Below are 115,343 nucleotides of genomic sequence, written 5' to 3'. Positions count from 1 at the left end.
CGCCGCCAGAACGCAGAGGTCGCCGACGGCTAAATCATCTGTCTTCAAGGAGACGGCCTTGTTTCGCGGAAGCTTCACTGGCCTGTACAGTCAACCGAGCGGCTGGCGGAAGGAATTTCCTCATCCGGTGCTACGTTTGCTTCCTTACTCACAAAATGATGAGAGTTATCGCAAAGTTTCCGGAACGATCCTCATTCGCCCAGATTCTATCCCGCTCAAGATAGCTGTGTAATTACGATGGCCAGATGACCCAGAAGAGGGTTCCAAGCACGATGATATAGGCCATCGGCAGTGCCAGAAACCGGGCCATGCCAGTGTTAGTATTTTCATGGCCGACCCAAGCAAACCACCAGTTGGGACCTTGATTTCCACTTTGTGATATTTGGTTCCCCTACTTGGTAGTCCCGTATCCGGCTGGCCTATTATGTTGATTTCCGGCTTCACGGCGCTCTTGTTGCGACGTCCGGGAGGTGTCAACGCTTTCTTTAAACCGTTGATGGCCGTCATGCTCGATCAGCGTCCTGTCGGCTTCTTCAGTGGCGTCTTTCGGCTCTGTCATAGTTCGTCCTTTCGGCATTTACGAAGAACTTAGCAATCCATAGACAACGATAGCAATGTAGAGGCTGACGGCGCCGAGGACGTAGATACCTACGCCAACGACAAAGCTTCGGCCCAGCATTCCCTTCCCTCGTCGTATTTCCGGTGGATCTCTCAGCCTATCAAGACAGGGTTCATTCTCGGGTTTCATGTCTACACCTTTCGATACACGAACCGATATTCCCGGAGCGATCTGGTTCCGATAGGCAGGAGACGGCTGTCGCATATGGGTGACAGCCCTTCTACAATCGTTGGGCGGAGAACCACACGGCTGCCAGGATTCAAAGATCGTGAAACGTTATTGTTCCTCATCAGACAGTTTCGTCCGAAATCGTACATTCGCGGAAGGTGCCAAATTGTCGAGCTTCGCTATAGTCTTCGAGGACTGAGGTTCAGATAAGGGGAAGGCTGGGCAATGCAAATATTGAGAGACAACGGGCTGACGATTGTCCTGTCGGCGCTGACCATTGTCACGATCGCGGGAATGGTCCTCACGGGATGGTCTGTTCACAACGAAGAGATAGCGCAACACGGCGGTACGGCGCTTTCCTTTTCGGACTACGCTGCCTCCGGTCATTTCATTTCAGCCGTTTTTGAGAACTGGGAGAGCGAGTTCCTTCAGATGTCTGCTTACGTGATGCTGACTGCGATCCTGTTCCAGCGCGGCTCGGCGGAATCGAAGAATCCGGATGAGACCGCGTCCCGGGACGGGGACGCTGCTTTGAAGGCCGCAAATCGAGGCGCTCCTTGGCCTGTACGAGCAGGTGGACTATTCAGGACGCTGTACTCGTACTCCCTGGGCATCGTTCTCGCTCTTTTGTTCGTCACCAGCTTCCTACTCCACCTCCGCTACAGTGCAGCCGCTGAAAACGCAGAGGCGGCAATGCACGGTCAGGCGGCGCAGTCCGTGACACAGCATCTGGCAAGTGCCCAGTTCTGGTTTGAATCCTTTCAGAACTGGCAGTCGGAATTTCTATCGACGGCCGTACTCGTCGTGCTCTCCATATTTCTCCGCTTCCGCGGCTCGCCGGAATCGAAGCCGGTAAATGCGCCGAATTCCGAGACTGGAAGCTGAGGCCTCCCGAAGATAGCTGCACGTGCCTGGTCGCGCACAGGCTGTGAGTCCTCACGCACCGTGCCAACATCTGACCCCGTTTTCTGAAAATGATCAGCGCGGCATCGCGAGCCATGCAATGTATCCTGCTCAGTCGCTCATGAAGCCGCAATTTAAATAGGAATAAACAGCAGTTTTCTGCGGTTATTACCAGCAACAATCGGAGTATTTGGGATGATAACCATGCGAGGAAACGAAGGCAGCATCCAGGCGCCTTTCCACGATCTTCTTTTTGTCGAACACAATGCCATAGCGCCTACGACTGCTGCATCAAGCGCATTGACGCCAAGTTTCTTAGTGCGATTGCGTGAGCGTCAACCGCGTAGGACCTCCGAGTCATGACAGTCTGACAGCCCGAATAACTGCCGCTCGCTGCCCCGCATAGCATACGACATCTAGCCATAGCGTCCTTCTCCCTTTGGCCTGATAATCGAGCTTATGTTACGAAGAATCGACGGACTGGGGGTTAACATGAAGCTGAAGCTGGTCGCAGTAGCGGTCGCGGCACTCGTGCCAATCGTCGCGCTGCTTGCATATAACGAAGTCTCGATGCGCTACCAGCGCAATGAGGAAGTGCGCGATCAGGCAGCGCAGGCCGCCCGTCAGGCGTCCTCCGAGGTGGAGAGGATTATCGAAGGACTCCATAGCCTCTTGATCGCCGTGAGTGCGATGCCATCGGTTCATGATCTCGAAGCCGCGCGGTGTTCGGAAACCCTCACTTCGGTGGCGTCGAAGGTCGGAAACGTCCGAACGATATTTGTCACGGATCCACGGGGGCGGGCCATCTGCGGTAGCACGCTGGTTCCAGAGGCGAACTTTGCAGACCGCGACTATTTCAAACAAGTCATTGAAACACGGGGCTTCGTAGTCGGAACATACACGAAAAGCCGGATGTCTGACGCCGCCGTGCTTCCGGTCGCACTTCCCGTGATGGAGGGGGACGCCATCAAGGCCGTTGTAGTCACCGGGGTCCGACTTGATTGGCTACAGACACGGATCACCGAGCGTGGTGTCGCGCGCGGTAACGCGGTGACGGTCGCGGACGGGGAGGGCACCATCCTCGCCCGAGCCCCATTTCCCGAACGCTTCGTAGGAACCGCCATTCCCGAACACTTCAGATCTCTAGTTCGTGCAGATGCTCCGGGTGTCCTCGAAGTGACGAGCCAGGACGGCAACGAGAGGGTGATGGGCTATCGGCCGATCTCACTTCCGGGCACCCCTCTCTACGTAAGCGCAGGCTTTTCACGTGGCGAGGCCTTCGCGCCCATCAACAGGGCGACACTGATCAACATAGTCGCCATTGTCGTCGGCGCCCTGCTGTCCTTCCTCGCGGCCGTTTACATAGGCAACAAGTTTCTGGTTGCTCCGGTGCGCCATATCGCAGATGTGATGGAGAGGTGGCGGCGCGGAGAAATCTCTGCACGGACCGGGATGGCAGCTAGAGATGAGCTAGGCGAAGTCGGTTCCACGCTGGACGGGTTACTCGACGAACTCGACTGCAGACGCCGCCGCGACGAGGCCGCCGAGGAGGAGCGGGGACTGCTCGCTCGAGAGCTGGCGCACAGGGTTAAGAACGGGTTTGCGCTCGTTCAGGCTATCGCGAGGCAGACTTTCTACCGCGCAGATCCGGAACGCTTCAGGTCCTTTTCGGAAAGATTGAAAGCGCTGGCGGGAACCTACGACCTCCTCCTTGCAAAAGACGCCGCTCCATCTTCTATTCGCGAAATCGTATCCAGGGCTGTTAGCGCCCACGCGGATGCGGGATCATCCCGCCTGGCGACCGAGGGGCCTGACCTCGTCCTGTCTCCGGAGCTCGCTCTTCCACTTTCGCTGGTGATCCACGAACTTGCGACCAATGCAACCAAGTACGGCAGCCTTTCGCAGAACGCTGGTATGGTCTCAATCGAGTGGAGCCGCGACGGCGCGACAGGAGTGCGCCTCATCTGGCGGGAAACCGGCGGGCCGCCCGTAGAACCCCCGTCGAAGAAGGGCTTCGGATCCGTTCTGATCGAGCGGGCATTTCCAGCTCCTGCAGGTGCGGCATGCCTTACAGATTACCGTCCAGAAGGCGTCGTCTTCGAACTTATCTTCTCCGCTGAAGCGCTCGCGCCTTCTTGACATCTTCCCAAGGGGGCTCTTGCCCTCCTATTTCAATCATCTAAATGAGCATTGTGCGGAAGACGAGGGGTTCTCCGTGGGGGAACCTCTATGACTGCACACGTCGTTACTCTCCAAGCTGCTTCGATGTAAGGCCGCTACCGCCTGCGGGTTGTAGCGGGTGCCATGGCAAGTCGGGCAGGGGGCATACACGCTCGGAAGGAAGAGCAGCTCGACCATGACAAAGCCTTCCCCTTCGCACCGGGGGCAGCGGCCTTTGGCGACATTGAAGGAGAACCGCCCGGCGTCGTAGCGGCGCTTCTTTGCCTCTGGAGTGGCGGCAAACAGCGAGCGAACATGATCGAAGAGCCCGGTATAGGTCGCAAGGTTGGAGCGGGGCGTCCGGCCGATCGGCTTCTGGTCGACCTCGATGAGGCGCCTGACTTTGTCGAAACCACCTTCGATCATGCCCTGCGTCGGCGAGCCCGGCTCTACCTCCAGTCCGGCGTCGTCCTCCGCATGGTTTTCCGCGCGAACTGGAGCGCCAAGCGCTTCACCGACAAGCTCGACAAGCGCCTGGCTGACCAGGCTCGACTTGCCTGACCCGGAGATACCAGTCACCGTCGTCATCACGCCGAGTGGGAAGGCGCAATCGACGTCACGGAGGTTGTTTCGTGTGAGGCCGGAAAGACGAAGCCATCCATCTGGTTCTCTGCGAGTTCGAGAGGACTTTCCAGCTTCTGCAAACAGATGCCTGGCAGTTTTGGATCGTTCGACCTGCCGCAGGCCTTCCGGTGGGCCGCTATAGAGGACCTCACCGCCCAACTCGCCGGCCGCCGGACCTACGTCGACGATCCAGTCCGCGTGGCGGACGACGTCGAGCTCGTGCTCCACGACGAACAGGATCCACTGGCGGGTGTTCTCCGGAAGCTCCCGCCACGGCCTGTCGACGTCGATGCCGAGCGTGATGAGAATGTCTCTGAGGTTCTGCCCGCCCCATGCCAACGGCCAGGCTGCCACCGCGCGCTCGCGAATGGTCAAGGAGAGATCCGGCACCATAGAGGCTTCGGTCACCTCGTGGACGCGACCAAGGCCGTGGCATTGCGGGCAGGCACCCTCGGGCGTGTTCGCCGAGAACGACTCTGCATCGAGGTGAGGTTGGCCCGGCGGATACGCGCCCGCCCGCGAATAGAGCATGCGAAGGAGGTTCGAGATTGTCGTCACGCTTCCGACCGAGGAGCGAGCTGTCGGCGATCCGCGCTGCTGCTGCAGGGCAACCGCGGGTGGGAGGCCTTCGATTAGGTCGACGTCAGGCACGCTCATCTGCGGGAAGAGGCGGCGAGCATAGGGAGACACGGATTCCAGGTAGCGGCGCTGGGCCTCGGCGTAGAGGTACTGAAGGCGAGCGAGGATTTTCCGGATCCGTAGGCACGAGTGAAGACGACAAGCGCGTCCCGTGGTATGTCGACGTCGACGTTCTTGAGGTTATGTTCTCGTGCACCTCGGACGCGAACGATGCCTTGAAGCTTTTCCGTCGCCTCCACTGCATCGTCGATAGGTCGTCTCGTCATCGGATTTCCTGCAGCTGCCGGTCGGAAGGAGATAGTTCTCAAGGTTCTGTGATCAACGGCGTATCCGAGTGATTGCAGCGTTCCCTTCACTCGAAGGTAGCGGCTTGCTTCAGTGGGCGGCGGCAGTCGATTTCGTCCATGCCGTATCCCAACGCCGGACCTACGCGGCGGACTAGCGGTTCCCACTGGCTGCGTTGATAGGCATACCGCTCGGCATCTGGTTTCGTCTCGATGCCGGCATTGCGTAACACCGCCAAAGCCGCGGCATAGCTCGCTTCAAAAACTGCTGTCCGCGAGAGGGTTTGTTTCTCATCGACTGTCGGGAAATTCTGATCCAGTGTCGCGAGCAGTAGGCGGGCGCACCGATGCAGGGATTGGACCGCCACCGAGCGTACCAATACGCCGTACTTATTGCGATCGAGGGCCGCCTCGATCAAAGTCGTCAGGTCGAGCAAGATGAAGCTCATGCGCGACACGGAGTAGAGAGGATCTTCAAAGCGGAAATAGAACAGCAAGGGATAAAAATGATGTGCCTCTTTTGTCATGGCAAGGGAACGCGCAACGTTGCTGAGCTCGCTATTGGCACTGGTGAATTTCCCATTGGGGCCCAACCGTGCCAACATTTCAGCGGCATCTCCGGTACCGGCGGTCATCAGTTCAACGGTGAGCGCCAGTGCGTTCCGCTCACGGAGGGCCGAGTAAACTTGCACGAGATAGCTCAGCACCAGCGACAGGACCGATGCACCGATCAGCGAATTGACGAGGAAGAGAATGCGCGTAGCAGATGTATGGGGAGAATAATCACCACCTCCGACGATCGAGAGACTATTGCCGGCCACCATCAGAGCGGTCACGAAGTCCGTCGACGAGGCGCCACTGCTTGGCCGAACCGCTGTGCCGAGCTCTGGGTGCACGATGAGTGCAGCCCCGATCGTTAGCCCGAGAGCCCAAACACCAATCAAGGCGACGACGATGAGAGGACCTGCCAAGGATAAAATCGTGGCGCGGTAACGGCCGGACAGCCGGGAGGCACCAAGGACTACTGCCCAGATGAACCTGTTCCATCGTGCCGCAAAAAGTCCTGTGCCGGCCCGAGCGTAGAGGACGGTAAGGAAGATGTCGGCGAGGAAGAGTAACATCAGTCCTGCACCAACAAGCTGTTGAAGATCCATTTCCTATACTCCTCCCGGCTATTAGCGCGGCCTCTGTAAGGACGGAACGGGCCTCCTCCGAACTCGGGCATTTGCCATATCTTACGTTGTGCAGGACCTTGGCGGGTCCCGCATCTTTACGCCGGAGACGGGATCAGGATGGATTGCTTGATCGGCAGCTCTCCCGTGTCACGCTCGACCTGATTTAAATCAAGTTCGCATGGGGTAAATAAGGGCGATCCCTAAGGAACTTTCCCTGACGATGTACGTTACACGTCACGGCAACATGCGCGCAGGAGGGCTGACATGTGTCTAATGACCGATCACCCGATGATACCGCTCAGGAAGCATCTACCCAGAAGCTTGTAGAACACACTTTGAGGGACGAGCGTCTGCTGCTCGCCTCGGTTCTGCAGAACCTGCCTCTCGGGGTGGGCATCTACGATAGCGATGGCAGTCTGATCCATTCCAACCAGTCACTGCGCGACTATGCACGACTCGATCGTCTGCCCTCGCGGCAGCCGACCGAGACACGGCGCTGGCGAGGGTACGATAAAGACGGACGATTGATCGGCCCAAGTGACTACCCCGGCGCGCGCGCCCTCCGCGGCGAACGCGTGATGCCGGGCATCGACTTTCTTTACGAGGGCAGCGATGAACAAGAGCGGTGGATGCGCGTCAGTGCAGTTCCTTTCCGCCGCGAAGGTCCCAAGGTCTATGAAGCGATCGTCGTCGTGCAGGACATCAACGATCTCAAGCGTGCTCGCGAGCAAATCGAGGCGGCCGCAGCGAGCTACGCCAGCGAATCGCGGTTTCTGGAAGCGACACTGTCATCCAACCCCGGACTATGTGTACGCGTTTGATGCCGAGCGCAGGTTCGTCTACGCCAATCCTGTAATGCTCGCGCTGTTCGGGCTAACTGCGGGCGAAATGCTTGGCCGAACTTCCGACGATCTGGACTACCCACCCGAGTTGGCAACCCATCTATACAATCACATCGACCACATCTTCAGGGATGCTGTGACTGTCGGGGATGAAGTATTTTTTACAAGTCCCACGGGCCACGCCGCCTACTTTGCCTTTCGTTGGGGTCCTATCCTTGCTGCGGATGGATCGGTTGAACTTGTCGTTGGTGTGTCGCGAGACACCAGCGAGCGGCGATCCATCGAAGAGGCCTTAAAGCGGAGCGAAGCGCGCTTGCGTGCCGCAACCGAGCTCGTCGGCCTTGCCATTTACGCGTGGGATCTTGTTAAACGCACATTCGATTGGGACGAGCAACTACATCGCATGTGGGGCCTATCGCCGAACGATCCAGTCGATACGTCGATATACAAAAAAGGTATCCATCCGGACGACCTTCCCGGGGTTCGGCAAGCCATCGCCGCCTGCGTCGACCCGGCAGGAGATGGTCGCTTTGCAATTGAATATCGCGTGATCGGACGGAATGACGGCATTACTCGCCACATCGCGACATCGGGTCGAACAGAATTCAGGGACGGTCGCGCCGTTGGGTTCATTGGCGCCGCCATCGATGTTTCCGAGCAACGCCGCAATGAGGCTGCCGTACGGGAGAGTGAAGCGCAATTCCGTAGCTTCGCCGAAAACAGCAGCAACCTGCTTTGGATTGCCGAGGTGGCATCGCGAACGATTGTCTACCACAGCGCCGCCTATTCACGGATCTGGGGCGAGCCGATGGATGCGGCCCCGGAGAACCTAGATACCTGGATAGAAGGCGTCCACCCTGATGATCGCTCTGGCGTGCTCCGCGCCTTTGACAGCGTCATGGCCGGCGAGGTTACGCAGTATGAATACCGCATCGTGCGACCCAAAGACGACACGATGCGGTGGCTGCGGGATACCAGTTTCCCGATCCGTGACATCAATGGCTCTATCACGCGCATCGGGGGCATCGCCGAGGACCTGACACAGGAGGATAGCCGTCAGGTCTATATCGTCAGTGCCAAGGGGACCGAAGCGCGCAACCTTGCTAGTCTGGTCCGAATGGATGGTTATCACGCCCGTATCTTCGCTAGCGCAAGCGCCTTCCTCGACATAGCACCTGTTCTGGCATCGGGCTCCGTTCTGGTCGATCTCCGATGGGAGCGAGATGATGGCCTTTCGATTCCGCGTGAGCTCAAGGCACGGTCTATCGCTTTGCCGACCATAGCACTGGATCATGCCACGGCCGGCGCTGACGCAGCGGTTGCAGCAATGAAGGCCGGTGCGATCGACTTCATCTTGGTGAACGAAGAAGGTCTATTGCGTGATAAGCTAAAGGTAGTCCTAGCGGAGTCCCATACAGCTTCGCGGCCGACAGCGCGAAACGAGGAGGCCAGTGCGCATATCGCCCGCCTGACGCCGCGGAGCGTGAGGTTCTGAGCGGGCTAGTAGATGGCGGCACCAACAAGGTCATCGCTCAGACACTTGGTATCAGTCCTCGAACCGTCGAACTGGATCGATCCCAGGTAATGAGCAAACTGGGTGCCGGCAGCCTGACCGAACTGGGCCAGATTGCGCTCGCGGCTGGCATTGCACCGTCTGCGGCCGGCGTAAAGGTGCGGAAACCTACGTAGTATTTCTCCTGATGTTCCGACGACTTTCCAAAAGAAAGGATGCGTTGGCTGCGTGATAGCCACGGGACATGGCTTCGTAGTCATTTGTACGTGCACTCGCAGTTGGACCGGTGGAACATGCAATGATTGAGAAAAAACGAAGCGAGCCCGTCCTTTTCAGAGCAGCCGGATTTACTGGACAATCTGTTGCTGCGCGAAACCTATCATCGGTGCAGCAACGATCTCCAGCTTGTTGTTAGCTTGCTATCTTTGCAAAGCCGCCTCGCGACGAATTCCGAAACCCGCGATGCCCTGGCAGATGCCATGGCTCGCGTTAGCATACTGGCCCGTGCCCGCAGTGAAATCAATCAGCGGCGCTCTCCAAGCTTGGGTTGCGCCATTCGAGGGGTATGTGAGGCTTTGCCCAGCCAGGCTGAGCCGCGTTCGATTCTGATCTCGACGAAGATCGAGTGTGAAGTTCAAGGGCTTTCATAGGAGCATATCGCCACCCTCGCGCTCGTAGTGAACGAACTCGCGACCAACGCTGTCAAACACGCTTTCAAAGAAGGGAAGGCTGGTCACATCCAAATAGCAGTTCGCCGCTATGACGAGCGCCATGCGGCGATCACGGTGGATGACGATGGCATTCCATTTCCGGCATCTCGTGACAAAAAGTCCGGCGGTATGGGTATGCTCCTGGTCAAGCGGATGGTCGCGTCGGCCAATGGAAAGTTCATTCAGCACAGGGCCGGGTCCAAATGCTTGGAGATCAGGGTACCTGTAAAAGGCGTATTCTCCAGCACCCGCTTGGTGGATATGGGCGCAATACGCACCTCGCAAAATTCCGAAATTTTTCGCTGGAAATGACGTGATGAAAGATCGTGTTTGGGCATGCTCATTCCGTTTCTCTCTGGCACCAGTGCCGAGGGCCAGCGGAAATAGGGTCGTGCCTTTAACAAAGCATGTAAGATGGGTGCAACTCGCTGGCTCCGACATCACAATTCAGGAAAGGCATAAATGATATATAAACGGATCAATTATTGATCAATGATCCGTTTATATATCATTTAGATTGACTGATGTTAGAATGTTTGAGATAACTTACCCTACTTTACGGAGAACGGTTGGGGAGGTCGGATGGCACGCTCTGCGTCAGAATTCTTGCTGGAAATCGGGCAGTTGCTGAAGGCTGCTCGAAAAGGCCGGCAATTGACCCAGGAGCAGGTTGCCGACATGTCGGGTATATCGCGTCCCCGCTATCGTGAGATAGAAGCCGGAAGCACTGCTGCGCGTACGACAACCCTCATCAATATTGCTCGCGCTCTCGGACTTGAGTTAATGCTCATCCCACAGGCGATGGTTCCGGCCGTCGATGCGTTGCTGCGGCCGCATGACGATCTTGATGATCTCCCGGCGTTCATGGCTCATCCAGACGGGGATGAGAATGTCTGAAGTTTTATCTGATCCGAGATCCATCTCGTCGCTCGACGTGCTGCTGAACCATTTGAAGGTCGGCACGATCGTCAGGACGCCCGGCGATTTCAACGTCTTCAGTTTCGAGGATAACTATCGCGCAACTGGCGGCTTTCCTGTGGTCAGCCTTTCTTTTCGCGCAGCCACCGGAGGCTTGCGCAAGGATCCGAAACCTGTCGCCAGAGCGTTGCCAGCGTTCTTCGCCAATCTGCTCCCGGAAGACAAACTGCGCGAGGCGATGGAAAAACACCACGCGGGAAGTATTCGTGCAGGAAACGATTTCGACTTGCTCGTCGCGCTGGGTTCGGATCTGCCTGGCGCTGTCCGCGTCGTACCGAGTGACAGAACGATTGCGAGTCTCGACAAGCTGCCTGTTCCGAAGCCGAAGGCGCGGTTCTCGCTTGCCGGCGTCCAGATGAAGCTTTCGGTCATCAAAAATACGGGGAAGGGCGGCGGACTGACACTGCCGCTCGGTGATGACCAGGGATCCTACATCGCCAAGTTTCCATCGACCTCGTTTCCCGGGGTGTCGGAAAACGAATATGCCAATCTCGCACTAGCTGAAGCCATCGGCATGGAGGTTCCGGAACGCGAACTGGTCGAGCAATCGGAGTTCGAAGGTATCCCGGAGGAGTTCGAGACGCTGTCGGATGGGAAAGTGCTGCTCGTCAAACGCTTCGATCGCGAGGCAGGTGGCGATCGGATACATATTGAGGATTTCGCGCAGGTGTTCGGCGTCTATCCTTCGCGGAAATACGAAGGTGCCGCCTATCATGATATCGCGGCAGCCTTGAACGTTGCCGTATCGTCCGCGGCCGCACTCGAATTCGTGCGTCGGCTGGCTCTCGCTGCCATCACTGGGAACGGTGACATGCACTTGAAAAACTGGTCAGTGATTTATCGGGATAAGGGCGACAAACCTGGGCTTTCGCCGGTCTATGACGTACTCTCGACCATTCCCTATATTCCGGCAGACGCAATGGCGTTATCGCTTGCAGGCGAGCGCCCCTTCAAAGCGCTGAATATGCACCGATGGAAAGCATTCGCCAATCGTGCGCGCCTGCCGGAGGCCGCCGTCCTGCAAGCCGCAACCGAAACTGTGGAGCGGGTGAACCAAGCATGGTGGTCACTGCCAGACCGTGAGGTCGTTCCGCCAAGGGTGCTCGAGCGTATCGATGCGCACATCAAATTGATGACGCCAATCATCGGCATGCACACCAACTAGCGCTGTGGTTCCGCGGATGGACGGTTTATGTCCGTTCAAGGCGACTGAGCCGCAAATGGACGTTAAGCGGAAATAATTTCCTTAACGTTGGGTGCCAAAGGTTCGAATCCCATCAAGGCGAGGCTACTGTCTTTTCGCACCTTCCTCCAGGTCGTCATGGTCAGATACAACACGGTCCGCTCGCCCCTCGACCATGGCGGAGACCCTTCGCATGGTGTCGCGTATACGGTCGCACAGAAGTCTGACGCGCGCAGTTTGCCGGGTGTCGCTGTGGGTTAGGAGCCAGACATCCCCAGTGTGTATGACCGGACTTCCTGGGACACGGGAAAGCGACGGGTCTGCGTCGCCGACAAAACAGGGCAATAACGGGATACCCGTATCCCAACCTTCGGGTCGAGCTCATGATGGCGGATGAACGGCAAAACCTGGTCCTAGGCGGTGTCGATCTCGCGATCCGAACCGGCGCACTAGCCGACTCGACATTCGGTGCCAGACGAATTGGCTCGCTTGAACGAATGGTCGTAGCATCGCCGAACTATCTTGCCAGAAACGGCACCCCGGCTACCCCGGAGGAGCTCACTGCACATGACTGCATTCTCGGCTACGGCGCATTCGGTCCAGTAGGCTGGCGTTTCTGGCAGGGCGATACGCTGATCTTGGTTGATGTCCGCAGCAGACTTACGATCAACTCTGCCCCCGGAATTCTGGCAGCATGTGTTCAGGGATTGGGTTTGGCCGTTGTTTCGGGCGTTATGTCGGCAGACGAACGAGCAGACAACAGACTTGTCCGGGTGCTGGAAGGATATGCGCTGGAGCCTGCAGGCGTGTACGCGGTTTACACCTCCGGCCCAAAACCATCGCGAAAAGTTAAGGCGCTGATCGATCACCTGATCGCAGGCCTACTTCGGGCTAACCGCACATGCTTCCGTGGCTGATAAACGATTACACACCGTGTTCCGGTCATGGCGGTCACTGAGAAGCAGCTCGGAATTATACAAGCAGGCTGACTTGCGGCCATTTTGCCGGCTAGAACGACTGCCGGTGCGCAAAGCTACTAGACGTCTTTTTAGCAGTTATGGATCAGGTGAGACGTCGGGGAGGGCGATCTTCGCTAAGTTACGGATCGGCCGAGACTACGAGGGCGGTTTATTAGTTAGTAAACGCTAATAAAGCAATTACGCAATAAACAACGCCAAGTGTTGACGTCTAATATACCGTGTTCCTTACGTTCGTTTTTACCTCCCACTTCTAAAAACAACGAACACGCTGGGGGGACGACTTTGACTATACGAAATATCTTACAGGATCGCGGTGGCAACTTTGGTATGATTACGGCTCTTGTGGCGACGCCGCTGATCATAGCTGCCGGTGGAGCGATCGACTACACCTTGGCAACCCGCGAGAAAGTTAGCGCACAGGGTGTTGCCGATAGCGCGGCGCTCGCTGGCGCACGCGTCTTTAACGGAACGAATGCAGGTGCCGCCAAGGTTGCAGCTGAACGTTTTCTAGCGGGTTACGCAAAGAGCTTGCCGGCCGGTATGACATATAACGTTTCCATGACCGGGCAGACAGTGCTGGTGACCGTTAGCGGTAGTTCGCAAAATGCTTTCTTGGGGATGATCGGCCTGAAGACCATTCCTATTGGTGTCGCTGCCTCGGCCATAGCGCCGATGAAACCAAAGTCAGTCACTTTCACACCCACGCAAGCCCAAGGCTTTTGGTACAAGAAAGTATCGATCCTTGTTACACGGGCTGGCAGCTCCGCAGAGCAAGCCATCGGAACTGTTATCTATCAACCAAAGACACAGCAAAATTCCGGTCAAGGGGATATGACGATATCTCCCGGAGAGGAGTTCGAGCTAGGAAAGTACTCCAAGCTCGTGCTGCAGATGGAAGTTAAGCAAGACGGATGTCCGCTTGAGTACAAGGCGAAAGTGCACCCGAACAAGGACGTTTTCTGCGAAAAGTTAGGCAAGGGTCAAGCTGGGTACACCGCCTCACTGAAGTACGACACCGTATTGCGCACTGACGATCCCAATACTAGCCACTACCTGTTCGTGGACAAAGTGCAGATGCCCAAGAACGCGGCTAGCCCGCTGGATAAGATCTTGGAGTGCGATCAGAAGGTCAACCACGCGTGGGAGGACGGTGGCGGGTTTGAGCGTCAAGACTTTTTCTATACTGCCGCATCCGTTTGCGCGCCGGATGGTGAATTCGTTCGGTTGACCAAATGACATCAAGCTGACGAAGGAACAACTGGATTCGATTGAGCGGAGTACTTAGGGGCTTCCGCCAGCGCTGATTCGTAAGTTGCGGAATCGTCCGTGGCCTGCCACCTGCATGAGCTCGGCGCTGGGGAAGCGAAAAGGTGCCCCCGACCGCGTGGTTATTGGCGCACGATCGTTTCCTGTCAGATCAGCTTGTTGGACAGATGCTGCTTTAGGAAGGCCAGCACCAGCGCCTCCTCGGGTCGTAATCCCGCTACATGATCGCGCAGTCACGCTCTCTCTCGTGTTCAATCTGCGGTGTCAGCGTCTCTGACATGTAGCTCTCGATGACTTGGGGATGCACGTAGCAACGCCGACAAACCGCGGGGGTGTTACCAAGCGTAGCCGCCACCTTCTCGAGTGCGGTACGGACATTCTTCTTAGCGGCCGCCTCGCTGTCAAACTTTCAAACTCGGTCAGCGCCAGCGTCGCAAGAACAGTACTGTTGATTTCCACTGAGAGCTGACCCTGCGGGGGTGCGGATAAAAAGTTGGACTGCTTCATAAGTTCAGGCCGAGGCTCTGACGATACTCGACCGGGCTGAGCGATCCCAGCGATAACTTGATACGCTTCTCATTGTACCAGCGGATGTAGGCGTCCACTTCGGCGACGAACTGTTCGATTGTGATGGCCTTCCAGTCACGTGGATAGAAGAGCTCTGTTTTCAGTCTGCCGAAGAAGCCTTCGCAGCTGCGTTGTCTTGCGAGCAGCCTTTGCGGGACATCGAACGGACCAGCTGCGCATTGCTGATCCTGTTGAGCCAGCCAGGCCAGCGATAGTGGGCTCCGCGATCGGAATGGATGATTGGCCGTTGTTCGCCGTCGTCCACGGTCCCGATGGCTGCATCAAGCATGGTATTGACGAGACCCGCATCTGGTTGGGTTCCGATGGACCAGCTGATGACCATGCCGTCGAAGCAGTCGATGATCGGCGAAAGGTACACCTTGCCAGCTGGGATCTGGAACTCGGTGATGTCTGTAAGCCATTTCACGTTCGGCGCTTTTGCATGGAAGTCACGATTGATCAGGTTCTCGGGCGCGGGACTTATTTCTCCCAGATAAGATCCAAACCGCCGTCGACGCGGCTTGGCAACAACCAGTTGCTCCTGCTTCATCAAGCGCTGGACGACCTTTTCCGAGATCATCACGCTCTGTCTGGCCAGCGACGCCTGCATTCTCCGATAGCCGTAGCAACGGCGGTTCGCTTCAAAGATTTCCGCTAAGCTGAGGCGCACGGCGGCGTACTTGTCTACCAAACATATGCGGGCACGATGGTAGAAGTAGGAGCTTCGGGCAATTCGAAGCTCGGCCAGCAGTTCTGGCAAGCGATAATTTTCTTTAAGGGCGTCAATCAGCTGTGTCTTCTCCCGATTACTCAGGATCTGCAGATCGACGCCCAGGTCTTTTTTTATGAGTTCGTTGGCCTTCTTCAGGAGATCATGCTCGAGCTGCAACTGGCGGACATCACGCTGGAGGGTTTCAAGCTGTCGCTCGAGCTCTTCACGTTCAGGTACCTTGGGGCTGGCTTTGCGGCGTTTCATGGATGTGTGAGCCTCGTGACCGAGTAGCTGATCTTTCCAGCTGTACAATGTCGGCCTTGAGACGCCCAGTCGGTCAGCTACCTGTTGTGCGGTTTCATCTCCACCGCATAGCCCGATGACACCAGCCTGCCGCACATCCTCGCTATAGCCCGGATGCCATGACCGACCGACCATCGATGTTCGCGTCTCCGGAAACGCCTCACGAACCCATACGGTCAGTGTTCCTCGTCCAGGATAGCCGAGCGCCCTCATCGTCGCAGAGATGCAACGATCATGGGTGCGAAAGTGCTCAAGTGCGGCCTGCTTTTGGGCCTCGGAGAATTTCGGTGCTCGAGCTACCGCCCCAACACGCAAGTCGCGGTTCTCGACATACTCCCGGTACCAACCCTTCAGGGCATTCTTTGTAGGATAACCCAACTGCCGAATGGTCGCGTTAAGTCGCTTGCCGAGCCGGAGATACAGCTCAACCGCTCGAAGTCTGTCTGCGTAGGAATACATGAACTACCTCCTTGGTGGTCCAAGTTTTCGTCCGCACCCCCTATAAGGCTGCGCCAAGTCAGCTCTCAGTGGAAATCAACACTATGGCGTTCGTAAGATCTGGCGGCATTTAAACCGTGCAGAGACGGGTTCATGTCGAGTTTCTATGGAATGCCGCGTTTTGAATCAGCGGCTGTGGATTTTTACCAAGCGTTAAGGCTAGCAGCGCTCGTTCTTGGAACGAGGGGCCGTACAGTGTTTTGATCGATGGACAGGAGAATCAGATGCGGAACCTGTCCACGCTTTTCGCGATCGCCGCAGCCTTCGCTGCAGTGCTTTATGTCGCTGCGGTCTTCATGAGTTACTGGTGAGGAAAAAGCCGATTGGCTTTGCCGGCGCTTCGGCTATCCTACGCTCGCCATCGGATTTCATTCGGGCTGGCGGCCGGAGGTCTAGCGTAGCGGACTGCACTCTCGGGTGCGCGCTAGACCTCTGTGCCGGGGCTAGATCTAGCCTATGGCATAGTAAGCCGGCGCCCGGTACGGTTCTCTCACCGTGGCGTTCCCCTCAATGCATCCACGGTAGAGGCTCGGCGTCGGTAGTCGCTTCCCTTCCACAGGCTCCGGGCCTCACGTTTTATCATTAATTATCAACAGTTGCTCACGTTGCAACCGAATGCTTACTAAGCATCAACTGCCTTCCGAGGGACGGGGGTAGTTCCGGAGAGCCGGTCGCGCCGCCGCAACATCGGCTCTCCTACAGCATTCATTCGCATCTGTTCGCATCCTACCGGCAAAGGTCCGGGACGATACTCACTAGTGTCAGCCTTAAGCTATTGGTCTCCTACCTCTCCACCCCATGCCGAGCTGACGCCAAATGCTTGGTACACGAGCGGGCCGGTCGACGCCGTGCAGCTTTGCCGCCAGATGCTCGACGGCATCGACACCCTCATCCGTCGCTGGATGTTCGACCCGAAGAAGAACCATCCACTGATGGATCTGTTCAACCAGATCATTGTCACCCAGATGACTGCAAGCGAGCATCCGTCCTCGATGGCCGGCCGCGCCGAGATCATCATCGACGCGCAGTATCTGCCGAGTGAGAAGGACGAGTTCGCCCTCGGTGGCCTTGTGAAGCGCGAGATCGAAGAACACGTCCGCAACGTCTGCCAGGCCGATCCTTATCTGCGCCAGCATCCCGCCCGTGTCGAATGGATCCTCGATGCGGATTGTACTGAGATCCCTGCCGACAGCCCGTTCGTGTCGATCTTCCAGCAGGCGGTGGAGACGGCCAACCTATTGCTCGCACTGCTCGTCCTCAAAAGGAAAGAGCAATCAAGAACTCCCAAGCGTGCTTGATGTAGTTCGCTGTTGCTATCTTTTACATTTTCAAGCGGAACCTAAAATGCGCGTTGGCCGGGGTTGCCAGGGCGGCGCATCGGAGATTTTTAGCCATGACAGTCGCGCAGATGGTCGGCGCTCTACCGTTGTCGCGAGCCGCGGGCAATTCCGCCATCCTTCGCCACGATCAACTGCTCGTGCAAATCGCCTGACAGTGCTGATGCGATGGTGCTCTCGTTCGAAAGCGCGACACCGAACTAGAACGCGCCTTCACCGCGACCCGCGACTCAAAGTGCGAGGGAGCGGCTCGGGCCTCAGCGGAAATTCGTTTGGGCAGGCTGTCTCAACCCGGTTTCGTCCAAGGGCTTTTGCTCGGTACAGAGCACCATCGGCGCTCGCGAGCATTTCCGCGAGGTCATGGCAGTCCGGTGCCGCAAGACCAATACTGACGGTCGCCTGGGTCTTCAGGCCCTCTGCTCGCGCGGCTGTGATGGCGAACCGGCGTGCGATCACCGAGCCACGACTGAGAGCTTGATGATGGTTGCACCGTGGCAGGAGTGCGGCGAATTCCTCACCACCCAGCCGGACAAGAAGCGCGTCGGGTCCCGCTTCTTCGCGGGCGGTCTCTGCGAACAACTTGAGAATCTGATCTCCGACTGGATGGCCGTGACGGTCGTTGATCGCCTTGAAGTGGTCGAGGTCGAAGGCAAGCAGGGAGACGGGGTGGCCTTGCCGCTCCCTGATGATCCGAGCTGCCTGCTCAAAAAAGGCGTGGCGGTTCGCAAGCCCGGTCAACTGATCGGTTTGCGACAGGCGGAGCAGGTGCTGCTTCTCCTCCTCTCGAACGATCATCAGAAAGGACATCGGCATCGCTACAGAATACAAGACGGCCTCGTACATCGTCGCCTTTCCGATGGTGGAGAGAACATCTGGCCCGTACTGCTGGAGGAGGATAGGGGCGATGAACGCGCGGCCGAGGTAGAACACGGCATGGACGGCCGAGATCGCTACTGCGATCGGACGTGAGCGCAGTCCCTGAACCGTGCGGCTGCGCAGAACTATCCACGCTGTCAGGCCGCAGGTCAGCGCGATGGGGAGAGACGAAACATGGTTCCAGAAGGCGGCCGGGAAGTGCGTGCCAGCGATCGCCCAGGCGAGGGCCAGGAAGCTTAGCGCTCCAGCAGACGACCAGACATATCGGTGACCGTCGAGGGCGGCGATGGCGTTTAGGACCAAAAGGTAGCCCAACATCATCAGGATGTTCGTCGCCCCCATGCCGAGCGCGACCGGAATGTGGCTGCGGTTCATTGCAAGTGCGCAGCCGAGAACGAACGCGAAGAGAGCCGCGGCCATAACATCGAGCACGCGTGCGCGACCTGGATAAGCCTGCCTTTCCCAAAGGAGAAGCGAAGCTGACACCAGCAGCGTTCCGATTGTTAAGTACCAGAGAGTTTGTAAATCGATCTGCATTGCTCTGCCTGCCTCGAGTCAAAGCCTACCGGGAGGTGTTTGAATGATTCTTTACGTAGCCTCCTATGCCGCCGACATGGTTGGCGTAACGTTAAGCGTGGAGTTCAATGCCGGCATTCATGGATAGGGTTTATTTCCGATGTCATAAGACTTGTCAGCGGATCGAATGTGACGATCGCATCTTCAGCCGCCGCGAGACCTGCACCTAGTGCCAAGTGATATCGTTTTCAGTACAGAAGACATCATCGGTTTGCATCCAGCCGAGAGCGCCATTGAAGCTGCCCGGTATAAAACCAGTATGTCTTTCGTCATTCTCAACCGCCTGCACCAAGGGGGCCGAGCGAAGCATGATCTCGCTGGGCGGCGCGTTCGCTGCCGCTCGGCGCCCGTGTGGCAAGACCCAACTCTGTTGCGCACCGCAGTAAAGTCTGTGTCGTGTTTCTGTGAACAGTGGCAGCCTAGTCAGTCTGGCGAGAACGAGCCAACGACGAAGTGGTAGCGCTCATCATACTTCCACGAACACTTGCCAACCGACCAACCTCACAATAGCTTACGTTATGCGCGGTAGAATTCCCTCTGATGTTCTTCTCCGGCCTGAAGACCTGGCTCTGCTCGAAAGAGTATTTGCGCAGGCAGTGCCGATACACGACACGCATCCCGACGAGCTCGCAATGCTGCTTTTCCGCTTGTTCCAAGAAGGAATGCGAGACGAGAAGAAACTGCTGGCAGCTGCCGAAGCGTGGTTCCTGTAAGCCAACCAAGCGCCCTTCGACCCGATCGAGAGCGAGGAGGTCGCAGATGCGTCTCTGTTACCTTCGCAAGCGGAAAGATCGAACAGTACAATCCGGTCGTCATTGCGGAGGGCGTAGGTTCATCGTCCCGCGAACTTGTATTCCCTCGACAGGCTGACACAGCGTTCCTCCACCAATAAGCTGATGAAACGTCTAAGGAATCCTAGTGATTTGACCTCTAATGACCGGGTCGTAGGTTCTGGTCCCATCAAGGTGAGCCAAAGAAATCTTTTTCCTTGTCCGGACCGAAAAAACAGTGGTGAATAGTAGAAACTTTAAACCATGAGAAAAGTCCGATATCGCTATGGCGGAGCGGTAAAAGGCCGCGCCAAGTAGGCGACAGGTCGCCAAAAGGTTTTAACATTGAGTCGAAAAAGGCAGTTATACTCCGCATTTAGTGAGTGCTGTCACCGTCTTCCGATTTCCTCACTTCTCGGCAGGGAGCGCTGTTGAGAGCTCCCAAACATGGGGGACAGAGGTCACCAGGTCCTTGAGGTCCTTCGGGTTTTTTGCTCCTTCGACTTCCTTCTTCCCGAGCACTGCGGCAGTTGCGAAGGCTACCATCCTTTGTCCTGCGAACTTCATGTTTTCCGGATTCTGCGTTTGCAGGATATGGGGCCCAAGAAAAACGCTGATATCTTTTAGTCCCTTGGCACGCTTATAGGTGTCGAGCGATCCTTCCAGGCCCTCGACGTAGTCCCAAGTGCCTTTGATAATCTGCAGCCCCGGCCATTTGTCCACGTTCGCTGGCACCACCGAGTCGACATAGTAGGTGGTGTTGAAGTCAACGCGGAGCGCGCCTTCGACGGCATCATGCCCGGCTAAGCGAAAGCCTGGACCTGCCGAATTGGGGCCGTAGAGGATTGCACCCTTGACGTTGGAAAGGCCGATAGGCTTGGCGCAGTTGGGTTCCGCGACGTCATAGTTGCAATTTTCGACAAAATTCTTGTGCATGAACCACTGAGTGGCGTAGGAGCCGCGCGAGTAGCCGCCAACAACAACGGGCATGTCGCGAAAAGATGCTCCATCGCGCAAAATCTTCGCCGCTTCGCCGCCTTGTGAGAGCTTGCCATCTGGCCCAAGCACCCGCAAACCAGCGCCGGTCTCAAGCTGCTCCAGTTCTCGGAACATGTCATTGGCCTGCTCGGCGGTGTTGAAACCGTTTCGACCACCAGATATCCCATTTCCGCGGCGATCAGTGATGAGAATGTCAAAACCCGCCATGTTCAAATCTGATAGGAAGCCGCGCCAATGACGAATGCCGGGCTCCTCGGTTAGCTCGTCGCTCTTGGCAGGGCTGTAGTCTCCGGTTGTCACGTCGACGGTAAATGGCGCGGTCTTCGTATTGTCGATCGCGGTAAATTCGCTGCCGCCGCCATTGTTCATGATAACAAGGCCGCGGATCTTCTGGCCATCATCGGCGGTCACGCCGTCAGCCCGGATATACCAGCCACGCAGCTTGATGTCGCCAGTGAGCTTTAGATGTCGTTGTTCATAGCTATCGCGCAGCACAGTGAATTCGACAATGCTGGTTCGCTTGTCCGCATTGGCGATGGCTTCGCTGTAAGGCGCTTGTCCGAAATAGGACGGTCGACGAACACTCGCAAGATCGACCATGCCGTCGAAATCAATCGCGCCTTTCTTATCGACCTTTCCCGTATCGCGTGGCTCGAACTTGGCAAAACCTTTCGCTGCGGCAAGCGTTTTTTCGGCACAAGCCGGATCGGTTTTGCAGGCCACCCACTTTTCGCGAACGCGAGCGTCAGAGAAATCTTTGATATAGAAATCGTCAGGCGAGACGCCGAGCGCTAGAAGCTGGTTTGTGGGCGTGAAGGGGAGGCATACTTTTTTTCCGTCCCAGTCAGCGACATAGCCTGGAAGCTCGCCGTTGCGGTCGACGTTCACCCGAGCGCTACATTCGGGTGTCGGAGTATCCCTGTTGACGATCGGCTCGCCGGCAGTTTGCGCAATAGCGCATGAGCCGCTTAGTGCAACAAGGATCGATGTAGCCGATAAAAGGCTTGAACGCAGCATAATTTTTTTTCCCCGCCAGATACGCCTGCACGAATGTCGTCTATGTCTTCTGATCTAGTGGCCAATCAGCAATTGACCAGTAACGGCATTGATTTGAAACAACGTGCGGCTTGGCAAAAAAGTGGAACTGCGAGGAGCGCGTAAGGATGGCAGGTTAGGTGGCGGGAGCTCGTGGCACGCCGCGGACCTTCGACAATGCATTGAAGGTGCTGAGCTCGACTGTTCAGACCACCGCCTGATGAAGCCGAGAATGAGCGCCTCGGATCCTCTTCGATGAAAGTGGGACCATATCTGGACGGCCCTGCTGCCTTGCGTCGGCTGCGCGAAGTGAACCGCGCCGGGTTTGCCGGAGGCTCCAACTTCTGAGAAAGTGGAGCCACTATGAGCAAGACAACGAACAAGTTTTCACCTGAAGTCCGTCAACGCGCCATTCGTATGGTGTTGGATCACGAAGCCGAGCACCCTTCGCGGTGGGCTGCTGTTTCATCTATTGCGGCCAAGATCGGTTGCTCGCCAGCCACGCTGCACGAATGGGTCAAGAAGACCGAGGTCGACAGTGGTAAGCGAGCAGGCCTGCCGAGCGATGTCGCCGAGAAGATGAAGGCTTTGGAGCGGGAGAACCGCGAGCTTCGTCAAGCCAATGAGATTTTGCGCAAGGCATCTGCTTATTTTGCGATGGCGGAGCTCGACCGCCCCTTCAAACGATGATCTCGTTCATTGACGAACACCGTGGGGTGTTCGGGGTCGAGCCGATCTGCAGGCTTTTGCCGATTGCCCAGTCAACCTACTTCGAGAACGTCGCCAAGCGTCTGGACGTGGATCGCCTGTCGGTCCGAGCCCGCAGCGATATCGGCCTAAAGATCGAGATACGCCGGGTGTTCAATGAGAACTTCCAGGTCTATGGCGTGCGCAAGGTCTGGCGGCAGTTGCAGCGGGAGGGCTTCGACATCGCCCGCTGCACTGTTGCTCGGCTTATGAGGGCAATGGGGCTGCAGGGCATCATCCGTGGCAAGCCGATCCGAACGACGATCAGCGACAAGGCCGCCCCATGCCCACTCGACCGCGTAAACCGGCAGTTCTTTGCTCCCGCGCCGAACATGCTGTGGTTATCCGATTTCACCTACGTGGCGACTTGGCAGGGCTTCGTCTACGTGGCCTTCGTCATCGATGCCTTTGCACGCCGCATTGTCGGTTGGCGGGCAAGCCGGACCGCACATGCGGGCTTCGTCCTCGATGCCTTGGACCAGGCGCTTCATGATCGGCGGCCCGTCCATCACGGTGGGCTAATCCACCATTCCGATAGGGGCGTGCAATACGTGTCCATTCGCTATTCCGAGCGACTGGCGGAAGCGGGCATCGAGCCCTCCGTCGGAAGCGTTGGCGACAGCTATGACAATGCTCTCGCTGAAACGATCAACGGTCTTTACAAGGCAGAGGTCATCCATCGGCGAGGACCATGGCGCAACTTCGAAGCTGTGGAGTTCGCCACACTCGAATGGGTCGATTGGTTCAACAACCGCCGTCTTCTGGAGCCCATAGGCAACATACCGCCAGCCGAAGCCGAGGAGCACTATTACGCCAGCCTGGACGCACCAGCCATGGCCGCATAACTTAAACGAAATGGCCTCCGGCAAACCCGGCGCGGTTCAACGCCCATATTTGCAGTCGATTTAGGAGCAGACCGAGGCGTATCTGCTTCGATCCGATCTTCATCGGCTTCCGATCAGGCGGTCATATTCTTTCTCAGGGGACCCATAACAGCCACCCGCGATCTCTTCAAGCTTGGCCCGGTCGCGGATCAGGATACGCCCTCGGGTGGCCTTAATGGCACGCATCCCTTCGAGAATATGCAGATTATCTGTTACGCCAGAGCGCCGCACGCCTAACATGAGTGACAGAAATTCATGAGTGAGCGCCATATCGTCATCACGAATTCGATCATGGCACATAAGCAGCCAGCGCGATAAGCGCTCCACCATATTGTACCTACCATTAGCCAATGCGGAATGGGCGAGTTGTAACTCACAAATGTGGATATAATGCAAAAACAAGTCACGAGATCTGGCGTCTTCGTCGATCAAGCGGTGCAAAGCTTGCACAGGGACTTTGATCGCATATCCCTCGATCTGGATGAAGGTTCGGTTAGGCGTGGTTTCAAGCCTCAGCAGTCGATGCGTCCCGGATAAACCTTCCCAGCCAACATGCCCAACCTCAATAGCTTCGTCATCGATGGTTCTCGCGACGACCGATGCAAGTCCGCTTTCTAGAAAAAATACGTGGTCGGTCGGTTGATCACTTTCTACCAGGACGGTCCTCTGAGGCAGCTCAATTCGCTCCATACCGGACTGGAGCATATCAAAAGCTTCTGGATCGAGTGCTCGAAGGAGCCTGTTGTGAATGTCGGTTCTTACTATCATCGTCATGTCGGTCTCCAACGGGGAGGAGCCCGCACTCAAAGCATCGTGTGGATCGGAGGATACCAATAGACTATGGCTTAGATCGGCAGACTACTCCAGTGCAATGAACGAACTGTACGATTTTGACAAGTACCCGCAACAGGGGCTGCGAACTCGTCAGCCTCTGTGTCAGCGCCGGACGCACTCCACGCTTCTGTTTCGCTACGGCAGTTGATGCAATATTCTTTTCGAAACTCCTCGACACGGATGATATCGAATTCGTCCCAATGTAATGACGATGCTGCGGGTGTGCGGAACTTGTTGTCTAAAAAGCTGGAAAGTGCGTATTGCGCGGATGCGGATTCGCGTCTCTTAAGTCAGATAATTTCTACGCGCCAGTCGCTACAAGAGCAACCCTTTAACCTTGACGCGCTGGCACGTGCAACGCTGGTCTGCTCTCCTAAAAGTAACGCAGAGAGTCCTGCTAATTGGGTGGTTAGAAGCATCGCGTTCCGGAGCTCGTTGAAGGGTTACGGCGGCTATGATTGCGGCTGGAACTTTGGTGGTGCAGGATGATTGGACATGCTGGAGGTGCTGATGCCCCGCTATTTCTTCGACCTCGTTGGTCAGCAAACCGTAACGGACATTGAAGGCTCTGAACTCGCTTCTATCGATGAAGCACGATTGGAGGCGATGAAAGATGCGCGCGCCATTATGAGCGACGCAGTCAGAGCAGGATATGATGTGACGGGGCGCCGTGTCGAAATCCGGGACGAAGCAGGAGAACTGCTGGCGGTCGTCCCGTTTGCGGACGCACTTTCCAAGCGGCTTTAAACTCCTTCAATCGTAGTATCTGACAGCGGTTTTCATAACTCGAGGCGGGCAACACATTCATTCCCTCGCTTACCTGTCACGGTTAGTTCGATCCAAGAAAGGCCTGAAACAATTATTAAAAACCCAGTCGCTGGCCTATTAGGCGCTCATATTCTCTTTCGGCAACGCCGTAGCAACCGCCAGCAATGTCTTCCAATTTGCTACGATTGAGGATGCGGATATTTCCCCGCGTCGATCTGATCGCTCCAATCCCTTCCAAGAGATGTAACTGGTCCGTAATGCCGGATCGCCGTACACCGAGCATGATTGACAGGAACTGATGCGTTAGACCGAGGTCATCGCCGAGGCGGTCCTGGCACATCAGCAGCCACCGTGCCAATCGCTCGTAGATGCTGTACCGAGCATTAGCGAGGGCCGTGTAAGTCAACTGTATATTGCATGAGTGAATGTATCTCAGAATTAAAGCCCTGAACTCTGGAATGCTTTCGAGAGCGGACGTGACGACTGAAACGGGAACAAGATATCCTAGTCCTTCGCCCTGCATAAAGGTTTTGGACGGTGATTGTGTCGCATGAAGTGCAGTATGCAATCCAGTCGCGCCCTCAAAACCTATATGCCCGACTTCTACCATTTCATCCTCTGCCGTGATGGCAACAACTGAAGCTAGCCCTCGCTCGAGAAAACAGATCGTCTGGTTGGGCTCGTCCTGTTCAACAAGTGTCAGTCTGAGCGGAAGTTCGATTGCTTGCATATAAGGTGCAATCGTTGCAAACGCCTCGGGACTAGCAGCGCGAAGTAGAAGATTGCGCATTTTCTCCTGAGAAGGCAGGTTCATATCTCCTCCAAAGGAAGAGCCGGGGCTCGTTGTTCCAAAACTTGATCAACGGCTTATGATGCAGGCTTCACGTAATTTCCAGAAGCTGTTTTGGTTTGTACGTTTTCAGACAGAAACCGCGCTTCGTGACCTTACGCCGTATTAGCAGCCCAGTTTGATCAGTGCTTTTGTTGATAAAACGCTACAAATGCTCGTTACGAAGCAAGCCCTAGTGGTAGTGAAGTAATTGCGTTTAGCGCTCAAATCACGACAGAGGCCCAAGGTAAAATCGCTGTAGCGGCTGCAAGGTGGTGGCGCGCTAGACATCACCGTATAAGAGGGTCTGTCGTCTGTCCGAAACCGTACAAGGCATAAGACTTCACGGACAGTGCAGGAACATCTCCGACGAGTTGTGGTTCCAAACCCGTTATCCGATCGGATTTCAGTCCCGTCTACAATATCCAGTTAAGGTCAACTCGCCAGACCCAATCTTTGCCCGCATGCTCCAGCAGGCCATCGGCGGCGTCGAAGGCGAAATCCGAGTTTGCATGCAATACTTCTTCCAGGCCTGGGGCGCTCGCGGTCCAACCACAAAATACCGTGACATGCTGCTTCATACGGCAACCGAAGAAATCGGCCACATCGAGATGCTTGCGACAGCTGTTGCGCTCAACCTCGACAAGGCCCCGGCAAGCCTTGCGGAAGCTGGTGCGGCCGACGGTATTGTTGGTGCCGTGATGGGCGGCGAGAACCCACGCCACGTGGTTGAGGGAATGCTCCATCGCCATATCCTGTCGACAGGCATGGCGGCCTTCCCAGGCAATTCCGAGGGGGTTCCTTTCGACATGTCCCACATCTACGCGAGCGGAAACCTCGCGGCCGACATGTATTGCAACGTGGCTGCCGAAAGCACGGGCCGCGTGCTTGCAACGCGGCTTTACAACGCTGCCCATGACGATGGCATGAAGGACATGCTGCACTTCATGATTGCACGCGACACGATGCATCAGCAGCAGTGGCTCGCAGTCATTGAGGAGCTTGGTGGCAACGAAGGTGCGCTTCCTATTCCAAACAGCTTCCCGCAGGAAAAGGAAGACCAGACGCACAACTACGATTTCTTCGCGACCGCGACGGATGGGTCCGTTCCTCCGCCGGCACGTTGGAATGAAGGTCCGTCGATGGACGGCAAGGGACAGTTCTCCGTCTTCCAGAACGTCCCGATGGGCGAAGAGCCCGTTCTTGGACCAGCGCGCCCAGACAGCGGTGCGCAGAAAGAACAGATCGGCAAGCACTAACGGGATAGCGGACATGGCAGCGCCCCTGCCAGGTCCGCACCAATACTCACACGTTGATTGGCGCGTTCGGACTTATCGCACCTCATGGTTCGATTTTTCTCTGCTCGGGCCTTAGTGCCGCAGGCTCCAAGTTGTTCACTCACTCAGTACGGAGGCGACATGTCACTGAAGGTAGTAGCCCTGAACGGCACCCTGAAGTCGTCATCATCGTCCCAACAGTCTTCCACCGGAAAACTTCTTCATATGATCAGCGACGAGGCAACGGAGACGATTGGCCGGCCATCCGCGCGAAGTTCCTCGCTGCCGACATCCTGATCGGCGGGACGCCGATATGGTTGGGGCAGCTGGGGAGCGTAGTAAAGCGGGAAAATAAGGACCGGCTAGGGGTCCCGTCCTTAAACCAGCTTCGGGTACGTCTAAAACCGTTCGAATGAAATCGTCGAGGCAAGGGGCGGGAACTGGAACTGAGGAGCTGGCTCCGCATTCCGTAGTGTTGAAAAAGCAGTCGCGCATGCCATACAAGGTCCTCATCATTGAGGATCAATCCCTCATAGCAGCTGCTGCCGAACAGGCCATTGCCGATCTTGGCTATGAAGTTGTAGTGCCGCAGCGAGCCGAAGTCACGCTTTGGACTATGTGGGCAAGGCAGATATCTCGCTTATAGACCTCAATTTCTTGGATAGTGCGAGCGGCTTGGACGTAGCAAAGGATTTTGCAAGAACCGGGATTTCATTGGTTATTGTAACAGACAATCCAACCTCTGTGCCATCGGATACAGAAGTTGCGATCGGCGTCCTGACGAAACCTGTGGACGACGGGTCGCTGTCCAGGACTTTTAAGTATTTGGTCTCCAGGATAGAGGGTCGGGCGATCCGCTACCCTCGCGAGCTCCATCTTCTAGAAGGTGCTCTGACCTCTGCAGATTAACGAGACGACGTCTATCGAGCAAGCGATTGTCTTTTTAGGCCGGAGTTTTGGCCGAAAGCTAGTTCTGCCGCATCTGGACCTAGATTGTCATGCAGGTCGAATGCCGCAAAGGCACCACCATACAACTCGATGCAGATATTGAGGAACAATCGGTTTTTTCTCTTGTTGAGGGGCCTCTGCAACCAGCGAACATCGGGAGATCGACATGATCGTTCACGGAGAAGAAGCATCCGCATCATCGGCTGAGGATCTGAAGCAGAAGATCAGCGACGACATGCAGTCCGTTTCGGACTTCGCCCGCAAGGAGGCTTCGACCGTTTCGGCCAAGGCAAAAGAAGCAGCGAGCGACCAGAAGAACATTCTTGCCGCAAAACTTGGCGGCATCGCAGAAGCCATGGAGAAAGTGGCTGGCGAACTCGAAAGCGGTGATAACCGCGACATCGGCAAGCTAACCCGCACTCTTGGCGATAATTTGCGCAGCGCTTCTGACCGGATCCAGGATCGCAGCATCGGTGAAATCGCCAACATGGCTGAGGACTATGGTCGCAAGCAGCCGCTTGCATTCCTTAGCATTGCGGCAATCGCTGGTCTCGCAGCCAGCCGTTTCCTCACGGCCAACGCGCCCAAGTCCGGCACAGTCAAGTCCGGCCCAGTGCAAAATTATGCGTCCGCAGGCCAGGCGCCAGCGCACAACACGCCATCGACCTATGTCGCCCCAACTAGCCTTGCTAACACGGAGGGCCGTGCCCGTGACTAATTCAACCGAAAACCGATCCCTCCCTGAACTGGTGACAGGCTTGGTTGGCGACATCTCCGGCCTTTTCCGCAAGGAAATTGAACTTGCGAAGACCGAAGCCTCGGAAAAGATGTCCCATGCGCTGACGGGCATCGAAGCCTTCACCGCAGGCATTGTTCTGGCAATCTGCGCTGTGGGCGTTCTCTTGGCCGCACTGGTGAAGGGGATCACCGCGCTGCTGGTCTCGCAAGGAATGACCGAACCGAACGCTGACGCTCTGTCATCCGTCGTCGTCGGCGTCGTTGTCGCCCTCATCGCCTGGGGCCTTGCTTCGCGCGGACTGAAAGCCCTGAAAGGGGAAAATCTCACGCTTGAGCGCACCTCTGCCTCGCTGCAGCGCGATGCCCAGATCGTAAAGGATAGAACCTGATGGCCCATATTTCAGACAATTCGCGATCTGCCGAAATCGAGCAGGAAATCGCCAAAGACCGCCAGCGCATCGAAGAGCGGCTCGACGCTATCCAGCAGCGTATGTCTCCAGGCCAGATGGTCGACGAGGCGCTCGCCTATGTGAAGTCGAGCGGCGGAGGCGAGTACGCGTCCAACTTCGGCGCAGCAGTTAAGAACAACCCCATTCCGCTCGCCCTGATCGGTGTCAGCCTCGCGTGGCTGATGGCTGGACCCAAGACCAACGGTGCCTCCTATGCAAAGAGTTCGGGAGAAAGCTACCCGCTTGCTCCGACCAAGGGTGAGCTGCGTCGCATCGGTCCGCCGGAAGCCGACGGAGACGTCAACTACAGCCATTTCAGCGACGCCGGCGGAAGCCGCTACAAGGCGCTGACGGATCAGACCGGACGCCGCGCCGGCCACTTCGTCGACGCCACGGGCAAAACCTTCCGCGGTTTCGCGGATGCCTCGGGTCGTCAGATCCACGACATTCGCGACGAGGCCGGCAACCTTTTTGACGAGGCCTCGGGTTGGGTATCGAGCACTTGGCAGAGCATCACCGGTTCTGCCAGCAAGGCTGGACAAGGGCTGTCGAGTGCAGGCAATAGCGCCAGCGAAATGGGCTCGCAGCTCAACGACGCTGTTCTGAAGCACTTCAAGGACCAGCCACTCGTCGGCGGGGCGATTGCCTTCGCGCTGGGGGCTGCAATCGGTGCCGCACTTCCGCATACCAGTGCGGAAGACGAAGCGATGGGTGAGACGTCGGACCGGTTGAAGGACAGCGTATCCTCCGAGGTCTCCAAGACGGCTGACAAGGTCGGCGATGCGGCATCTGAAGTCTATCAGAAAGCCGTAAATGTTGCCTCCGACGTTCATGACGTCGCTCGCGAGAAAATCGTCGGCGAAACCGGTTTGGCTGGCTCAGCCGAAACGTCGAAAAACTCCGCGGGCAGCATTTGATGTTGCCGGCCTGCCCGCTAATTTTGCCGGGCAGGCCGTGCTGGCTGGGACAGAACGAACACGCATTGAGAGCCAGTCGAAGCTCACGCTGTCGTATCGCAGGCCATAGCTGACTTGGATTTCATAATGGCCGCCGGAACGTTTAGGCAATTCCGCCGCCGCACCGATGCCTATCTACTGTGGATCAGAATTCCTCCCAGTTATCTGGCGCTGCGGTGGCTGTCGCTCCGCCTCGGTGGCTGAACGCATGCGCAAATTTGCCGACCATACTGCGAGCCGGTGACGCGACAGGTATAGAGCGACCAGAGTTGCGCATCAATGATGTCTTGTTCCTAAGCGCCGCGGTAGAGCTGGTGGCTTCGGATGCGCCGCCCGAGCCAAGCTGGAACTGGCTGATCAGTTCGCGCAGGCGGCCGGAGTCGCAAGCGTCGCACCCGCGGCATTTGCTTCTTCGACCATAGCGGCATTCTGCTGGGTAACCTGGTCCATCTGATTGACGGCCGTGTTGACCTCCGCCAATCCGACAGACTGTTCCTTTGACGAGGTGGCGATGGAGTCCATGTGTTGGTTGATCGTGACGATATGGGCCTCAATCCTACCCAACGCTTCGCCGGTGTCCTTGACCAGCTTAACACCCGTGCCGACCTCGACCGAAGACTTGCTGATCAGACCTTTAATCTCTTTCGCAGCCTTGGCCGATCGCTGGGCGAGCTCGCGCACTTCTTGCGCGACGACGGCAAAGCCCTTGCCAGCTTCTCCAGCGCGTGCCGCCTCGACGCCAGCGTTCAGAGCGAGAAGGTTTGTCTGGTAGGCAATGTCGTCGATGACGCCGATGATGTTGGAAATCTGACCAGAAGATTGTTCTATACGACCCATTGCCTGCACGGCATTTGAAACGACTTCACCCGAGTGACGAGCGCTCTGGTTGGCCTGGATAGCAATCACACGAGCTTCCTCCGCCCGTTTGGAAGAGTTCGTGACATTTACAGTGATCTGGTCAAGCGCAGCTGCCGTCTCCTCCAAAGAGGCCGCCTGCTGCTCAGTGCGCTTCGACAGATCATCGGCGCTGTTACTAACTTCGCGTGACCCGCTGTCGATCGAATCGCTTAACGCCTCATCAACCGAATGCGAGCATGAGGTACGTGCTTCAAGTTGTGAGAGACGAGAAGTGGACGGCAAGCTCGCTTCTTTCAACCGTAGGGAGCCTGCCGCGCTCGTCGACACATGCGCCAGCGGCCGTTGAGTAGACTTTTGGTAAAAATGGCCTATGCTGGCCTCATCGTCCGCAACCGAAGAAATAGGCGCTGGCGACTGAGAGTTCATACGTGCTCCCGCCTGCATAAGGAGGGATACGACTTGGTTCGTCTTCTCAATCACTATTTGAGCACTGTATTGGAAGACCGCGCTACGCTTTACAGTGGTGTGCCCGCTGTACGTGCGGATCTGGTGAGGCGTACGCTTCTCGCGGCTCATGAAATTGACCTCGGCCTGACGTCGGACATCGAGGAAGATATCGTGCGATTGATGGACCGGGTCTCTCTCGCTGACGAACGAACTGATGGCACGGCAAGCCGTCGCTAACGCACTTTCCAGAGTTGGGATCCGCTTAGCAGCCATTGTCTAAGCCCTCCGTGGCAGCGAGGCCCCGTATCACGGCGTCCATCTGCCAAGTGGTCAGGTCGCGGTCTCCTTTGGAGCCTTCCGTCATTCTCGATCGAAGAGCGCACGCATGACGCGTCCCCGCAGGCCTTCGGACGCCGCCACATGCGGCTAGGGTGACGGGTGGGACTGCTATCGGTCGCGGCGCTGGTTTCTTCGATCCTGCTTACGACAGCTGTCCTAATCCATGCCGCCTTCCCCGCTTATCCCGTGACGAGGATCTCGCTCGCTATCTCTCCGTCGCGAGGCGAGGGCACTGCGATATCAATAGCTCGTACAGCGTCGCAAGGATCATCCTGACCTGTTCGGAATCGGTTCTGTAGTAGATGGTGTGCCCATCGCGTCGCGTCTGAACCAGCTCCGCGTTCTTCAGTATAGTCAACTGCTGTGACAGCGCTGCCCCATGCCCAACATGACCGCCAGCTTGCCGACCGACGTTTCGTTTTTGCTGACGATATCGATTATGAGCTTACGCTTTCTGTTGCCCATGGCGGTCAGGAGGCATGCGGCCATGGCGATCTCCGCCTCTGAAAGCTTCGTCGTATGCAATTTGGTCTCTCCTGGCGCACGACGATATTTTTCAGTTGGGATTCAGGTCTGCCGTTGATGTTGCTGAATTGGTCGTCGTCTTCGACGTCCGCCATATCGAAAGTCAGGTGTTGCGATACGACTTGTGAAACTTGCGACACCATCCCGCTCTCGTTGTGGCGGGAGAACAGAAGCGAGCGGATTTCGTTCCGCAACGAAACTCGGCAACGAAAAAAATCCAAGCAGACGGGCATTGAAGTGCCGCGATGGAGGCATTCGACTTGGCTGAAGACATCGATATTGAGACCGCTCGGGAAATACGACACCCGCTTTGGAAAGCTTCAGTGATCGCGTTGACCTCAGACGCGGTTTACCAAAACCTTGACCCTTAGCCGCTACCGGGCTGATCGTTCTTCCGTGGTCGCAAGCACGAGGCTGGGCGGCACGTATGCGACGCGTTCTCCGCCGACATAGGCTTCAAGATATGCCAACGCGCTTTGAAAACCGTTTGCCGTGTACGGCTTTTCTATCGCGCCGATAGCGCCGACGTAGTCCGCGGGAATGCGTTTAAGGTTGGCTGACACGAAGACGTACGGCACTCGTAGAAATGCCAGTTCGCGTCCAACCTCTATGCCAGTTGGGCCGTCAAGCAACTGGATATCCACGAACGCGAGGTCCGGCCGTGCTGCTCGAACCAGTTCCATCGCTGAGTTGTGGTCCCCAGCGAGGCCGACCACTTCGTGGCCTGCGTCCGTCAGTTCGCTTTCCATTTCCAGCGCCAGCAACGCCTCGTCTTCCACGATCACGATCCGCATTCTTCAGTCCCTTTATTCGTCGACGAGCAGCGTGATGCTGACGTCCGTTCGATGTCCCTCGACGATTCTTTCGATTCTTGCTTCGAGCTGGCGCGCGGAAGTTTCAACCATCATCGCGCTGAATGCCTGATCTTGACTGTCCGCTTCTACGGGCGAAACGGTATCAGTGACCCGTATCAGGAAGTGCCCGTTCAGCCGCCTGACTTCAATATGTATCTCTCCGCCACCGTCACCCAGTCCGCGCCTGACGGCGTCCCCGATCAGCTCGTTGACGACAAGCGCTATAGGGGACGCCTTTGCCGCCGGAACGATGACCCGGTTCAGATCCGTAGTGACGCGGATATCGCTTCGCCTAAGGGCGCTCACCAGATCATGCAAAAGTTCGCGGGCAAAATCCGCGACGTCGAAATGCCCTACGTCGTCGTCGTTGAGAAGCTTGCGCTGCACCGTGCTCAATGCCTCGACGCGGTTCAGGACTGAGCGCAATGTCTTGCGAACCGTCTCGTCCTCGGACATCCGCGTCTGAAGCTTGACAATGGATGCGATGGTGAGGAGGTTGTTCTTAACTCGGTGATCGACCTCGTGAACGAGAGACGTCTTAGTAGCGAGGGCCTGCCGCAGATCGGCCGTCCTTATCTGCACTTCTTCCTCGGCGATGTGTCGTGCCGCGGCAAGTTCGGCTTCCCGGCTCTTGATGTTGGTGAAGTCCAACTGGGAGGCGAAGAAGTAGATGATCTCGCCGTTCCTATCACGGACCGGACTGACGAATAGCGCGTTCCAGAAGGTTGATCCGTCTTTACGGTGATTGAGGATGTCGATCGAAAGGTCTTCGCCTGCGCTGATGGCCTCTCTGATACGGCTCACGGAGGCTTGATCGGTTTCAGGTCCTTGAAGAAGTCGACAGTTGCGGCCAACAAGTTCGTCAGCGGAATACCCCGTCAGGTCGGAGAAAGCCGAGTTAGAGTAGATGATGGGGTTATCGGTTTGGCGGGGATCGGTGATGATCATCGGCATGCGGGTCGCCTTGAAGGCAGCAGCAAACGGGTCCTCTGAGGCATGCCCCGCCAGAAGCCTATTGCCAGCCTTGCGGGCATCGCCGAATTTGTCTTCGATCATTGTAACCCGTTCTAGCTTGATTGCCGCACGCGGAATGAGGTAGGTAGCGCGTCGGTTTCATTCGTGAAGACCTGACAACTGATCGAGAGATCATTTGAGCGTTTCTTTGCGGTTCGTCGATCCCTATTGTCATGTCAAACTGCTGTTATATCCTTGCGGTTACGAAGTCTTCGTTTAAGCACGATGTAGATTGAGGTCGTGATTTTGCGTAAAATATCGCCACCAGCAAACCAGTATACCGCCGTCAGGCTTTTGGGCACCGTCGACTGGACGTCCAGTCCGCTCGGACCGAAATCCGAATGGCCCGCTTGCCTACAAGCGGCTATCAGCATCATGATTCCATCGAAGGCTCAGATTGTCGTGTTCTGGGGCCGCGAGTTCGTTGCCCTCTACAATGACGTGTACGCGCCGACCATCGGAATCAAGCATCCTCACGCATTCGGGAGACCCGCTCGGGAATACTGGAGCGAGCTATGGGATGACCTTCACCCGTTGCTCATGCGTGTTCTTGAAAACGGAGAGACTGTTTCCGCCGAAGACAGACCTTTCGTCATCGAGAGGTTTGGCTATCCAGAAACCGTCTACTTTGACATTTCCTATTCTTCCATCTCTGATGATGACGGTACCGTCCGGGGCGTCTTCTGTATCGTCAACGAGACAACGCAGCGCGTAAGGGCGGACATCGCCTTGCGTGAGAGCGAAGAACGTCTGAAATCGGTATTTTCTCAGTCCGCGGCGGGAATGGCCATCGGCGATCTGACAGGTAAGCTTATCAGTGTGAACGACCGATATTGCCAAATCGTCGGGCGGAAGAAGGAAGAACTCATCGGAACGCGGATGTACGACATTACGTTTGCCGACGACCTACCCGAAAACAGGCGCCTCTTTCAGCGTATGGTCGAAACCGGCGAGAGCTTCGAGATAGAGAAGCGGTATATCCGGGGGGATGGAAGTCTCGTTTGGGTTTCGAACTCGGTATCGGCGATCAGAGACAACGAGGGAAAAATTTCGCAGGCGGTAGCGATATCCATCGATATCAGTGAACGAAGGCATGCACAGGATGTCGAAAAGCATCTCGCGTCCATGATCGCCTCGTCGAACGACGCCATCCTCGGAATTGATCTCGACATGAAAATCACGAGCTGGAATGCAGCGGCCGAGAGGCTCTACGGCTATAAAGAGGCGGAGGCCGTCGGTAAGTCGGTTATAATGCTTGTACCCGAGGACAGACTGGACGAGGAGCCTACCATCCTCAGCCAAATCAAAGCCGGCCGTTTCGTTGAACCCTACGAAACCCGACGGCGAAGGAGGGATGGGCGTTCGGTCGAGGTCCTCCTCAGTGTGTCTCCCATTCACGATGCCAGTGGAGACGTCATAGGTGCCTCCAAGATCGCCCACGACATCACTGCTCGCAAGGATACCGAACGGCTCAGAGAGGTTCTCGCCAATGAACTGCACCATCGTGTCAAAAACATTCTGGCCACCGTCATTGCCATCGCAAGGCAGACGATCGGACGTGACCAGACCAACCACAAAGACGTAGAGGCTTTCTCGGATAGGATTGCATCGCTTGGTCGAGCACAAGACCTTCTTGTTCATGGTGACTGGCAGAGCGCTGACCTCAAAACCATCGTGATACAAGCGATGTCTCCGTACCCGGCGGATTGCTTCGAGGTGTCGGGTCCGAATGTGCCGCTACCACCTAAAGCCGTTGTGTCTTTGTCCCTCGCGCTACACGAGCTCGCCACCAATGCCGCCAAGTACGGTGCGCTTTCCGCTCCAGGCGGCCGGGTTTCCATCACCTGGCAATACACCTGTAGCGCCGGACGCGGCCTTCGGATGGTCTGGCAGGAAACGGGTGGACCGGAAGTAGCTCTGCCCGAACGGAGGGGATTCGGATCCACCCTTGTCGAAAGGCTGTTGGCGGCCGAACTGAAAGGCGAGGCAAAAATCGACTATGAGAAGACTGGTGTGGTCTGTCGTATCGAAGCGGATATTTTGGGGATGTCAGATGAAACAGCCGGCGACTGGTATTGAGTTAGCTTGTGCAATTTCATGGATCGGACGCCTCAAGTCGTGTAAGTAGGTGCGCTTCATGGCTCGTTCCTTGCAACTGATAAGCTACTGTTATCTATCGCAAGGCGCACTTCATCCTTGAACCCGCCACACCTAAAAGACGTGTCAAAGCTGGTTAGGGCTGCGATACCTTCAGCCAGTTAGAAATGCGACGCTGGCTCTAATGATCAGCCCCGATCTGAGCGGCAGACCCGCTTGCAAGATCAGATCGGGGCGGGTGGGACACACCGCTTCGGCTTTAGCTTTGAGACTGGCTAACGTCATTCCGCCGCCTCCATCCGCGCCAACGCCTTCTGCCTCTTAGCAATGACTTCCGGATCGTTCATATAATCCGTCCTCGGCTTGCGTCCTCGCTTCTGGTAGCCGTTCCCCGTGCTGCCGTCGCGAATGCCGAACATATGATCCGTCTGCCCGGTGCGGCGAGGGCCGCTCTTGCTCCGTTGCTGTTCTCGTCCAGCCTGCATCTCGGCGACAACAGACAGCATGTCGTCCAGACGCTTGTTCTCGACGACTTCCGGCCGATGGACCGACCGCAGCTTGTCAAAGGTTCTATAGGGTAGGGCAAAACTCTCGTGCATGATCTCAAGGCGACCGTCCGGATAATCGCAAACAATCACCTTTTGGCCGGCCAAGGGCCTGGAAGCGTCGGTCGGATCGAGAATGAACAGCACCTTGTCATGGCGCAGCGTTAAAGCCTGCGACAGCGTGCGAACCTCCTTGCGGCACATGGCGCCATCAAGGTTCTCGTGATCGGCCAACGGCCGGTGCATGTCCTTCGGATTGCGCGGCTGTTTGCCGAAACGCGCGTTGAAATCCGTCATGAACTCGGGCGCATAGGCGTTGGCAGCCTCTATCGTGTCGATGCCACGAAGCCGCATCTCCTTCACCAGCCGATCCTGCAATGTCTGGTTGGCACGTTCCACACGGCCCTTGGCTTGCGGGGTGTTGGCACAGATGATGTCGATGTTCAGCTCATAAAGCGCCCGGCTGAATTGTGTCAGGCCGCTCGTTCGGTCTTTCTCCGAGGCATGGACCGGGCGGAAGACACCATGCTTGTCGCTGTAGAAGGCGATCGGTTTGCCCCATTGCTGCAAATAGGCCTTGGTCGCGTGCAGATAGTCGAATGTGTTCTCCGATCCGGCAAACCGTAGATGCAGCAGCTTGCCAGTTGCGTCGTCGATGTAGACGAGCAGGGCGCATTTGCGGCCGCGGTTCTCGAACCACCAGTGATGCGAGCCATCGATCTGCACCAGTTCGCCAAAGCAATCGCGCCGGCCGCGTGGCTGGAAAACCCGTCTCTTGCGTTCTCGGCGTGAGACCCAGATACCGGCCTCGGTCATCCATTGCCGCAGCGTTTCCTTGGCAACAGAGATCCGGTGCAGCTCGATCAGCTTCTCGCGCGCCAGCGTCGGACCAAAATCCAGATAGCGCTCGCGGATCAAATCCAGCGCCGCATTGCGAAACTCCTCGCTATGGCGCCGATTGCTCGGCTGTGATCGCTTCTTCGAAACAAGGCGGCCGGACCATCCCGGTCATAGGCCTGCAGCAGACGATGGACCTGACTTCGACTGAGGTCGAGCAGTTCAGCAGCCTGAATAACGCTCATGCGTTCGTCACGGATCGTCTGGATGACTTCGAGGCGATGCAACTCTCTCTGCGACATGGTGATCATAAAGGACATGACGACTCCGTTCGCTCCTGGTCTCCACCAGGCTAGACGTCGTCATCCTTGCTCCCAACGTTAATGTTGACCAGTGCATCGAAAGGCGAGACTGTCGCATCTCTAACTGGCCCAACTGTCGCATTACTAAATAGCCGCTACAAGACGCGATCACGTAATGCACGTTATGGAACTAATTACAGAACGCATGCCTGGACAAAGGTGATTGCGTTTGATGCCGTGCATAAGAATTCAGAACCAATTTCTCGATCCGATACCATCCGAGTTCGACGGACGGTCCACTGACCCCTTCGATGGATAGGCCGGACGGCTCGACGATGCCCCTCACCGTACTCAAGGATTGAATCCCGTTCAGGCTTGTGGCTATAGAGAAGGTGGAAACAGTGAAGCTTGAGGAGCAACAATGCAGATACAGGTCAGAGATAACAACGTGGATCAGGCACTGCGCGTTCTGAAGAAGAAGCTGCAGCAGGAAGGCGTCCTGCGGGAAATGCGACGTCGAGAGCACTACGAGAAGCCATCCGAAAAACGTGCGCGTGAGAAGGCCGAAGGTATTCGGCGCGCAAGAAAGCTCGCCCTGAAGAAGCTGAACCGGGAGCTGGGTATAGTCACCGCCAAGTCGAAGCCAACCCGAGGTAAGTAGGCGCTCACGCACCAAGTTGGTCGTTAAGCTCGGCCGTCTCCCATGGCATACCGCTCGAAGAAGCTGCCATGGAGGAACCGCTCTTATTCCGCCGTCAGAGGTCTCGACAAGAACACTGCATCCATCGCTTCCACGACCGCCTGCTCTACCGACATCTCGAAAAACACTTCCGGTCGGGTTGCCAGGGCTAAAAATGTCTCTTCAATGAGATCATCCTTTTCTGGTCCCGCCAGGTGGTATCTCAAAGCGTATCGGCCAAGCAGGGATTGAAGCACGAGCTTGTCGTTGTCCGAAAGATTACGCACGGACCTGTTCATCGAATCCTCCCAGTCAGAGGTCCTCCCGACCTCCTCCTTTCTTGCGAAGGACCGTAATCTACAACAAACGTCGATTACGACAAGCCTGATGCGGGGACGCCCGTCATCGATGATCTAGCCCGCAGACTGCTGCGGACTGGCTGACCATCTGAAGCTTTCCCGTCGCTGCCATCATCACAATCGATATGGCTTACCCCAGGCCAGTGGCGTGCACGTTGAACGACGAATGAGTGTCTCGTGCGTAGTGACTTCCAGACAAGAGTTTTTCCGCGTTCAAGCCCGAATTTTCCCCTGACTGGCAGTTGGTGGTGTTGGATGATTGAGCTAGGCAACGCGGAACATATGGGGCCCGCCGGGTTCGCTCCCCTACCACGAGGCGTTGACAATTTTCGATCAAGACGAAATCTTTTCAGGATCGTCGAGTGAAATGTCAGTCGGCTCGGGGCACAGATAAGGCAACGCGGCCGCCGGAATATCCCTGCGGCCTTTTTTTGCTTACAGAGAACGGGATAGATCCCTGGCCGACACCAAGAATCTCGCAGACCTTTTCCACGACACGCTCAAAGACGTGTACTTCGCCGAAAAGAAGATCGTTGATACCCTGCCGTTGATGAACGAAGCCGCTAAGACCAGGAGCCTCAAGGACGCGTTCACGCAGCACCTTGCCGAAACGAGGGTTCATATCGAGCGGCTATCCTCGGCATCACCAACGAAGGCGACGAGATCATGAAGGAATACGCAGGCTCCCCGGCGTTGGACGCAGGGCTCCTGGCCGCGGCACAGGCTGTCGAGCATTACGAAATGTCGCGCTACGGCACGTTGCGGACGTGGGCGCTCGAGCTCGGCTTGACCGACGCAGCCAGCCTTCTTCAGGCAACGCTGGACGAAGAACAGGCAACCGATCTAGCCCTGACTTCGATCGCGACATCCGTCGTAAACCAGAACGCTGAAGGCTAAAAACAGCGGTAAGAAGAAGTGGGGCACCAACACAGCGGCGGCCCCTCTTCCTCACGGACCAGCAAGACGCACCAAGCGGCGGATCACTCTTGCCTGACTTCGGGATAGCCATAAGGCGCCTAGGTTGCTTGGTAAGGCTGCCTTTCGGTCCGCCGTGAAAGGTTAAATCGCCTTCGCCGACGAGCGGGGTCTTGCCCCTACTCCACGATGTCTACTGCCACAGACCTCGAGTCGGCGACCAAGACGCACCAAGCCGCGAGACCACTCATGCCGGATTTCGGGAAAGCCATAATAAGGTACCGAGGTTCCGGGGGGAGACTGCCTCTCTGCTCGCCGGGATGAATGACGGCAAGCCAGTTTCGCCCACACTCTCTCAACGTCCAGCGAACTCCCACGAAGGTTCCTGCAGATTTGTCCATCCCGACGCGTCGGCGGGTGGTTTTCGCGGCACTTCAACGTGTAGGTTTCACCTGGCGATCGGACGCCTCCTGGTACGCACGGGGACCCCGATCATCTACACCTCTGCGATCGGCGCCGAACAACTGGACGACCCTCTCGAGATCACAAGGTTTCGGAATGAACTCGACATGGTCGGCAAGGTCCGCTGCTTCCGGTCCTACTCTCGCAGGCGTCACGACCGTGCGATTTGTTGGCCATCGGCTGCACACCAAACGGGACAGCGCCAGCCCGTCGTGCCTGCCGGCCTGTTGACGTCAGTGAACACGATGTCGATATCGCTTCGGGACGACAGAATTCACAACGCCTCGTCCCCGGTTAGGGCCTCTGTCGGCTAGAACCCGCATTCTCCGAAATAGTCGGAGGTGCACATCAGTATCAGAGGTTCGTCGTCGACGACAAGGACAACGGTCTTACCGGTCACGGTCTCGGTCATCTAACATTCAGTCTGGCGCCGCCGGGACCGCTGTTCCCGACATTTCCGATCCGCGGGCCGCGGTTTTTAGCAACATGGTTCGCGAAGCATGAGCTGCAGTTTCGCGGAACTTCATGCCAGTCTGCTTGGATTTTTTCGTTGCCGAGTTTCGTTGCGGAACGAAATCCGCTCGGTTCTGTTCTCCCGCCACAACGAGAGCGGGGGATGGCGTCGCAAGTTTCACAACGTCGTATCGCATCTTCTGACGTTCGATATGGCGGACGTCGAAGACGACGACCTATTCAGCAACATCAACGGCAGACCTGAATCCCAACCGGAAAAGATCGTCGTGCGCCAGGAGAGACCAGATTGCATACGACGAAGCTTTCGGAGGCGGAGATCGCCATGGCCGCGTGCCTCCTGACCGCCATGGGCAACAGGAAGCGTATGCTCATCCTCGATATCGTCAGCAAAAACGAGACGTCGGTTGGCAAGCTGGCGGTCATGTTAGGCATGGGACAGTCCGCGCTGTCACAGCAGTTGACTATACTGAAGAACGCGGAGCTGGTTCAGACCCGACGCGATGGGCACACCATCTACTACAGAACCGATTCCGAACAGGTCAGGATGATCCTTGCGACGCTCTACGAGCTATTCGATATCGCAGTGCCCTCGCCTCGCGACGGAGAGATAGCGAACGAGATCCTCGTCACGGGATAAGCGGGGAAGGAAGAGAACCGGGAATATCAGCATGAACATCATCGGGGACGACTTCTACGCCCTCTAACGGTTGCCCGTCGTGCGAACCATAGACGGCTGGCACTAATGCCTCCGACGGCCAGCGAGCACGGCGACATGGACCAGGACAGCTGTCGAAAGCAGGATCGAAGAAACCAGCGCCGCGACCGATAGCAGTCCCCGGTTTGTGATCTCTACCTCCGCCCTTAGGCCGCTATGCCTGGTTACCATTAACGAGACTTCGGCTCTCTGGACATCATGGATCGGCGAGACACACGGGGCCTGATGCTTCTTCTGGTCAACGACATTTGGCCCGCCATCTCTCATTTATTCAGCTTGTCCTCGACCTTGGCACGGCTGTTGCCAGCTTCCTTAACTGTCTCCTTGACCTTTGCCTTGGACACGCCTTCCTTCTTCGCCTCGTATGCGACCTCGTGGTCCTGCCCTGCGGCGACCCGTGCCCTGTCTTGATTGCGCCCGCGTGTTGTCGTTGCCATCTGAGCCTCCCTGGTTTGAGTGGTCACCGATAACTGTGAAGGATTCGCGAAGTTCCCTGACAGGTGAAGTGCGAGCCGGCCGTTCTTTAACCTTTCCATGGTCTCCTTGCGATCATGGCATGGAAACCATCGGATCGTCCAAGACCTCAGAGCCTGAAAATCGAGCCCGACGCGCCGTTACTCGGGGGCCGACGGAAGCCACGCGATCCAAGCCAGCCACAGCTACCTCTCGACCCCATGCCCGCCCGCGTCGAGCCTTGTCTCGCACTTTTAGCAAGCAAGCCGCCGGAGGGCCCGGCGTGGGGCTACGAGGTGAAGTGGGACGGCTACCGTGTCGCCGTGCATGTTGAACTCGGCGGCAAGGTCCGCATTCTGACGCGCGGCGGACACGACTGGACCGACCGATTTCCAACCCTCGCAAAGGCTGTCAGGGAGCTCGGTCCGGGGACGATGATACTGGACGGTGAGGCTGTCATCCTAGACGAACAGGGGCGAAGCGACTTAAACCTGCTCGTGGCGTCTCTCGGTGGCCGAGGGGGCAGGAAGGTGTCCTCGGACACGGTGCTATACGTCTTCGATCTCCTGTATCTCGACGGTCACGACATATCAATGCTGTCTCTTGAAGAACGTCGCATGCTGCTCGACCCGCTGTTGGAGAACGGCTCGGATGCGATCCGACTTTCTGAGATGTTCGACACCGACGGGGCCTCCCTGTTCTTGAGTGCGGCGGAACTCGGCCTCGAAGGAATCGTCGCGAAGAGGCTTGACGCGCCCTAGAGGTCGGGACGTGGCGGCGACTGGCGCAGGGTCAAATGCATTCAGGCCTACACCTTCGTCGTCATCGGTTACGAGCCTTCTACTACGGGCGCCATCGGCAGCCTGATGCTCGCCGCACGCAAGGGCGACGACCTGGTCTACGTCGGAAACGTCTGGACAGGTTTCTCGGCGGTCGCGCGTCGGCTTAGGAAAGAGCTCGACGCGATCGCTACGAAGCGACCTATAATCCGCGTGAAGGCAAAGTCGGCCGTCTACGTCGAACCGATCATCGCCGCCGAAATCGAATACCGCGCGTGGACAGGCGACGGAAAACTCCGACATGCATCGTTTAAGGGCGTAAGGGAAGCTTCGGACGAAATCACGATCTACAAAGTCATAGACTGATCACTGAATGCGACAGGCCAGTTATCGTCTGGGCGCTCTCTCGCGGCAACAGCCAGCTGGTGTTCCTCCTCCAGCGTCGACAGACGCGCATTCGCGGCATCGAATTCGATTAGCCAACGGACGGCTAACGCCTGTCTACCGTCAGCGCCTTCAAGTGTCCGAACCCGCAGTCGCTGTCCTCAGTCGCGAGTTGACAATTCGTTTTCCAGCTCGAGAAGCCTTGTTCTGTGGCACGAAAGGAAAAATGAATACTGAGGGTCACCTTCGCCGCCAAACCCATGAGCGGCCTCGTATTGCTGGATGATCTCCCGCAGTTCCCGGTGATCTTTTTCCAGCGTTGCCCTGGCGATATCCATGCGACGCTCCTTATCGCAGCTGAGAATTTACAACGAGCGAAATTGTTCCAACTGCAACGCCGTATGGATAACAGGTCATAATCGCAGCCGAGCTGTGTCGTTGCCTCTACAGGTTACGCCGGAATACTCGGAAAGCAGGCGCTACGACCCGATATCCTGCATCGCAGCCAGTGGCGCTTTGAAAGCCGCCGTGAAGCCCGTAGGACGATAAGACCTCTCGACGGTCCGTGTCCCAGCGATCCCCGTCCTGATCAGCCTCGATCCAAATCCGCGCCGAATCCGCTCGGAGACGTGAGGTCCGCCGCGCTCGGTAATTTATCCCGTCGACACCGCCTCACGCGGAAACCGAATTTGGTCATCATCAGACTTCTTGGAGACAGTGCTTGACGAAGTACGCTAATCGCCTCTCTTTCTCGCGACCAGCCAGAAGCTCCTGGTAGTGAATTCGAAGACTCTCTGCCGTGATCGATCCGACAATCCACTCTTCGACAGCTTTTAGGTACGTGGGATCGTCCTCGAATTGCAATCCAAGTGCGTGGGCTCTGTTTCGGACCGCTTCGAATATCTCACGGCGTCTCTCAGTCGTCATATGAGCCTTCAATGTTTCGCTGACGATAGCAACACTCATCGAAAATGACAGTAACTCACGATTGTACGGGATCGTACCACGGGCTCTGGAGGGGAACGTCTCTGGCTAGAGATGCTCAAGTCTCAGCGGTCGTAAGGTCCGCCGGCTAAAGCGACCGCAGAGCAGGCGACATTCTCAATCGGAGTGTCGCCGGTTTGCTCCTCATGACAGGAAGCCAGGCGCGTACTGAACTGAGAAGGTGAACCCTAGTACCGCTATAAGTCCCCGCGAGGCGTCAGACACCGTTATGGTGATGCTCTCTGCAGGTGGAAACTTACGAGCCACAAAAATGGCCAACGCGTTATAACCATCGTTCACTGCCGTGTGGGCATTCGCGACGTCAATCTCGACCTCTGCCTCGACACCGTCCTGAATATGCAGAATGAACTTTGGCATGCCATCTCCAGAAATTTAAGATTTCAAGGATGGTCATGAAAACGATCGCTACGCCACCGAATTCCGTAATATCACGCCTCATAACCATTGGCGGCCGGTTTTCGGAAGAAGATGACGGTGGGTGAATTAATCAGTGTCATTGTCGGGCATGCTCCAGACTAGATGAAGCCCTACGAGCATCTGACAGTCGGCCCATGGGCGGCGTACCGGCTCAACGGTACTGGCTGGTCCTTCTGGTTCACGCGTAAGGACGTCGTTAATATCTTCCATTAGGACCATCACCTGCGTTGAACGCTCACTCTCGGTTAAATTTCGCCGCCATCCCCTCGCCGCTCCGTAGCTAAGAAACGACGATGCCGTCCTTAGTTGCTCGTGCAGAAAGGACGCATCAGCGATAACTTCACGTAAGGCTGCTACGGCATCGCCGTGGTGCGCAGCGAGGATAACTTCCAACAGATCGGTCTCAATCTCATCAGGCGCGTTGGCTTGGATAGTGTGTATCATCTTCGAACGTGACCTGGAGTTGAATTTGTTCGATCTATGTTCTCGTGTCTCTAAGCAAAGGAGTCAACGCTACCGAAGAGGGAATTCACAACAGAGGCGGAGCTGAATCGCTCTCGTCACCCCAACTGACCATAGGGGTATCTAATTTGAACACTACGCGGCGCGGGTACGCCATCGCGCGAGCGACCTCCCTCACCTAATAACCATGGGCTTCTTATTACACTGAATGCTTTGGCGCGCGCGTAGTTGCCAATCAGGCGATCAAGGGGTGTTTGCGCTGGTTCGCTTGGCCAAACTTTCGCAGCTCGTGGGCTGCCATCAGTATCCGGCTCTAACAACATGCGCTAGGTTGCGATTTGTCGGAGTATCCAAAGCATGGAACCAGCTATTCGCATCCGGTTTCCTCAGTTGGGCGGCTGCGCTACCGGCGAAATCGAGCGCTAGGCCAAAGCCTTCGGTTCAGTGCACGGCACACTCCATACTTTGTTGTTGGAATTATCGGCGGCAGACGATACGCACTTTCACGAGAACTCGCTTACGCAGCGAGACTTGGCGGTGTTCCAGAAGCAGCTTTCTTCAATAGCTCGCACAACACAGTGAACCTTCGGTCAGCTTTTGCTAACACGCTTGCGTCCGCAATTGGTAGTTCGATTACGCCGTGGAGCGAACGAGCGAGATTTCGAGCCGCCTTCCGAATCTCCGGAGAAGCCAAAGTTCCGGCCTCCCCGATCTCCAAAGCGATTGCATACATCTGCCTATGGCTTTTTGCTTCGATAGCCGCTGAGAGCCATAATCTCAAATGAGCGTTGGTCATAAGCGAGTGTACGCTCCAATCCGAGATAGGTTGCAAGATATGCGATACGTAGTCAACCTACCGTTTACCAATACATCGACAGCTCATCCACGAGACGCGACTGCTACCATGGTAGTCACTGCAATCAAGCCACCGCGTAAACCGACGGTAGGCGGCGTGGCTCGGGACGAACCATGCTTGGCGTGCATCACTCCATCGCGCGAGGGGAATCGTTTCCGGAACTGCTCCACGGTCATTCTATCGAACGGAACGCTGACATCAGCACCGAGCTTGGTGTCGGCTTCAGTCGTCGGTTCGACGTCGTCTGGTTTAGATTTGGCGCTCATTGACATGATAACGCCCATCGGCCTGGTCAGGTTTCAGTCGGGACTATGCCGCCGCCCGGAAGCGCAGGGCGGAAAGTTCAACCGAGAGGTTCGGGTCGACAGACAGGTCAGAACGTATCAGGCCGTGGCTCCAGCGGTCACCAGAGAATGGTCGATGCCAAGGAGGGCAGTCGACGATGGGATACCAGCACACCCCGGCTATGACAGCACCATGGAACACCGCGATATCAACCTGCTCCAGCACGTGCCGGAGCCAGCCGCCCTTGTTGAGGCCGGGATATCGGCGGTGGTGGACGGGATGTCCGTCGTGCCAGCTTGTCTCCGACACCATGATCGGCTTGCGGTAACGTTTCCATGTCGCAAGCAAGACCTTCACGAGCGACGTTCGGGCCGTATGCGGGTAATAGTTAACCCCGACGACGTCCACATCCACCGCGGAAACGATTGCGTCTGTCGCCTCGAACTGGCGCTCCCCCACTCCCGTGATAGGGTCGTTCGTTAGAATCCCGACATCGGGATGATGATCCCGAGCGACCTTTGCCATCAGCACTGCCATCTCGACAGCTTCGTGACGCGGCATCCCGGCGATTATTGGATAGAGCGACGGCTCGTTGACAGGACAGAGCCAAAGCTTTTCATTTCCATTCACCGCAAGTGCCGCTTCGGACGCGATGCGAGCACAACGCACCGGATCCTGATTGCGGTGATAGTGGGAGAGATCCCAAATCGCTTGAACGCCCGCGTCTCGTGCTGCAACGAGGCGAGAGAGCGCGTGGTGTCCGGGGACGAGGCCGTCGCGGATCGTGAGAAGTCCGTGCTCGCGAGCAATACGGAAATGGTCGGCCAACCGCGCATCAACCGTGTGCCCGGTGGTGACAAGAAGGTCGTGCCGGCCGCGATGAACAAGGCCGCATTCGAAGCCCGCCATTATGCGGCTGCGGAAAAGACGAGCGGGGCGGAGGGGTAGCGGCAGTTGGTTCATTTCGTCGGCTGAGACCGCACAGTCAGCTTGTTTCCGTCCGGGTCACGAAGGTAAGCAACGAACGATCCGTTAGGTCGCTCGGAAGGAGGACTCTCGATCGCGGTACCCCCATGTTCGGTTCCAGCCACATGCCAGGCCAGTACCTGATCGTGGCTTACAGCCGAGATACCGATAGTCCCGCCGTTTGCAGCGGTGGCTGGCCCGCCATCGATTGGCTTCGTGATCATAAGCCGATCGCCCTCGTGGAGGTAGATCAGTCTCCCTCTTTCATCCACCTCGCCAGGCTTTCCACCTAACGCAGCAAACGTGGCATCATAAAAGCGTCTGGCCTGCTCGAGGTCGTTGCTACCAATCATGACGTGGGTGAACATGCTTCATCTCCAGTTTGATCCCAGGAGTTACCATCCGGTAGCTCAACGACCAGCGTTGAGTTGATAAAAACAACAAGGCAGCCGTTCGCCATATAACCCTATCCGGAGAAGTCCAGCTAGGGATTAAGGGCGGTGTCTTACGTTCGATGGACTTCGTAGGATCGCTGCAATGGAGTGTGATCCAATGGTCGGAGAGGATGGTGATCGCGTTTTCCATGTCAGCGCTAGAGGTGAAAGATTCCACCCCGTCATCTAGTCTGCGCGGGACGTGGTACAACCGTCTCCGTCCGCATCTGTGGTCACGATGCCGGAGCAGAACTGGGCGACCCATCGCACCGCCTATCGAGAGCTACTGAATCAACTCCGTCGATCAGTCAGCGTTTCTGATCGCCACGCTCACGCCCAACCGCGCGAGGGAGAACACGACCTCTAAGCCTTCCTGACGACCGACCCCAACGAGATCGTAAAGCCCATCCATCCGAAGGCCATGCCCGTTCTTCTGACGACGAAGGAAGAATGCGAGATTTGGATGAGCGCGCCGTGGAGCGAGGCAAAACCGCTTAACGCCCCCTGCCCGCTGGCCGAATGATGGTGTTGCCGCGCTACACGGCGGTTGGAGGCCTAGGGGAACTCCCGGCACTGACGAAAGCCCTGTTCGGCTGACCTATCGTCAAAAGCTGGCGCCGAAGGAAGGCAGACGCAGAGCTACGAAGTCGGAAACAGCCAGTACATCGTCATCTATGCAGACGAGGTTGCCTCGGCACTCCCAGAGACCAACCGGACGCTCGAAATCGATGCGCTCGACCCGTGCGGCGCAGGTGGCAGACTGATACTCAGGCTGCTCGCTGGCCAGATCCGGTCTTGGCTTACTATGAGGTGCAACAACCGCGTTCCTTAGTCGCTCCAGAGTCAGCATCCATGAGTATTGGAACTGGGCCAAATTCTCAAGTTAAATCGGGCGGACAGAGCCTCTTGGTGAGATGGGCGTCGCTGTTCTAAAAGCCCTGTCCAACTAGGAGGAAACCGGCCGTCGCTGACCGGGTCAAGCAGATGCTCGGCAAATGCTGAACCGGCTTCTGTGAACGATTTTTGCCACACCTCAATTCCCGCCGAAGCAAACCAATTCCGGTCTTTATGGGTGGCCTCCTTGACCAGGCCCGGTTCTCCGTCGATCAGCCTACTATGAGTGTCGGCTAGCAACGGCTGGGTTCTGAGCTGGTTTTCGTTCGACGACGAAGGCTTGGTCTGCTGGCGCATTGTCTCTCCAGGTTGCGATTCGAGCTTCAACGATATCGCATGGGGCAGTGTGGCCCGGTTCGCCGGGCCGGTACCTCCAGCTCAACACCATGGTTCTCGCCGGCCGCTCCATGTCCTGGCGAGACCTTGGATGGGACCCTGGTCAACATCAGCGCCTCGCGCTTGTCATTGCGCAATGTCTATGGAAAGAACCGCCGAAGCAAATTCAGGAGGACAGATGGAAGACGCAATCCAGATCGACAACCGCGGCGACTCTGGCCTCTGGGCCATCGAAGTCGCTAAGCAGATTGTTGCGGCTCAGGGCTTTGATCTTGCACGTGCTGCCCGCGATGGTTCTGAGGACGACGTCCGCGCGGCTGGCAACGCTCTTGGCGAAGCCATAACCGACGCGATGATGGAGGTTTTCGACGGACTGACAGTGGGTGTCTCCGGCGAGTAAGAGACCGCCTGAAGCGGAATGCCTCTGTCGGGGGCAGTCGGTTCCGGCTTCCGCTTGCACGGCGCTATGCTAAGCCTCCTGCGGCTGCCTCATATCCGACCGATGCATGACGAGAATTCCCGAAATCACGCCCTGTCGGTCGTCGCGATGCTGATTTCTCCGATGCTCTTCATTTTTTTGTCGGCAGGCGCTTCGCGCTGCCAAAACCTGCTCCGTCCGACGCGGCTGTCATATCTTCCCGCCGAAACCAGATAGCGCGCTCGCATCTGAGTGGCGGGTTGCCGGCCGTAAATACGATTTGCTCATCCTCCCGCATGCGCAATACTTCATGCGGCTGGATCAGCGGCCGGGCGACCAACTGCTTTGAGCGCGTTCGAGACGAGCCGCGTGACTGGAAACTGCGGCTGACCTGATCGATCTCTACGGTCGTCACAACGCATCGACGAGAGATGTAATCGGCGGTTGCCGGATCGTTGATACGGCAAAACTGATCCAGCTTGCGCACTCGAACCATTTGCTCGACGCGTTGCGCCCATAGGTTTCACGCGGTTGGCCGATCGATTAATAGATTATTATCAGCGAGATGCCATACTTCCGGCCGGCATCTCGCGCAGTCTCCAGAATACGCATGTGGCCAAGATCCCCTCGGTTATCGAGGCGAAGGATGCTTCTGAACTGAAGGTTGACCCCTGCGCCAACCTGCGCATGGGCACAGCGATGTTCGCCAAAATCCTTCGTGTCGTTGCGAATTGGTATGATAATCCGAGGAGCGAAGAGGTTTTCCCGCAGTTGTTCGATGACGCGATCCACGTTCGGCGGCCGGGCAAGTTCAAGGATGAGGCCTTTTTCAGGCTGAGGATACGGGTAGCGCGGTCGCACAGCGTTCGCCGTGGAGGCCGATGATGCTGGCGAGGACGGATCTTTGGAAATGCCAGAGCAAACTCCGACCAAACCCGACGACGCTGTATCAGGATCGATCCGACTAGGATCGGAGCCCAAAAAGTGACCGGATCGAGCCGCTGTTCTCGGAACGAGTGAATTAAGGATGTTCTCAGTTTGCCGGGAGCGAATAGCGTGTGAGAACTGCCTCATCGCCCTCAATGCTGATCTCGATCACCTCGTTCAGGACTTCCTCGCCGCCTGCAACTGCCTCCAGTACGAGCGTAAACAGGTCGCGCTGCAATGCCGGAACAACCTGAGGCACGATGATGATCAATCCCGCATGGATCTCTTCATTGCCGTAAAGTTTCCTGAAATCGCGCGCGTTGTTGGTCACAAAGGTGTAGTCCTCCGCCACGATGCGCGGCATCAGATCCCAGTCTTTCTCGCCGCTCAAGCCGAGCCAATTTACGTGGAAGCCATCGTGGCCGTTGTCCTGAGCGACGGCCACGAGAGACGTGTGCAGGCACTCATCAATCAGGAACTTCACGAGATCAGCTGCCGGACGATTTGCTAGCGGCCTTCGGAAGTGAGAGACGCTTTACAGATTTCACGGTCGCGCCAAGGTCGGAAAGTTTGCGGGGCCGGCCCCGTGCCGGGTGAGCAGCGGTCCAGATCTCTGCGAGTTCTACCATACGCGTAGTGAGCGAAGGATACCCGTCGACAATTTCCTCGGTGGTCGCGCCGTGGGCCTTCATGGCGGCAATCGTCCTGACCGGAACACGGGTTTTGCTGAAGACCGGTTCGCCGCCAAGGACACCCCTTACAGATCCGATAACGCGTTCCGCTTCCCGTAGTGCCTCCGCACGCGCAGCAAGCTGTTCCCGGGCCCGGGCAACATCCACGATCAGATAATCGTCTGCTCGAACAGTATCGGCATCTGGATTCTGGTCTATGGTGTCGAACAGCCGTTGGCGAAGCTCAGCCGACAGGATTGAGCCGACACCGTACCAGAGCTTGAGCCGCAGCAAATCATCGTCGGAAAGCGCGCGCCCTTCATTTCCAGCGAGACGTCGGGCGATAATCCGTTTGTCGATTGCGTTATGCACCGACTTCACGGCAATTTCGCTGACGGCGGCTGCTTCTGCAGGCGTGTAGACGCGTGAAATCTGAGCCATAATCATTCTCCTTGTGGAGAATATATAATAGCATCTGGATAGGAAGTGAAGAGGCGTTTCGATGATCTGGTAGATTGAGTGGACTCATCACATCTGAGTGGCGAGGCCGAGCCATTTGCTTTAAATCTCTCTGTCCGCCGTGACCAGTTCGACATGGCTCACACCCAGTGCCTGGGCAATCTCATGTAACGTAATCACGAAGGAGTTTTGTTTCCCTCTTCCTCTGGCGCGGTCATAAACGTTCTGACTGACCTGTGCCGAGATCCTGCCCGGAAGTCACAGTTCAAGCCAAAGATCATGGTCGCAGGAAAGACGGATCCCCGCTTCAATTCGTAGAGCGAAACTGTGGGACGACTTGGTTTGGGAGATAGCCGAGATCATTCATGTCAGAGCGGTCTTCTGGAGAGGTGTGTGCGGTCGGGTGCATCGTGCGACGGAGCAGCGCGCCTCAATGATTTCGTCCAGGCATGGCCTCAAAACCATCTACGCGAGAGGATGCAAAGTTCCGTTCCGGTAATCTCCCACATGTGGCGTTGTCTCATCCATTCGATTGAGGCCTGTAGGCGCTATGCAACGCAGCCCACTTGTCACAACCAAAGATGCCATGCCGTGCCCCTTCATCTGCCAGCTGGCATGTCCACTGCGGTCTCGATGAGGCATGTCTGACCAAAGACCGCCTCGCGATGCTCGGCTCGATCGGCATCCGCAACGGCCGGCTCGTTTTCTTCCCCTGTGCGCTGAAGCGCCAATTCCTCGCGATGGCCAAGAAAGCCTCTCCTCTGGCCGTCCTCCACTCCGTTTCGGTCCGTTGGATGCAGGCCGATCGTCCCCGGTCCTATCGACTGCCATCGAGGCCGCGATGGACGCGGCCCGAACAACCGAAAAGGAATACGACAATGGCAACCATCGGCTCTTTCACCGCTTCCGGCAACGGCTTCTCCGGCACCATCAAGACCCTCAACCTCAACGTCAAGGCAACCATCCGCACTGTTGAGCGCACTTCCGAAAAAGGCCCTGAATACCGCATCCTCGCGGGAGCCACAGAATTCGGCGCCGCCTGGAAGAAGACCTCGAACGAAGGCCGCGATTACCTCTCGGTAAAGCTCGACGATCCGAGCTTTCCGGCCCCGATCTACGCAACGCTGATCGAGGTCGAAGGCGAGGAAGGACTCTCCCTCATCTGGTCCCGGTCGAACCGGGACTGAGACGGGATGCCCCGCCCGACAAGGCGGGGCTCTCCAAGTCAGGGATCACTTGTTCAGTGCATCCTTGAGCGCCTTGGCAGGCGCGAAGGTCAGCTTCTTCGAAGCCGCAACCGTCATCTTCTCACCGGTCGCAGGATTGCGACCCTCGCGCTCAGGCGAAGCTTTCACCTTGAATTTGCCGAAGCCGGGGATCGAGGTTTCAGCGTCGGAGCCTGCGGCATCGGAGATTGCCTGGAAGACGGCTTCAACGATACCCTTGGCCTGAACCTTCGTCAGGCCGTTGTCGGCGGCAATCTTGTCGGCGATTTCATTGGTGGTGGTCATGCAATTCCTCGCATCTTGTTGTCAAAGATAAAATCCGTGTCAGCTTCTGACTGGATTGTCATCGGTGACGATGGAGACGAAGGTCAGATCCGCTTGATGTCCACAGGTGGTTTCGGGCGATAGCCGCGTTTGCGCTTTTCGCGCAGCACGTCAAAGAACAGATTGATGGCCTGGCTCTCGTTGTCGAACAGATGCACCATCCGCTGTCCGCGCGTTCCAATCCGCCCCCAGGCGCGTACAAGCGACACCTCGCCGAACAATGTCGGCTGAACGGCGAGCGCGTAAAACCGCGCCATGTTTTTTTCCGGCGCGATACGCTCGACATAGAGGTGGTAGGGCTGCGTGATCATAACAGAAGAATCGCGCGTTCGGAATCTGCCGTCCAATGACACTTTTGAATCGGTCGGGCATCATCGATTCACAACAGTGATCCGCCGGCGCCCGGATCATTCGCACCAACTCTGTCGTGATCCTTCCCACTTCCGAGCCAAGCCTTCGGCGACGAGAATATCGCCGACCGATCGCCGATCGCGGTAAACGATCCTGAGCTTGCGACCGAAGCGATCTTCATCCCTGGCGGTCGTCTTGAACGAGAGCGGACCCGAATTGAGGATGTCGAGCAGACGCTGTTTTGCCGCAAGGCCTCGCTCGCGTTCGCGCTCGCATCTCGGCGGGCTGAGCTCCGGCGTATCGATGTCGGCGATCCTGATCTTCTCACCTCTAAACCAGAACGTGTCGCCATCCACTACGCAGGTGATACGGTGCCCGCTTCCGCAGAGTGAGAAGGGTTCGCTCACGCTGCTTGCACTGCTTGAAGGCTGGGCTGAGGCAACAGATGCGAGGAAGCCAATGGCTAAGGGAGATAGGCTGGCAATTGCCGTAAAACGTCTCAATATCATGTCTCCTCAGTGTCTGTCGTTGGAGCGGCCTTATAGCTCTGCACCCCTTCTGTGATTTGCTTGTGAAACCGGTTTTCTCCGACGGACGCGCTCATATCTTTGCGTCTAAACCAGATAGCGCGTCCGCATCTCAGCGGCGGATTGCCTGATGTGAACACGATCTGCTCGTCCGCGCGCATGCGCAGCACCTCATGCGGCAGGATCAGCGGCCGGCGGCTGAGCTGCCGAGAACGTGAGCGCGACGATCCCTTTACACCTGAAGAGCGGTTTGTCTGGTCGACCTCGACCGTCGTATCGCCGCAGCGTTTCGAGATATAGTCGGCAGTATCAGGGTCGTTGATCGCGGCAAACGAAATCCACGACGCGGATTCGAACCATTTGCTCGTGGCGTCCCGCCCGCCATAGGCCTCGCGCATCTGGCCGATGGACTGGAAGATCATCGTCAGCGTGATGCCGTATTTGCGTCCGGCGTCGCGGGCTGTTTCGAGGATGCGCAGATAGCCGAGCCTGGCGACCTCGTCGAGCAGGAAGAGCGCCCGACCTTTCACATCGCCGTTGCGATTGTAGATGGCATTAAGCAGCGATCCGATAACCACACGCGCCAGTCCCGGATGGGCTTCGAGCACCTTTAGATCGAGCGCAATAAAGATGTCGGTTCCGCCATCAGCGAGCTCGTCGGTCGAGAAACTGTCGCCCGAGACGATGGCGGCATAGTTCGGATAGGACAGCCAGTGGGTTTCTTTTACCGCATTGGCGTACACCCCCGAAAACGTTTCCGGCGTCATGTTGACGAAGACCGAAACGTTCTCCTTTACGAAGTCCGATTCCGACTGCTCGTAGATTTTTGTCAGGCGCGCCCGCAGCTGTGGTTCAGGCTCCGAAAGGTTCTTCCGCACACGGCGCAGGGTCTGGTCTTCCTCGTCCGTGTGACCGGACAGGCAGACGTCGGCGATGAGGGCCGTCAGAAGCTGCATCGCCGATGCCCGAAAGAAGTCGTCGCGGGCAGACGCCGAGCGAGGATTGTCGGTCATAATCCACGTTGCGACGGCGACGATGTCTTCTTCCTTCGTGCTGCCGTGTCGCCCGATCCAATCGAGCGCGTTGAAGCCGACACTTGGTGCCGAGGGATCGAGAACGATCACCTTCCGGCCAGCCTTGCGGCGATGCTCCGCTACCATCGGCGCGACCTCGCTCGACGGGTCGAGGACGACGAGGCCGCCGCCCCATTTGAGCGCGGTCGGGACCGTCACCGACGTCGTCTTGAAACCACCGGAGCCGGCGAAGACGATGCCATGCGAGGAGCCGAAGGAGCCGTCGAAGCAAAGGAGCGGGCTCTTGCCGCCCGCGCCCCAAGTCGACGGATCATCGGCGCGGAACGACACAGCAGCAACGCTGTCGCGATCGACGCGATACCGTTCGCCGACGACAATGCCGCCGGGATCGGGGAAAAGTTTTGCGGCCTCCTGCACCTTCATCCAGTCGGCCTCGCCATGCACCGCTCGCCTTCCCCCAATCCGCCTTGGTGCGGCTTTGGCAAAAGCTGCGTTCCCCTTCATCGCGACGCGCAGTGCGAAGACGCCGGCGAGGAACGTTGTCGATGCGCCAAGCATCGTTGCGGGGTCGGCATATCCGAGCACGGATTGACCTTTCGGGATGTCGCCAACGATCCCGGCCAGGCGAACCCCTTCGCGCAGGAGAGCGATGAGAATTGCCACTCCGTTTCCGCCGACGACACCCCATCCTGCCCGCTTGATACCCGCGGTGCCATTCGCCGCGAACAGGAAGATCGTGCCGATTGCAGCCGCGGTGGTATAGGGCAGCGCGAGGCCGATCCGCCCGAGCATCAGCTTCGCCTGCGCAGTCTTACCGAACGCGGCCAGCCAGTGTTCGATCCCCGGCATGAATACCACGACGACGATCATCGTCGTGGCGGGGATCACGGCGGGAAACACTTTACTCGCCGTCATGAGCGAACGCCTCCGCGCCTATCACTGTCAGGCGCGACTGCTCCGCATCGTCGCCCTTGAGGCGATGACTGGCATCGATCAGCAGGCCGAGCAGTAGTGCCCGCTTCTCGTAGCGCAGTCCTGCCTTGACGATCAGGCCACCGAGTTCGATTTTTTCGCGGGTGTCTTTCTTGCGTGCGTCATTCGTCATCGTGCGGGCCATGCGTTCAAGCCTCACGACCGCTGCCCGCAGCACCGCTAGTCTCGATCGTCGTGACCGTCTCGCCTGCTGTCCTGCCGTCACCAGCGTTTCTCTTCCCGGTCGAAGGCGCCTTACCTCCGCGAAATCGCCCGGTGATCTCTTCGAACGCGGCCTGTAGCTCGGTTTCCTCGATCTCGATCTCACCGAGACCGGCCTTCAGCGCGATCCGGCCGATGCGCTCGGCCTCGCGTGTTTCTGCTTGTCTCAGCTGATCCTGTAATCTGGCGATTTCTTCCCTGATCTTCGATGATGGTTTCTTCATTCCGGTCGCATCTCCCTGAAAATCTTGGCGGCGTCTGTTCCGCTGCAAGATTTCCTCAAAAGCACGTCTGAAGGAATGTGCAGATCTGCACGTCGGCAAAGCCGACACTTTGGAGGATGATCCCGCCGTTCCGAAGGAGCGGATCCAAGGGCGCAATTATACGTCGCTGATGCGACGCGTTGCTCAGCGCCCGAAGTGCGGCCGACCATGGCCTGACCGCTCCCAACGAACGGCGTTCAAACCGGGAGCTTTACCGCCGTGGCCATCGCCCACTTCTCAGCCAGCATCGTCAGCCGCGGCGGCGGCCGCAGTGTGGTGCTGTCTGCGGCCTACCGGCACTGCGCGAAGATGGAATATGAGCGCGAGGCCCGCACCATCGACTACACCCGTAAAGAGGGGCTGCTGCATGAGGAATTCCTGCTTCCGGCCGATGCCCCGAAATGGGTCCGCACAATGATTGCCGACCGCTCTGTTGCCGCAGCTTCAGAAGCCTTCTGGAACAAGGTCGAGGCTTTCGAGAAGCGTTCCGATGCGCAGCTCGCTCGCGACCTGACCATAGCGCTTCCACTGGAGCTGTCGACCGAGCAGAACATCGCCCTGGTGCGGGACTTCGTGGCAAAACACATCCACGCCAAGGGCATGGTGGCCGATTGGGTCTACCACGACAATCCAGGCAATCCGCACATCCATCTGCTGACCACATTGCGGCCGCTGACCGAGGAGGGATTCGGATCGAAGAAGGTTGCGGTCAATGGCGAGGATGGCCAGCCGGTCCGCACGAAGTCCGGCAAAATCCTCTATGAGCTCTGGGCGGGTTCGACCGACGACTTCAATTCCTTACGCGATGGATGGTTCGAGCGACTCAACCATCACCTGGCGCTCGGCGGGATTGATCTCCGTATCGAGGGCCGTTCCTACGAGAAGCAAGGGATCGAGCTCGAGCCGACCATCCATCTTGGCGTCGGTGCCAAGGCGATCGAGCGAAAGGCGCAGGGGCAGGGCGTCAGGCCAGAGCTTGAGCGCATCGAATTGAACGAAGAGCGGCGGAGCGAAAACACCCGCCGCATTTTGAACAATCCAGCCATCGTGCTTGACCTGATCACCCGTGAGAAAAGCGTCTTCGATGAACGCGATGTGGCCAAGGTTCTGCATCGTTATGTCGATGACCCGACTGTCTTCCAGCAACTAATGTTACGCATCATCCTGAACCCGGAAGTCTTGCGTTTGCAGCGCGACACGATCGCGTTCGCGACCGGAGAAAAGGTGCTGGCCCGTTATTCGACCCGTGCGATGATCCGGCTGGAAGCAACGATGGTGCGGCAGGCAATCTGGCTGTCGAACCGGGACGGTCATGCTGTCTCTGAAGCTGCTCTGGACGCAACGTTCCGGCGGCATGAGCGGTTGTCGCAGGAGCAGAAAGCGGCGATCGAGCGGATCGCCGGTCCCGCCAGGATCGTCGCCGTGGTTGGTCGCGCCGGCGCCGGCAAAACCACGATGATGAAGGCTGCCCGCGAGGCGTGGGAACTGGCCGGATACCGTGTCGTCGGCGGCGCGCTTGCCGGCAAGGCGGCGGAGGGTCTTTCGAGCGAAGCGGGCATCGAAAGCCGCACACTGGCATCATGGGAGTTGCGGTGGAAACGGGGCCGTGACGTTCTCGATGACAAAACCGTCTTCGTCATGGACGAAGCAGGTATGGTCGCCTCAAAACAGATGGCCGGCTTTGTCGATGCCGTCGTCAGGGCAGGCGCCAAGATCGTTGTGGTCGGCGATCCCGAACAGCTCCAGCCGATCGAGGCGGGGGCCGCCTTCCGCGCCATCGTCGACCGCATAGGTTATGCCGAACTCGAGACGATCTATCGCCAGCGCGAGGACTGGATGCGCAAGGCATCGCTCGATCTGGCCCGAGGCAATGTCGAAAAGGCGATGACCGCCTATAATGCAAATGCCAGGATCACCGGAACGCGCCTCAAGGCCGACGCAGTCGAGCGGCTGATCGGTGACTGGAACCACGATTACGATCAGACGAAGACAACGTTGATCCTCGCGCATCTGCGTCGTGACGTTCGGATGCTGAACATTATGGCCCGCGAAAAACTCGTCGACCGCGGCATTGTCGGTGAGGGCCATGTCTTCAAAACGGCTGACGGTGTCAGGCAGTTCGACGAGGGCGACCAGATCGTCTTCCTGAAGAACGAGACCTCGCTCGGCGTCAAGAACGGCATGATCGCTCATGTCGTGGAGGTCGCACCGAACAGGATCGTTGCTGTCATTGGAGAGGGCGATCAGCGCCGGCAGGTCATCGTCGAGCAACGCTTCTACAGCAATCTCGATCATGGATACGCCACGACGATCCATAAAAGCCAAGGCGCTACCGTCGACTGCGTGAAGGTGTTGGCAAGCCTCTCGCTGGACCGGCATCTGACCTATGTGGCGATGACCCGCCATCGCGAGGATTTGCAGCTCTATTACGGCCACCGGTCCTTCGCCTATAACGGCGGCCTGGCCAAGGTGCTCTCCCGAAAGAATGCCAAAGAGACCACGCTCGATTACGAGCGCGGAAAGCTTTACCGCGAGGCATTGCGGTTCGCGGAAAGCCGCGGCCTCAACATCGTCCAGGTGGCCCGCACGCTGGTGCGCGACCAACTCGACTGGACGCTGCGCCAGAAGACGAAATTGGTCGAGCTTGGCCAGCGCCTTGCCGTCTTTGCAGAGCGTCTCGGTCTGCACCATCCCTTAAAAACTCAAACGATCAAGGAGGCCGCGCCCATGTTCGCAGGCATCAAAACCTTTTCCGGTTCCGTTGCCGACGCGGTAGAGAACAAGCTCGACACCGATCCAGCCCTTAGGAAACAATGGGAAGAGGTCTCGACCCGTTTTGCTTACGTCTTTGCCGATCCCGAGACCGCCTTCCGGGCGATGAACTTCGATGCGGTGCTAGTGGATAAGGAAACGGCCAAATTGGCGCTTCAGACGCTGACGACCGCCCCGGCGTCGATCGGACCGCTCAGGGGCAAGACCGGCATTCTTGCCAGCAAGAATGAGCGCGAGGACCGTCGCGTTGCAGACCTCAATGCTCCGGCCCTGAAGCGCGATCTTGAGCAGTATCTGAGGATGCGCGAGACCGCGGTGCAGCGGCTGCAGGCTGACGAGCAGGTATTGCGTCAGCGCGTGTCGATCGACATCCCGGCGCTCTCGCCGGCAGCACATGTGGTGCTGGAGCGCGTGCGTGATGCGATCGACCGCAACGATCTGCCGGCGGCCATGGCATATGCACTGAGCAATCGCGAAACTAAGACTGAGATCGACGGGTTCAACCAGGCCGTCACTGAGCGGTTCGGGGAACGCACTTTGCTCACCAATTCCGCGCGCGAACCATCCGGAAAGCTATTCGACAAACTCTCCGAAGGGCTGCAGCCCGAGCAGAAGGAGCGTCTGACAGAAGCCTGGCCGATCATGCGCACGTCCCAGCAGCTCGCCGCTCACGAGCGCACCGTCCAGACACTGCGACAGGCCGAGGATCTGCGTCTCGCCCAACGCCAGACGCCGGTGATGAAACAATGAGGCGGCGCGTTCTCTTGCTCCTGGCCTGCGTGGGCGGGATGATCGCGGGTCTCGCGGCAATCGCCTATATGGGCGGCTTCCGGTTGAACCTGACACCGAGCGAGCCGCTTGGGCTCTGGCGTATCGTCGCCCTTCAGCGTCCGGTCAAAGCCGGCGATCTCATATTCATCTGCCCACCGGCGACCGCGTCATTCGAGGAGGCACGCAGCCGCGGCTATGTCAGGCGTGGCCTCTGCCCCGGTGGCTTTGCGCCGATGATCAAGACAGTTGCGGCGCTTTCCGGACAGCATGTGGAAATCGGCGCGAATGTCAGTGTCAACGGCAGGCCTCTTCCCTCATCGATCGTTCGAACCAGCGATGGCGAGGGCAGGCCGATCACACCGTTCAAAACCGGCACCGTGCCACTGAGAAATCTGTTCCTTCACTCATCATTTGCGAGCTCCTATGATAGTCGGTATTTTGGACCGGTTCCCGATACGGGCCTTCTCGGCCTGGCGCGGCCGGTCCTCACGTTCGATCCATAACTGGCGGCGACCCTGCCTGCTCATCGCGGTATCCGTCGCTTGCGGCTGGACTGCCTGGAGCGGTCATGTGCTGGCCCTTCCTGTCGCTGTGTTGTTCCCGACGCTATGGGCCATGTCGCCATCACGGCTGACGGCGGTGCTCGTGTCGGCCGGATATTTTTTTGGCGCCTCGCGCGGGCTGCCGCAGGGCGTCGCCAACTTCTATGCCGCCGATCTCTGGCCTGGGCTTCTGCTCTGGGCAGTTGCTTCGCTATCCTTCGCCGGCGTGCATGCGGCGCTCTGGAAGGCGCGACCGGCAGGCAAGTCTCCGGGAGTAGGTCGAACGGGAATGGCAATGGCGGCGCGCTATCTGGCGGCGGCGATGCTATTAGGCCTGCCGCCCCTCGGCATAACCGGCTGGGCGCATCCGCTCACCGCTACTGGTGTGCTCTTTCCGGGATGGGGATGGTGGGGGCTGGTCGCGATGACAGCCGGCCTCGCGATGATGACATCGCGATATTGGCCGGCTACCGCCATCGTCCTGGGAGGATTCTGGCTCTGGTCCACTGCCACGTGGACATCACCTGACCTACCCGAGGGATGGAAGGGCGTCGACCTCGAACACGGTCAGAGTCTCGGACGAGACGGCTCACTCGATTATCACCGTCACCTGATCGCAACGGTGCGCGCGGCTGCATCGGTGAAGACTAGGTTCATCGTTCTTCCCGAAAGTGCTCTGGGGTTCTGGACGCCGACCGTGGCAAAGCTCTGGAGCCAAGGCTTGCGAGGCTCGGCGCTCACTGTGATCGCCGGCGCGGCCGTCATCGATCCGGGCGGCTACGACAATGTCATGGTGGCGATTTCGGCTGACGAGGCACGTATTCTCTATCGCGAACGCATGCCGGTCCCGGTGTCCATGTGGCAGCCACGGCGGGCATGGACCGGGCAGGACGGTGGAGCTCGCGCCAACCTCTTCGGCAATCCAGTTGTGCAAAGCGACGGCCAGACGATCGCCGTGCTGATCTGCTACGAACAGCTCCTCCTTTGGCCGGTCCTGCAGTCGATGCTGCATTCCCCCACCGCAATCGTTGCCCCGGGCAACGGATGGTGGACCGCAGGAACGTCGATCGTCGCCATTCAAAACGCGAGCGTGGTCGCCTGGGCAAAACTGTTCGGTCTGCCCGTCGTCACGGCTTTCAACAGATAAGGAATTGTTCGCGATGGTCGATGCCGCCCTCATCCAAGAATGCAGCGATCCCGGCCTGAAGCCGGCGATCGTCGAACAGTTCATCGAGCGGGCAGGGTCGCAGGATCCCTTGGCGGTAACGATCCGCTCCGGGAACCGGGTCGTACTGGTGCCCAGGCCGAAGACGGCGGAGGAAGCGCTGGCGTTGATCCGAGAAAACCTCGGTCGCAATACCGTTCGCGTCGGGATCACACAATATCCCGCCGGGCTCGGCGTCGTGGAGGCGGGCCAGATGAAGGCGGACCTGGTCGATGCGTGCGGGAACATCCGCATGGGCACGGCGCTCTTTGCCAGGGTCTACCGGATCGTGACCGAGTGGTACGGCAACCCGACCGAGAGGCAAGTCCTGCCGCAAGTGTTCGACGATGCGATCATCGCCTGGCAGACGGGATACTTCGAAGGAACGGCAGTGTTTAGGGCGGAAGATCCAGCTGATGTAAAGCTCGCCCAGCCGCGGCCGGTCCGGCGAGATGGCGCCGACACGCAAGCCGGCCTTCCGGGAGATGAAACCAAACCCGAGGTGCCTACTGAGACTTCGGCATCCGATCCCAACAAAGCAGGGATCAGGATCGACCTGTCCGGCATCGCCGCAAAGCGTTGACTTCCCCTTATCTGCAGATCTGCACCGCAATTGTTCTTCCGTCGCCCTAGCGAAAAAAGCATTCGCCTGTTATAAGCACGGGTAGGGCAGTACGCGCTGTCCCGGGGTGTGGAAACCTCTACTCGGTGGTTGATGTCGGCCGTTTCGACATCAGAATCCTCTGGCCATTGGCCGGTGGGCCTGCGACGTATGTCCAGGTGCCCCGGTGCTAAAGGTCGCAGGACTGTCCGAGTACAGTTTCCAACCCCCGGCTTGGGATCAGGGATTAGCGTCTGCGGGGGCGAACCGCGGACTAAACTCTGGGTTGGATCACAAATGGATTTGGAAAATTCAGCAGCGGACACATGCGAACTGCGCCCGGTGATCGGGTTGACCAGCGGCCTCGGGCCGGCAGAACTCGAAACGCTGACAGTCAATGCCATCAGGCTGCACAGGCAGCTCCTGGAGAAGGCGGATCAACTGTTCCAGGCTTTGCCGGAGGATTACAAGACAGGAAAAACCACTGGCGGCGTTCAGCATCTCGAATACATCGAAGCAATGATCGAGATGCATGCACAGATGAGCGCGCTTAACACGCTCCTGGGGGTTCTCGGGTACATTCCCAACATGGCCGCTAACTGATCCGGTTTTTTACGCCAGACTGGTGCGCCGACAGATCCAGTGGAGTCAGCTGCCGGTCTTTCAAATCAGCTTTCTACGAATTGCGAGGGCTGTGAGATGGGCCTTGCTCCGGACATCGAAGCGCTTCATAGACTCGCGAAGCTTGACGCGGACGGTGTTGTATTTGACCCCTTCGAGATCAGCGATCTCCTCCATCGTCATGCCGACGGCAATCCATCTGAGATAGGTCGCCTCTTTGGGATCGAGCCAGGCGGCATCTTCCACGGTCGGAGTGGTTTGAAGGAACGAGATGCGGGCATGGAGTTGTCCGACGGCCGCGGCGGCAGCGACCGCGTCTATCTCACGGTCAAGATCGATTGCTGGCCTTTCCGACGCTAAAGTGAACATCGACATCGAGCCGTTGGCAGTCTTGATCGGAACGGTTACCCCGGAGCGGATGCCGAAATCGGCAGCATGCGCGTAGAAAGTACGCTCTTCCTTCGATTGCTTCGCGCGATCCTGTTCTCCGGACCACGCAAAAACTTGCTTCCTGGATTTCGCGCGTTTGACGACCGGATCGAGCTTGTCGAAGTTCTTCTGGAAATACGTCGACCGCCACTCGCGATGATAATTGGTGATTGCGATTGTATGCTTGTGCTGGATATGGAGATAGGCGTAGCCGGTATAGCCGAAATGCTCGGTAAGGTCTGCAAGACCTCGTGTAAGGATGCATTCGTCGCCTTTGATCGCCGCGAGATCTGTCAGCTTATCCAGCCAGTGCTGCATTTTTTACTCCGTTTTGGTGGTCAGGTGAACAGATCACGTGAGCCCCTCGACGTTTTCTATAATATGCGCTCATATACAACTATAAATTTCATTAGCATAATTATAGAATAGGGGTTTGCATCGGCGATCGCAAAAACACCGAATAGAAGGGCATTTCGGCAGGCGTCCAGCAGCAACGCGAGCGTCTACCTAAACTTAAGATGAGCCTGAACACCGTCCACATCCTCTGTCGTCGCGAGATTGTTAAGGCAACTTTGGGGAAAGTTGCAAAGTGGCTGTTCAGTGACTTTTTGGATTGTCACGTCGCCGATTTGGTGGACTTTGCTTTCATGAGTCATGATGGCCTCGTTTTGATGGAGACTTGGCCGACTCAGAAGACCTAGACTTTAAGAGCAAGGCGGGCTAATAATCAAATCGATGAAAGATATAGTCTCCATTGATCATTTCAATTTATGGTCTTTCGACCTCAATCTCCTTGTCGCTTTTGACGCTTTGATGCGCGACCGGAGCGTGACGCAAGCTGCTGGGCGACTAAAGATCCAACAGCCTGCAATGAGCCACAATCTATCAACTTTAAGAACATTATTTCAGGATGAGCTGTTTGTCCGAGTAGGTCAGGTGATGAAGCCCACACCGAGGGCGCATGCTCTCGCCCCGACCATTCAGCAAATTCTTGCGCAGGCGCACAATGCACTGATCATCTCGGAAAGTTTTGATCCGTCGAAGGAGTCGCGGATATTCCGCATTGGATTTTCGAGTGAGCTCGAGGTTATCTTGATGCCAGAGCTCACTGCTAAGTTACGGAAGGAAGCACCAGGGGTTAAACTACTCGCTCGCGCAGTTTCTCCCGAGCAGGTCCATCGTTTGCTGGACGAGGGCGTCATTGATCTCGGCGTCGGCTGCTACGGGAAAGGAAACAGCCGCCATCGTCACCGACAGTTGTTCGAACAATCATTGATGTGTTGCTACAATGAAAATCTCCTTCCAATTCGGGGCCCAATCAGCCGAGGTGCGTATCTGAAAGGCGAACACGTTATGGTGTCGCAAAAAGATGCCATTGAAGGATGCTTGGACGAGGCTCTAGATAAAATCGGCGTTCGGTTGAACGTAGCGATGGCAGCGCCCGAGTTTCTCACCGTTTTGTCTACTGCAAAGGTCGCGCCGCTTCTTGCGACGCTACCGACACGGATTATCAAACGGTACGCCCCATTGTTTGGATTGACGGAAAGCCCTGTGCCGCTTGAACTTACGGTCAATCCTATCGCTATGGTATGGTCAGCCCATCTAGATCGTGAGCCTGCCACAGAATGGATTCGTTCGCAGGTAGCAGATCTGGTTCAGGCGGTGATAGAATAGACTTCGCAAAAATACTCGCATCATACGACAAGCTACAGGTCCAGTGCGATCTTAGATGGGCCGTCGGCGACATTGGCAGCGCCCAAGTGGAGCGATCGCGTGAGCGGTGGTTTGATCGGAAGCTGTTCCGGGGGCCAGACGCAGCGTAGTTCCTGCTGATATATGACCCGGATGCGAAGCCGGTTGCCGCGAGGGTTGAAGCAGCCGAGCGCTAGGTCCAACCGCTCTCTTCAAGGGCACATTTTACATCGCGTGGATCGGCCAAATGACCTACCACTCGCACGCCTCGGTGCTTTGGGTCGAAGCACAGCAATCGGTAGTGGCATCAGCGCCAGCTTCGAGTCACTCGCAAAGCCGAGCTGGAACATGCGTTTCTCGATCGCACGTTCGAAAGCTGGCGACACCCGCACTGCACCTTGGAAGATTTCCGGAGCTTGGGCGACCCATTCGTGAAGCAGAAGCTAATGTTGTGTGGGCTCACGCTATGGCCAACGAGCACCACCAGTTCGTCTCGCGGAAGAACGCTTAGCGTCGCCAGCAAATGACCCATGGATGGCTGGCCTACCCTCACGCGCTTCGCCGCCTTGGTGACCGAGCGCTCGCATATGAGCGCGTCGACCGCAATCAAAATGGTCATAAAAAAATCCGCGTAAATCGAATATATCGATAGGCTATATCATTCACATCGATTTGATTGATGAATGTCTTTCGGCGTACCTTCGCCAAGGTAACAGCAAGGAGCCGCAATGCGACATTTTCAGGTGGGTGACGCCAGGATCACCCGTATCAGCGAACTCAATCTCGACGGCGTTGACGCCGCCTTCCTCTACCCCAGTGTTGATCCCGAACAGGTTCGCATCGGCGCACGGCCTTTGTCGGCCGGCTCATTCGACCCATCCACCGGCACGCTGCGCCAGAGCATCCACACTTGGCTTGTCGAGATCGGGGGCCTGACAGTCCTAATCGATACGGGGACGGGCAACGACAAGCAGCGCCCCACCATGCCCCCGCTCGACCAGTTGAAAGAGCCCTACCTTGAGCGGCTGGCGCGGGCGGGTGTCCAACTGGACGATGTGGACGCCGTTCTAATGACTCACGTTCACGCCGATCACGTCGGATGGAACACACGCCTCCAAAACGGCGCTTGGGTCCCGACCTTCCCCCATGCCCGCTACCTCGCTTCCGGCGTGGAACTGGACTACGGCGCGGCCGTGGATGCGGACGACGAGGCCAAGGCGAACGCCTTGCGGCAAGTCGCTGATTTGGGTCCCATGAGTCATCTTCCTGCCGCTGGCATCTATACCGACAGCGTCGCGCCTGTATCTTCGGCCGGTTTGATCGAGCGGGTCAAGGTGGGTGAGGGCGAGGTGTTGCCGGGCTTCAGTTACCATTCCCTACCCGGGCATAGCATTGACCACGCCGCGATCTTGCTGAACTCGAACGGACACCACGCCCTGTTCTGGGGCGATGTCCTCCACCATCCTGTCCAAGTGACGGCCACTGAATGGAACTCCGTCTTCTGCGAGTTCCCGGACGCTGCGGTTACGGCCCGACGGAAGGCGTTGGCCTGGGCTGCTGACACCGGCGCTACGGTGTTCACGACGCATTTCGCGGAGAGTTCGGCGGGCCGCGTGACCCGCGACGGTGACGCTTTTGTTTGGACCTTTATCGAGGGAACTGTCGCATGAGCCAGCAGCCGCAAACCGCACGCCATCTTGGCGTCACGACAACCGATACGCTGATCCCAGGCAAGACCGATGGGATCGAGCTGTTTCTGCGCAACAAGTCTCCGGCCAACCGCGACGTGATCGGTTCCGTTCTTCTCGTGCACGGGGCCACGTTTCCCTCCGTCAGCTTGTTCGACGTAGACGTGGGCGGCCAATCGCTGATGGACGCCTTGGCGTTGGCGGGGATCGACGCCTGGGCGCTTGACGTACGGGGCTATGGCGGCTCGACCCGGCCACAGCGGATGGCTGAAGACCCCGGCACTGAGGCGCCCCTGGTGCGAGCGGTTGAGGCCGTTGACGATGTCGCATCGGCCCTCGACCACATCCGAACCAACCACGGACCGGTCCGTCTCGGGTTGTTAGGAATGTCGTGGGGTGCGTCCATTGCCGGACTTTACGCGAGCCGCCAGGCTCGGCTCGATGCGCTGGTGCTGGCCGCCCCGCTCTGGCTGTCGGCGACACCGCTCCGCTTCGATCCCGGTGCTCCGATCGCTACCCATCGCAATGTCGAGGTGGCCTCCTATCGGCAGGCGTGGCTTGCCCCCGTTCCCGAGGATCGTCGCGCCACGTTCCTGCCGGACGGATGGTTCGACCGGTGGGAGGAGGTAACTGAGGCGACCGACTCGCAAGCACCTCACGGGTTCATTCGCGCGCCCAGTGGCGCGGTAGCTGACGTACGTGAACATTGGACCGCCGGAAAGCCCCTCTACGATCCGTCCACAATCACCGCGTCGACGCTGATCCTGCGCGGGACCCTGGACGTGGACGTGCGCCGGGACATGGCGCTCGACCTGTTCGACCGTCTGACGGGCACCAGCGAGCGCGTCTATAACGAGATCGCGGACAGCACGCACATGCTTCTGATGGAGCCCACACGCCAGCTCGCGTTTAAGCAGATCGTCGGCTTCCTTACCAAGGTGTTCGCCGAGCCGTCACATTAGAAGGTGCCGTGATGTTCTCACGCGCTCAACTAAGCGGGCGGGCGGCGATCCTGCTGTCCGCCGTCCTGCAAGCCTTTGGTCAGGTGGCCTACAGCACGTTCCTAGCCGCCATTCCTTCACCTGCATTCGTTGCCTATTGCTTTCTCGCCGCAGCCATCCTGTTTCTTGCGCTTTCGGGAGGGGGCGTACGTCTTGCGGCATGCAAGCCGCTTTTGGTGCTCAACATTGGCACAGTTGCAACCTTCGTGCCGTTCTTCTACGCCTTGCAGCTCATAGAGTCGGCGGCAGCCAGCGCGATCAACGTCGGCGTGGGACCGCTTGCTGCAACGCTGATCGGCACTGCTATGACCGGATCGATTCCCAGTGTTCGCCGAGTTGCGGTTTGCCTTGGCGTCCTTTTGGGTGGAACGGTGCTTGCTGTGGCCGCGACGCACGGTGATCCCCTGACGGCCTCAACAGTCGATTCGCGTTGGTTGGGCGTGTTGGCGAGCGTTGTGACGGGGTGCGGCGTTGTGATCGTCACCCTGTCGTCTAGGGCGCTACTCGACCGCGGCTGGAGATCCGGCACGGTCCTGGCGCATCGGTTCTACCTGATCGTACCCCTCTCCCTGGCGATGGCTCACGGGACTTATGATCTGGCGACCGTTCATTGGAGTTGGACAATTATTTTAGTCAGTGTCGCTGTCGCCGCTTTGGGCGTGATCCTACCTCTCTACCTGAACCAAGTCGGCATCAAGCGCGCCGACACGCACACCGTTACCGTTCTGTTCGCCATGATTCCTGTTTTTGCCTTCGCCATTCAAAGCGCGTCGCCCTACAATTCCGTACATTGGCAAACAGCACTTGGCATAGGGATTATCTTCCTTGCGGTCGTGGCTGATCTGTCGAAAAGACGCGGTTGAGAAAGACGTTCGTGTCTCTCCGACAAATTCGCAACCGTTTCAAATACGAAGCAGTTATCGAATGTCAAAGTAGCCGTCGCACCTATGCGAGCCGGTTTGAAGGACGGGCCCGCCGTAGAAGTGTGCTGGCCTCTAGCTCGTGTTTAGCATAGTAGAGTTCTATGCCGAAACACGAGCAACAAATTCATCCGGAGGCGGCCGTTGCACCGGGCTATCTAGCAAATCATGCCGCTCGGGTCTTTAACCGGTTGGTGGATGCGGATCTTAGACCGCACGGGCTCTCGCTTTCTCTCATTGGCCCTATCATGCTTCTGTCGTGGAAGGGAGCAATGTTGCAGCGCGATCTGGTGCGGTCATCGGCGGTCAAACAGCCTGCGATGGTCGCACTTCTCGATAAATTAGAAGCCTTGAACATGGTTCAGCGCTCGCCTTCAGTGACCGATGGAAGAGCCGCTATGGTGGAACTGACACGTGAGGGCCACGAAGCCGCTGCGCGTGGACGCGATGCGCTTCTTGCTGCTAATGCGAAAGGAACAGCAGGCTTTTCGCCGCAAGAGGCAGCGTTGATGGTTCAGCTATTCCAGCGATTAATTGAAAATTTCGAGCGCTGACACGGAACAAATACATCACGTCTGATGTTTATGGGGCAAAGGAGATCGATCCATGTCCCGACGTATTCTTATCTCCGGCGCTAGCGTTGCCGGTAACGCTGCTGCCTGGTGGCTCGGCCGCTACGGCCATGACGTAACAGTTATTGAACGTGCCACCGAATTTCGAGACGGTGGTCAGAACATCGACGTGCGCGGCGTCGGCCGAGACGTGTTGAAACGTATGGGGCTGGACGGTAAGGCGCTTGAACGCGGAACCGGCGAGGAAGGTACCGCTTGGGTTAACGCCGACAACAGCATCGCAGCCGAATTTGCCAATAAGGAACTGGAAAGCGACGGGCCGACGGCTGAGTTAGAGATTCTGCGCGGGGATCTTGCAAAGCTGCTATATGAGTCCGCCCGCTCACATGTCAAATATCGTTTCGGCATAACGATCAAGAACATCCAGGATGGTGCTGCCAGTGCTGCGGTGACGTTTTCCAACGGGGAGTCTGAATCCTTTGATCTGGTGATTATTGCCGAAGGCGTAGGGTCCGCGACCCGAGAGCTAGTGTTCAAAGGGGAGAACGATCCTCGCTGGATGGACCTTACCATTGCCTATTTCACTATCCCGCGTTCGCCGCAGGATGATCGGCTATGGCGTTGGTACAATGCACCAGGTGGTCGCAGCATTTCGCTTCGACCCGACACACACGGCACCACCCGTGCAAACTTTGCCATTCAAGAAGTCGCCAATGGCGAGCAGAAATGGGATGAGACACAACAGAAGGCCTACATGCGTGAGCGTTTTTCGGACGCAGGTTGGCAAGCTCATCGCATTATCGCCGGGATGGAAAAAACAGACGACTTCTATTTCGACGTGCAGAGGCAGGTTCGAATGAAAAGATGGTCGAAAGGGCACGTTGTCCTTACAGGCGATGCCGCTTGGTGCGCCACCCCACTGGCAGGCACTGGTGCGACACTCTCTTTGACAGGCGCGTGCGTGTTGGCCGGTGAGCTTGAACTCAATCGCGATACAGCAGCGGCGCTCTCTGCTTATGAACAGGCGTTGAGGCCAATGGTTGAACATGGCCAAGACGTTCCCAAGATTGGAACACGTCTGATGCACCCCCGCAGCCGTCTCGGAATCCATCTGCTTCACAGCACGCTCAATGTTGCCAGCAAGCCGACCATTCGCGACTTCTTCGCGTCAAAGTTCCTTTCCAATCAGCCAAAGTCGCCTGACCTTTCACGCTATCCGATGCCCTCGAATTGACGTAGAGACATGGCTCGGATTCTATTTGGCGGTCGGTGGCTTTGATGTTTCGACCAGGGTGAAGGGGCCACCGGTCGCTAGTTACGTCTAGACTGAACCACCGTTGATATCGTCATCATCCACGCATTCAACCTTTTTACCAAGGGTGCCTCACCAGCGTGGATGAGGTCCCGTCGTGGAAGAAACCGCCTGTCGGGCCGAGAGCATCTAAAGTAGCGAGCTGAACTGCGATCGCTGCCGCTTGAGTCGGTGTGCGCTCACCCATGTGTCCCGTGAGATCCGTGGCTGTCAGCCCCGGATCGGCAGCATTCACCTTGATGCCCTCGTTCATGAGATCCTTTGCAAGCTTCAGCATGAACATATTAAGTGCTGCCTTAGACGCGCAGTAACCCGCAAACCCGACCGTCCAGTTCTCGCTGGTCATGTCGGCAGTTCCCTCGATTGAACCCAGGCCGCTCGACATCATAACGATACGCGCACGTTCAGCTTCGCGCAAAAGCGGCAAGAACGCTTGTGTGACACGAACGGGACCGAGCGCATTAACGTCTAGCATAGCGCGCATCTGATCAATCGGCTCCTCGCTTGCCGGTGGCGGATAACCGAAGTGCATACCGGCGTTGTTCACAAGAACGTCGAGAGATGTAACCTCTCGTCCAATCTTCTCGGCCGCAGCACAAACGCTCCCGTCATCCACAACATTCAACACAATGGATTGTGCGTCATGACCAAGATCGCGCAGCATCTGCGCAGCCAATTCGCCGCGCTTCTCATCGCGGCATCCAAGCCATACTAAAAATCCTCTTTCTGCAAGTTGCCGCGCGATGGCGAAACCGATGCCTTTATTGGCACCTGTGATAAGGGCTGTCTGCCGAGCCATGTCTCTCGTCTCCAACATTTCAGCATGCATCTGCATTCTAGAATGCGCTGGAAATTGCCCAGCGGCTTCAGCGATCCTGCCAGAGACTTGCCTGATCCTTCCATTTCGTTATCAATACATTTGAGGGAGGTAATGATGATAAGCGAACACATGATTGCCGATGCGACGAGTATCGGGAACCTGAATTGCATCTGCTCATCCACGCAAAGCGCCATTCCAGGTTTGACAATCTACAGCGGATGCCAGCCGGCTGGTTTAGTGCCGGCGCTTTTCGAGCCGCGCTTCTATCTGCTCCTGCAAGGCGCAAAACGTATGGTCATCGCTAGGCAGGACATTGTCATACGCCCGGGGGACTATGCAATGTCATCGCTAGGCCTTCCATTCCAAACGGAGGTGATCGAGGCCTCGCTGGAGAAACCCTACCTGGGTGTCGCGTTCACTCTGGATCAGGCGATGGTCGCCGAAATCCTGCTTGCCTGTCCCAATTTTCACGATGTTGACGGATCGGCTTTCTCATCTGGTCGAGCTAACCGTGACGTTGTCGATCCAGTCGCTCGCTTGCTTACCCTCTCGCGCTCACCCTCCGACATCGAGGTTATGGCCCCTTTGCTGAGCCGTGAACTTGTCTATCGTCTGGCAAAGGGACCTATGAGATCTACGCTGCATATGGCAGCGAAAGGCCACAGGCGCTTTGACCAGGTCCGAGCCGCAGCAGAATGGATCCGCAACCATTGCTACGAACCGATGCGTGTCAGCGATCTAGCGTCACGGGTTGGGATGAGTGTGACATCGCTTCACAGAAATTTTCGATCGATTACTGGGAAAAGCCCCTTGGCCTACCAACGCCATTTCCGACTTCTCGCCGCTCGCGAGCGTGTCGTCGCGCAAGGCGACACGATCACAACGATTGCGTTTGACAGCGGCTATGCCAGCGCCTCGCAGTTCAGTCGAGAGTATAAGCAGATGTTTGGCGTTACGCCCCGGCACGATAGCACGAGACACGATCGATCCCGCAGAGCGGAATGGTATAGTCGCGAAACAGAGGATTCGTAACCATTTCACTAATAGGAGCTTCGTCGACGTTTGCGCCGAGAAAGGGTTCGACGCGATCGAGTTTGACAACCTCAACTCTTATCCGATCACGCGGCCATATCGATCAAGCAGATGCATCATGCGTCGTGAAGCTATTGGTTGACGGTGCGATCGTGTCCCAGGACGTGGTGTAGCTTAGACGACCACGGTTCATCCCAGAGGGCCGGATGAGTGTCAGCTTGCTGCTGCAGCGGACAATCAGATCATCGACACCTTCGCCAGAAAAATACAGGCAACAATTGGAAGGCGGTAAGTCGAATATTTTCCTATCGACGCAATTGCGATCAGTTTCGATACTGACCCGGGAAAATAAAGTCCTGATCGACAAGGACATTGAACTTGTAGCCTGGGCGAATTTCGAGGGTTGGCTGAACATCCATATTCCGTTGGATGGTACGATTAGCAACCCGCCCAAACGTCTCTGCGAAATTCCGCCGCGTCGCATCCGAGGCCGTGTCCTGGGTCGCGAGTGTCGAACTTTCCGGAACGGCCATGTCGATACCCGTCCCGATCAGGGCAATCAGCACCGCCGAGCCGAACGTTTTCAAATAATGGTTATTCACCTTGTCGCTGAAACCACCATATCCTTGCGCGTCCGTCCCCGACATGCCGCCTATCTGCAGTGTAGAGCCGTTCGGGAAAATGATGTCGGTCCACACGACAAGAACGCGTTTCTGTCCAAAGGAAACCTTGCTGTCGTAGCGACCAAAGAGCTTCGTTCCCTGTGGAATGAGCAGACGATGGCCTGTCGCGCTGTCGTAGACGCTCTGACTTACCTGGGCGGTGATCCGGCCCGGTAGATCGGAATTGATGCCCGTAACCAGTGTTGCCGGTATGACCGAGCCTCGCTTCAGCTCGAAAGGCGATTGCTGAGGCACGACACGGTTCGGCAGGTAGCCAAGCTCTTTCAGGTCGGCGTTGAAGAAGTCCTCTTTGGCGCCTTGGGCATTGGGATCAAAGTTTTGAGCACCGAGCCCGGCGCGGAGCGCGGCCGCATAGAGATCGGGGGAGCTTCCGGTGTTTGTCGGAGCTGTCGCGGCTCTCGCAGCCGTATCTGCGGTCGCATCATGCGTTTCAGCACGCACGCCCAATTTGCCGCGATCGATGGCAAGCGGCGCATCATAGGCAGCATTGTTCGCCTGCAGGCGGGCCATCCGCTGGCGCTGCTGCTCCCGTAAAACCTGTTCCTGTTGTTCTCGCTGAAGACGAGCCCGCCAGACGGCTTCCGCTTCGAGCTCCAGGCCGCGCTGCTGCACCTCGCGTTGCCCCGGCTGCGGCGTGAAGGGATTGCCGGCCTTCTCGTCGACTTGTTTCGTCTCGACGGGCGTCGGCTGGAAGATGGTCTGCTGCTGTGGTTCGCCGATAATGCCATCAGTGACGCCGCGTTTGATCTGGTCGGCATAGGTTGAGGCCGGGTTACCCGAACTGGTCTCCGGGCCGGTGTCCTTGCCGAAGTACAGTCCTCGGGATGCAAGCCCATAAAAGATCACGCCAAGAAACGCGAGCGCCAAGACGACAATGACGATGATCGGCAGACGGTTGATCCGCCGGATAGTGGATGGGGCCTGGCTGTTTTGCGCGCCGCCGAGATTGAGGGATTGCACCATAGGATCCTCCCTCACCCGCGCCGCATAAGCGACAAGGCGCTCGCCGGCGTCGCGCCACTTACTGTTACGGAATAAGCGCGGCCGAGCTCGACGCTGTTTGTCGATAGACGGGCCAGCACCTGACCATCTATGGCCAAGATCACATAGGCGAGCGGGATGACCGTCGCGTCGCTATCTGTCTTCTGGTCGGTGACGACGGCATAACCCCATCCCTTCAACGCCGCTTCCAAGGCCTGGCCGAAGTGCGAGGCATCCACCTTCAGCGCGATAGTAGCCTTCCCCGGCCCAATCTGTTCGGCAAGGCGGCTCACCATATCGCCGGCGATTGCGCTGGCGGCGGGACCGGAGATTTCCGGTGGCGCGGTGCTCGAAACGAGCCCTTCTGTTCCCATCGACTGGCATCCGGAAAGAAGGATGGCGAGGGCACAGGCTGCGGCAAAGTTGCGGAGGGGTTGCAAGGCGCGCGAATGGGAGAAAGGGATGTTCATGACCGCCCTCCCCGCTTGATGGTGATCTTCTCCTGTTTCCAGCCGACCCCCGACACGAGCACCGCGCGATCGACATGGTAATCGACGACCATCATGTCGCCCTTCATCCGGTAGTTGACGATCCGGTTCTGCCCGCCTGACGTGACGAACAAAACCGGCGCATCCTGACTGGTTATCGAGCGTGGAAACTGGATGTAGGTCTTGAGCCCATCGGAATAGACCCGCGTCGGTCTCCAACCGGCCCTGCCCGAAACCGAATAGGAGAAGTTCAACTGTTCTGCAGGGACGCCTGCACCCGGAATGGTGGTCGCCTCGATCCGGGCGTTGATGTCAGCGAGCTTTGTCGAAACATCTTCCGGATATTCGAAGCCGACGCGCGCCAGATACTGGGTCGAATGAGACTTGAGCTGGATGTGATAGGTGCGACGCGACGTTGTCACCACCATCGAGGTCACGAGACCCGGCTCCGACGGTTTGACGATCAGGTGGATCGCCTGGCCACCGGCAGCGCCTGAAGTCGCGGGCTCGACCTTCCAGCGCACCGTGTCGCCGACCAGCACGTCGCGGACCACCTCGCCGCCCTGAAGCTCGATATCGCAAACCTGCAGCGGCGAGCAGACGACGGATGGCTGCACCTCGCCGTAGAGGAAGATCACTTTTCCGTCGGCACCCTTGGTCACTAAGCCGCGCGACCCGCGCCACTGGGTGGAGATACCCATGCCCTTTGCTTCGTTGGCGGTGACGCCATCGGCAGCATATGCATGCAGAGGAGCGACCACTGAAGACGCCAACATTGCCGAGGCGAGAGCGCCCGTCAGGGTGGCCCGTGTTCTTGTTCGCGGGATAATCATGTTCGGGCCATGCCTTTCAAAGCTGTGCTGTCCAGTCGAAGTCGCGGAGATAGAGACCGATGGGGTTCAGGCGGATGACGCCCTCGTCCTGTGGCGGCGTCAGCGTCACGGTTGCAATTCCGCGAAAACGGCGAACGGCGGTTTCCTTGCCGCGCCGGTCGCGCTCGAATTCGGTCCAGTCCATCTGGTAGCTTTGGTTCGACAGCGCGACGATGTTGTTGACCTCAATGGCGACAGTCGAATTCTTCGCTTTCTCGAACGGTGAGTTAGAGCGAAACCAGGCATTGACCTTCTCGGTCGCCGGATCCGAAGTCCTCAGCAGCCCATAGGTCCGGTCGATATATTGCTTCTGCACGACCGCATCCGGCGTCACGCTTCGAAAGTTCGACACGAAGCTGCCGAGGGTCGCACGTACCACACGCGGATCGGCATATTCGATCTGCTGCGGAAATCCGGCATTCACGGCCGTGCCGAGCTTGTCGACCTCGACGATATAGGGAACGAGCTTGACCTGGGTGCTCTGGTAAAGCGCGTAGCCAAAGCCGATCACCGCCATGGTCATGCCGGCTATGCCGACGATGCGCCAGGCGGCGGCGGATCTGACATAGGATCCATAGCGCTCGTTCCATTCGTTGCGGGCGGCGATGTACGGATTGGCAAGATCGGGATTATCGAGCGGATTGGGCCCAGTCATGGCGGATCGGCCTCCAGTTATTTGGTCTCGTTAAGGGGCGGTGGTGGAGGCGGCGATGCGGTCCGGCCCGACTGCTGGTCGAGCTTGGCGTTGGCGAGGCCGAGCAGTGACCCGGCATAGGCGCCGGGCGATCCGACCGCCTTGTCCTTGGCGGCCGAGCCAACCGCGCCGGCGGCACCACCGATGCCCGCCTCCATGCCGCGCATCGCGGCAGTGCCAAGGGATGCTCCCCCTGCCCTTGCCGCACTTGCAGCTTGAAATCCTCTGCTTGCTGCTGCCGTAGCCAAAAAGCCGGCGCCCGCAGCAAAGGATGCGGCCTGGCCACCGTGGCGGATGGCTTCCATACCACCGGAAACGGAAGCGCCCTGAACGACACCCTGCAGGATGGGCGGCACATACATGGCGATGACGAAGACCACGACCGAGATACCGGCAATGGCGAGCGTAGTGATGAACTGCTCTGATGTGGCTGTCGGTGCCTCGGCCAGGCCCAGCAGGATGTCCGAGCCGATTTTCGCGATCATCACCAGCGCCATCAGCTTCATGCTGACGGAAAAGGCATAGACCAGATATTTGATGGCAAAGTCCTTGGTATAGGACGTGCCACCCAGTCCGAGCATGATCATGCCGGCAAGCAGGCCGACATACATTTCCACCATGACTGAGACGAAGATCGCGGCAACGAGTGAGAAGCAGACGACGACCACGACCATGGCGAAGACGGCGGCGATCGCCAGGGAGTTATCCTCGAAGAGGCCAAACTTCGCCTGTTCCGACATCTTGGTCGCGACACGAATACCGGCGTCAAAAATGTTGGCGGGGGAGGCCGACCCACCGCCGGCACCGATCTGATAGAGACTGTCGACCACGGCCTTGGCGAAGGCCGGCCCTCGATCCAGGATGAAGGCGAATAGCCCGATGAACATGATGCGCTTCACGAGTTCCGCGAACCAGCTGTCGAGCGAGGCAGCGTTAATTGCCAGCCATACTGCGGCAATGCCGACCTCGATGCCCGCCAGAATCCAGAACAATGACCGGGCCGCATCCATGACCGTCGTCTCCCAGCCCTTGGCGGCCGCGACGACGGAGTTCTCCAAGGTCGTCAGCACTTGACCTTGCTGCGCCAAGGCCGGCGTGCTCGCTATCAGGACGAGGCCGATCGCGACAAATGCGAACTCGATGCGCCGGGAGGGACGAACGATCACCATCTCGGCTTCATCTCCTGGCCGCCGCGGATATCGCGGTTGGCATCACCACCAAAGAACTTTTCCCGGTGAGCACGGCGGTCGGCGTCGGATGCAGCCGGCGGTGACGCTTCGCCCGTTCCGGACAGGGCTGCTGGAGCTGGCTGGACGATCCATCTGGTGGCGACGACACCGGACGCGATGATCCCCACGACAGCAAGGATGATGACAAGGCGCGGGCTCACCAGCGGGGCTCCATCGTCTGCCCGCCGCGGATGTCGCGCTCGCTTCCGCTGAAAAATTGTTCACGGCGCGCCTGGGCGAGATCCTTTTGCGCCTGTTCCGACCGAAACCACGTGCCCATCATCGTCATCTGCTGGGAGACGAGACCGCGCAGCTTTTGCATCTGCGCGACCTGCTGGGCAGCGATCTGATGTCCGACCTGCAGCGCCTTCATCTGCCCGTCGGCCGATTCCGACATCGAGCGCAGCGATGACATCGTGCTTTCCTCGCTTGAGAACTGGTCGGCCGTCAGGTTTGCGGCCTTCAAGGTGCCCCCGATTGTATCACGGTTGGTGTCGGACCAGTTCTGATAGGTGGACGAGAAGCCTGCCCCGTCAGGCAGATTGCTTTTCATCTCGGAAAAGCTCTGGAAGCGCTGCTTCAGGACATCGTCGATGTTGCCCATGGAGAAGGCGACGCCCTGCCCCTGCTCCACGACATTCTGCAGGTTCTTCAGGTCGCCTTCGACCTGACCCCAGATGTGGCTTGGCAACTGCGCCGTGTTCTGCAGCAGGTTGTTGTAGATGTTGATCTGGTTCTGGATCTGCTCGGCCAACTGCGAGATCTGCGTAATCTGGTTGTTGACCTGTTCGGCCGACTTGCCGACTAGCGAGATAAGTTCGGTATTGTTGGCGAGCTGCGTCCATTCGGTTGCTTCACCCGTCACGCCGCCGGCGCGAGCCGGAAGCGGCAAGGTAATCGCAAGCGCGGTCGCAAGGACGACGACCATGTGGTGTGTCTCAAGAGGTCGGGAAAAGTGTCTCGGCATGGGCGATCCCTCTTTGCTGGAGCCAGTGAAGAGGCCATGCGGCCCCGTGTTCAGAGCGCAGGCTGCGAATGCGTTTCAGATCTTCTTTCCCGGTTGCCCCGACAAACGAGAGCGCGACCGGACCGAGCGCCATGTTGAAGAGCCTTCGGCCCTCCGGTGAGACGACGTAATATTCGCGCTTGGGAATGGCGGTTGCGACGATCTCGATCTGCCGCTCGTTAAAACCGATGCGCTCATAGAACTCACGCGTGCCCGGTTCGCGTGCCGCGCCGTTCGGCAGGCAGATTTTTGTCAGGCAGGCTTCCTTCAGCACATCGATGATGCCGGACCGCTCCGCGTCGGAAATCGACTGGGTGGCGAGCACGACCGCGCAATTGGCCTTGCGCAACACCTTCAACCATTCGCGGATCTTGTCGCGAAACACCGGATGACCGAGCATCAACCAGGCCTCGTCGAGGATGATCAGGCTAGGCGCGCCGGTCAGGCGTTTCTCGATGCGCCGAAACAGGTAGGTGAGAACGGGGACGAGATTGCGCTCGCCCATGTTCATCAGTTCCTCGACCTCGAAGCATTGGAATGCGCCGAGCGCCAGGTCGTCCTCCTCGGCGTCGAGCAGCTGGCCCATCGGACCGTCGACGGTATAGTGATGCAGCGCGTCCTTGATCTCGCGCATCTGCACGCCCGAGACGAAGTCCGACAGCGAGCGGCCGCGGGATTCCGCCATCAGTGCCAACTGCCTGGAGATGGCGTTGCGATAATCCGGGGTTATGCTCACACCCTGCAGCGCCACCAGCATCTCGATCCACTCGGAGGCCCAGGCGCGGTCACTATCGGTCGAGAGTTCAGCCAGCGGGCAGAAGGCAAGGGCTTTTACCTCTCCAATGGCGGACGCGCCAATATCCCCGCCGATTTGGTAGTGATCGCCATCAAGGCCCAGCGTCAGCGGCAGCATCGAGCCGCCCTTGTCAAAGGCGAACACCTGCGCGCCTGCATATCGGCGGAATTGCGCGGCAATCAGCGCCAACAGCGTTGACTTGCCGGAGCCGGTTGGGCCGAAGATCAGCGTGTGTCCAACATCATCGACATGCAGGTTCAGCCGGAACGGCGTCGATCCCGACGCCACTTGCACCAAGGGCGGCGACGCCGGCGGATAGAACGGGCACGGCGCCACTGGGCTTCCTGACCAGACAGAGTTCAACGGGATGAGATCGGCGAGATTACGGGTGTTGATCAGCGGCTCGCGAATGTTGGCGTAGGAGACGCCAGGCAGGCTGCCGAGAAAGGCATCCGTGGCGTTCAACGTCTCGATGCGTGCACCAAAACCTTCGGCCTGGATCAGCCGGCGGATGGCCTCGCACTTTTCCTGGAGGCGGGTGGGGTTTTCTTCAAATATCACAATGACCGGTGTGTAATAGCCATAGGCGACGAGCTGCGAGGAGGCTTCGGCGATGGAGTCCTCGGTTTCCGCCACCATCATCATGGCGTCCTGATCGACGGAGCGCGACTGTGTCTGGAACAGCTGGTCGAAGAACGGCCGCACCTTCTGCTGCCACTTTTTGCGGGTGCGTTCGAGCCTTGCCCGTGCTTCCTCGGCATCGAGGAAGACGAATCGGGAAGACCAGCGATAGGTGAGCGGCATCCGGTCGAGCGTATGGAGAATGCCCGGCCAGCTTTCGGCCGGCAGACCGTCGATCGCCACCACACCGAGAAAGCGGTTCTCGACCATTGGGGTCAAGCCATGCTGCAACTGCGCCGTCGCCAGCCAGTCGAGATACATGGGGATATCAGGCAGGCGCACTGGGTGGTTCTCTCCGGTGATGCAAAAACGAATGAACTGGAACAGCTCGTCGTAGCGCGCGACGCGGAACCCGCCACGCTCCGGCGTTTCCCGGGTCATCATCCGGCGGATCGACACGACATTGGCCAGATACTGCTCGACCTCGCGGACCGAGGTGAGAAAATTCTCCAGGGCCTTGTCGGCGTAAGTGGCGGAGCGGCTGGCCGTATCCGAATAGATATAGCGCGTCAGGCCGGACCGCCGCGGCTCCGGTGGCCGCCAAGTCAGAATTAGCGCATGCCGGCTTTCGAAGTGCCCCCTCACCTTCTGGAAATGTGCGCGCCGCTCGTCGTCGATAGCGCGCGTGACGGGATCGGGAAAATGGGATTCGGCTTCGGTTGGGTAATCTTCCGTCGGCACCCTGATGGCCTCGACCTGAATCATCCATCCGGAGCCCAGCCGCGACAGGATTGCGTTGATCTGTCGCGATACCTCGTTGCGCTCGGCGTCGGTCGAGCTCTCGCTATCCGGACCCGCGAAATACCAACCGGCCATCAGGGAGCCGTCTTTTAGCAGGATGACACCATTATCGACGAGGCCGGCATAAGGCACCAGATCGGCAAACGATGGTCCGGAATGGCGGAATGATTTGAGCGCTACCATCTCTTAGAACTTGCGCCACGGCGACGACGTCGCGCGATACGACGTCTTGTAAGAGATGTGGCGGAGGTAGACCCGCCGCATCAGTGGATCGGATTTGGCCATCATGCGCAGTGCCGAGACTGCAACCAGCCAGAACGCGATGCCGAACAGTGCCGCGTACCAGGTCAGGACGACGAAGATCAGGATGATGGCGGCCAGCGCCGTCAGAAGCACGAGCTCGCGGTCGGCGCCCATCAACAGGTTCGGACGCGATAATGCCCTGTGCACACGCGAGCGCGCTAGAGAAGATCCGGCCTCAGCCATGAGCCCCCTCCCCTGCTGTGGCCGGCGTCGCCTTTGGTTCGGGAGTTCCTTGCTCGGCCTGTGCGTGGCCCTCGCCGATCGAGGCGCCGGTGGCACCGAAGAGAGCAACGATCTGGGTAGCACCGAGGAGTACCCCGCCCACCAACGCGACGTAGCAAAGTCGTCTCGCGAAATCATTCAGCTCGCCGCCGAAGATCAGCATGGCGCCGGCAATGGCGACAGCAGCCAGCGCGATAAACCCGGCGACAGGTCCGGTGATCGATTGCTGGATCTGTTGCAGCGGCGATTCCCAGGGAAGACCGCCGCCTCCCGAGGATGCCAGTGCGGGATCGGTGAAGCCGATCGAAATGGCGACAAGCGTCGCGCCGGTTAGAAGAATGGAGATTTTACGCGACATGGCTGTCCTCATCGATCTGGGCATAATGTTCGGTCTGGTAGCGGCCGTTGCGGTATCCTTCGAGGTGGATCACCTCACGGACCCGCCTCCCCTTCCCCGTTCGCTCAATAGAGACAACGAGATCGACGGCTTCGCCGATCACCTCCTGCATTGGCTGCTGGCTGGCTTCCGCCGTCAGTTGCTCGAGCCGGCGTAAGGCTGCCATCGCCGTGTTGGAATGGATCGTGGTGACGCCGCCGGGGTGGCCTGTATTCCAAGCTTTCAAAAGGGTGAGTGCCGCGCCGTCGCGGACCTCGCCGACGATGATGCGGTCGGGTCGCAGGCGCATCGTGCTCTTGAGCAGGCGCGCCATGTCGATCGTATCGCTGGTATGCAGCGAAACGGCGTTCTCGGCCGCGCATTGAATCTCGGCGGTGTCCTCGAGGATCACCATCCGATCGTCCGGGGCAGCGGTTACGATCTCGGCGATAATGGCATTGGCGAGTGTGGTCTTGCCCGAGCCCGTGCCACCCGAGATCACGATGTTCATCCGAGCGTCGATCGCGCTGCGAATAGCGGAGGCTTGGGCTTCCGTCATCACCTTGGACTTGACATACTCGGTGAGTGGGATCAGGCGCGAGGCACGACGGCGAATGGTGAACGCCGGTCCGGAGACTACCGGTGGCAACAGGCCCTCGAACCGGTGTCCGCCAATCGGAAGTTCGCCAGAGATGATCGGCCGCTCGTCGTCGGCCTCCGACTGCAGGGCATGAGCAACACTGCCGATGACAACTTCGGCTGCGGCGGTGCTCATCGCGCCGGCAGCTGCAACGCCATGCCCCAGCCGTTCGATGAACAGCCGGCCATCGGGATTGAGCATGATCTCGACGACGGTGGCGTCATCGAGTGCGATGCAGAGTTGGTCGCCAAGCGCGTCCTGTAGTTTACGGACCAGGCGAGGATGAGAGCGCAGTTGGGTCACGCGGCGCTCCTGAGTAATGCTTCGCCGGTCCGGGAAAACGACTGATAGCCCGGAGGGCATACCTGCTCGAAGCTGCCACGGTCGGCCGGCAGGCTTCCGGCGATAGCGATGGTGTTGCCGATCGGAGCCGGTTCACCGAGACGCCGCATCGGCCATCCCGCTCGCTTCAGGATGCGCTCGAAGCGGAGATCGGTGACGGTGACGATCTCGCTGTAGCCGCTCGCCATCGACCATTCGATGATACCGGCGAACAAGCTGAGCGTCGCAAGATGCAGCTGGCTCGCCTGCCTCTGCGAGATAAGTGAGGTATCGACGCAGAAGCGTGAACTCTCGACCATCCCAGAATGAGGGCGAAGCGAACCTGCATCGAGAAGCCGGGGGAAGGTCTGCTCCAGCATTGTGGGACCAGAAGCTGGAAGGAGACGAACGCAACCTGCGACCTTTCCACCGTTGGCAATTGCCAGAAGATAAGTCGGGCTGCAATCATCGTACTGGTCGCGCTCTTCTCCCGCGGTGATGGAGACGTCCCATGCGAGACGTCCGCCGAATACCGTCGCGCGAAGACGGTGCATCTGTCGCAGGAAGTCGCGATGGCGCTCGCATTGGTCGGGTGCGACGGTCAATATCCGCATGATGATCTCCGCATGAACAAGGTCATGCGGACAGTAATCATCTCGTTGAGCGTGTGCCTATGTGCAGATCTGCACCTCAGGTGATTCTAGCGGCTCGTTGGTCCGGCTCGTATAAAGTGAGCGTGTGGGGAGCTACGATGAGGAGATTCATGTGCAAATCTGCATTTTGTGATGACTGGGCGAAAGGAAGTGAATCTGGTTAACTCACGGTAAATGATCGCAGATTCTCCTTGGGCGATGAAATCGGGAAAAATGTGTTAACTCCTTGTTAACTTTAAATCCCTTGCCCAGAGTGGGGAATCGGGCAATTGTCACGATAACTGGATCAGTTCCTTAAAATTATCGTGACTAAAGGCGAATAGCTGAATGAACGTGAAAATGGCGACTTCGGAGAAAATGTCGAGTTTCGCTGATATTATCCTCGCGCAGGGCGGAGATATATCCTCGAAACTCGACATGCTGCGGCGCGAAAAATTTCCGCCCAGCGCACAGAAATCGCTTCGCCAGTTCTCATTAGCGGAAGTCGCGGACTTTGTCGGCGTCTCGCAGAGCTATCTTAAGAAGCTGCACCTCCAAGGAAAGGGCGTAGAGCCAAGCACGACCTCGACCGGCCGACGCTATTACACCGCAGATCAGGTAAACGAACTTCGTCAACTTCTTGATCGGGTTCCGCACCGGCAGGCTCACGAGAAACTGCAGGTTATTGCAGTCGTCAATTTCAAAGGCGGTTCGGGTAAAACCACGACCTCGGCTCACCTAGCACAGTTCCTGGCGCTGAAGGGCTACAGGGTTCTCGCTGTAGATCTCGATCCTCAGGCATCGTTGACCGCACTTTATGGCATTCAGCCAGAGTTAGACGAAAAGAAGTCCTTTTACGAAGCACTGCGCTACGACGACGGACGCAAGTCGATCAAGGACGTAATTCAGCCTACCAATTTCCCAAACCTCGATGTAGTGCCAGCCAATCTTGAACTTCAGGAGTATGAGTACGACACACCAATTGCTATGCAGCGAAAAGATTCGACTGCCGGCAAAATGTTCTACACCCGTATCGGCGACGCCTTGGCAGAAGTCGACGATCGCTACGATGTCGTTGTTGTCGACTGCCCTCCCCAGCTCGGTTATCTGACGCTTACGGCTCTGACGGCAGCAACATCCGTCCTAATCACGGTGCACCCGCAGATGCTCGACATCATGTCGATGTCCCAGTTCCTGCTCATGCTGGGCGAGATCCTAAAAAGTGTCGAAGGCGTCGGCGTTGACGTATCCCTTGACTGGTTCCGCTATCTGGTCACGCGGTACGAGCCAACCGATATACCGCAGCAACAAATGGTCGGTTTCATGCAATCGATGTTTGCCGAGCACATGATGAAAAATCATATGGTCAAGTCCACTGCCGTATCCGACGCAGGTCTGACCAAGCAGAGCCTGTATGAGGTCGAGCGCGCTTTGTTCACGGCCGCGACATATGACCGAGCCCGTGAGTCGATGGACGCCGTCAACAATGAAGTTATCGAGCAACTTCAGAAGGCCTGGGGGCGTCGGAATGGATAACCCGTTGTCAGCCGTACAAACTGCGACTTTCCGCAAAAAAATCAGGAAGATGACCAAGCCCGGAGTGTGGGTCCATGGCTCGTAAGGACATTTTCGCGAACATAACGTCTCCCACAAACGCGGGTATAGAGCGTAAGGCAACGCCTGGATACGCCACCCATGGTGCTTCAAGGTCGATGATCAGCTCCTTGAGCGAGCTTCGAGACAAGGTTGAACAGGCTGCGCAACAGGTTCCAGGCGAGACTATCATCGAGCTCGATCCCGAGGCGTTAGATTCCTCTTTCGTCTCAGACCGGATGGGAATCGATGATGTCGCTTACGCCGAGCTCCTCGAAGCGATCCGGGAGCGGGGACAAGACACGCCAATACAGGTCCGCCCTCACCCGACAGCTGAAGGTCGCTACCAAATTGTCTTCGGGCATCGTCGCGCGCGCGTGGCCAAGGATCTCGGACGCCAGGTCCGTGCTGTCGTAAAGGAAATCTCAGACGCAGATCACGTCATCGCCCAGGGTCAAGAAAATTCTGCGCGAGAAAATCTGTCTTTCATCGAGCGCGCTATGTTCGCCCAGCGATTGGTCGAGCTGTCTTATGAAAGGGCGACGATCCAGACCGCGCTCTCCGTTGATGCGCCGATGCTAACTCGGATGCTTTCGGTATCCGGTCGCGTGCCAACTGAAATCGCGAATGCGATTGGCGCGGCGAAATCAGTAGGCCGTGATCGCTGGACCGAGTTTGCGCAGCAAATCGAAAGACCGGCAATGCTTGAACTGGCAAGGACGCTCGTTGACGATCCATCATTCTCGTCGCTCGGATCGGACGGGCGCTTCGAGTTCCTTGCCAAGGGCATCAAGAAGGCAGCGAAGCCTTCGAAGCGCCCGAGCAATGCGAGCGAATGGCGCGCAGATGATTCAAGTGTTCGGGCAGAGTTTAAGGGAAGCGGAAAGAGCTACTCAATCTCACTGAAGGCAAACGACGCTGGAAGGTTTGGTCGGTTTATTGCCGAAAACCTCGGTCGTTTTCATCAGGAGTTTCTGAAATCAACTGAGACAGAAGGAAAATAGCGGCAAAAGAAAAAGGCCCCCAAACGTCGCCGTCGTGGAAGCCTTCCTCATGTCTAAGCAGCCTGAGAATCGCATTTCCATGAATCGTAGTCAAGAGTCTTTGGCGCCAGTTTGGTGAGCGGATTTCCTTTGCCTTTAGAAAGGTGAGAGAAAAATGCAGATAGGAAATGTGACGACGCCATTTGGGCGGCGACCGATGACGCTTTCCTTGGTGAAGGCGCAGCTTGCCAGGGCAAACATCAAGGCCGGTAAGTCCGTCGACAAGTGGAAAGTTTATCGCAGCGCATGCGAGGCAAGAGCGACTCTCGGTCTGCGTGACCGAGCTCTTGCTGTCTTGAATGCGCTGTTGACGTTCTACCCAGAACAGGAGCTCAGCGAAGAGAGCAATCTCGTCGTCTTCCCGTCGAACGCGCAGCTGTCGATCCGCGCGAACGGGATCGCAGGGACGACGCTACGCGAAAACCTTGCTATTCTTGTCGAGGCTGGACTTATCCAGCGGAATGACAGCCCGAACGGCAAACGTTACGCTCGGAAAGGAAACGACGGTGCGATCGAAACCGCCTACGGTTTCAGTCTCGCGCCTCTCCTTGCCCGCGCAGAAGAACTCGCAATCATGGCTCACCAGGTCGCCGAGGAGAGCAGACGGCTGCGCGTCGTGAAAGAGCGCATCACGATAACCCGCCGAGATATTCGTAAGCTCATTAGCGCTGCGGTGGAGGAAGGCGTGGCAGGAAACTGGCAAGCTGTCGAAGACGCTCTCGTGTCCGCGATTGTTCGTCTCAAGGCGGCAAAGACAGCAGCATCTTTTGAAGCTTGCCTCGACGAACTGACGTTGTTAAGCGAAGAAGCTATCAACATGCTGAAAATTCAGCTTATTTCTACAGAATCCGACACCAATGATAGCGGAGACCGTCATCACTTACAGAGTTCAAATACCGAACCCTTAAATGAACTTGAACCTAGCTCCAGAAACGAGCAGGGCGAGAAGATGATGCCAAAACGGAGATCGACTGCCGAGCCGATAAAGGCTTTCCCGTTGGGTATGGTGCTTCGGGCTTGCCCGCAAATATCGGATTACGCGACAAGTGGCGCAATCTCGCATTGGCGGGAGCTGATGACCGCCGCAGTGGTGGTGCGAACCACACTCGGGGTCAGCCCGTCGGCCTACCAGGAGGCCTGTGAAGCGATGGGACCCGAGAACGCTGCGGTTGCGATGGCTTGCGTATTGGAGCGGGCAGGGCACATCAGTTCACCCGGCGGATATCTTCGCGACCTGACGAGGCGCACGGAACGCGGCGAGTTTTCGCTTGGGCCAATGCTAATGGCGCTACTTCGTACGAATGCGGTTGATGGGCGGCAGTTAGCATAACCACAAAAGTTTTAGGCAGGTGTTAGAGGATCACTGCAAACTGCAGTGTCGAAAATTGTTGATTGTCAGCCGTACAGACGTTCAATTTCTCTTTGAGAAACAAGATGATAGTCAGAATTACCCAGGCTATCATCTTGGTGGCATCCTTTCATGCAGTTCTGCGAGCATCGCTGGGTAGAACCGGAAGAGGGAAATCGGCCAACGGCTGAAGGCAGTGGGTTTTGATCCTAAAGTTGTTCGCTGGGTGGTGGTGACGCAGGCGGATAGGTCACTTCCCGAACAGCACTACTCTGCTCAGCAAGCCGGAGGCGAATGCAGCGCTGGCCCAAAGGCGGTTTCGCCGAGCCTCTCCGAAATCTGCTAGAAAGCTAAGAAACCAAGGGTTTCTTGTCATAAGAGGCCACCAATAGCCAGTCTAGATGGCGACTACTTGTGTTGTATCGACCATGTGTACCTTCGGAAAACCTTGATAAAACCTGATGTCGAGACGCTGGCTAGCATCCACCAGCGGGCCGGTGATGCCTCAGTTTTGCACAGAGCTCGTTGTTGTAATTCGAGAATGACAAGGTGCTCGTTCGGGTTTAAACGTCTTCCTACCAAGGAGAGCCCCGCAAGGTGCTGAGATACCGCTGGCGCAAGCAGCGCGGTGATCCTTTGAACCTGATCCGGATCATGCCGGCGAAGGGATGGGATTTAAGAATTTTGCCTTTGCCGGCCCCTTTGCGAGGCCGCTCTATGTCCAGAACCTGCGGGCTCGCTGCCAACCAAGAAAGGGCAGCACTATGACCGAACGATGGACCGAAACCCTAAAGAGCACCAGCGAGCCAAGCTGGACCGAGGCCGTTGAACACCGCTTCGTCAGCCAAGTCTTCGCCGGCACAATTCCCGCCAAGGTTATGGCGTCCTATCTCATTCAGGACCATCGTTTCCTGGACAACTTCTTGGCACTGTTGGGCGCAGCGATCTCCACGGCGGATACCTTCGAGGCCCGGCTCCGATTTGGTCGGTTTGCCGGCATGGTTTCAGGCGAGGAAAACACCTACTTCATGCGCGCGTTCGAGGCTCTGGGGGTAACAGAGGAGTAGCGTGCCCTCATCCCCGACACCCCGCCCACCACCGGGTTCCAGGCGATCATGCGCGAGGCGGCGGGACGCGCTCCTACACGGCCGTGCTCTCGGTCCTCAACGTCGCCGAATGGCTCTATCTAGACTGGGCCTCCCGTGCGCCGAAGGTTCTGCCTGTGAACTTCATCCACGCCGAATGGATCAAGCTGCACGACAATCCGGACTTCCGCGATTTAGTCGCATTTCTGCGCGAAGAACTGGATCGGGTCGGTCCATCTGAGCTACAGGCGAGCAAGGATTTTTTCCTGCGAGCCGTTGCGTTCGAACTCGCTTTCTTTGACGCCGCCTACCAGCCAGGGGAGTAAGCCCGTGGACGTCTTTGACCGCCTTAAACAGGCAGCCGCTTCCGATTGGGCAGGCTATGTAGACCACGAATTCGTGGTCCAGTTGGGTGACGGCACGCTGCCACAAGCGGCTTTTCGCTTCTATTTCCTTCAGGACTATCTATTCCTGATCCAGTTCGCCCGCGCATGGGGCTTGGCGGCTTATAAGAGTCGGACAATCGCCGACATCCGCGCGGCTCAAGCGAGGCTTGCCGGCATACTGGATGAGACTGAACTTCATGTACGGCTATGCCAGCGCTGGGGTATCTCCCGCCGAAGGCTGGAAACCATGCCGGAGCATCAGGCGACGGTCGCCTATACCCGCTTCGTGCTGGATTGCGGAGCCGCTGGCGATGTCCTCGATTTGCAGGTCGCGCTGGCGCCCTGCATCATCGGCTACGCCGAGATCGGGCTCGCCCTTTCTCCCGCCGGCGTCGGGGCGCTTGGGAAGCATCCATATCGCGAGTGGATCTGTGAATATGCAGGCGACGCCTATCAGGGCGTCGCTATCGCGGCGCGACGCCAACTCGACGAACTCGCGGATAGGAGCATGACCGGGCGACGGTTCGAGGAATTGGCCAGCCTTTTCGCAAAGGCGTCACGGCTAGAGACAGACTTCTGGCAGATGGGGCTCGATGCGGTCGGGCTAACACTAACCGCTTCAGAGACCCATGCGCCGGATGGTGTCATGCCCTAGCCTACGGGAGAGGGGAGGAGCTTTCTTCCAATACTTCCATCGCGGAAACATAACCGGCGGAACCCGTGCTGAGAGACGGTGCCAAGGTCTCCTTGACGTGAAGTTAGGTGCGTTAATGGGCAGTATGTCCGATGATGCAACATTAGCAAAGATCTACGGATCCGCGGAAAGCATCTCGCGTCTGCGACGATCTCCCCGGCAAGAGGTAACGGCAGAACGTCGCCCATGTTCGGATGTGCTATACGAATGGATAGGAGCAATGAACGCCGTGTTTGTGCCGCATGCCCCGCGACGCCATTGAAACGGGGCATGCGTTTATCGCCTCGGTGATCAGTTCGTGCGGTAGCGTGCCAACCAGTGGGCGTAGGGCGCCGGCAAGGTTGCCCAAGCAGGATCTTCGACGCCGAGCGTTTTTGCTGCGGCATAAGGCCAATGTGGATTGGCAAGCAGTGGCCGGGCAAGCATCACAAGATCAGTCTTGCCGCTCTGGACGAGTGCATCGGCCTGCTCGGGATCGCTGATGAACCAACTTGTCGACGTCGAAAGACCGGTTTCGCTATGGACGCGCGCGGCTGTCTCGGCCAGGAAATTTGGACCCCATGGGATCTGCGCCGTCGGTGTGGAGAACCCGACGCTGACATCGATGGCATCGAGACCCGCATCCTTGAAGCGGCTGACCAGAGCAATCGATTCCTTGAGCGTTTCTTCGTCGCGTCCGTCAAACTCGATGACGCCGAAACGCGCTGTCAGCGGTCGGTCCTCGGGCCACACTTTGCGGACCGCTGCGAGTGTCTCCAGTAGGAAGCGGCCGCGGTTTTCTGCGCTTCCGCCATATTCGTCTTCTCTCTGGTTGGAATGGATGGAGAAGAAGCTCTGCGCGAGATAGCCGTGCGCAAAGTGAAGCATCAGCCATTCAAATCCAGCGTCGCGTGCGCGTTCGGCGGCGTCAACAAAATCCTGCTGTACGCGCAGTATGTCGGCCTTCGTCATCTCGGTCGGAACCTTACCGAGGTCCCCACCAAAGGCGATTGCCGACGGCGCTATCGTCTCCCAACCACGTGCGTCTCCATCGACGATATGGTCATCACCTTCCCAAGGACGATTTGCGCTGGCCTTGCGACCCGCATGGGCAATTTGGATACCCGGCGTCGCCCCGGCAGCTTTGATGGCCTGAACTATCGGGCGAAGTGCTTCTGCCTGCGCGTCGTTCCAGATGCCAAGGTCGCCGGGTGTGATGCGTCCTTCTTTCGAAACGGCGGTCGCCTCAAGGACAATCAATCCTGCGCCACCGCGCGCCAGGCCGGCATAGTGAGGAAGGTGCCAATCGGAAACCACGCCATCCGTCGCCATATATTGACACATGGGCGAGGCTGCGATGCGATTGCGCAAGGTGATGCCCTTAAGGCTGAAAGGATCAAAAAGCTTTGGCATTGATGTTCTCCGGTGGAATTTCCCGGCTGGTCTATAGCTTCGTTAGTTCGAGTACAATAGAACAATAGCAGTAGGGTTGGTTCGGTGCTAGAGGACGTCCCATGAGAGCCATGAAACATCCGGCCATGCACGAGATCAGTATCGAACAAGTGTTCTACGCGCTGAGTGATCCGGTGCGTCTCGAGATCGTGCAGAAGCTTTGCCGCACGGACGAAGCCAGCTGCAATGCGCTCGATGGCGGCAGACCCAAATCGAGCGTATCCCACCACTTTCGGGTGTTGCGGGAAGCAGGCCTTGTCTGGACGCGCTATGAAGGGGTCTCGCATATGAATGCGCTTCGACGACGTGAGCTCGACGAACGGTTTCCAGGGCTGCTCGCTGTCGTCGAGGCAGCAATTTTCGCTAGGGCAGGGGCGGACGCCGCATAGCGTCATGATCAGCTGGAACGTACGCTTTTGCGGAGGGGAGGGCTGTCCTCAAGCGGACTTGACGGCTCGACGCTAAGATGATCCGCGCGACTGCCGGCACTTTCTCAACCAACGTAAGGACGACAATCCACCGTCGCGGGCTGTGATTAGACTCGCGCCCGACTACGCAAAGGAAAAAACCTCGTCGTCGCAGTGCTGCTCGGCAGCGCCTCACCGACAGTTAACTTCCTCGCGTATAATTCTCACGATATCGCTGGCCGTGCCATCCTTCATCTGCGCCGATGGCATCGCAATCGAGATCGCAGCAATTGCTCCCAAGTCAGGCCTTTCGATCAGACAAGCAACGCCAGCCGCCTCTGGATAGGTAAGACTTATGTCGTAGCTAAAGCCCTGCCGTTGGACGTTTTCTACCATGGCAGTGACACTCTGTGAATCCGTCCCCCGCTCCACATATCGGCCGGTATTGTGTTCAATCACCGTGTTGCGAGTTACCTCATCAAGTGCCGACAAAATGCAGAGACTACCAGGTCCTACACCGAGCGGGATACGACCTCCAACGCCGCCTGAAAGAGTACGAATGATGGCGTTGCCCTCATGCATGTCGATGCATAAAGCTTCGAAACCCGCGCGGGTCATAAGGTAAGTAGAATGACCTGTGCGGGCGGCGACAGCCATAACGACGGGACGAAAGCGCGCGACCAGATCGTTTACTGTGCTTGGTTTGTTTGCCAGCCCGTATATCGCCGGTCCCAAGCGATAATGCCCGCGTTTAGTAGTCGTCTCTACAAAGCCGCGGATTGAGAGGGCGACGAGTGCCCGACGGGTTGCCGACTTGGCGTCACCCAGTTGAGCGGCGATCGTTTGAAGGGCCAATCCTTCCGTGCCGGCATTGCCGAGATGTACGAGTATCTCGCCAGCCCGCTCGACATTACTGGAACCTTCGCTCGCCATGTCTATCTCCTGTGTCCGCACGCAATGCCGGCTATATTCGCGCATTTACTGATACCGAGGTAGGCCGCTGCTCAAAGGCGTCCCAACAAGAAAATATTCCGATATTCGGAACAGAGAAATATTACAATGCCAATTATTGGTTTTTCCAATTGACGTGATCTTTGTCTCGAATAAGCTTCCTGCAGGCAATTGCAAGAAGGGAAACGCAATGGCGGACGTGGTTGTCACAGGAGCAGGCATCAGCGGTGCAAGCACTGCTTACGAACTAGCAGTACAAGGCCACGACGTGGTTCTTGTCGACCGCTATGGCCCGGCTGCGATGGCGTCGGGCTGGAGCATGGCGGGTGTCCGGCAGTCAGGTCGTCATCCGGCGGAGTTGCCACTCGCTCGAGCAGCGGTGGATATGTGGGCCAGCCTTCATGAGCGTTTGGACGGCGAAACTCATTATCGGCGCGGCGGCAACCTTCGCTGCGCCCGCACGCCGAAAGAGGTCGAGGCGATCCACACGATCGTTGCTTCGCAATCTTCGGCTGGTTTGGATATCCGGTTTCTCGACAGAGAAGAAGTGCGCAGCTTCGCACCCTATCTGTCCAAAGAGATACTTGCGGCTTCCTTCTGCGCGACGGACGGGCAGGCGGATGCAGTCGCCACCGTCAATGCATTCGTAAACGCAGCCGAACGGGCAGGGGCCAAGCTAAGGTTCGGGGAACGCGTGCTCGAGATTGCGGTATCGCGCGGCCATGTGCGTGGGGTCGTCACAGACAAGGGCACTATCCCTGCATCCAGGGTTGTTCTGGCTGGCGGTGTATACGGCAACGAACTGTTGGAGCCGCTTGGTCATCACGTACCATTTCAGACGATGAGCGCGACAATGATACGGACCTCTCCGGTTGAACCGAAATTCGCGCAGGTAATCGGCGTCGCCAATGGCGACACCACCGGACGTCAGGAGGTAGGAGGGCATATCCGGCTGGGAGGTGGTCACGAGGTCTGGGACGGCGAGATGGACCACAACCCTCTGCCTTCGGTCAGCCCAACGCTGCAGAGCGTTCAGGAGATCCTGCAGCGGTTCACAGCGCTCGTGCCGTTTTCCGCCGAACTTAAGATTGACCGGATGTGGTGTGGGCTTATCGACCAGTCGGTAGACGCCATCCCCGTCATTCAACAACTAGAAGAGCCTGCGGGGCTTGTTATTGCAATGGGCTTTTCAGGTCACGGTTTTTGCCTTGGTCCCGTCACCGGCAAGATCCTCAGCGCGCTTGCGGTCGGCAACACTTCGCCATATCCGATCGAGCCATTTCGCATCGACCGTTTCCCCGAAGGTGCGAAGGCGGGTGCTGTGGAATTGCACGGATGACTTCGTTGTGCCGTAAGATAGACATGCGGCACCGTTTCGCTCAGGTGAAGTCCTCATTGAGCTCCGCTACGAAATGGTCCCGGCCAACCTCGCGGAAGGCCTGCGATTTCGGCTCGTAACCGAGTGACCGGATCGGGCTGCGCAGTTCGGCGACCGGCGCCTTTCTCTTCAACCGGCGATCCTTTGAAGGATCTGCGACCGGTACCGCTGACAGAAGGCGCTGCGTATAAGGGTGCTGCGGGTTCTCAATGACCGACGCGCGCGGCCCGATCTCAACTATACGGCCCAGGTACATGACCGCAACTCGGTGGCTGATACGTTCGACAACGGCCATATCGTGGCTGATAAACAGGTAGGAAAGGCCAAGGCTCTCCTGCAGATCGATCATGAGATCAGTCACTTGCGCCTTGATCGAGACATCAAGGGCCGACACCGCTTCATCGGCGATAATCATGCGTGGGGACAAAGCCAAGGCCCGAGCGATACAAATGCGCTGTCGCTGCCCGCCGGAAAATTCGTGAGGGAAGCGGCTTCCGCGGTTCGGGTCCAATCCGACTCGGTGCATTAGGTCGGCAACCCGATCATTGACTTCGCTGCCGGATGCCAGCCCGTGCACTGCGATCGGCTCGGCGATGGCGGAGCGAACCGTCTGCCGCGGATCGAGAGATCCGAATGGATCTTGGAAGATCATCTGGATGCGTTGTCGCAGCTTCTGGAGCGCTGGTCCTTGCGTCGCCAGCACGTTCTCGCCTTCAAATATGACTTTTCCTGCGCTTGGCTCGACCAACCGGAGAATGCTTTTGCCGGTCGTGGATTTCCCACATCCGGACTCACCGACAAGTGCAAGCGTTTCGGCTTTCGAAATGGCAAAACTTACATCGTCTACGGCATGAACTGCGCCCGATACGCGACCTAGTGTACCGCCGCGCACCGCAAAACGTGTCATCAGATTTTCCACGGTCAGAAGCGGTTTGCCGTCGTTATCGCCTTCCACTTCGATCGAAGCCGGCGCGGGTTTTCGATCGTCGGCCTTCAGGATTTCGGCGAAACGACGAGGTGTACTGCTGCCGCGCATATCGCCGAGCCGTGGCACTGCAGCGATCAAGGTTCGGGTATAGTCATGCGAAGGACGATTGAAGATCTCTTCGACTGGTCCGCTTTCAAGCAGATCGCCATGGCGCATGACCGCCACGCGGTCAGCGATCTCGGCCACCACACCCATGTCGTGGGTAATGAACAGGATAGCCGTGCCAGTCTCCTGTTGCAGGTCGCGAAGGAGGTCAAGGATCTGCGCCTGGATCGTCACGTCCAGTGCAGTGGTCGGTTCATCGGCGATCAGCAGTTTGGGGCGACAGGCGAGGGCCATGGCAATCATGATGCGCTGGCGCATGCCACCGCTGAACGTGTGGGGAAACTCCTGGAAGCGGCGTCTGGCATCAGGGATGCGGACCCGGTCGAACAGTCTCAGCGCCTCGGCCTCGGCCTCGCTGCGGCTCATGCCCTTGTGATAGCGTAAAGCCTCGGCCACCTGAAAGCCTGTCTTCAGCACCGGGTTGAGACTGGTCATCGGCTCCTGGAAGATCATGCCGGCCAGCCGCCCACGCGCTTTGCGCAGATCCGTCTTGGAGAGCGACAGCATGTCGATACCGTCGAGATGAAGGCTGCCGGAGCCTATCACAGCATTCTGGGGCAAAAGTTGCATGATCGAAAGAGCAGTTACGCTCTTTCCGGAACCAGATTCGCCGACCAGAGCCACCGTTTCTCCGGCTTCTGCGTGAAGCGAAAGGCCTTTGACCACGTCGTTCTTACCGAAGCGAACGACCAGATTGTTGATATCAAGAACCAGAGGCGTGATCTCACTCATGTCTCTGACCCCAGTTTTGGATCGATCGCGTCGCGGAGGCCGTCACCAATTAGGTTGAGTGCAAGGACGAGGACAAGCACAGCAAGGCTCGGAATAATCGCCAGCGAATAGCTGTCGAGCATGGTCTCGAACCCTTCGCGAACCATGCCGCCCCAGGTCGGGGTTGGCGGCGCGATGCCCAGACCGATGAAAGCGAGCGAGGCCTCTGTCCGAACTGCCGTCGCCATCCAAAGTGATGCCATGACAAGAATGTCGGAAAGGATATTCGGAAGGATATGGCGAAACATGATGCGCAGATTTGAAAAGCCGAGTGCCTTGCCCGCCTGAACAAATTCTCGTTCGCGCATCGCAATCACCGGCGCCCGGGCGATGCGCGCAAACTGCGGCACAGCAGTAAACGCGATGGCGATGATAATGTTGGTGACAGTTGCGCCCAGCATGGCGACCAAAATGAGACCGAGGATAAGGGCAGGGAAAGCCAGGACGACGTCCATTGCCTGCATTACGATTATATCGGTTCTGCCGCCGACATACCCTGCAATAAGACCGATCAGTGTGCCGACGATGACGGCAAGCACAATTGAGAAAAAGCCGATCACGAGTGAATACTGGGCTCCGACCAGCAGCCGCGAGAAAGTATCGCGGCCGTAATTGTCGGTTCCGAGCCAGTGTTCCCATGAAGGGGGTTGCAGCCTGGCTATGATGTCCTGCTCGAGAGGGTCATGGGTTGCAATCCAGGGCGCCAGGAGTGCCAGTAGGACGATGGCTAGAAATAGAAGCGTGCCGACCCAGGTCGTCACGTTCGATGAAAAAGCCCGCTTGAGCGTTCGTCCAGTCAGACCTGCCAAGGCTGCGAACTCGGATACGGGCTTCGTCCGCGATGATGGCGGAAGTGCAGATGGTGGTGTCGTATTCATCGATATTGCACCCTCGGATCGATAAGACCATAGACGAGGTCGGTTGCAAGGTTCACGAGCACGACGATCAAAGTGTAAACGACCATCATTCCCTGGAGCATCGCATAGTCGCGTTGCGACAAGGCGCCGACGATCAGCTTTCCCAGACCTGGTCGGTTGAAGACGATCTCAGTCAGAACTGAATTTCCGATCAGAATACCGAGATACAGCCCGACAACGGTGACGACCGGGATCAGGCAGTTTCTAAGCGCATGCCGCCAGACGACAATATAGTCGGGAACGCCCTTGGCCTGGGCAGTGCGGACGTAGTCCTGGCTCAAGACTTCGAGCATCGCCGAGCGGGTGACGCGCGTGACGTAGGCAGCCATGATGAGCGCAAGGTTGATTGCCGGTAGCGCCAGCTCCTGCATGCGTCCAACGAAGGTCGTGGCGCGACCGCCGCTGATCACCGGAAACCATCTCAGGATGATGGCAAAAACGATCAGCAACAGAATGCCGGAGACGAACGCCGGCGCGGACAGCCCAAGCAAGGAAACCATGCGGGTAAGATAGTCGGGAATGCGGTTGCGGTTGACGGCGGCCCATATGCCCGCCGGCAGCCCTAGAGCAACACCGAGTACCAGGGCTGCAACTGTCAGCTCGATCGTATATGGCAGGACGCGTAGCACTTCCTGCAGGACTGGGCGGCCAGTCATCATCGAGTTGCCGAGATCGCCCCGCAGCGCTCCACTCATGAAGGTGAGATACTGCGTGGTAAATGGCTGATCGAGGCCGAGCTTCTGACGGAGGGTCGCAATGCTCGCGGCACTCGCCTGGTCGCCTAGCATCACTTGCGCCGGGTCTCCGGGCAGCACCCTGATCACAAAAAAGACCAGGGTGAGCACGCAAACGAGAGTTACGATGGCAAAGCCGAGGCGTCTGAGAACGAAACCGGTCAAGGGCTTACTGTTCCAGAACGGTTGTTTCGTCGATCGGCGGAGATAAGCTTAGAGCCCCCTCGACAGGATAGGCGAACTTCAGCTTGTTGGTCCATGCCCACGGCTGACCCATCTCATAGAGCGGTACCGAGCATACGGCATCAACGATCTTTTGCTGTGCAGTTTCCCAAAGAGCTTTCTGCTTTTCGGCATCCGGTTCGCTGCGAGCAGCGGCAATTTCCTGGTCGGCAGCGCTGCAGTGTGAGAAGTTGACGATCGCACCAGGTGTTCCGACTATTGCCTTGGATTCGTAGAACTGGGTCAGAAAGCTGTCGGCGATCGGCAGGCGCGCTGCACCGTAATAGACGACCTGAGACACATCCTGCCGGATCTGTGCGTGGAAGGTAGGGTGATCGACCAGCTGAAACTCGAGGTTAATACCGGATTTTTTCAGCTGAGCCTGAACCACTTCCATCGTCGTCAGCATGGCAGGCAGGGTCGTCTGCACGGACTTGATGGTAATCCCGTTGGGATAGCCCGCTTCCGTCAAAAGCTTCTTAGCTAGCACCGGATCATATTTTGCGAGCTCGATGCTCTTGTAACCTAGATATCCAGAAGGAACGACGGAGCTTGCTGCCTTGGTGAGGGAAGCGCCGCGGAAGCCGACAATGGCATCTCGGTCGATCGCATGCGCAATCGCCTGACGGACGCGGATATCGTCCAGCGGCTTGCTAGACATGTTCAGGTGGACCGCATGGAGCTCTGGCACGCCGAGAACATCAACCGTTGTGTCAGGCAGCGTGGCGACGCGTTTCAGCCAGCTGTCTTCGAACTTGCCGTTGACCAGATCGATTTCGCCGGACTGGAAGGCCAGATCGCGACTGGCGTCGGATGCCATGTACCTGAATACAATTTCCTTTATCTTCGGTGCGCCGCGAAAATATTTCTCGTTGGCCTGAAGGCGGACAAACTGCTGCGGCTGATATTCGACAACCTGAAACGGACCAGTGCCGACAGGTGTCCTTGCAAATTCGGCGCCCAGCGCCTCGACCGCCTTTTTGCAAACGATGTTTCCACCGTGATAAGGCACGAGGAGGCCCAGGAGGCTGGGGACTGTCGTCTTAAGCTTGATGCGAACAGTTTGGGGATCGACAGCCTCGATCGTCTCGAAGGCAGCATAGTCACCAAAGAAGCTGGACGTGTCCTTTGTGGCTGCTCGCTTCAGCGAAAAAACGACGTCATCGGCGGTCAGCTGGCCATAGTCACCCTGACAGGAAACGCCCTGTCGCAACTTGAAGGTCCACTCTTTCTTGTCTTCGGAAGAGGTCCAGCTTTCTGCCAGATCAGGCTCGATCATGCCGAGGTTATATTGGCCTGGCTTGATGCGTACGAGGCCGTTGAACAGCCAGTTGGTGACGTTAACGTCAAGCGTTGCGGTTGCGCGGTATGGATCAAGGCTCGCCATGTCGCTGCCAGGCACTGCGACACGCAACGTCTGCGCTGCTGCCGTTTGCGAGCCAAGGGCAATAGCCCCGAAAGCAAACACGGATGCTAGAACTTTGGTTCTTGTAGTTCCCCTTGTCATCGTCATGCCATTCCCCATTGTTTTGCGTCGATGGAATTAAAGGCAGTCGGCGGCTCTTCGGCCGCTATCCGTGTAGTGTTGCAGGCTCCTGCGCATTGCGCAGCGTATCGAAACGCCGGATGTGGAACGGTTCGATCGGCAGACGCGAAGGCCTGCCTTGTACGAGGTCGCAGATGATCTTGCCTGTCACAGGACCGAGGCAGAAGCCGTGCCCTGAAAAGCCCATGGCGACTACTAGTCCCTCAACATCCAGCGTGTTGTCGATGACCGGAAGCGCATCAGGTGTCATGTCGATGAGGCCAGCCCAATAGTCTTCCACCTGCGCTTCTGCAAAGGCTGGAACGACGTCACCGAAGAGTTCGACGACCTCGGCCATGCTGCGACCCGTCGGCAGGACGCGGGGTCTGACGCCGCCGTCCTGAAGCCGTTGTTCGATCAATCCACCATGCCAGTCCTGCAGACCACTGGTGACCCTGAAGCGACCATTATATTCCTGCCGCCCGGCACAATCGGCATTGGCAACACCGATCACCTGCTGCAGCACGGAATCGACCGGCGAAGAACGCAGCACGGTAACCATCGGTATCTGCAGCGGTACTTCGTAGCCCAACGGCTTCAACACCTCGTTGCCGAAAATCCCGGCCGCTACCACGACCCTGGACGTCGCGATTCGGCCCTGATCGGTGACGACCGCCGATACTGCGCCATTTTCTATTTCAATCTTAAGGACTCGCTCCCCAAAGCGAGTTTTTACGCCAAGCCGTTCAGCGGCGCGCACGAAAGACAGAACGGTCGAGGAAGGATCGGCACTTCCATCGGTTGGGCAGTGAGACGCAACCAGAACTCTCTCTGAAACGGCGGGTGCGACCTCGCGCACATCTTTAGTAGAGGATAGGAAATGCAGTTCCAGCCCTTCAGCACTCTGCTCACGCACAAGATCTTCGATTATCTTTGCTTCTTCAGGTGTACGTGCGAGACGAAGATTACCCCCACGACGATAGTGGGTATCTCCGTCCAGTTCCTCAGCGAGCGTTGCCCAGGTCGCGACCGCAGATTTGGCAAGCGGCAGTTCCGCGGGATGACGCCCGGACTGACGCACGCCGGCAAGAGTCCAGCCGGATGCCATGGAAGCGGGACCGAAACGATCAATCAGGACAACGTCAAGCCCTTCCTTCGCCATCTCATAGGCGCTCGCAGATCCACTTATTCCTGCACCGATAACGACCACATCAGCCATTGAAAAAATCCTTGACTATAAGGGTTGCGACAAAATCAGACGGTCACTGACTTCACGATGTCGGGCGTTGCCTGGTCGCGGATGAACGCAACAAGGGCCAGTTCGACCTTCATTTCCGGATGCGGCATGGCGCCGATATGAATCGTATGTGCCGGATCGCTCCCGCGGATGCGGTCTGCGATTACACCAAGCACGATTTCAAGGTCTTCCGGCGAGGCGACGCTGATATCGAAGCGGACCGTGTCATTGAGGGTGGCGTCAACACCGGAAAGCGCACCGGCAAGATTGTCCAGCGCCTGGTTAGCCTGCGCTGCGGTATCGGGGGACATTTCGCGGGTTTGATAATTGCGGCCCGCGGTATTCGACGAGTAGATCCATCGATCGACTTTGACCAGACGGGAGAAGCAGAAGAGTTCCTCAAACTTGCTGCCGCTCTTAACCCTTACGACTTCAGTCATCAGCTCAATCCCTCTCGAAATCGTTCCTGCTTGTAAGAAAAGCGGGATTAATATCGATTGTCAAACGAATACCGATAAACGTGTCATAGGAAATTAGAATTCCGATTATCGGCACAGGAGTTATGGATGACTGTGGGAACCGAGCAAAGCAGTCCGGAGCCGGAAAGTATTAGATAGTTGCAATCAGACTGCGCAGGTTTCGTATGTAGCAACGGATAGCACGGCCTTACTCCGGGCAGCGGCGACCGTTGCGCTTGCGCGCTAGCCGATCACAGCATGCGGGCTGCCCGCCCGCTACGCCGTGTAGCGTTGTTGTAGTAGCTGGATGCCTGCTGGACAGATCGATGCCGCGACTGCTCCATGGCCTCAGGCAGCGGAATGCCGCGATTGGCGGCTTCCGTCAGATATCCTGATCGCAGCCCGTGCGCGGAAAACTCCCCAGGCTCGAGCCCGGCCATTTCAGCCCGCTGCTTGACGATCGCATTGACCGCGCTGGGCTCGAGAGGTCGCTTGGAGAGATTGCCCCAGCGGTCGACCTTTCGGAATATGCTGCCCTTGTCGATCCTGGCTGCCGCAAGCCAGGCATTCAGGGCATTGACGGGTCGGCCGGTGAGATAAACGACCTCATCATGATCGGCGCCAGATGTCTTCGTGCGGCCAAGATGGATCGAAAGCGAGGGGAGGGGAGAGCAATCGGGAACGTCGATCGATAGCTCGACGGTCAACTGTTCAACGCGCATAGCCGCAATCTCGCTGCGGCGCCGACCGCCCGAGGCGAAAGCGACCATCAGGATTGCCCGATCACGGATGTCGCGCAAGCTGTCGGTGCTGCAGGTTGCGAGCATCTTGCCAAGGACATCGCCGGTAACAGCCTTGTTGCTCTTTCGACGACGTTGTCGGGGCGTCGCCCGCACAGCCAGCCGTATCGCGGACTTGAGGGCAGGGGAGGCGAAGACGCCGGTTAGTCCGCGCCATTTCGTGAGCGTCGACCACGTGGCGAGGCGCCGGCGCACGGTATCTGGTGCATGCGGGCCTGCCGACTTCAGAAAACCTTGCCTTCGGAGGTTCTGCTCCACCTTTGCCGGCATCCCGTGATCCGGATCGGTTTCGCGCTTCTGCGGGTCCCACAGGTGATGAGCGACGAATTTGAGGAGAAGGGCTTCGGGCGCCGGCCAGGGCAGGGATTTGCCAAGCGCTGCCAGCGACCAGGCCTGCAGATAGGCAAGATCAGACGTGAGGGCGCGTAGGGTATTTTCGCCCATTCCCTCGTTGACTAGATGGCGCAGCGTTGCGACATCCTGGTCGGTGAGCAACTCGGCAAGTTCGTCGCGCCGCTCCAGAGGAAGCACTGCTGCTATCGTGTCCAACTCTTGGGCGCGGCGATCGACCGGGTCTGAGCCAGTGCTTGTCATGCCATCGACGACGCGGGATGCAGTTTGAGATCAGTGTGGCCGAAGTCATGCCCCTTGAACAGGAGCGGCGCCTTGGCAACAGCGGCAACAGCGTACGAGAAACAGTCGCCCATATTGAGCGCAGCTGGATGACGACCACGGCCAAAACGCTCGAAAGCCTCTTCTGCCGCCCGGTAGTGCTTCTCATCGAAAGCGACAGTCGTGACATTCGCAGTTTCGGCAAGCCGCCCGATGATTTTGGCTGCACTGACGAATCCTTTACCCGACAGGACCATCCGTGCCTCAAGCAAGGTCGGCCAGCCGATGATGACCGGCTCGCGTCCCATCAGTGGTCTGAACACATCTGCTTCCGGCTCTTTCATCGATATCGCGATAATAACAGACGTATCGACGGCAATCATATCGGCAGACCGTTCTCATCGTAGAAGTCATCGTGATTGGACGTCGTGCCGGGTGCGATATTGCGTAGATCCTCGGCTGCCAGATCCCATACTGCGTCCATGGGATAGCGGATGTTATCCGCGCGCAGCTCCTGGTCGTAACGCTCGAGTGCCAGTTCGACGAGCCGATTGATCGGCTGGCCCGTGCGGAGGGAGAGGGCATGGGCCAGATCTCGGGCCTTGCTGCTGCGAATGGAGAGCTGCGGTTCGGACATGGTGTGCCTCGTGAAATCGTGGCTTCAATATAGAGATTGCACCTAAGATGGCAAGAAAATTACCATAGATGGCTAACCATCGATAAGAGGTACTTATCGATGGTTACCCGCTCAACCGACAACCATACCATGTGAAGAACCACAATATTCAGATAGAGTTCCTTTAGCAAATCATTTACCATTATTTCAATGGCTTATGATCTTGCGAAAATCAGCATAACAGCCCTCATGCGGCCGGCTTTCGACGCCGGCATCGCCCTGACGCGTCTCGATGAGCGCATCGCCCGCTCACTGGTCGGTCAGGGCTGGATCGAACGCCAAGACTTCGCCGATGCCTGCGCCTCGCTGTGGATCGACGGCGAGCTCGTCCACCTCGAAGACCTCGTCCTCCACGACGCCACCCGCGACATCCGCACACCCACCCACGAACTCACCATCGCCCGCGACGTGCTGCGCACCCGCCGACGCATCGCCGCACAGGCGTCCGACTGGGCCTTATCCGCGGAGGGTATCCGGATTTTGCGACAAACGTCGGACAGCAGTCTGGTTGGAGAGGGCGTGGCGGAGCCGGCCGGTATCGTTCGGTTCGCATCCCCGATCGATGCAGAAGGGGAGGAGGACGATTGTGATGACGCGGACAATCTCCCCGGAGTCGACTATGCCGCCATCGATGCGGTTCTGGCCCGATCGGAGGCGGCGATCGAGAATGCCAAACGACCCGGCCGTGGCAGCATTCAAGAAAAAGATCCGATGATTTACGATCTCGACTGGGACGAGGATGCGCGGCTTGACGAATGGCGCGGCGTGCTGCGCCAGGCAACCGATCTGCCGGCCGTGCTGCAGGCGATCGTTGCCCTCGACGCGTGGACCGAGCTTGCCGTCCTGCAGCATGCCCCCTGGCTCGGCCGGCTGTTTGCCGCGTCGATCCTGCGCCAGGCTGGGATCACCACCGGAGCGCACCTGGCCGCCGTCAATCTCGGCCTGAAAACCATCCCCGTCGATCGGCGCCGGCATCGCGACCGAGAGACAAGACTGCTTGCCGTAGCTCACGGATTGGTCGCGGCGGCGGAGATCGGCATGAAGGAACATGATCGGCTGGCGCTGGCGCGAAAAATGTTCGAGCGGAAGCTGGAGGGGCGCCGGATATCGTCAAAACTGCCGGAGCTGGTCGATCTGGTAATGGCGAAGCCGCTGGTGTCGGCACGCATGGTGGCCAAAACGCTCGAGGTCACGCCGCAGGCGGCGCGGCGGATCGTTTTGGAACTCGGCCTGCGCGAGATGACGGGGAGGGGGAGGTTTCGGGCGTGGGGGGTAATCTGAATCAGGTGTCGGAGTGATTTCATTGGAGGAGCGCGTCCTTCCTAAGGCGACGAGGGCCGCCGCGCTCGGTATTGGCAACTGCTCAAACCTCGCCACTAGGATCAGTGCTCGATCTCGTCGAGAAAGCGTGAGCGCTTTTGCGACCTGAGGTCGCCCCAGGGCATTTTCCGGCTTTGGGGATAGGTGATGTAGAGCCAGCGGCGCGCTCGCGTAACAGCGACGAACATGGCATTGCGCTCTTCATCAATCTGGGCAGCAGATTGCGCTCGGTAGTCTGGAAATACTCCTTCGCACATCTGGACAAGGAAGACGATGTCCTTTTCCAATCCTTTCATGGTGTGGACGGTGCTCAAAGCCAATCCAGCCGTCTGCTGGTCCCCAGCGAGCTGCCCGAGCGCCATGGCATTTCGAAACGCGACTAAAGACGATCCCATGCCCTTAGACTTGAACAGAGTCCATCGTTCACGAAACTCATGCAGTTCGGACAGGCTGCGCTCCAGTTCCGACCTGTCGAAGTCGCTCAAACTGCCAGCGGCGACTTGACCAAGCTCAGTTTCGCAGTCAGCGACAAATTTCCGAACGTTTGGTTGTTCTGGATCCAGTTGACGTATACGCTCGATGAGCGAAGTTTGGATGGCGGGGAAGACCGCCGATTGGGATGCCTTGGAAGCAAGCCATTCGAGTGTCACGGCTTGGTCTGAAGGCGGTTTGCAACCTAAAATGCCCGCGAGTCGATTAGCATTGACCCAGTCCTTTGGGTTCACCTTCAAACGTATAGCATTGTCCAGAACTCTGCCAAAAAGGCTACTGGCGTCGCTCAATCGTTCTCCCTTTCGGAAGTAGAACGGAATGTTTCGATCGCTGAGTTCTTTCTCCAAGGAGGAAAAGACAAAGCGATTCCGTCCAATCACAACCATTTTATCAAGCCCTATCTGTCCCTCGATCTCCGGGTGAACACCGAGAGAAAGCAAATGCTCGATCATGTGGATTACGCCCGACGCCTCCGAGACCTCGTCGTCGTAGGCTGTGATCGCCATTCCTCCCTGCAGGGCGAACTTTGTAACCTCCTGGGTGTTTGGCTTGAGTTTGTTTGCAACCGCTATCACCGCTCTGGTGCTGCGATAGTTTTCGTTGAGTTTTACGACATAGGCGCCGAATTCTGCGGGGAAACGGGTCGTCATATATTCGGCGCTCGAACCATTGAATCCATAGATCATCTGGTTGGGATCGCCAACAAACAGCACGCTCGTTACAGAGGTTCCGCAAAACGCCTTTATGAACTCGTACTGCAGTCGATTCAAATCTTGCGCCTCGTCGACGCAGACGTGCCTGAACTTGGTCCTATAAATGGTGGCGACCCAATCCTGCATCAGCAAGAGTCGGTGCGCTAGAACCAAGACGTCGTCAAAGTCGATTCCGTCGCTTGCGAGGAGCGCCCGTTGGTAATCCTGAAAAATTCGCCAAACGGAGGTCTGCTCGGGAAATCGGGCGCTTGCCTCCTCTTCTGTAAGCATCTCGCGCTTGATGACAGAGAAAGAACTCAAATAGCTTTGGAGGATGCGCTCACGGTTTCGATGCTCGCGCTCATCAGAGACATCGAGGTAGTCATCGATATCGACGCCCGCGTCGCGCAGAGACTGCATGAACAGCTCCATCCGGTCGATGTCGCGTTCAATTATCTGAAAGTTTGCGGGTAATGCAATCGTATGCCCGTATTGTTCCAATATGCGTTGAGCGATAGAGTGAAGCGTTCCGACCCAGATACGTTCTTCAAAATCGTCTCTAGCACCTTTTAGACGCTCCTTGATCTCGGCTGCCGCCGCGTTCGTGAATGTGAAGGCGACGACGCCGTCCTTCTTCGTCGAAGAGAGAATATGACGAACTCTTTCGGTTAGAACCCGTGTCTTTCCTGAACCGGCAGAAGCCAGAACTAACAACGCACCCCCAATTGGGGCCGATACGATCGCTTGCTGGTTTGGTGAGAGCGTCAGTTCAGCCATTGGGTAATCTTTTCAAACGCCTGTCGAACCGCCAGCGGGATGAGCTGTTCGTTCGAAAGGTTTCGGGAATTCTTCTCAACCAACGTCGCAAAGCTTGCAGAATACGATGTCTTCGCTCCCCGCATCCTTTTAATTAGATCGACGTCGCCCAGTGCCTTGAGCTCTGTCATCTTCGCTTCTCGCCAGCGCTCGTTGTCCGTTCCTCTAGTCTCAGCCTCCGCGAGCGCTGCTACCGCCTCTTCGCGCAGGCCAAGTACTGAGACGAGCTCCGCTTCGATGTCGTTCCCCTCCCCTAGATATGAGATTCCATAGTTGCTGTCATTAAGGACAAGGCCGGTCTCGGGGGTGATTTTCCCAAGCTGGGCGTCGACTGAGGTTCTTGTGATCGCTTCGTTGTCGCTGACAACATAGATCGGAATGCCGAAACTCACCGCCATCTTCACGAAGGGCGAGTAGTGTCTTCCGCCGACACCTATCAAAGTCACCCCCTTAACGAACGAAGGCTTACCGAAATATTTCTCGAACATGGCCGGAAATATTTGCTCCTCAGTCAGCCCTTCGAAGACTATCGCTGCTCTCGCAAAAAGGATTTCACCTCTATTTCGCATAACCTTGCGCTGGAGGACGCTAAGCTCTTCAGCATCCAAACCTTGAATGAGCTGGCGGCATTCCTTGCGACCGCTGGGACTGGCAATGCACCTCAAAGAATCGAGGCCGCACATTGCAGCGAGGTAGGGGGAGTGGGTGCTAATGACAACCTGGCCAACGGAATTGGACAGCTGAGCATAGAGTGCGCGTTGGGCATTGGGATGCAGGTGCGCCTCGGGCTCCTCGGCAGCGATCACGGGATGGAACGGGCTGGCTTCATCTCGATGCCGCTGGGCCTGCATGTCGGAGAATGCCTTTACTGCAAGCATTGACGCCCAGCTACGGGTTCCCATTCCGTGGTATTCCATAGAGAACGAGGTCGTCGCCGAACTTCCGAAATTGACGGAGAAACGCCGGGAAAGATCGCGGATCTTTTTGGGAAATGGTGTGACTTCAGCGCTGCCGGTCCCGCCAAACGAGTCCTTCAAGGAGTCGAGGTGCGATTTTAAGAGTGTGAGCGGTGCGCTCTTATCGACCGCCTCTCTGTTTAGGTCGGCGATCAAAGATTCCAGGCGAGAGACATCCTCCGCACCATATTGGATGCTCGAAAGGATCCGACCCACGAACGATGCCTTCTCATTCAGTTCCTGATGGATGTCGCGCTGTGCGTCTATCGAAATAAAGGGAACGATATCGTATCGCCTGCTATGTCTCGTCCGCGGCGCCGCCCGCTCGGACATCCAGTCGCCGAAACTCGGCCGGAGGTCATGAAGGTACCTATCCACCAAGAAGCCGCCTTTGATGGGATCGGGTCGCGCGACTGTTCGAGTGGCCTGAAACTGGTTGCCGTCAGCATCTGCACGGATAGTGTCTTCGAACTCCTGGATCCATTCCGGTTCAAAAGTTTTCAGTCTTTTTCCGGCCGGGTCGACGGGCACAGTTCGGACATCGACGACAATGCGGAGGGAACGCGTGTCAGTCGCGTCAATGTGGAAATCCTCTGTGGTGAGGTATCGGCTATAATCGCCCAACGAGAGATGAAGGGCTTTGATGACCGAGGTCTTTCCGGAATTGTTTGTGCCGATCAAAACAGTGATCGGCGGAAGGTCGACCTCAATGTTCTGCAACCCCCTCAACCCTGCGATGCGCAGAGTGTCAACACGAATTGGCACGTTTCCTCCTTCTGCAAGCAACTACACAGCTTACGCGGCAGCCCGCGAAAAAGCGACACCTGATCGCGTCCCGTCGAGTGGTGTAGCTGGATTTCATAGCCATCGGTTATTTCCGGTGGGGTCAGGTGAGAATTTGCAAAAAGTCAGGTTCGGCGGGACTCGAGCCGCCTACCAAATGCCTCCCCCTGTCTGTCGTACGCCCGCCGGGCCGATGCAGGCAAAAGCACGTGGAGAAGTCCCCTTGCACGCGAAAGCCCGGCATAGTGGAGCATGGCCCATCGTTCGTCGCCGGTTTCCGCCATGTCGATCGCAATCACGACCTGCCGTTCCAGCCCCTTGAATGAATGCATCGTCGTAAAAAGCAATGATCCGGCGCGCAGTGCAGCTTTGTCCACGGGATCACCGAGTCGACGGCCCGCTAATTCGCGCTGCCCTGCGAGGAGTGAGTTGTCATGGCGGCGGGTCGAGAGGATAGCGATGTCGCTGGCCGGGACATCCCGGGCGATGAGATCGCGAATGATTGCTTCTAATTGCGCGATTCCATCTTTCGCATCGGCATGGTAGTGGACTTGGCACTGCGGCCCGTCCGGGGCCCCGACTACGGCTAAGTCAATCCCTGAGATGATCGAAGCCTGCACGGCTACCTGTCGAGTGTTCCGGCAATTCTCGAACAGATCATCAAAAGCGGGCGCTCCTTCGCTCAGCCTCTGCTCCACCATTTCCTGGGTCTCGACGCTGTAAATGTTCTGAAGCGGGTCCAGGAAAAGGTGCCACTGGCCTCGCCTCAACCCGTCACGAACCAGCAGATCCATAACGTCAAGATGCTCCGGGGTGAGAAGGTCCTGAGCCTCGTCAACAATCAGCACGTCCCATAGATCAGGAGCGTGTTCGCAAAGCGCTTCCGCCGCCAGTTCGGGAAACCGCTTCGGGAAGAACTCGTGGTGGTTAGAGTCCTCCTTCTCAAGTTGTGGTAGGAGACCGGCGGCTGCGATAAGTTCGCGGTAAAGGGCGTGTATATGGCGGACCTCTAGCTTCGCGCCACGATCATCCGATGCGAGCCCCTCCCGCACATGGGCGGCCAATAGCTGATTGAAGCAGAGCATTAGTACGCGCTTGCCATCAGCGGCGAGCTGCCGCGCTCGTTCCAGCGCGATAACCGACTTGCCCGTACCGGCCGCTCCACGGACGACCGTCCGCGGATTGGCCGCGAGGCGGCGCGATGCCCGTATCTGCTCATTAGAAAGGTAGATCAGTCGCGCATCGACACCGGTGAGATACCCGCCCAGGCTTAGTGCCGTTTCAAGATCCGGCCTTAATATCTGCCTCGCGAGAAGGATCTCGTCCGGTCTGAGGCCGCGATAGGTCCTACCACGCTTTTCGAGACAGACATCATGCCAGTATCGCTGAATGGCGGAGATGAAGTGGGCAAGGGTATCGCGGAATTTCCGCTTGTCGAGTAGAACCTCCGGTATGATTTCCGCGCCCGTCGTAGTGAAGGTCGTGTAGGGCATCACTACGCCAAAGCCAAAAAGTACATCCTTGAACGAGGCTGCTGCGGCATGAAGACGGTCCCTCACTGCGTTCATGGCGCCCGACGCCTGTGACCACGGGCTCTCCTTCTTTGTGTAGCTCTTGAAGTCGCCTGAGAAAGTCCATACGCCGTCGGTACAGGATACCTTTCCTCCCTTCACCTCGATCGCAAAGATGCCGAGGTGCGACAGGATTATCATGTCCGCTTCGCCCCAGATCTTTTTCTCGTGACCCGGCAATCCCAGCGAATGGAGCACAACCCAGTCGTCCGGCAATTCGCGACCCAGCCGCTCATAGACGAGCCGCTCGCTGTTAGGACAACGCTCAGGAACATCGGGGATCAAGACTGCCATTCGGCCTCCGGCATCAGGTTGCCAAAAAAGCCAGCAAACGACTGATCCGCGTCACCGACCAGAACAGCGCGGTCGAGTTCGCGGTTGAAGCGCTCACAGGCGGTTTCAGGAAGAAGAAGGCAGCAGTGACAGGCCGCACCACTAATCCGGTCGCCTGACTGCGCGGGATCCGTCTCCAGGCACACTGGATCGCTGCCACACCATCCGGCATTCGCAAGCGTTCGAAGTACGATCGGTTGAAGCAGGTCGGGGGTGCTCAGGCGGACAAGCCCTCCAAGACTGCCTTCGGAGTCTGGCGAGCCGGTGTAGATCAGGACGCCATTCATGGTCCTCCCAGTGTCCGAAACAAATAGCCGTTCGCGCAATGCAGAGGCCGAGTAGCCGCACTCAACCGAAATCTGTCGAATGAAAGCGTGAGCGAAAGAGTGTACGAGCAGCAGACGCGGGGTGATCGTGTAGTCTCGCTCATAGCCGCGCTCTTCGGCAATCTGCCTGCTCCGAGTTTCGAGAATGGCGACGCGGCCGGCTAGGCTAGGATTGTCGTCGATCCACTTATCGACGGTTTCCGTCCTGAAGCGCAGAAAAATGCCTTCACCTCTGATCTCAGCGCCGGGCAGCCAGGTCCTTTCAGTCTTCGAGAGTGGGGAAACCTTTCCTTCGGCAATCGCTTGTCGGACGCGCTCCGGACTCACTGGATGCGGCTCAATCCTGGAGAACCCTGCAAGGGCACGCACCTCGCGAAGCCGCGAAGTAGCCCCCACCAGATCAAACCAGTGGGAGAGCGCGGGAGGCGGGTCGAATATTTCGTTCTGGAATTGCGGCACAACCCCGCCGACGATAGGGTCGTCGCGGTCCTGCGACAGCGCGTCATACTCTTGCTCACGCGCGATCTTGTCGGTCAAAGGAGGGCCGCCTACTTCAATCGACCGCAGCCGTCGGTATGCGGCCAGCAACTGGTCAACCGCGACGCCGTACGTCTGCGACACACCTGCCAGCACAGAGGGAAGCGCCGCCTCAGGCACGCCATCCAGATACATCCGGGATTGCTCGACGATCTGCGTTAACGCCTCCGATGCAGGAGGTATGGACAGTGCTGAGCCAACTACACCGAAGTGCACGTTAGAGGCACCGCGCTGCAATGCGCGGACCTGCTCCCGGCAGTCAGCCTGACGATCATGTAACCAGGGCCTGAAGCCATCGCACGTCCATCCGGTCAGCGCATCAGCACCAAATGCTGTTCCGAGCGATTGCATGGTTTTCCGTTCCGGGGTGCTGCAAGCCTCGCAGACCACAAAGAGGTCCGCGAGCGATGCGGACTCACCGCGCGAGCCCAGCCGCAGCAGGGGCCGCTGGCAAATGCCCCCTTCACAACCACGATGCGCCCACCATTCCCAAGGGAAGTCGCTGAGGTGACCCCGACGGCAGGCTACGACAAAGCGGACGGGGTTCGTGAAGACTTTGCCACCATGGGCCGTGCAGCGAAGCCGAGCCCCGTCGTCGGCCAGTTCGAAGGGAGTGCCCTCCCGTCCTATAATATGGCACTTCGGGCATTCATGCCACTCGGGGAATCTGACGGCAGGTGCCGCGCTGCGAGCGCGAACCTGTGTTGTTCCGGCAATTTGCTCCTTCACAGGACCCAGGCGGAAGTGGCTGACGCCAAGCATCGACTGCAGCCGCTCCTCGCCGATCCTAAGCGACGGAAGCGAGTTGATCCGCTCCCAATCCTCCAGTCCCATCGGCATGAACGAGCCCTTCTCCAGGTCGATGATCGCCCCAATGCCGAATGAAGAGACGAGCTGCGACCGGCGAACCGTCCCAATCGGTTCCACCGCATCAGTCGGTTCGGAGGCAGGGGCGCTCCGGGGACGTCTTGCCATATTCAGTTCCTCCTGATGATCGATTTCAAGGCAAAAGCTGTCGAGGGTTCGACCTCACGCATAGAATTCGGGGTTGCCCAGGCAAGCGAACCCGGTTGTCCTCCCTCCTCAGCCGACAGCATCAGATGTGGCTTGGTCCTCCCGAATGGCGCGGACCGTTTCCAGTAGAGCAGGTCAGTTCCAGCAGCTTGAGCGCTTTGGCTTCTCGACGCCCATTCTTCGACAATGGCATCAATGTCCTCAGCGGCGTCTTCTCCCTCAATTCCGTCGGAAGCAGAAACCGCACGTTTGCATATGGCGCCAATTAGCCGTCTGACTTCTCTGTCCTGGGGGTCGAAGGCTTTTGCATCCTGGTCCTCCCCCATACCATCGGTGAGGTGCCGGACTGCGGCCGCGATTACAGCATGAAGTGCTTTGTCTCGCGCCCGGGGAGCCCAAGGAGTGACACTGGTCGCCTCCACGCTTCGGTATAGTGCGCTGTGATAAGTGAGGAAGTGCTCGAAGTGAGAGACGTCCCGGGGACGGCCGAAATTGTAGAGAGTCATTACAAGACCGTCGAGGCCCCGGCCCACTCGGCTGCTCGCCTGAATGTACTCTGCCGTCGACTTTGGCTGTCCGTTCACCAGCATCAGTCCAAGTCGGGAAACATCGACACCTACGGAAATCATATTTGACGCCAGGACAGAATCACGCGGCTCGGGTTCGAACGGATCGCTACCATCTGTAAGCGGATTTCCAAGTTGCGCGAGGAAATCGGGGAGGTCGCGGGATGATACCCTGCTGCTCAGCTCGATTGCATCTGTCTCCAGGACGCGCCTACGACCGCCAAGGCGGCTCGCGATAAAAGAGATCTGGCGCGGAATGTCGTCCTGCAAAAGCACGTGTGCGCCGCCGAGTTCACGAAGGCTGTTGAAGTAAAGAACCGCCGTCCAGTAGGGATCAGCGAGCGCAGGATCAGTTCCAGTATTGACCAGATGACCGATGCCTTGAAGAAGCGCCGCGGCTGCCGCTTGAAGGGCAAACTTCGGGCTTCGGCCGGCAGAGCACAAGCCAACATATAGCCGGTCCGGCCCGTGGTCATCCCGGACGGCGAAGAAAGAGTCCGATGCCTCGAAGCCGGACGGTGGGAACTGCAGCACCGGACGATCGAATAATGCCCTGACCTGGCGTCCTGCCTGTCCGATCGTCGCCGTTGAACCAATCACTTTGGGGCGGAAACCATCATCGGTGCAGAGCAGGTCCACGACGGTCTCATACAGACCAGCCATCGAGCCGAGAGGTCCAGAGATCAAATGCAATTCGTCTTGAATAATCAGCCCAGGTCGGAGGCCTCCATCAAGGCCAAAAAGTACCCGCAGGTCGCTTCGGCGGGGAAGCTGAGCGAACTTGTCGATTGTGCCTATCAAGAGGCTGGGCGGCGCGTCGTAGATGAAGTCGTCCACCGTTATCACTGGCAGCGGCGCGCCGTAGGTCACACAGTCTTCGTTAGAGCAGCGGATATCTATGCCAGCGTCGTCTGGAGCCCGTTGGTAACAATCGGCGCCAAGCCTGTTACCGCAGACCGGGCACTCTAACAGTTGTCGGGGGGTCGACTTCGGCTTCTGACCGTCGTGTTCAAGATCGAGCGCTTCCATTGCTGCGCTACCCCTGTTTGGAGTGGCGTCCCCACCGACATAGAGACCGAGGGAGATCGCCGCTTCGCCGAGATCGTCGCGCTCAATCCGGATGGCCTCGCATGCGCAAATCAATGCTGCCGCGCGCTGGAACTGCTGCACGGTCAGGAGCCGGAGGGTATACCGCATCAGCACATCTACGCCGCCTTCGGAGCGTCGATCTGCGTCAGTGAGGCGGCGGTGAAGGATTTGGAAGGCCGTCAATCCCAGATACGCTTCAGTTTTCCCGCCGCCGGTTGGAAACCAGAGCAGATCGACGTGATCGCGGTCCGGATCCCTCGGATCAACCAGGCCCGGTAAGACCATAAGGATGTATGCGAGCTGGAATGGCCTCCAGGTAAGCGGCCCGGCGCGTTCGCCCTTGGCCGGGAAACGACCCTGCCGGTCCATTGCCGCGTTAGCTAACGTGAAGGCTTTCCAGGCGTGGATGTCACGGGCAAGCATATCGACACCCGCTTCTAAGCGCCTCAGTGCCGCGCTGCAGAGATCCATGTTCCGCTCAGCTGCGATCCGGAGGCCGCCAGAGAAGCTGTCGACTCGAGAAGCCAACTCCTCGCGGATCCATTCTTCGTACACGCCCGCAAAACCACGAAGAACATCCAAGACCTCGCTACGGTCCCCGTCTTGGGCTAGCCACTGAGCAGATAGTGTCTGCGGGTGTCGGCTAAGAAATTCTCTCAGCATCCGATGCCCAGATGCGTTCATTCCTTTCACGGTTGCGACTGGCATCCATGCCGTTTCCAGCCAGCCTGTCCGCTGATCTGAACTCGGCTCCCAGATCACCGCCACACCGTGTCCAACCGCGTATTCAAGCACATCGCGGTAGAGAAGCGCAGCGGAACGGGCGTCATCGTCTGCGCCGGCAGGCAACGAAGTCTGCCGGGGGCGGATTGCCCCTACACCTTCGCGCGTGATCGATTGAATCTTGAGGCCAGCCTGCAGAAGGCAGAATTCGTCCCTCAGACGATCTTCTGTCGGCTGCGCTTTGTTGATCAGGGTGATCGTCAGAACCTGTCGACCTCCAGAGAGCCGGCGGCGAATATGGAGGTTGACTGTCGGGTCGTGAACAGGAGTGTTGTCTGGTCCGGTGAAGTCGTGAACGCGCCAAGTGCCGGTATCGCCGGGCTGGATCTCATAGAAATAATTAAGCTGCTGCCTTGACCACATCCGGCGGCGTCTCTTGCCCCCTTCGGCAGGCTCACGATCGATCGGCTTGTATCGCGCCGTCGACGCTGTCGACACGGTTACAGTAGCGTTCTCGTCGGCGGAGAACGTGAGTCCGATCGAACAAGGGCGGACGGCTCGATAGCCTGGCACACCGCCATCGGTCTCGCCGTCGATGTCGTTCGGCGCGCCATCATCCTGGTCGTCCTCGATCGCGTCGAGCGTTGCGCCTTCAGGCCAGAGTATGCCGGTGAGATAGGTGTCGACGGGTGCCGAAGAGATCTCTTCGTCTGCTTGGAGAGGTCCCAGGAGCAGAGCTTCTGTAATGCGCAGCAGATCTCTGCGAACCGGGCGGTGATCGTAGCGAGTCACTTCTTGTCCTTCCATGTTTGGAAATCCCCGGTGCCGAACAGGCCTACGCCAAGCCACAGCCCACTTGTTTTCTCAGGCTCACCGAGGCAAACGGCGCCATCGGAGGTGACGGTTCCTACGGACGATATTCGGAGGTTCATAATGATCCGCGGCAGCTGAAAACCTCGCTTGTGCAGAACGCTCAGCAGATCGAGCGAAAGCTGATTAGCTGTTCGGCCGATTAACCGGCCAGGTTTCGTACCCTCCTGGATGCAGATGTGCCACACGGCTTTGCCATCCGCAGGTTGCTTGCAAAGCATGACCTTCTGGCCCGCGAGCGCTCCGGCGTTGGAGAGTAGAAACGCCTGTAGATCCTCGACGCCAGCCGGTCCACCCAAGAGAGTCGGGTCGGCGAAACCAATGGGATCGACATCCCCGCGCAGCCCCATTTCCATGTTGATCCAGTTCCTCTGCCATGAGCACAGGCGGCGGCGGCCGCCGGCGAACTCCCAATGTACCGGTGCCGGGAGAATCTGGTCAGCGCTTGCGCGGTCGAGAGACTTGGCGGCCCGAGTCACGGCGACGTAGGCGACGCTGGCGCGCTCACCTTGCATTTCGTCACTCGCGTTGTCGGCCTCTTCATCGCTTTCCCGGTTACCAACATCCGAAAGTTCAAGAAGTGTGACGGCGTCGAACTCCATGCCCTTTGATTGATGGACGGTGGTGACAATCACACCATCCTGGGCGAGCGGCTGGTCATCCGGGAATGCATCGGGCCACGCCAAACGTTCGCGAAGCTGGCCGACGTCGATGGCGGTCGCATCTTTGGCCGCTCCGCTTGCCTGTGCCAATCGACCCCAGGCGACCTCTTCGTCCGGCAGACCCAACCGAAGGCAAGCCTCTTCGCCCCACAGCTTCTTCAGGAGCGCATGAATCCTCGCAAACTGAGTACGCGGCAAGGAAGTGGAACGCAGCTTTCTCAGCAAGCCGCCAATCCATGCCGGTGGCAACATCGCGTGGCTGCCGGCGTGCAACCTCACGGGTATCGCACTAGGTTCTGGGTCCGTGCCATACAGCGCCCGGAGCACCCTCAGCGCCTCTCCGTTGGTTTGGGTCA

At 57.8% G+C, this 115,343-nt stretch carries 101 protein-coding genes, 11 pseudogenes, 1 riboswitch and 1 other annotated feature (1 of these 114 cut by a window edge); of the genes and pseudogenes, 49 read left to right on the top strand and 63 right to left on the bottom strand.

Features of this window, described 5'->3' with window-relative positions:
- Positions 1-1,012 precede the first annotated feature (1,012 nt).
- Positions 1,013-1,672 carry a DUF6766 family protein gene (locus tag ACQY1J_RS22880; RefSeq protein ID WP_430252248.1) on the top strand — a complete coding sequence of 220 codons (660 nt, stop codon included), beginning with the start codon at positions 1,013-1,015 and terminating at the stop codon, positions 1,670-1,672.
- A 510-nt stretch (positions 1,673-2,182) separates the two neighbouring features.
- Complete coding sequence (locus tag ACQY1J_RS22875; protein WP_430252246.1) at positions 2,183-3,829, top strand: sensor histidine kinase; 1,647 nt, start codon at positions 2,183-2,185, stop codon at positions 3,827-3,829.
- 414 nt (positions 3,830-4,243) lie between these two features.
- Here the strand turns inward: ACQY1J_RS22875 and ACQY1J_RS22870 are convergent.
- Together ACQY1J_RS22870 and ACQY1J_RS22865 are read right to left on the bottom strand one after the other, a co-directional pair.
- Positions 4,244-5,379, bottom strand: a pseudogene (locus ACQY1J_RS22870) (hypothetical protein); the annotation flags it as partial.
- Between the two features lie 86 nt (positions 5,380-5,465).
- Positions 5,466-6,551 carry an ion channel gene (locus tag ACQY1J_RS22865; protein WP_430252244.1) on the bottom strand — a complete coding sequence of 362 codons (1,086 nt, stop codon included), beginning with the start codon at positions 6,549-6,551 and terminating at the stop codon, positions 5,466-5,468.
- 287 nt (positions 6,552-6,838) lie between these two features.
- On the opposite strand from ACQY1J_RS22865, the gene ACQY1J_RS22860 reads away from it, so the two are divergent.
- From ACQY1J_RS22860 to ACQY1J_RS22820, 9 genes are all read left to right on the top strand, one after another.
- A complete protein-coding gene (locus tag ACQY1J_RS22860) occupies positions 6,839-7,393 on the top strand; it encodes a hypothetical protein (protein WP_430252243.1) in 555 nt (184 codons plus the stop codon).
- Positions 7,380-8,909, top strand: a complete 1,530-nt coding sequence (locus tag ACQY1J_RS22855; protein WP_430252241.1) for a PAS domain S-box protein — start codon at positions 7,380-7,382, stop codon at positions 8,907-8,909. The genes ACQY1J_RS22860 and ACQY1J_RS22855 overlap by 14 nt, the downstream gene beginning before the upstream one ends.
- Positions 8,906-9,103, top strand: coding sequence for a LuxR C-terminal-related transcriptional regulator (locus tag ACQY1J_RS22850; RefSeq protein WP_430252477.1), 198 nt, complete (start codon positions 8,906-8,908; stop codon positions 9,101-9,103). Before ACQY1J_RS22855 ends, ACQY1J_RS22850 begins: the two co-directional genes overlap by 4 nt.
- Before the next feature lie 126 nt (positions 9,104-9,229).
- The gene (locus ACQY1J_RS22845; RefSeq protein ID WP_430252240.1) at positions 9,230-9,577 is read left to right on the top strand and encodes a histidine kinase dimerization/phosphoacceptor domain -containing protein; all 348 of its coding nucleotides are present in this window, start codon (positions 9,230-9,232) and stop codon (positions 9,575-9,577) included.
- 27 nt (positions 9,578-9,604) lie between these two features.
- On the top strand, positions 9,605-9,949 hold the full coding sequence (locus tag ACQY1J_RS22840) for an ATP-binding protein (protein ID WP_430252238.1): 345 nt from the start codon (positions 9,605-9,607) through the stop codon (positions 9,947-9,949).
- Between the two features lie 270 nt (positions 9,950-10,219).
- Complete coding sequence (locus ACQY1J_RS22835; RefSeq protein WP_430252236.1) at positions 10,220-10,534, top strand: helix-turn-helix domain-containing protein; 315 nt, start codon at positions 10,220-10,222, stop codon at positions 10,532-10,534.
- Entirely contained in the window at positions 10,527-11,780 is a 1,254-nt protein-coding gene (locus ACQY1J_RS22830; RefSeq protein WP_430252475.1) for a type II toxin-antitoxin system HipA family toxin, read from the top strand. The genes ACQY1J_RS22835 and ACQY1J_RS22830 overlap by 8 nt, the downstream gene beginning before the upstream one ends.
- Before the next feature lie 401 nt (positions 11,781-12,181).
- Positions 12,182-12,715, top strand: a complete 534-nt coding sequence (locus ACQY1J_RS22825) for a substrate binding domain-containing protein (RefSeq protein ID WP_430252234.1) — start codon at positions 12,182-12,184, stop codon at positions 12,713-12,715.
- A 345-nt stretch (positions 12,716-13,060) separates the two neighbouring features.
- Positions 13,061-14,014, top strand: a complete 954-nt coding sequence (locus tag ACQY1J_RS22820) for a TadE/TadG family type IV pilus assembly protein (RefSeq protein WP_430252232.1) — start codon at positions 13,061-13,063, stop codon at positions 14,012-14,014.
- 533 nt (positions 14,015-14,547) lie between these two features.
- Here the strand turns inward: ACQY1J_RS22820 and ACQY1J_RS22815 are convergent.
- Positions 14,548-16,085 (bottom strand): IS3 family transposase gene (locus ACQY1J_RS22815; RefSeq protein WP_430252230.1). Its coding sequence is split into 2 segments (ribosomal slippage): positions 14,548-14,738 and positions 14,738-16,085, totalling 1,539 coding nucleotides; the frame shifts between segments, so codons are not numbered across the junction.
- 887 nt (positions 16,086-16,972) lie between these two features.
- Between ACQY1J_RS22815 and ACQY1J_RS22810 the strand changes: the two genes are divergently transcribed.
- Positions 16,973-17,422: a hypothetical protein gene (locus ACQY1J_RS22810; RefSeq protein ID WP_430252228.1), complete on the top strand. Its 450-nt coding sequence runs from the start codon at positions 16,973-16,975 to the stop codon at positions 17,420-17,422.
- 252 nt (positions 17,423-17,674) lie between these two features.
- Here the strand turns inward: ACQY1J_RS22810 and ACQY1J_RS22805 are convergent, their stop codons facing one another.
- Together ACQY1J_RS22805 and ACQY1J_RS22800 are read right to left on the bottom strand one after the other, a co-directional pair.
- Positions 17,675-18,874: a diguanylate cyclase gene (locus ACQY1J_RS22805; RefSeq protein ID WP_430252226.1), complete on the bottom strand. Its 1,200-nt coding sequence runs from the start codon at positions 18,872-18,874 to the stop codon at positions 17,675-17,677.
- 1,217 nt (positions 18,875-20,091) lie between these two features.
- Positions 20,092-21,699 (bottom strand): hypothetical protein, encoded by a 1,608-nt coding sequence (locus ACQY1J_RS22800; RefSeq protein ID WP_430252224.1) that lies wholly within the window; start codon positions 21,697-21,699, stop codon positions 20,092-20,094.
- Positions 21,700-22,080: 381 nt separating this feature from the next.
- On the opposite strand from ACQY1J_RS22800, the gene ACQY1J_RS22795 reads away from it, so the two are divergent.
- Positions 22,081-23,309, top strand: a protein-coding gene (locus ACQY1J_RS22795; protein ID WP_430252222.1) for an IS3 family transposase whose coding sequence is annotated in 2 segments (ribosomal slippage) — positions 22,081-22,369 and positions 22,369-23,309 — 1,230 coding nt in all. Because the reading frame shifts where the segments join, the coding sequence is not laid out codon by codon here.
- Positions 22,362-22,478, top strand: a sequence feature (AL1L pseudoknot). It overlaps the preceding gene by 117 nt.
- 99 nt (positions 23,310-23,408) lie before the next feature.
- On the opposite strand, the gene ACQY1J_RS22790 is transcribed toward ACQY1J_RS22795, so the two are convergent.
- A complete protein-coding gene (locus tag ACQY1J_RS22790) occupies positions 23,409-24,122 on the bottom strand; it encodes a Crp/Fnr family transcriptional regulator (RefSeq protein WP_430252220.1) in 714 nt (237 codons plus the stop codon).
- 555 nt (positions 24,123-24,677) lie between these two features.
- Here ACQY1J_RS22790 and ACQY1J_RS22785 point away from each other — a divergent pair.
- Positions 24,678-24,929, top strand: coding sequence for a DUF6894 family protein (locus tag ACQY1J_RS22785; RefSeq protein WP_430252218.1), 252 nt, complete (start codon positions 24,678-24,680; stop codon positions 24,927-24,929).
- A 115-nt stretch (positions 24,930-25,044) separates the two neighbouring features.
- Here ACQY1J_RS22785 and ACQY1J_RS22780 read toward each other — a convergent pair whose 3' ends face one another.
- Positions 25,045-25,764 carry a Crp/Fnr family transcriptional regulator gene (locus ACQY1J_RS22780; protein WP_430252216.1) on the bottom strand — a complete coding sequence of 240 codons (720 nt, stop codon included), beginning with the start codon at positions 25,762-25,764 and terminating at the stop codon, positions 25,045-25,047.
- 413 nt (positions 25,765-26,177) lie between these two features.
- Between ACQY1J_RS22780 and ACQY1J_RS22775 the strand changes: the two genes are divergently transcribed.
- The 5 genes and pseudogenes from ACQY1J_RS22775 (at position 26,178) to ACQY1J_RS22755 (ending at position 30,108) form a co-directional block, all read left to right on the top strand.
- Entirely contained in the window at positions 26,178-27,038 is an 861-nt protein-coding gene (locus ACQY1J_RS22775; protein WP_430252473.1) for a manganese catalase family protein, read from the top strand.
- Positions 27,039-27,197: 159 nt separating this feature from the next.
- Positions 27,198-27,403 (top strand): annotated as a pseudogene (locus ACQY1J_RS22770) (NADPH-dependent oxidoreductase); the annotation flags it as partial.
- Positions 27,404-28,170: 767 nt separating this feature from the next.
- A complete protein-coding gene (locus tag ACQY1J_RS22765; protein ID WP_430252214.1) occupies positions 28,171-28,722 on the top strand; it encodes a nutrient deprivation-induced protein in 552 nt (183 codons plus the stop codon).
- Entirely contained in the window at positions 28,715-29,131 is a 417-nt protein-coding gene (locus tag ACQY1J_RS22760; RefSeq protein WP_430252212.1) for a phage holin family protein, read from the top strand. Before ACQY1J_RS22765 ends, ACQY1J_RS22760 begins: the two co-directional genes overlap by 8 nt.
- A complete protein-coding gene (locus ACQY1J_RS22755) occupies positions 29,131-30,108 on the top strand; it encodes a DUF3618 domain-containing protein (protein ID WP_430252210.1) in 978 nt (325 codons plus the stop codon). Before ACQY1J_RS22760 ends, ACQY1J_RS22755 begins: the two co-directional genes overlap by 1 nt.
- Before the next feature lie 184 nt (positions 30,109-30,292).
- Here the strand turns inward: ACQY1J_RS22755 and ACQY1J_RS22750 are convergent.
- The 4 genes and pseudogenes from ACQY1J_RS22750 to ACQY1J_RS22735 form a co-directional block, all read right to left on the bottom strand.
- Positions 30,293-31,209, bottom strand: a pseudogene (locus ACQY1J_RS22750) (methyl-accepting chemotaxis protein); the annotation flags it as partial.
- 936 nt (positions 31,210-32,145) lie between these two features.
- Entirely contained in the window at positions 32,146-32,316 is a 171-nt protein-coding gene (locus tag ACQY1J_RS22745) for a hypothetical protein (protein ID WP_430252208.1), read from the bottom strand.
- A 374-nt stretch (positions 32,317-32,690) separates the two neighbouring features.
- On the bottom strand, positions 32,691-33,110 hold the full coding sequence (locus ACQY1J_RS22740; RefSeq protein ID WP_430252207.1) for a response regulator: 420 nt from the start codon (positions 33,108-33,110) through the stop codon (positions 32,691-32,693).
- A 12-nt stretch (positions 33,111-33,122) separates the two neighbouring features.
- On the bottom strand, positions 33,123-34,226 hold the full coding sequence (locus ACQY1J_RS22735) for a histidine kinase dimerization/phosphoacceptor domain -containing protein (protein ID WP_430252205.1): 1,104 nt from the start codon (positions 34,224-34,226) through the stop codon (positions 33,123-33,125).
- Positions 34,227-34,430: 204 nt separating this feature from the next.
- Between ACQY1J_RS22735 and ACQY1J_RS22730 the strand changes: the two genes are divergently transcribed.
- Positions 34,431-36,263, top strand: coding sequence for a PAS domain S-box protein (locus ACQY1J_RS22730; RefSeq protein ID WP_430252471.1), 1,833 nt, complete (start codon positions 34,431-34,433; stop codon positions 36,261-36,263).
- Between the two features lie 299 nt (positions 36,264-36,562).
- Here the strand turns inward: ACQY1J_RS22730 and ACQY1J_RS22725 are convergent.
- A pseudogene (locus ACQY1J_RS22725) lies at positions 36,563-37,983 on the bottom strand (ISNCY family transposase).
- Between the two features lie 403 nt (positions 37,984-38,386).
- On the opposite strand from ACQY1J_RS22725, the gene rpsU reads away from it, so the two are divergent.
- Positions 38,387-38,626 (top strand): 30S ribosomal protein S21, encoded by a 240-nt coding sequence (gene rpsU / locus ACQY1J_RS22720; protein ID WP_430252203.1) that lies wholly within the window; start codon positions 38,387-38,389, stop codon positions 38,624-38,626.
- 83 nt (positions 38,627-38,709) lie between these two features.
- On the opposite strand, the gene ACQY1J_RS22715 is transcribed toward rpsU, so the two are convergent.
- Both ACQY1J_RS22715 and ACQY1J_RS22710 read right to left on the bottom strand, forming a co-directional pair.
- Positions 38,710-38,943, bottom strand: coding sequence for a hypothetical protein (locus ACQY1J_RS22715; protein WP_430252201.1), 234 nt, complete (start codon positions 38,941-38,943; stop codon positions 38,710-38,712).
- A 430-nt stretch (positions 38,944-39,373) separates the two neighbouring features.
- The gene (locus ACQY1J_RS22710) at positions 39,374-39,625 is read right to left on the bottom strand and encodes a hypothetical protein (RefSeq protein ID WP_430252504.1); all 252 of its coding nucleotides are present in this window, start codon (positions 39,623-39,625) and stop codon (positions 39,374-39,376) included.
- On the opposite strand from ACQY1J_RS22710, the pseudogene ACQY1J_RS22705 reads away from it, so the two are divergent.
- Both ACQY1J_RS22705 and ACQY1J_RS22700 read left to right on the top strand, forming a co-directional pair.
- Positions 39,512-39,900: pseudogene (locus tag ACQY1J_RS22705) on the top strand (ferritin-like domain-containing protein). The gene ACQY1J_RS22710 and the pseudogene ACQY1J_RS22705 sit on opposite strands and share 114 nt — an antisense overlap.
- 1,240 nt (positions 39,901-41,140) lie before the next feature.
- The gene (locus tag ACQY1J_RS22700; RefSeq protein ID WP_162734815.1) at positions 41,141-41,491 is read left to right on the top strand and encodes an ArsR/SmtB family transcription factor; all 351 of its coding nucleotides are present in this window, start codon (positions 41,141-41,143) and stop codon (positions 41,489-41,491) included.
- 341 nt (positions 41,492-41,832) lie between these two features.
- Here the strand turns inward: ACQY1J_RS22700 and ACQY1J_RS22695 are convergent, their stop codons facing one another.
- Positions 41,833-42,006 carry a DUF3606 domain-containing protein gene (locus ACQY1J_RS22695; RefSeq protein ID WP_430252199.1) on the bottom strand — a complete coding sequence of 58 codons (174 nt, stop codon included), beginning with the start codon at positions 42,004-42,006 and terminating at the stop codon, positions 41,833-41,835.
- A gap of 237 nt (positions 42,007-42,243) precedes the next feature.
- Between ACQY1J_RS22695 and ACQY1J_RS22690 the strand changes: the two genes are divergently transcribed.
- Both ACQY1J_RS22690 and ACQY1J_RS22685 read left to right on the top strand, forming a co-directional pair.
- On the top strand, positions 42,244-42,783 hold the full coding sequence (locus ACQY1J_RS22690; RefSeq protein WP_430252197.1) for a hypothetical protein: 540 nt from the start codon (positions 42,244-42,246) through the stop codon (positions 42,781-42,783).
- 105 nt (positions 42,784-42,888) lie between these two features.
- A complete protein-coding gene (locus ACQY1J_RS22685; RefSeq protein ID WP_430252195.1) occupies positions 42,889-43,167 on the top strand; it encodes an ATP-dependent DNA ligase in 279 nt (92 codons plus the stop codon).
- A gap of 179 nt (positions 43,168-43,346) precedes the next feature.
- Here ACQY1J_RS22685 and ACQY1J_RS22680 read toward each other — a convergent pair whose 3' ends face one another.
- The 5 genes and pseudogenes from ACQY1J_RS22680 to ACQY1J_RS22660 form a co-directional block, all read right to left on the bottom strand.
- Positions 43,347-43,523 carry a hypothetical protein gene (locus ACQY1J_RS22680; RefSeq protein ID WP_174197994.1) on the bottom strand — a complete coding sequence of 59 codons (177 nt, stop codon included), beginning with the start codon at positions 43,521-43,523 and terminating at the stop codon, positions 43,347-43,349.
- 790 nt (positions 43,524-44,313) lie between these two features.
- Positions 44,314-44,547 (bottom strand): hypothetical protein, encoded by a 234-nt coding sequence (locus ACQY1J_RS22675; protein ID WP_113112088.1) that lies wholly within the window; start codon positions 44,545-44,547, stop codon positions 44,314-44,316.
- A 1,444-nt stretch (positions 44,548-45,991) separates the two neighbouring features.
- Positions 45,992-46,197: pseudogene (locus ACQY1J_RS22670) on the bottom strand (hypothetical protein); the annotation flags it as partial.
- A gap of 37 nt (positions 46,198-46,234) precedes the next feature.
- Complete coding sequence (locus ACQY1J_RS22665) at positions 46,235-47,119, bottom strand: glycosyl hydrolase 53 family protein (protein WP_430252193.1); 885 nt, start codon at positions 47,117-47,119, stop codon at positions 46,235-46,237.
- Positions 47,120-47,169: 50 nt separating this feature from the next.
- Complete coding sequence (locus ACQY1J_RS22660; RefSeq protein ID WP_430252192.1) at positions 47,170-47,544, bottom strand: VOC family protein; 375 nt, start codon at positions 47,542-47,544, stop codon at positions 47,170-47,172.
- Positions 47,545-47,980: 436 nt separating this feature from the next.
- On the opposite strand from ACQY1J_RS22660, the pseudogene ACQY1J_RS22655 reads away from it, so the two are divergent.
- Positions 47,981-48,133: pseudogene (locus ACQY1J_RS22655) on the top strand (SOS response-associated peptidase); the annotation flags it as partial.
- Between the two features lie 320 nt (positions 48,134-48,453).
- On the opposite strand, the gene ACQY1J_RS22650 reads toward ACQY1J_RS22655, so the two are convergent.
- Positions 48,454-48,801, bottom strand: coding sequence for a hypothetical protein (locus tag ACQY1J_RS22650; protein WP_430252190.1), 348 nt, complete (start codon positions 48,799-48,801; stop codon positions 48,454-48,456).
- A gap of 217 nt (positions 48,802-49,018) precedes the next feature.
- Between ACQY1J_RS22650 and ACQY1J_RS22645 the strand changes: the two genes are divergently transcribed.
- Positions 49,019-49,240, top strand: coding sequence for a hypothetical protein (locus tag ACQY1J_RS22645; protein ID WP_430252189.1), 222 nt, complete (start codon positions 49,019-49,021; stop codon positions 49,238-49,240).
- 125 nt (positions 49,241-49,365) lie between these two features.
- Here ACQY1J_RS22645 and ACQY1J_RS22640 read toward each other — a convergent pair.
- A pseudogene (locus tag ACQY1J_RS22640) lies at positions 49,366-49,879 on the bottom strand (type IV secretory system conjugative DNA transfer family protein); the annotation flags it as partial.
- On the opposite strand from ACQY1J_RS22640, the gene ACQY1J_RS22635 reads away from it, so the two are divergent.
- Positions 49,871-50,143 (top strand): hypothetical protein, encoded by a 273-nt coding sequence (locus ACQY1J_RS22635; protein ID WP_430252469.1) that lies wholly within the window; start codon positions 49,871-49,873, stop codon positions 50,141-50,143. The pseudogene ACQY1J_RS22640 and the gene ACQY1J_RS22635 overlap by 9 nt on opposite strands.
- Before the next feature lie 148 nt (positions 50,144-50,291).
- Here the strand turns inward: ACQY1J_RS22635 and ACQY1J_RS22630 are convergent, their stop codons facing one another.
- The 4 genes and pseudogenes from ACQY1J_RS22630 to ACQY1J_RS22615 form a co-directional block, all read right to left on the bottom strand.
- The gene (locus ACQY1J_RS22630; RefSeq protein WP_430252187.1) at positions 50,292-50,669 is read right to left on the bottom strand and encodes a DUF5615 family PIN-like protein; all 378 of its coding nucleotides are present in this window, start codon (positions 50,667-50,669) and stop codon (positions 50,292-50,294) included.
- 4 nt (positions 50,670-50,673) lie between these two features.
- Positions 50,674-51,297 carry a DUF433 domain-containing protein gene (locus tag ACQY1J_RS22625; RefSeq protein ID WP_192088145.1) on the bottom strand — a complete coding sequence of 208 codons (624 nt, stop codon included), beginning with the start codon at positions 51,295-51,297 and terminating at the stop codon, positions 50,674-50,676.
- 120 nt (positions 51,298-51,417) lie between these two features.
- A pseudogene (locus ACQY1J_RS22620) lies at positions 51,418-51,516 on the bottom strand (transcriptional regulator); the annotation flags it as partial.
- Positions 51,517-51,685, bottom strand: a pseudogene (locus ACQY1J_RS22615) (IncP-type conjugal transfer protein TrbI); the annotation flags it as partial.
- Between the two features lie 508 nt (positions 51,686-52,193).
- Here ACQY1J_RS22615 and ACQY1J_RS22610 point away from each other — a divergent pair.
- Positions 52,194-52,502, top strand: coding sequence for a DUF736 domain-containing protein (locus tag ACQY1J_RS22610; RefSeq protein WP_430252186.1), 309 nt, complete (start codon positions 52,194-52,196; stop codon positions 52,500-52,502).
- Positions 52,503-52,547: 45 nt separating this feature from the next.
- On the opposite strand, the gene ACQY1J_RS22605 is transcribed toward ACQY1J_RS22610, so the two are convergent.
- From ACQY1J_RS22605 to traC, 6 genes are all read right to left on the bottom strand, one after another.
- Complete coding sequence (locus ACQY1J_RS22605; RefSeq protein WP_430252184.1) at positions 52,548-52,826, bottom strand: HU family DNA-binding protein; 279 nt, start codon at positions 52,824-52,826, stop codon at positions 52,548-52,550.
- Positions 52,827-52,909: 83 nt separating this feature from the next.
- Positions 52,910-53,176 carry a WGR domain-containing protein gene (locus ACQY1J_RS22600; RefSeq protein WP_430252182.1) on the bottom strand — a complete coding sequence of 89 codons (267 nt, stop codon included), beginning with the start codon at positions 53,174-53,176 and terminating at the stop codon, positions 52,910-52,912.
- A 96-nt stretch (positions 53,177-53,272) separates the two neighbouring features.
- Entirely contained in the window at positions 53,273-53,725 is a 453-nt protein-coding gene (locus ACQY1J_RS22595; protein WP_430252180.1) for a thermonuclease family protein, read from the bottom strand.
- Positions 53,722-55,692: a Ti-type conjugative transfer system protein TraG gene (traG, locus tag ACQY1J_RS22590; RefSeq protein WP_430252178.1), complete on the bottom strand. Its 1,971-nt coding sequence runs from the start codon at positions 55,690-55,692 to the stop codon at positions 53,722-53,724. Before traG ends, ACQY1J_RS22595 begins: the two co-directional genes overlap by 4 nt.
- Entirely contained in the window at positions 55,679-55,894 is a 216-nt protein-coding gene (traD, locus tag ACQY1J_RS22585; protein WP_430252176.1) for a type IV conjugative transfer system coupling protein TraD, read from the bottom strand. Before traD ends, traG begins: the two co-directional genes overlap by 14 nt.
- Before the next feature lie 4 nt (positions 55,895-55,898).
- Positions 55,899-56,195, bottom strand: a complete 297-nt coding sequence (gene traC / locus ACQY1J_RS22580; RefSeq protein WP_430252174.1) for a conjugal transfer protein TraC — start codon at positions 56,193-56,195, stop codon at positions 55,899-55,901.
- Between the two features lie 258 nt (positions 56,196-56,453).
- Between traC and traA the strand changes: the two genes are divergently transcribed.
- The 5 genes from traA (at position 56,454) to ACQY1J_RS22555 (ending at position 62,727) form a co-directional block, all read left to right on the top strand.
- Positions 56,454-59,756: a Ti-type conjugative transfer relaxase TraA gene (traA, locus tag ACQY1J_RS22575; protein ID WP_430252172.1), complete on the top strand. Its 3,303-nt coding sequence runs from the start codon at positions 56,454-56,456 to the stop codon at positions 59,754-59,756.
- Positions 59,753-60,280 (top strand): conjugative transfer signal peptidase TraF, encoded by a 528-nt coding sequence (traF, locus tag ACQY1J_RS22570; RefSeq protein ID WP_430252170.1) that lies wholly within the window; start codon positions 59,753-59,755, stop codon positions 60,278-60,280. The genes traA and traF overlap by 4 nt, the downstream gene beginning before the upstream one ends.
- 16 nt (positions 60,281-60,296) lie before the next feature.
- On the top strand, positions 60,297-61,466 hold the full coding sequence (locus ACQY1J_RS22565; RefSeq protein ID WP_430252466.1) for a conjugal transfer protein TraB: 1,170 nt from the start codon (positions 60,297-60,299) through the stop codon (positions 61,464-61,466).
- A gap of 13 nt (positions 61,467-61,479) precedes the next feature.
- A complete protein-coding gene (locus tag ACQY1J_RS22560) occupies positions 61,480-62,106 on the top strand; it encodes a TraH family protein (RefSeq protein ID WP_430252168.1) in 627 nt (208 codons plus the stop codon).
- 315 nt (positions 62,107-62,421) lie between these two features.
- Positions 62,422-62,727, top strand: coding sequence for a transcriptional repressor TraM (locus ACQY1J_RS22555; RefSeq protein ID WP_430252166.1), 306 nt, complete (start codon positions 62,422-62,424; stop codon positions 62,725-62,727).
- A 60-nt stretch (positions 62,728-62,787) separates the two neighbouring features.
- Here the strand turns inward: ACQY1J_RS22555 and traR are convergent, their stop codons facing one another.
- A complete protein-coding gene (gene traR / locus ACQY1J_RS22550; protein WP_430252164.1) occupies positions 62,788-63,492 on the bottom strand; it encodes an autoinducer-binding transcriptional regulator TraR in 705 nt (234 codons plus the stop codon).
- 417 nt (positions 63,493-63,909) lie between these two features.
- On the opposite strand from traR, the gene ACQY1J_RS22545 reads away from it, so the two are divergent.
- The 6 genes from ACQY1J_RS22545 to ACQY1J_RS22520 all read left to right on the top strand — a co-directional run bounded on the left by ACQY1J_RS22545 (position 63,910) and on the right by ACQY1J_RS22520 (position 70,281).
- Positions 63,910-64,848, top strand: a complete 939-nt coding sequence (locus ACQY1J_RS22545) for a LysR family transcriptional regulator (RefSeq protein WP_430252162.1) — start codon at positions 63,910-63,912, stop codon at positions 64,846-64,848.
- 746 nt (positions 64,849-65,594) lie between these two features.
- Positions 65,595-66,536 (top strand): MBL fold metallo-hydrolase, encoded by a 942-nt coding sequence (locus tag ACQY1J_RS22540; protein WP_430252160.1) that lies wholly within the window; start codon positions 65,595-65,597, stop codon positions 66,534-66,536.
- Positions 66,506-67,516, top strand: coding sequence for an alpha/beta hydrolase (locus ACQY1J_RS22535; RefSeq protein WP_430252158.1), 1,011 nt, complete (start codon positions 66,506-66,508; stop codon positions 67,514-67,516). The genes ACQY1J_RS22540 and ACQY1J_RS22535 overlap by 31 nt, the downstream gene beginning before the upstream one ends.
- An 11-nt stretch (positions 67,517-67,527) precedes the next feature.
- Positions 67,528-68,418, top strand: coding sequence for a hypothetical protein (locus ACQY1J_RS22530; protein ID WP_430252156.1), 891 nt, complete (start codon positions 67,528-67,530; stop codon positions 68,416-68,418).
- 161 nt (positions 68,419-68,579) lie between these two features.
- Positions 68,580-69,029 (top strand): MarR family winged helix-turn-helix transcriptional regulator, encoded by a 450-nt coding sequence (locus ACQY1J_RS22525; protein ID WP_430252154.1) that lies wholly within the window; start codon positions 68,580-68,582, stop codon positions 69,027-69,029.
- Positions 69,030-69,081: 52 nt separating this feature from the next.
- Positions 69,082-70,281 (top strand): FAD-dependent monooxygenase, encoded by a 1,200-nt coding sequence (locus ACQY1J_RS22520; protein WP_430252152.1) that lies wholly within the window; start codon positions 69,082-69,084, stop codon positions 70,279-70,281.
- Positions 70,282-70,417: 136 nt separating this feature from the next.
- Here ACQY1J_RS22520 and ACQY1J_RS22515 read toward each other — a convergent pair whose 3' ends face one another.
- Complete coding sequence (locus ACQY1J_RS22515; protein WP_430252150.1) at positions 70,418-71,158, bottom strand: SDR family NAD(P)-dependent oxidoreductase; 741 nt, start codon at positions 71,156-71,158, stop codon at positions 70,418-70,420.
- A 42-nt stretch (positions 71,159-71,200) separates the two neighbouring features.
- On the opposite strand from ACQY1J_RS22515, the gene ACQY1J_RS22510 reads away from it, so the two are divergent.
- On the top strand, positions 71,201-72,211 hold the full coding sequence (locus tag ACQY1J_RS22510) for an AraC family transcriptional regulator N-terminal domain-containing protein (RefSeq protein WP_430252148.1): 1,011 nt from the start codon (positions 71,201-71,203) through the stop codon (positions 72,209-72,211).
- 323 nt (positions 72,212-72,534) lie between these two features.
- Here the strand turns inward: ACQY1J_RS22510 and trbI are convergent, their stop codons facing one another.
- The 12 genes from trbI to traI form a co-directional block, all read right to left on the bottom strand.
- The gene (gene trbI, locus ACQY1J_RS22505; protein WP_430252146.1) at positions 72,535-73,857 is read right to left on the bottom strand and encodes an IncP-type conjugal transfer protein TrbI; all 1,323 of its coding nucleotides are present in this window, start codon (positions 73,855-73,857) and stop codon (positions 72,535-72,537) included.
- An 11-nt stretch (positions 73,858-73,868) separates the two neighbouring features.
- The gene (gene trbH / locus ACQY1J_RS22500) at positions 73,869-74,345 is read right to left on the bottom strand and encodes a conjugal transfer protein TrbH (protein ID WP_430252144.1); all 477 of its coding nucleotides are present in this window, start codon (positions 74,343-74,345) and stop codon (positions 73,869-73,871) included.
- The gene (trbG, locus tag ACQY1J_RS22495; RefSeq protein WP_430252142.1) at positions 74,342-75,139 is read right to left on the bottom strand and encodes a P-type conjugative transfer protein TrbG; all 798 of its coding nucleotides are present in this window, start codon (positions 75,137-75,139) and stop codon (positions 74,342-74,344) included. Before trbG ends, trbH begins: the two co-directional genes overlap by 4 nt.
- 73 nt (positions 75,140-75,212) lie before the next feature.
- Entirely contained in the window at positions 75,213-75,890 is a 678-nt protein-coding gene (locus ACQY1J_RS22490) for a conjugal transfer protein TrbF (RefSeq protein WP_077122583.1), read from the bottom strand.
- 17 nt (positions 75,891-75,907) lie between these two features.
- Complete coding sequence (gene trbL, locus ACQY1J_RS22485) at positions 75,908-77,098, bottom strand: P-type conjugative transfer protein TrbL (protein ID WP_430252140.1); 1,191 nt, start codon at positions 77,096-77,098, stop codon at positions 75,908-75,910.
- Complete coding sequence (gene trbK, locus ACQY1J_RS22480) at positions 77,092-77,319, bottom strand: entry exclusion protein TrbK (RefSeq protein WP_430252138.1); 228 nt, start codon at positions 77,317-77,319, stop codon at positions 77,092-77,094. The genes trbL and trbK overlap by 7 nt, the downstream gene beginning before the upstream one ends.
- Entirely contained in the window at positions 77,316-78,086 is a 771-nt protein-coding gene (trbJ, locus tag ACQY1J_RS22475) for a P-type conjugative transfer protein TrbJ (protein ID WP_430252136.1), read from the bottom strand. The genes trbK and trbJ overlap by 4 nt, the downstream gene beginning before the upstream one ends.
- A gap of 10 nt (positions 78,087-78,096) precedes the next feature.
- A complete protein-coding gene (locus tag ACQY1J_RS22470) occupies positions 78,097-80,565 on the bottom strand; it encodes a conjugal transfer protein TrbE (RefSeq protein ID WP_430252134.1) in 2,469 nt (822 codons plus the stop codon).
- Between the two features lie 3 nt (positions 80,566-80,568).
- A complete protein-coding gene (locus ACQY1J_RS22465) occupies positions 80,569-80,868 on the bottom strand; it encodes a conjugal transfer protein TrbD (protein WP_430252132.1) in 300 nt (99 codons plus the stop codon).
- Positions 80,861-81,265, bottom strand: a complete 405-nt coding sequence (gene trbC, locus ACQY1J_RS22460; protein WP_430252130.1) for a conjugal transfer pilin TrbC — start codon at positions 81,263-81,265, stop codon at positions 80,861-80,863. Before trbC ends, ACQY1J_RS22465 begins: the two co-directional genes overlap by 8 nt.
- Positions 81,255-82,226, bottom strand: a complete 972-nt coding sequence (gene trbB, locus ACQY1J_RS22455) for a P-type conjugative transfer ATPase TrbB (RefSeq protein WP_430252128.1) — start codon at positions 82,224-82,226, stop codon at positions 81,255-81,257. Before trbB ends, trbC begins: the two co-directional genes overlap by 11 nt.
- The gene (gene traI, locus ACQY1J_RS22450; protein WP_430252126.1) at positions 82,223-82,858 is read right to left on the bottom strand and encodes an acyl-homoserine-lactone synthase TraI; all 636 of its coding nucleotides are present in this window, start codon (positions 82,856-82,858) and stop codon (positions 82,223-82,225) included. Before traI ends, trbB begins: the two co-directional genes overlap by 4 nt.
- Positions 82,859-83,224: 366 nt before the next feature.
- Between traI and repA the strand changes: the two genes are divergently transcribed.
- The 5 genes and pseudogenes from repA (at position 83,225) to ACQY1J_RS22425 (ending at position 88,986) form a co-directional block, all read left to right on the top strand.
- Entirely contained in the window at positions 83,225-84,412 is a 1,188-nt protein-coding gene (gene repA / locus ACQY1J_RS22445) for a plasmid partitioning protein RepA (RefSeq protein ID WP_430252124.1), read from the top strand.
- 74 nt (positions 84,413-84,486) lie between these two features.
- Positions 84,487-85,473: a plasmid partitioning protein RepB gene (gene repB / locus ACQY1J_RS22440; RefSeq protein WP_430252122.1), complete on the top strand. Its 987-nt coding sequence runs from the start codon at positions 84,487-84,489 to the stop codon at positions 85,471-85,473.
- A 154-nt stretch (positions 85,474-85,627) separates the two neighbouring features.
- Positions 85,628-86,842: a plasmid replication protein RepC gene (gene repC / locus ACQY1J_RS22435; protein ID WP_430252120.1), complete on the top strand. Its 1,215-nt coding sequence runs from the start codon at positions 85,628-85,630 to the stop codon at positions 86,840-86,842.
- A gap of 589 nt (positions 86,843-87,431) precedes the next feature.
- A riboswitch (TPP riboswitch) is annotated at positions 87,432-87,546 on the top strand.
- 78 nt (positions 87,547-87,624) lie between these two features.
- Positions 87,625-88,271 (top strand): annotated as a pseudogene (locus tag ACQY1J_RS22430) (TenA family protein).
- Positions 88,272-88,275: 4 nt separating this feature from the next.
- A complete protein-coding gene (locus tag ACQY1J_RS22425) occupies positions 88,276-88,986 on the top strand; it encodes a TenA family protein (RefSeq protein WP_430252118.1) in 711 nt (236 codons plus the stop codon).
- 330 nt (positions 88,987-89,316) lie between these two features.
- Here the strand turns inward: ACQY1J_RS22425 and ACQY1J_RS22420 are convergent, their stop codons facing one another.
- Entirely contained in the window at positions 89,317-90,417 is a 1,101-nt protein-coding gene (locus tag ACQY1J_RS22420; RefSeq protein WP_430252116.1) for an NADH:flavin oxidoreductase/NADH oxidase, read from the bottom strand.
- Positions 90,418-90,518: 101 nt separating this feature from the next.
- On the opposite strand from ACQY1J_RS22420, the gene ACQY1J_RS22415 reads away from it, so the two are divergent.
- The gene (locus tag ACQY1J_RS22415; RefSeq protein ID WP_430252114.1) at positions 90,519-90,845 is read left to right on the top strand and encodes an ArsR/SmtB family transcription factor; all 327 of its coding nucleotides are present in this window, start codon (positions 90,519-90,521) and stop codon (positions 90,843-90,845) included.
- 210 nt (positions 90,846-91,055) lie between these two features.
- Here the strand turns inward: ACQY1J_RS22415 and ACQY1J_RS22410 are convergent, their stop codons facing one another.
- Entirely contained in the window at positions 91,056-91,796 is a 741-nt protein-coding gene (locus tag ACQY1J_RS22410; protein ID WP_430252113.1) for an IclR family transcriptional regulator, read from the bottom strand.
- A 208-nt stretch (positions 91,797-92,004) separates the two neighbouring features.
- Here ACQY1J_RS22410 and ACQY1J_RS22405 point away from each other — a divergent pair, with 208 nt between their 5' ends.
- Positions 92,005-93,153 (top strand): NAD(P)/FAD-dependent oxidoreductase, encoded by a 1,149-nt coding sequence (locus tag ACQY1J_RS22405; RefSeq protein ID WP_430252111.1) that lies wholly within the window; start codon positions 92,005-92,007, stop codon positions 93,151-93,153.
- 40 nt (positions 93,154-93,193) lie between these two features.
- Here the strand turns inward: ACQY1J_RS22405 and ACQY1J_RS22400 are convergent, their stop codons facing one another.
- From ACQY1J_RS22400 to ACQY1J_RS22360, 9 genes are all read right to left on the bottom strand, one after another.
- Positions 93,194-95,017, bottom strand: coding sequence for an ABC transporter ATP-binding protein (locus ACQY1J_RS22400; protein ID WP_430252109.1), 1,824 nt, complete (start codon positions 95,015-95,017; stop codon positions 93,194-93,196).
- Positions 95,014-95,934, bottom strand: coding sequence for an ABC transporter permease (locus tag ACQY1J_RS22395; RefSeq protein ID WP_430252107.1), 921 nt, complete (start codon positions 95,932-95,934; stop codon positions 95,014-95,016). The genes ACQY1J_RS22400 and ACQY1J_RS22395 overlap by 4 nt, the downstream gene beginning before the upstream one ends.
- A complete protein-coding gene (locus ACQY1J_RS22390; protein ID WP_430252105.1) occupies positions 95,931-96,872 on the bottom strand; it encodes an ABC transporter permease in 942 nt (313 codons plus the stop codon). Before ACQY1J_RS22390 ends, ACQY1J_RS22395 begins: the two co-directional genes overlap by 4 nt.
- 4 nt (positions 96,873-96,876) lie before the next feature.
- On the bottom strand, positions 96,877-98,442 hold the full coding sequence (locus ACQY1J_RS22385) for an ABC transporter substrate-binding protein (protein WP_430252103.1): 1,566 nt from the start codon (positions 98,440-98,442) through the stop codon (positions 96,877-96,879).
- Between the two features lie 58 nt (positions 98,443-98,500).
- Positions 98,501-99,673, bottom strand: coding sequence for an NAD(P)/FAD-dependent oxidoreductase (locus ACQY1J_RS22380; protein ID WP_430252101.1), 1,173 nt, complete (start codon positions 99,671-99,673; stop codon positions 98,501-98,503).
- A gap of 35 nt (positions 99,674-99,708) precedes the next feature.
- Positions 99,709-100,131, bottom strand: a complete 423-nt coding sequence (locus ACQY1J_RS22375) for a Rid family hydrolase (protein ID WP_430252099.1) — start codon at positions 100,129-100,131, stop codon at positions 99,709-99,711.
- 269 nt (positions 100,132-100,400) lie between these two features.
- Complete coding sequence (locus ACQY1J_RS22370; protein WP_430252097.1) at positions 100,401-101,543, bottom strand: site-specific integrase; 1,143 nt, start codon at positions 101,541-101,543, stop codon at positions 100,401-100,403.
- Positions 101,540-101,944, bottom strand: coding sequence for a type II toxin-antitoxin system VapC family toxin (locus tag ACQY1J_RS22365; protein ID WP_192088262.1), 405 nt, complete (start codon positions 101,942-101,944; stop codon positions 101,540-101,542). The genes ACQY1J_RS22370 and ACQY1J_RS22365 overlap by 4 nt, the downstream gene beginning before the upstream one ends.
- Entirely contained in the window at positions 101,941-102,198 is a 258-nt protein-coding gene (locus tag ACQY1J_RS22360) for a type II toxin-antitoxin system VapB family antitoxin (protein WP_430252095.1), read from the bottom strand. The genes ACQY1J_RS22365 and ACQY1J_RS22360 overlap by 4 nt, the downstream gene beginning before the upstream one ends.
- A 180-nt stretch (positions 102,199-102,378) precedes the next feature.
- Between ACQY1J_RS22360 and ACQY1J_RS22355 the strand changes: the two genes are divergently transcribed.
- Complete coding sequence (locus ACQY1J_RS22355; RefSeq protein WP_430252502.1) at positions 102,379-103,518, top strand: RHE_PE00001 family protein; 1,140 nt, start codon at positions 102,379-102,381, stop codon at positions 103,516-103,518.
- Between the two features lie 101 nt (positions 103,519-103,619).
- Here the strand turns inward: ACQY1J_RS22355 and ACQY1J_RS22350 are convergent, their stop codons facing one another.
- From ACQY1J_RS22350 to ACQY1J_RS22325, 6 genes are all read right to left on the bottom strand, one after another.
- Entirely contained in the window at positions 103,620-105,518 is a 1,899-nt protein-coding gene (locus ACQY1J_RS22350; protein ID WP_430252093.1) for an ATP-dependent helicase, read from the bottom strand.
- Positions 105,506-107,278, bottom strand: coding sequence for an ATP-dependent nuclease (locus ACQY1J_RS22345; RefSeq protein ID WP_430252091.1), 1,773 nt, complete (start codon positions 107,276-107,278; stop codon positions 105,506-105,508). Before ACQY1J_RS22345 ends, ACQY1J_RS22350 begins: the two co-directional genes overlap by 13 nt.
- A gap of 143 nt (positions 107,279-107,421) precedes the next feature.
- A complete protein-coding gene (locus ACQY1J_RS22340; RefSeq protein ID WP_430252089.1) occupies positions 107,422-109,161 on the bottom strand; it encodes an NERD domain-containing protein in 1,740 nt (579 codons plus the stop codon).
- Positions 109,149-111,038: a DrmB family protein gene (drmB, locus tag ACQY1J_RS22335; protein WP_430252087.1), complete on the bottom strand. Its 1,890-nt coding sequence runs from the start codon at positions 111,036-111,038 to the stop codon at positions 109,149-109,151. Before drmB ends, ACQY1J_RS22340 begins: the two co-directional genes overlap by 13 nt.
- Positions 111,039-111,040: 2 nt before the next feature.
- Positions 111,041-114,262 carry a helicase gene (locus ACQY1J_RS22330; protein WP_430252085.1) on the bottom strand — a complete coding sequence of 1,074 codons (3,222 nt, stop codon included), beginning with the start codon at positions 114,260-114,262 and terminating at the stop codon, positions 111,041-111,043.
- Positions 114,244-115,343 carry the 3' portion of a UvrD-helicase domain-containing protein gene (locus ACQY1J_RS22325; RefSeq protein ID WP_430252083.1) on the bottom strand. It continues 1,084 nt past the right edge of the window, so the window shows 1,100 of its 2,184 coding nt (coding positions 1,085-2,184); the start codon falls outside the window, past its right edge; the stop codon is at positions 114,244-114,246. The genes ACQY1J_RS22330 and ACQY1J_RS22325 overlap by 19 nt, the downstream gene beginning before the upstream one ends.

The sequence above is a fragment of the Neorhizobium sp. DAR64860/K0K1 genome, from assembly GCF_050500205.1.
Lineage (GTDB): Bacteria > Pseudomonadota > Alphaproteobacteria > Rhizobiales > Rhizobiaceae > Neorhizobium > Neorhizobium soli.
This window is presented reverse-complemented; position numbering and strand designations above follow the sequence as displayed.

Coding starts and splice junctions, on each gene's coding strand:
- ACQY1J_RS22880 (WP_430252248.1), top strand. CDS start 1,013: ATGCAAATATTGAGAGACAACGGGCTGACGATTGTCCTGTCGGCGCTG.
- ACQY1J_RS22875 (WP_430252246.1), top strand. CDS start 2,183: ATGAAGCTGAAGCTGGTCGCAGTAGCGGTCGCGGCACTCGTGCCAATC.
- ACQY1J_RS22865 (WP_430252244.1), bottom strand. CDS start 6,551: ATGGATCTTCAACAGCTTGTTGGTGCAGGACTGATGTTACTCTTCCTC.
- ACQY1J_RS22835 (WP_430252236.1), top strand. CDS start 10,220: ATGGCACGCTCTGCGTCAGAATTCTTGCTGGAAATCGGGCAGTTGCTG.
- ACQY1J_RS22830 (WP_430252475.1), top strand. CDS start 10,527: ATGTCTGAAGTTTTATCTGATCCGAGATCCATCTCGTCGCTCGACGTG.
- ACQY1J_RS22825 (WP_430252234.1), top strand. CDS start 12,182: ATGATGGCGGATGAACGGCAAAACCTGGTCCTAGGCGGTGTCGATCTC.
- ACQY1J_RS22805 (WP_430252226.1), bottom strand. CDS start 18,874: ATGCAGATCGATTTACAAACTCTCTGGTACTTAACAATCGGAACGCTG.
- ACQY1J_RS22800 (WP_430252224.1), bottom strand. CDS start 21,699: ATGCTGCGTTCAAGCCTTTTATCGGCTACATCGATCCTTGTTGCACTA.
- ACQY1J_RS22790 (WP_430252220.1), bottom strand. CDS start 24,122: ATGACGATGATAGTAAGAACCGACATTCACAACAGGCTCCTTCGAGCA.
- ACQY1J_RS22785 (WP_430252218.1), top strand. CDS start 24,678: ATGCTGGAGGTGCTGATGCCCCGCTATTTCTTCGACCTCGTTGGTCAG.
- ACQY1J_RS22780 (WP_430252216.1), bottom strand. CDS start 25,764: ATGAACCTGCCTTCTCAGGAGAAAATGCGCAATCTTCTACTTCGCGCT.
- ACQY1J_RS22765 (WP_430252214.1), top strand. CDS start 28,171: ATGATCGTTCACGGAGAAGAAGCATCCGCATCATCGGCTGAGGATCTG.
- ACQY1J_RS22755 (WP_430252210.1), top strand. CDS start 29,131: ATGGCCCATATTTCAGACAATTCGCGATCTGCCGAAATCGAGCAGGAA.
- ACQY1J_RS22740 (WP_430252207.1), bottom strand. CDS start 33,110: ATGCGGATCGTGATCGTGGAAGACGAGGCGTTGCTGGCGCTGGAAATG.
- ACQY1J_RS22735 (WP_430252205.1), bottom strand. CDS start 34,226: ATGATCGAAGACAAATTCGGCGATGCCCGCAAGGCTGGCAATAGGCTT.
- rpsU (WP_430252203.1), top strand. CDS start 38,387: ATGCAGATACAGGTCAGAGATAACAACGTGGATCAGGCACTGCGCGTT.
- ACQY1J_RS22715 (WP_430252201.1), bottom strand. CDS start 38,943: ATGAACAGGTCCGTGCGTAATCTTTCGGACAACGACAAGCTCGTGCTT.
- ACQY1J_RS22710 (WP_430252504.1), bottom strand. CDS start 39,625: ATGAACCCTCGTTTCGGCAAGGTGCTGCGTGAACGCGTCCTTGAGGCT.
- ACQY1J_RS22695 (WP_430252199.1), bottom strand. CDS start 42,006: ATGGCAACGACAACACGCGGGCGCAATCAAGACAGGGCACGGGTCGCC.
- ACQY1J_RS22690 (WP_430252197.1), top strand. CDS start 42,244: ATGCCCGCCCGCGTCGAGCCTTGTCTCGCACTTTTAGCAAGCAAGCCG.
- ACQY1J_RS22685 (WP_430252195.1), top strand. CDS start 42,889: ATGCTCGCCGCACGCAAGGGCGACGACCTGGTCTACGTCGGAAACGTC.
- ACQY1J_RS22680 (WP_174197994.1), bottom strand. CDS start 43,523: ATGGATATCGCCAGGGCAACGCTGGAAAAAGATCACCGGGAACTGCGG.
- ACQY1J_RS22675 (WP_113112088.1), bottom strand. CDS start 44,547: ATGCCAAAGTTCATTCTGCATATTCAGGACGGTGTCGAGGCAGAGGTC.
- ACQY1J_RS22665 (WP_430252193.1), bottom strand. CDS start 47,119: ATGGCGGGCTTCGAATGCGGCCTTGTTCATCGCGGCCGGCACGACCTT.
- ACQY1J_RS22660 (WP_430252192.1), bottom strand. CDS start 47,544: ATGTTCACCCACGTCATGATTGGTAGCAACGACCTCGAGCAGGCCAGA.
- ACQY1J_RS22650 (WP_430252190.1), bottom strand. CDS start 48,801: ATGCGCCAGCAGACCAAGCCTTCGTCGTCGAACGAAAACCAGCTCAGA.
- ACQY1J_RS22645 (WP_430252189.1), top strand. CDS start 49,019: ATGGAAGACGCAATCCAGATCGACAACCGCGGCGACTCTGGCCTCTGG.
- ACQY1J_RS22625 (WP_192088145.1), bottom strand. CDS start 51,297: ATGGCTCAGATTTCACGCGTCTACACGCCTGCAGAAGCAGCCGCCGTC.
- ACQY1J_RS22610 (WP_430252186.1), top strand. CDS start 52,194: ATGGCAACCATCGGCTCTTTCACCGCTTCCGGCAACGGCTTCTCCGGC.
- ACQY1J_RS22605 (WP_430252184.1), bottom strand. CDS start 52,826: ATGACCACCACCAATGAAATCGCCGACAAGATTGCCGCCGACAACGGC.
- ACQY1J_RS22600 (WP_430252182.1), bottom strand. CDS start 53,176: ATGATCACGCAGCCCTACCACCTCTATGTCGAGCGTATCGCGCCGGAA.
- ACQY1J_RS22595 (WP_430252180.1), bottom strand. CDS start 53,725: ATGATATTGAGACGTTTTACGGCAATTGCCAGCCTATCTCCCTTAGCC.
- traG (WP_430252178.1), bottom strand. CDS start 55,692: ATGACGGCGAGTAAAGTGTTTCCCGCCGTGATCCCCGCCACGACGATG.
- traD (WP_430252176.1), bottom strand. CDS start 55,894: ATGGCCCGCACGATGACGAATGACGCACGCAAGAAAGACACCCGCGAA.
- traC (WP_430252174.1), bottom strand. CDS start 56,195: ATGAAGAAACCATCATCGAAGATCAGGGAAGAAATCGCCAGATTACAG.
- traF (WP_430252170.1), top strand. CDS start 59,753: ATGAGGCGGCGCGTTCTCTTGCTCCTGGCCTGCGTGGGCGGGATGATC.
- ACQY1J_RS22560 (WP_430252168.1), top strand. CDS start 61,480: ATGGTCGATGCCGCCCTCATCCAAGAATGCAGCGATCCCGGCCTGAAG.
- ACQY1J_RS22555 (WP_430252166.1), top strand. CDS start 62,422: ATGGATTTGGAAAATTCAGCAGCGGACACATGCGAACTGCGCCCGGTG.
- traR (WP_430252164.1), bottom strand. CDS start 63,492: ATGCAGCACTGGCTGGATAAGCTGACAGATCTCGCGGCGATCAAAGGC.
- ACQY1J_RS22545 (WP_430252162.1), top strand. CDS start 63,910: ATGAAAGATATAGTCTCCATTGATCATTTCAATTTATGGTCTTTCGAC.
- ACQY1J_RS22540 (WP_430252160.1), top strand. CDS start 65,595: ATGCGACATTTTCAGGTGGGTGACGCCAGGATCACCCGTATCAGCGAA.
- ACQY1J_RS22530 (WP_430252156.1), top strand. CDS start 67,528: ATGTTCTCACGCGCTCAACTAAGCGGGCGGGCGGCGATCCTGCTGTCC.
- ACQY1J_RS22525 (WP_430252154.1), top strand. CDS start 68,580: ATGCCGAAACACGAGCAACAAATTCATCCGGAGGCGGCCGTTGCACCG.
- ACQY1J_RS22520 (WP_430252152.1), top strand. CDS start 69,082: ATGTCCCGACGTATTCTTATCTCCGGCGCTAGCGTTGCCGGTAACGCT.
- ACQY1J_RS22515 (WP_430252150.1), bottom strand. CDS start 71,158: ATGGCTCGGCAGACAGCCCTTATCACAGGTGCCAATAAAGGCATCGGT.
- ACQY1J_RS22510 (WP_430252148.1), top strand. CDS start 71,201: ATGCGCTGGAAATTGCCCAGCGGCTTCAGCGATCCTGCCAGAGACTTG.
- trbI (WP_430252146.1), bottom strand. CDS start 73,857: ATGGTGCAATCCCTCAATCTCGGCGGCGCGCAAAACAGCCAGGCCCCA.
- trbH (WP_430252144.1), bottom strand. CDS start 74,345: ATGAACATCCCTTTCTCCCATTCGCGCGCCTTGCAACCCCTCCGCAAC.
- trbG (WP_430252142.1), bottom strand. CDS start 75,139: ATGTTGGCGTCTTCAGTGGTCGCTCCTCTGCATGCATATGCTGCCGAT.
- ACQY1J_RS22490 (WP_077122583.1), bottom strand. CDS start 75,890: ATGACTGGGCCCAATCCGCTCGATAATCCCGATCTTGCCAATCCGTAC.
- trbL (WP_430252140.1), bottom strand. CDS start 77,098: ATGGTGATCGTTCGTCCCTCCCGGCGCATCGAGTTCGCATTTGTCGCG.
- trbJ (WP_430252136.1), bottom strand. CDS start 78,086: ATGGTCGTCGTCCTTGCGACCGCGCTTGCGATTACCTTGCCGCTTCCG.
- ACQY1J_RS22470 (WP_430252134.1), bottom strand. CDS start 80,565: ATGGTAGCGCTCAAATCATTCCGCCATTCCGGACCATCGTTTGCCGAT.
- ACQY1J_RS22465 (WP_430252132.1), bottom strand. CDS start 80,868: ATGGCTGAGGCCGGATCTTCTCTAGCGCGCTCGCGTGTGCACAGGGCA.
- trbC (WP_430252130.1), bottom strand. CDS start 81,265: ATGTCGCGTAAAATCTCCATTCTTCTAACCGGCGCGACGCTTGTCGCC.
- traI (WP_430252126.1), bottom strand. CDS start 82,858: ATGCGGATATTGACCGTCGCACCCGACCAATGCGAGCGCCATCGCGAC.
- repA (WP_430252124.1), top strand. CDS start 83,225: ATGAACGTGAAAATGGCGACTTCGGAGAAAATGTCGAGTTTCGCTGAT.
- repB (WP_430252122.1), top strand. CDS start 84,487: ATGGCTCGTAAGGACATTTTCGCGAACATAACGTCTCCCACAAACGCG.
- repC (WP_430252120.1), top strand. CDS start 85,628: ATGCAGATAGGAAATGTGACGACGCCATTTGGGCGGCGACCGATGACG.
- ACQY1J_RS22420 (WP_430252116.1), bottom strand. CDS start 90,417: ATGCCAAAGCTTTTTGATCCTTTCAGCCTTAAGGGCATCACCTTGCGC.
- ACQY1J_RS22415 (WP_430252114.1), top strand. CDS start 90,519: ATGAGAGCCATGAAACATCCGGCCATGCACGAGATCAGTATCGAACAA.
- ACQY1J_RS22410 (WP_430252113.1), bottom strand. CDS start 91,796: ATGGCGAGCGAAGGTTCCAGTAATGTCGAGCGGGCTGGCGAGATACTC.
- ACQY1J_RS22405 (WP_430252111.1), top strand. CDS start 92,005: ATGGCGGACGTGGTTGTCACAGGAGCAGGCATCAGCGGTGCAAGCACT.
- ACQY1J_RS22400 (WP_430252109.1), bottom strand. CDS start 95,017: ATGAGTGAGATCACGCCTCTGGTTCTTGATATCAACAATCTGGTCGTT.
- ACQY1J_RS22395 (WP_430252107.1), bottom strand. CDS start 95,934: ATGAATACGACACCACCATCTGCACTTCCGCCATCATCGCGGACGAAG.
- ACQY1J_RS22385 (WP_430252103.1), bottom strand. CDS start 98,442: ATGACGATGACAAGGGGAACTACAAGAACCAAAGTTCTAGCATCCGTG.
- ACQY1J_RS22380 (WP_430252101.1), bottom strand. CDS start 99,673: ATGGCTGATGTGGTCGTTATCGGTGCAGGAATAAGTGGATCTGCGAGC.
- ACQY1J_RS22375 (WP_430252099.1), bottom strand. CDS start 100,131: ATGACTGAAGTCGTAAGGGTTAAGAGCGGCAGCAAGTTTGAGGAACTC.
- ACQY1J_RS22370 (WP_430252097.1), bottom strand. CDS start 101,543: ATGACAAGCACTGGCTCAGACCCGGTCGATCGCCGCGCCCAAGAGTTG.
- ACQY1J_RS22365 (WP_192088262.1), bottom strand. CDS start 101,944: ATGATTGCCGTCGATACGTCTGTTATTATCGCGATATCGATGAAAGAG.
- ACQY1J_RS22360 (WP_430252095.1), bottom strand. CDS start 102,198: ATGTCCGAACCGCAGCTCTCCATTCGCAGCAGCAAGGCCCGAGATCTG.
- ACQY1J_RS22350 (WP_430252093.1), bottom strand. CDS start 105,518: ATGGCTGAACTGACGCTCTCACCAAACCAGCAAGCGATCGTATCGGCC.
- ACQY1J_RS22340 (WP_430252089.1), bottom strand. CDS start 109,161: ATGGCAGTCTTGATCCCCGATGTTCCTGAGCGTTGTCCTAACAGCGAG.
- drmB (WP_430252087.1), bottom strand. CDS start 111,038: ATGGCAAGACGTCCCCGGAGCGCCCCTGCCTCCGAACCGACTGATGCG.
- ACQY1J_RS22330 (WP_430252085.1), bottom strand. CDS start 114,262: ATGGAAGGACAAGAAGTGACTCGCTACGATCACCGCCCGGTTCGCAGA.